This window comes from Streptomyces sp. NPDC051561, from assembly GCF_044454195.1.
Lineage (GTDB): Bacteria > Actinomycetota > Actinomycetes > Streptomycetales > Streptomycetaceae > Streptomyces.
Genome location: NZ_JBITDM010000004.1, coordinates 268,734 through 380,782 on the forward strand (window position 1 = coordinate 268,734; position 112,049 = coordinate 380,782).

The following is a 112,049-nucleotide window of genomic DNA, read 5'->3' on the forward strand; positions in this document are numbered from 1 at the left end:
GTTCGGCGGAGATCTTGCGGCGGTCCTGTATTTCCCGCTCGATGGGGTGGATCCGCTGCGACAGTGCGGCGTGCGGGGGAACCGGACGCAGCCAGTTGGCGTCGTCCGGATCGGGATGCAGAAGCGCGAACTCCAGCAGGCAGGGGGCAGGCTCGATCTCCGCACGAGGTAGCCGTCCCGTGCGCAGTGCGCTGGCGTAGAGTCGCTTGCCCTCTTCACACAGCTCGGTCACGCCATGATTATGTGACGTTTTCGCACCACTAGTGGCCATTCGTCCACCCCCCAAGGTCCTGTGCGTGCAGGAACATGATGCATCGTCCCGGTGGTGCTGACGTGCCTGAATAAGACATCGTCTGGAACACGGGGTCGACGAAAACCATCAGGTAAGGACGAAGCCGACTATGCGTAAGAGAATGCTTCGCGCAGTGCTTGCAGCCGCCTTCACCGCGGCGCTCGCCGTGGGCGCCAGTGCCGGTCTGGGCGGCACGCTGGACGGTCAGGGAGACGTTGCCTGGGGCTCTGCCGCGCTGAACAGTGGTCCGAACGACGTTGCCTGGGGCATCCACCATGGCAAGGCCGCCTGACATGCCGTCGGACGACCCCTCCTTCAGACGCGAGATGGCACGGGTCATTCGCGGCGGCTGGCACCTCGTCGATCTTGTCTCGGCAGTGCCCGAGCCCGGTGACTCGCTGCTGGTGACGCTGTTCGGAGACCCGATCCTGATCGTGCGTGAACAGGACGAGGACGTCCGGGCCTACCGGTGCCTTCGCAGGCCCCGGGGGGCGCCCCAGCCGATCCGGTGCGAGATCCGGTACGGCAACATTTTCGTCAATCTGGACCAGAGCGACCACCAGCTGGTCGAGGCGGAGAGCGCCCGCAGGGTCAGTCCCCGGGCCACCCCCCACTCCGCCTCGCCCCTCTCCACCCCTCGCTCCACCCCCAGGTCCGCCCCACGGACCGTTGCAGCCACCCCCCGCAGTGCCTGACGCGATTCCCCCGTCGTAACCAGATCGCCTCAGGCGCTTCCCCCACACAGCGGCGTCCTCGTGAACCTGAACACGAGGGCGCCGCTGTGCTGTGCCCGGCCAGCCGGGCGGCGCGAGCGGTGAACCGGGGCCGCCCGCCCGGATCAGTGGTGCCACGCGTCACCCTTCACGTTGTGGATCATGCGCTGAAGGACCTTGAGGGCGCGGGCGTATTCTTCGTCCGGAATGCCCTCGTGTACCTGGCGGCGCAGCTCCAATTGCCGCGCCGCCGCACGGGAGTACAGCTCCGCGCCCGACTCGGTCCGCAGCAGGTGCCCGTCCTCGTTCTGAAGGACCAGGCCCCGTGCGACGAGGCTGTCGATGTCGCCGGGCAGGTCATCGGCGGGGCTCGGGTAGTAGCTGAGGAATTCGGTCAGTTCCGCTCGGCCCCAGCCCTTCGGGCGCTCGCTGAGGTGGTGCAGGACCCACCAGGCGGGCTGGGTCAGGCCGAGGGCGCCGAGCGCGGTCCGGATGTTCTGGACGACGGCCTGGCCGGCCGCGTTGGCCCAGTATCCGATGGGCTGGGCGATGAGGCCGGCGTCGTCGTGGGAGGGGGCGAAGGGGGCTGAGGTGCTGCTCGAAGTGGTCATGGGAAGAACGTAGAAGCTCAACTTGACTTGAGGTCAAGCGCCTTGGGGGAACGAGTCGGCCCGGACGGCCGGGTGCAGCCCTAGCCGGCGTTGCCCATTGCACGGGCCAGGGTGATCTCGATCAGCACCCGGTTCGGGTTGATCCGGGCGGGCTTGTAGCGGGCGCTGTAGCGGCGTACCGCTTCCTCGATGATCTCCGGCTCGGTGCGCACCCGGGCCCGGCCCTCCAGCGTGGCCCACTTCGCGCCGATCACCTGGCACACCGCCGCGAGCACTCCCTCCTCGCCGCCCGCGCGTACGTTGCGGACCTTGCGGCTGCCGCCGTCCGCCGTGACCCAGGCCGTGCCCGCCTCGGGATCGAAGGTCACTCCCACCGGCACCACGTGCGGGGTGCCGTTCGGGCGGAGGGTAGTCAGAGTGGAGAAGTGGTACCCGGTCCAGAAGGCGCGGTACTCCGGGGACGGGTCGCGTACGTCGATGGCCATGTCCGGCAGATTAGCCCTGTCGCGCCCCGGCAAAGCTGAGTGGAATAGACTCAACTTTGTGCACGTTGGAAGAGTCATAGGAAGTGGCAGAGTCATAGGAGTGGGAAGCGCCGTCGCCGTGGACGCGTGAGCCCCGTGCGCATGAGGAGGAGAGAGCAGACGTGGAAGCCGAGCTGACCAACAGGAGCCGGGACGCGATCAACGCGGCCACGAATCGGGCCGTCTCCGACGGCCACCCCGATCTGACCCCCGCGCACCTGCTCCTCGCCCTTCTGGAGGGCGAGGACAACGCGAACATCACCGATCTGCTGGCCGCTGTCGACGCGGATCAGGTAGCGGTACGTTCAGGGGCCGAGCGCCTGCTGGGAGCGCTGCCCAGCGTGACCGGCTCCACGGTCTCGCCGCCCCAGCCCAACCGTGATCTGCTGGCCGTCGTCAATGACGCCGGGCAGCGGGCGAAGGAGCTGGGTGACGAGTTCCTGTCCACCGAGCATCTGCTGATCGGTCTCGCCGCCAAGGGCGGTCAGGCCGCCGACGTACTGAAGAACCAGGGCGCGAGCGCGCAGAAGCTGCTCGACGCATTCGAGAAGAGCAGGGGAGGGCGCCGGGTGACGACTCCGGACCCGGAGGGTCAGTACAAGGCGCTGGAGAAGTTCGGCACCGACTTCACGGCCGCCGCGCGCGAGGGCAAGCTGGATCCGGTCATCGGCCGTGACCAGGAGATCCGGCGCGTGGTGCAGGTGCTGTCGCGCAGGACCAAGAACAACCCGGTGCTGATCGGCGAGCCCGGTGTGGGCAAGACCGCCGTGGTCGAGGGACTGGCCCAGCGGATCGTGAAGGGGGACGTGCCGGAGTCCCTGAAGAACAAGAAGCTGGTGTCGCTGGACCTCGGGGCGATGGTCGCCGGTGCGAAGTACCGGGGTGAGTTCGAGGAGCGGCTGAAGACCGTGCTCTCCGAGATCAAGGAGAGCGACGGCCAGATCATCACCTTCATCGACGAGCTGCACACCGTGGTGGGTGCGGGCGCCGGCGGGGACTCGGCCATGGACGCGGGCAACATGCTCAAGCCCATGCTGGCCCGTGGCGAGCTGCGGATGGTCGGTGCGACCACGCTCGACGAATACCGCGAGCGGATCGAGAAGGACCCGGCGCTGGAGCGGCGCTTCCAGCAGGTGCTGGTGGCCGAGCCGACCGTCGAGGACACCATCGCGATCCTGCGTGGGCTCAAGGGGCGGTACGAGGCGCACCACAAGGTGCAGATCGCGGACTCCTCGCTGGTGGCGGCGGCGACGCTGTCGGACAGGTACATCACGTCGCGCTTCCTCCCCGACAAGGCGATCGACCTGGTCGACGAGGCCGCGTCCCGGCTGCGCATGGAGATCGACTCCTCGCCCGTCGAGATCGACGAGCTCCAGCGGTCGGTGGACCGGCTGAAGATGGAGGAGCTGGCGCTGAAGAACGAGACCGACGCCGGTTCCGTGCAGCGCCTGGAGAAGCTGCGCCGCGACCTCGCCGACAAGGAGGAGGAGCTGCGCGGCCTCAACGCCCGCTGGGAGAAGGAGAAGCAGGGCCTCAACCGGGTCGGTGAGCTGAAGGAGAAGCTCGACGAGCTGCGGGGTACCGCCGAGCGCGCCCAGCGCGACGGTGACTTCGACACGGCTTCCAAGCTGCTGTACGGGGAGATCCCGGGCCTGGAGCGGGAGCTGGAGGAGGCCGCCGAGGCCGAGGCCGAGGTGCGCGAGGTCGACACCATGGTCAAGGAGGAGGTCGGCCCGGACGACATCGCGGATGTGGTCGGCTCCTGGACCGGCATTCCGGCCGGGCGGCTGCTGGAGGGTGAGACGCAGAAGCTGCTGCGGATGGAGCAGGAGCTCGGCAGGCGGCTGATCGGCCAGGGCGAGGCCGTGCAGGCGGTTTCGGATGCGGTACGCCGCACCCGTGCCGGCATTGCCGACCCCGACCGTCCGACCGGGTCCTTCCTCTTCCTCGGTCCCACCGGTGTCGGCAAGACCGAGCTGGCGAAGGCCCTCGCGGACTTCCTCTTCGACGACGAGCGGGCCATGGTCCGGATCGACATGTCGGAGTACGGCGAGAAGCACAGCGTCTCGCGGCTGGTCGGCGCCCCGCCCGGCTACGTCGGGTACGAGGAGGGCGGCCAGCTCACCGAGGCGGTGCGGCGGCGTCCGTACAGCGTGGTGCTGCTCGACGAGGTGGAGAAGGCGCACCCGGAGGTCTTCGACGTACTGCTCCAGGTCCTGGACGACGGGCGGCTCACCGACGGCCAGGGGCGGACGGTGGACTTCCGTAACACCATCCTGATCCTGACCTCCAACCTCGGCAGCCAGCATCTGATGGACCCGACGACCTCCGTGGACGTCAAGAAGCAGCAGGTCCTGGACGTGGTCCGGGCCTCCTTCAAGCCGGAGTTCCTGAACCGGCTGGACGATCTGGTGGTCTTCTCGGCGCTCAACCAGGACGAACTGGCGCACATCGCCGAGCTTCAGATCGGGCGGCTGGCGAAGCGGCTCGCGGACCGGCAGCTCACCCTGGACGTCACGCCCGAGGCGCTGGCGTGGCTGGCCGAGGAGGGCAACGACCCGGCGTACGGCGCCCGGCCGCTGCGCCGCCTCATCCAGACCGCGATCGGTGACCGGCTCGCCAAGGAGATCCTGGCGGGCGAGGTCAAGGACGGGGACACGGTGCGGGTGGAGCGGTTCGAGGACGGGCTGATCGTGGGTCCGGTCACGGACGACGGCACGGCTCCCGAGGAGACGGAGGTCTCCGTGGAGAAGAAGCTGTAACGGGTACGAGTGGTCGGTAAGGGGTGCGATCTGGGCGGATGTGTCAGCTCGCAGCGGATCGCACCCTGCGGGGGTTGCCATCCCCCTCCCGGGATGGGAGAGGATGACCGGAACCGTACGAAGGGAAATACACGGTGAGCATCGACCCGTCCTCGATTCCGAATTTCGGGGGACAGCCCGAACCGCAGCCCGAGGGACCGGCGGGCCCCGTCGTCCCCGACCAGGACCTGGTCAAGCAGCTTCTCGATCAGATGGAGCTGAAGTACGTCGTCGACGACGAGGGTGACCTCGCGGCGCCGTGGGAGGAATTCCGCACGTACTTCATGTTCCGCGGCGAGGACGACCAGGAGGTCTTCTCGGTACGGACGTTCTACGACCGGCCGCACAGCATCGAAGACAAGCTCCAGCTCCTGGAACTTCTCGACGACTGGAACCGCCGCACCCTGTGGCCGAAGGTCTACAGCCACACCCACGACGACGGCTCCGTCCGTCTGATCGGTGAGGCGCAGATGCTGATCGGCACCGGCGTCGCCCTGGAGCACTTCGTGTCCTCCACGGTGAGCTGGGTCCGCGCCTCCATCGAGTTCGACAAGTGGGTCATCGAGCAGCTCGGCCTGGAGAAGGACGTCGACTCCGCGGAGCCGAACATCGAGGACAAGGGCGACGGCGAGGCCTGAGCCTCGGCGGCACGCAGCGCGCTGACTGACGCACGCAGCGCGCCGCGCTGACTGACGGAAGCCCGGCCGATTCGGCCGGGCTTCCGGCGTGTCTGAGGTTCTGGCGTGTCCGGTTTGTGTGGGATGGCGCACGTTGGGGGTGGGTGGGCGAACCAAGTGGGCGAAAGTCGCCTCTCTCTGTGCGCCCACCCCGGGCGCATCCGAACGGAGTTCACATGAGTCACCCTGGCGGCCCGGCCCCGCGGCGGAGGTCCCGAATATGGCTGGTGCTGCTGGTCGTGGTCAGCATGCTGCTCGGCGTCGGGATCGGGGTGGCGGGCTCCTGGGCGTACCGCACCGGGTGGTTCGAGCGGGGTGAGCCGGTCTCCTTCGACGCGGCGGGCGGGCAGATGAACCCGACGGGGGAGGGCGCGGGCCCGAAGAACCCCGAGCCGGGCCGGACCCCCTCCGAGGCGGTCGCCAAGACGCTGCTGCCGACCGGACCCAAGGCCGAGTTCACCACCCAGAACTCGATAGGCGACGGCACCAAGATCGCGGTGACCACCCTGGCGGGGAAGAAGTCCGGGTTCACCGGCAAGGTCTGGGTGTGGGCGCCCAAGGAGTACTTCGACCCCAAGTACGCGCAGAGCGGTTTCCCGGTGCTGATCGCGCTGCCCGGCGGCAACGGCTACCCCAACAACTACTGGATGGGCACCGACCTCAAGCTCCAGAGCAGCATCGCCGCGTGGTCCAAGGAGAAGAAGAGCCTCCCCTTCATCGTGGTGATGCCGGTGCTGAACCCGGACGCCACGCACTACTACGACGGCAGCGACATCCCGGGGCAGCCGAAGATGGGCACCTGGATGACCCAGGACGTCCCCGATTTCGTACGGGCCAACTTCCGCACCTTCAAGTCCCGTGACGGCTGGGCGTTCATGGGCTCCTCGTCCGGCGCCTTCGTCGGCCTGAAGTCGGTGCTGAAGCACCCGGACAAGTTCAAGGCGGTCATCGCGTCCGGCCCCGACACCGTCCCGGACTCCCCGCTCTGGCAGGGCCACGAGGCCCAGCGCGCGGCCAACGACCCCGGGAAGCTGGCCGGCGTACTGGCCGAGGAGCCCGCGGAGCCGGGCAAGGACGTCTACCTGGCCTTCCAGGTCGGGAGCAGGGAGTCGGGCGTCACGAACGTCCGGCGGTTCATCGAGAAGTACGGAAAGGGCCAGGTCAAAACCCGGTTGAACGTGATCCAGAACGGCAGCCACAACGCCAGGACCTATGTGGGCGGCATGGCGGAGGGCTCGATCCAGTGGATCAGCGAGCACATGCAGGGACCGATCGCGGGGCCGTGAGCGGGGCTGTGAGCGGGGCTGTGAGCGGGGTCGCGTGTGCGGTCGTGAGCGGGGCTGTGAGCCGGGTCGCGTGTGCGGTCGTGAGCGGGGCTGTGAGCGGGGTCGCGTGTGCGGTCGTGAGCGGGGAGAGGATCCTGGAGGAGTGGCTGACGCCGGGGCGACACAGCGGTGGCCCGCCACCTCCAAGGGCCGATGTCCGACCCCCGCTCCTCACAACGAGAGGAACCCGTGCCATGAACCACTACGATCCCGCACAGCACACCGTCCTGGCCTTCGACGGCGACTGCGGCTTCTGCCAGAGCGCGGTCCGGCAGATCCGCGATCGCGCCAGGCCCCGGATCACGGCAGTGACCTGGCAGACCCTCCCCGAAGACCTGACCCGGCCGCATCTCCAGCGTCTGGACCGTGAAGTCATCCTGTTCCGGGGCGGGTTGGCATGCCACGGCGGGGTGGACGCACTCAGCCGATTCCTCGGGTCGTCCCCGGCCCGTCGCTATCGTGTGATGGCGTTCGTGCTGCGACTGCCGCCGGTCAACTGGACCGCACACCGGGTCTACCGGTGGGTGGCGGCCAACCGGCACCGGATGCCCGGCTCCACCGCGGCCTGCGCGATCCCCCGTCGGCCCCGCTGAGAGTTCCGAGAGAACCATGACCGGCGCCGTCCAGGACGGGTGGGGCCGTTCTGCGACGCGGGTACCGCTCACATCGGCATCGGGGCCACCGTCACCAGGTACGTCCCGTAGCCCATGGACAGTCCGGCCAGGGCGATGGTCACTACGACGGCGGCCCTCGGCCGGGCCTTCGCCAGGGCGCAGGCCAGCGGCAGCAGCAGGGGGAACGCGGGCAGCAGGAAGCGTGGCTTGGACTCGAAGTAGCCGGCGCCGCCGACCGTGATCAGCACCAGGACCCCCGCATAGACCAGCAGGGGCAGCGGTGGGCGGGACTCGGCATCGCAGAGGAGCAGGGCGAGCAGCAGCAGGGAAACGAAGAGGATGACCATTGCGATGGGGGAGCCGAACTCTTCCGGCCTGCTGACCAGCCGCCGCAGGACGCCCAGGGTGCCGCTGCCGAAGTCGAACTTGGAAGACCACCCGGCCTGCACCGTGAAGTACCCGCCCAGTGGATCTCCCTTGCGCACGCCGACGTACAGGACGTACGCCGCCCAGCCCACCGGTGCCAGCGCCGCCCCGGCCCACACCTGCCATCCCGGCCACTCCGGCTGCTTCCGTCTCCGCCCCCGTACGATCTCCCAGCCCGCCGCGGCCACCACCGCCGCGACCAGCGCGACCGCATTGGGCCGGGAGAGTCCGGCCAGGGCGGCCAGCGCGCCCGCCCACAGCCAGCGCCGGGTCAGTACCGCGTACAGGGACCAGGCCGCGAGGGCGACGAGCAGCGGTTCTGTGTACGCCATCGACAGCACCACGGAGTGCGGCAGCAGGCCCCACAGGAGCACCGCGAGTATGGCGATGCGGCGGCCGTGCAACCGGTCGACGACCGCGAAGATGCCCCAGGCGGCGGCGAGCGCGGCGGTCCAGGAAATCAGCAGTCCCGCGCCGCCGGGGGAGAGGGGCAGGACGGCGGAGACGGCCCGTATCAGCGCCGGGTAGAGCGGGAAGAAGGCCAGGTCGCTCTGGATGACCTTGCCGCCTTCGAGGACGGCGGTGTGGCCGTACCCGTCGGTGGCGATGCGGGTGTACCAGATCGAGTCCCAGGACTGGCCGAGCAGATGGAGCGGCGACTTGCCCAGGTGCCAGGCCCAGAGCGCCATCAGCGCCATGCCGGTCAGGCGGGCCGCCGTGAAGAGTGCGAGGGCGGGAGCCGCGCGCCGGAGCGCCGACGGAGGGGGAGCGGCCCGGGTGGCGGGTATGACCGGGGTGTCGACTGCGGCGGCGTCGACGGACACGGGCTACCTCCGGGCGCGGGGTCAGGGACAGGGCCAAGACCAGGGTCGAGGTCGAGGCCGGGCGATGTTTCACGTGAAACGCGATGTTTCACGTGAAACGGCCGCTGGTGTACCGGGAAGCGTACGGGGTCCAATTGCCCGACCCCGTAGGCCCCTTGTGTCCGCCCGGACACCTTTTGCGCCACGGGACATACCTCTTGGCGATGCATAGGATGCAGCCGACTGCACCACCAAAGCCGCAGGTCACGCCGCTGGCGAGGCCGCGGCGGAACATCAGGGGAGAGCACCACCATGTCCAGCACCGGAAGCACCGGCCAGGAAATCAGCAAGCCCGTCCTGGCGATGGCCCTGCTCGTCATCGCCCTCGCCGTCGGCATGACCGTCTTCGACGGCACGGTCCGTACCGTCGTGATGGCCGTCGCGGGCCTCGGGATAGTGGTGAGCGCCGGGTTCGCCGGTGCGGCCCTCAAGCGGGCCAAGCAGTAGGTACCGCAAGGCACTTGCAGGGAGGGGCCGCGCCCGGGATTACCCCTGCGCGAGCCCCTTCAGCCGGGACGCCGCCTCCTCCAGTACCTCACGCTTCTTGCAGAAGGCGAACCGGACGAAGGGCGCCCCCTCCTCCCGGTGGTCGTAGAAGACCGCGTTCGGGATCGCGACGACTCCCACCTTCTCCGGCAGCTCCCGGCAGAAGGCGAAACCGTCCGAAGTGCCGCCCAGTGGACGGATGTCGGTGGTGATGAAGTAGGTGCCGGACGGCCGGTAGACCTCGAACCCCGCCTGAGTGAGCCCATCCGCCAACAGGTCGCGCCGGAACCGCAGTTCGGTGCGCAGGCCCTCGAAGTACGTGTCGGGGAGCGCGAGCGCCTCGGCGACGGCGTACTGGAAGGGCCCCGCCGAGACGTACGTCAGGAACTGCTTCGCGGAGCGCACCGCGCCGACCATCTCCCGGCTGCCGGTCACCCAGCCGACCTTCCAGCCGGTGAACGAGAACGTCTTCCCGCTCGACGAGATCGTCGCCGTGCGCGCGCGCATCCCGGGGAAGGACGCGAGCGGGACGTGCTCCCCGTCGTACACCAGGTGCTCGTACACCTCGTCCGTGATCACCAGAAGGTCGCGCTCCACCGCGATTTCGGCGATGGCCGCCAGCTCGGCGCGGGTGAGGACGGTGCCGGTGGGGTTGTGCGGGGTGTTGAGGAGCAGGAGCCGGGTGCGCGGGGTGATCGCGTCGCGCAGCTCGTCGAGATCGAGGTGGTACGCCCCGTCGCGCGGGCGCAGCGTGACCGGGACGCGCCGCCCGCCGGCCATCGCGATGCACGCCGCGTAGCTGTCGTAGTACGGCTCCAGGGCGATCACCTCGTCGCCCGGCTCGACCAGCGCGAGGAGGGCGGCGGCGATGGCCTCGGTGGCGCCGGCCGTGACCAGGACCTCGGTGTCCGGGTCGTACGCCAGGCCGTAATTGCGCTGCTGGTGTGCGCTGATGGCCCCGCGGAGTTCGGGGACGCCGGGGCCCGGCGGGTACTGGTTGCCGCGTCCGTCGCGCAGCGCCCGTACCGCCGCCTCCCTGATTTCTTCCGGGCCGTCCTCGTCGGGGAAGCCCTGACCGAGGTTGATGGCACCGGTACGGGTGGCCAGCGCGGACATCTCCGCGAAGATCGTCGTCCCGAACTCGGCGAGCCGCCGGTTGAGGAGCGGACGGGCCGGGTGCGGTACGGGGTCTGGCGTGTGCGGTGTGCGCGGGTGTGTCATGGCGCCATCCTGCGCAGGACCGCGCGGCAAGCGAAACCCTGCGCTTCGGGGAACGGACGGAAGGCCGGTGAGGGCATGAGCTTCCTCGGGGTTGTGATGACGGTGATAGCCGTGATCGTGGTGGGTGCGATGGTGCGGGCGGTGTTCAAACGGCCGTCCCGGAAAGCGGTGCCCAGCAGTTCCAGCAGCTCGGACAGCTGGTGGGTCGGCGGCGCGGCCGGTGGGGCGGGTGTGATCGGCGGGGTCGGTGCGGCCGGCAGCGGAAGCGACGACAGCGGCGGCAACGACAGTTGCGGCGGGTGCGGCGGCTGTGGAGGGTGCGGCGGCTGAGCGGTCCGGGGCACTTGACCCGGCGTAACCTCTGGACTTGCTCAAGTGTGCTTTGGGCGTACGAGGGTCCGGGAATCCCCGTTCCACGCGAGAAGCGAATCTCCTCGCTTCGGGGGAACGGAAGGACGGTGAGGGCGATGGGCCCCATCGGGATCGGCATTCTGGCCGTAGTCATGATCGCGCTGCTCGTGGCCGGGGCGAACGCGTCGTCGAAGAAGGCGGCGCGCAGGACCTCACTCAGCAAGAGCGCCCCGCGCCGCAGGACCGCCGCCCGCAGCCGCAGGCGGAGCAGCTGGTGGGCGGGTGGCGGCGGAGGCGGCGGTTGCGGGGGAGGTTCGTCGTGCGGGGGCGGTTCCTCCTGCGGGGGAGGTTCGTCGTGCGGGGGCGGCGGCGGTGGTGGTGGCGGCGGTTGTGGCGGAGGCAGCTGACACGGGGCAGCTGGTCCACCCGACCGGTACCGCACGCCCGGCGGGAGTCGAGGGCGAACCTCCTCGACTCCCGCCGGGCGTCCTTTTGTTGAACAGATGAACCGTGTGGCCCCCGGGGGGATGGAAACCCCGCCAAGTTGGGTAAAAACGCTAGGAGCCTCGCGCACTTCGTGATTCCCTCGCTGTTGAAAATTCTTCAGCAACTCCCATGAAAGTTCGTCAGCAGCAAAGTTCGTCAGCAGCAAAGTTCGTCAGCAACTCCCAGGGACCCCCAGCGATCCCTCGACCACGGAAGACCTCGCAAGACCACCAGAAGCACCGGAAGTACCGGAAGACCTCGCAGGACCCCCGCAAGACCTCGTCAGACCGAAGACTCCGAAGACCACGCCGAGCCGAAGACCTCGGAAGACCTCGGAAGACCTCGATGCCCCTCGGAAATCCCGGCCCCCTGACTCCCCGGCCCCCGGAGTCAGCCGGTCCCGCCGGCCCCCGAGCGGGCGGTCCCCCAGCTCCACCCGTAAGCCTCCGGCGTGCCCCTGGTCCACCCCCCACTGCGTGTTTGCGGAGCCCCCACATGCTCACGACCCTCAAGACCGACTACACCGATACGTGTGCCGCCGATCTGGCCTGGGCACTCGGCAGGGAGCCGTTGCCGGCCCTCGCCGTACTCGATCTCGAACTGGCCGGTGCGAAGCTCCAGTTGCGGCTCCTCGGCGCCTCCCACCAGGTGTTGCTCGACGAGGACGGCGGCTGCTGCTCGGAGACCGTCGCCTGCATCCCCGGCAGCAGGACACCCCTTCCGCTCGGCGTCGCCAAGCAGGTGGGCGACTGGGACTACGAGTTCGCCGCCCGCGTCGAGACCCTCGGCGAGGCCGCCTTCGCGGGCCGGGCGCAGGAGTTGCTCGCCCTGGTCGCCGACCACCCCAACGGCCTTGCCGGAACGTTCCCGGGCAGCCCGCACGCCTTCACCGCGCTGCTCGCCCAGTACGAGGGCGGTGGCCGGTTCAGCTGGCGGACCTGGCACGCGTACCCGCAGGAGGGTCAACTGGTGGTGACCAGGACCCGGGTGCTGACCAGGGGCCGGGCGGGCGGATTGTCGGCCGCGGACGCCCTCGCCGTGCCGGGTTCGCGGCCGGGGCCGGTTTCCGGAGCTGCCTCGGGGGTGCGGGTGCCTGCCGTGCTGTGAGGGATCGGGCGGATGCCTGCCGTGCTGTGAGGGATCTCGCCGGGGTGCCTGCCCGTGCCCCGGCGGGTGCCCGCCCGCACCCGGTGGGGACCCGGCAGGTGCCCGTGCGCCGGATCGCGGCAACGGGTTGTATGCCGAGCGCACCCCAGTTGCACCCTTGTGGGTGACAGATTGCAAGCATGTCGTGACGTAGCGTTCCCAGCATGATCCAACCGGCCTCCGCCTCAGCCGGGCCCAACTCCGCCGATTCCGCCGCTTCCACGGGTGCCCCGGGCACCTCCCGCGGCGGGTCGGTGCCGCCCGCGCGCGGTGGCAGCGGGCCGCGAAGCCGCAAGGCGGCCCGGCTGCCGGTGAGTCCGCGGGCGGCCCGGTTCCTGGTGCTCGGCGTGGTGTTCATCTGCGCCGCCTGCGGGCTGGTCTACGAACTGGAGCTGGTCGCCCTTGCCTCGTACCTGATCGGCGACTCGGTCACCCAGGCGTCCGTGGTGCTGTCCACGATGGTCTTCGCGATGGGCGTCGGCTCGCTGCTCGCGAAGCGGCTGCGATGCCGGGCGGCGGTCGGATTCGGGCTGCTCGAAGCGGGGCTGGCGGCGGTCGGTGGGAGTTCGGCGCTGGTGCTGTACGCGTCGTTCGCCTGGTTCGGCGGCGCGCGGTACGTACTGGTGGCGTTCTCGCTGGCCATCGGCCTTCTGATCGGCGCGGAGATCCCGCTGCTGATGACGCTGATCCAGTGGATCGGGCGGCAGGAGCGGAGGAACTCGGCGGCGGCGGGCGGCATTTCCGGTGCTGCCAGGACTTCGGGCGCCGCGGGCGCCGCGGGCGGCCCGGGTGTCCCGGCCGACTCCGACGAGGGTGAGGGCGAGGACGACACCAGTGGGGACGTCGCCGATCTGTTCGCCGCGGATTACGTGGGGGCGCTGGTCGGCGGTCTCGCCTTCCCGTTCTTCCTGCTGCCGATGCTGGGGCAGTTGACCGGTGCGCTGGTCACCGGTGCGATCAACACGGCGGCCGGCGGATCGCTGGTGCTGTGGCTGTTCCGGCGCGATCTCACCCGGCGGGCGCGCTGGCTGCTGATCGTGGTGAATGTGGCCGTGCTGGCCTCGCTGGCGACCGCGACCGTCCTGGTCGACGACTTCGAACGGGCCGCCAGGCGTGCGGTGTACGGGGACCGGGTGCGGGTCGCGGTGCAGACCGACGTACAGGAAGTGGTGATCACCGGGGGTCCGCAGGGGCCGCTGGACCTGTTCCTGGACGGGCGGCTGCGGGTCTCGGGGCGGGACGAGTACCGGTACCACGAGGCGCTGGTGCATCCGGCGATGCGCGGGCGGCATGCGCGGGTGCTGATTCTGGGCGGGGGCGACGGGCTGGCCGCGCGGGAGGTGCTGAGCTATCAGGACGTGCGGTCGGTGACGTTGGTGGACCTGGATCCGGAGGTGGTGCGACTGGCGCGGACGGACCCGGCGCTGGTGGCGCTCAACGGGGGAGTGCACCAGGACCCCCGGCTGCGCTTCGTGCAGGCGGACGCCTTTCAGTGGCTGCGTGCCGCGCCGCTCGGTGACCTGCCGTACGACGTGGTGATCTCCGACCTCCCCGATCCCGGAATCACCGCCTCGACCAAGCTCTACTCCCAGGAGTTCTACGGCCTCGCGGCGGGTGTGCTGGCACCGGGCGGGCGGATCGTGGTGCACGCCGGGCCGCTCGGCGTCAGGCCGCAGGTGTACTGGACCGTGGATGCCACCCTCCGCTCGGCGGGCCTGGCCACCCGCCCGTACCGCGCCACCGGCAGGCTCTCCGACTTCAGCGCGGGCCCCGACCGCTCGTCGGGCAACGCCAGGGCGCCCCGCGACTGGGGCCTCATCCTGGCCGCCCGCAGCCGCCCCGGTCTGGGCCTGGCACCGGACGCCCCCAGCCTGCGCTCGCTCACCACCCCGCTGCTGCTGGAGGGAGCCCGCTCGGCGGAGGCTTCCCGGGTACGGGGGCTGGCGGCGTCGACACTGGTGCACCCGCGGTACGGGCAGTGATCGGGCGGCGCCCTGAGGCCGGGCCCGTGCCGTCATGGATTCGCCCGGGCCCGTGCCGTCATGGATTCGCCCGTGCCCGTGCCCGTGCCCGTGCCCGTGCCCGTGCGAGGTTGTGACCCGCGCCAGATATCTCGCGGAGTCCAGGTGTGAATCCGGCCCGCGTGAGTAGGCTCGGGAACCATGGAGCATGAGGTGTTCGTTCCGGTTCTGCCCGCGGCCGTACGGCAGACGCTCGCCGACCCCGCCCGGGTCGCGCGCTGCGTGCCCGGCCTGCAGCAGGACGCCGACAAGACGTCCCCGCCGCTGGCCGGCCGGATGAAGGTCCGGGTCGGCGGCCACACCATCACCTACCGGGGAGCGCTGAGCCTCACCCAGGCCGAGGGCGGTGACTCCACCGCCGCCACCTTCAGCATCGAGGGCGAGGGTGCCGAGGCCCGTGGCAACGGCTCGGTCAAGCTCGCGCTGACCGTACGGGTCGAAGAGGCCGACGGCGGAGCGTCGCTGCACTTCACCGGCACCGGCCACGGTGAGGGCCGGATCACCGAACTCGACGCCCCCGCCGTCGAGTCGGCGGTGCACCGCCTCCTCGACAGGTTCGCGGAACGGCTGGGAGCGGCCGCCGAACAGGACGCCGGTGAGACCTCCACCGCCGTCACCGAAGGCCCCACCGAGACCCCCGCCGACGCTCCCGTCGAGCCGCGCGCCTCCCTCCTGGAAACCGAGGTGCCGCCGCCCTCGCTCGACCGGCTCAGCGACGAGGAGCTCACCTTCGAAGACCCCATCCCGGGCCCGGGGCCCACTCAGGAGGACGAGAACGAGGCCCTGCGCGAGGCCCTCGAAGGGCTGCCGGGAGAGATTCCCGACGCGTTCCCCGACGAGCCGGCGGCCGAGGCCGCGCACGCCCGCCGCACCATGATCGGACGCAGCGCCGAGGAGGTCGACCACGCCCCGCCGCGCGGCAGGTACGCCCCGGTGATGGCGCCCATGCCGTCCTCCGGCACCTTCACCCTGCGGCGTCTCGCCCCGGCGGCGGCACTCGCGGTGGCGTCCGCGGTGGTCGTCGGCAGGGTGCTGCGGCGTCGTAAGTAGGAAGGCTCACCGACGCCAGTAGTGTCACGGTGTGAGTAGCGATGAGAAGAAGGAAACCGGCGTCCTGCTGAGCGCGGGCGACGTCGAGATGACCGTGGACCCGGCCGACGGCTGCCGGGTGGAGAGCCTGCGCATCGGCGGCACCGAAGTGCTCCGACAGCCCGAGAACGGCAAGCACTTCGGCAGCTTCCCGATGGTGCCCTGGTGCGGGCGGACCGAGAACGGCCGGTTCCGCGACGGCGAGAAGGTCCACCAACTGCCCGTGAACGCGGCCCCGCACGCCATCCACGGCACCGGCCGCGACGTCCGCTGGCGCACCGTGCAGCGCGACACCGCGTCGGCCTCGTTCACGTACGACCTCACCAGCCCCTGGCCGTACGCCGGCCGCGTCACCCAGACCTTCGCGCTCACCGCGGACTCGGTGACGCTGACGATGGGCGTCGAGACGTACGACAACTCCTTCCCGGCACAGGTCGGTTGGCACCCGTGGTTCCGCCGAGGCCTGGGCGGTCCGGACGGCGGCGGCGCGGACGTCGAGATCGCCTTCGACGCGGCCTGGCAGGAGGAGCGCGGCGACAACCACCTCCCCACCGGCCGCCGCATCGACCCGCTCCCCAGCCCCTGGGACGACTGCTTCGGGATGCCGGACGGCGTGGACGTCACGCTGACCTGGCCGGGGCAGCTGGAGCTCAGGGTGACCAGCCGGGAGGAGTGGGTGGTCGTCTACGACGAGCAGGCCGCCGCCGTCTGCGTGGAGCCGCAGACCGGGCCGCCGAACGGGCTGAACACCCTGCCGCGCCTGGTCACGCCGGTGGATCCGCTGGAAGCGTCGATGACGTGGTCGTGGCGGCGGCTCTCCTGACGGCCACTTAAGCTCGTGGCCATGACTGACGTCTACGAAGTAATGCCGCAAGGCACACGTGCTGAGCTGCTCCAGCAGATCAAGGACAAGGCCGTGGTGCACGGCAAGGTGACCCTCTCCTCGGGTCTGGAGGCCGACTACTACATCGACCTGCGCCGGATCACCCTGGACGGCGAGGCCGCCCCGCTGGTCGGTCAGGTCATGCTCGACCTGACCGCCGACCTCGACTTCGACTGCGTCGGCGGTCTCACCCTGGGCGCCGACCCGGTCGCCACCTCGATGCTGCACGCTTCCGCCGCGCGCGGTCAGCGGCTGGACGCCTTCGTGGTCCGCAAGGCCCAGAAGGCGCACGGCATGCAGCGCCGTATCGAAGGCGCCGAGGTCAAGGGCCGCCGCTGCCTGGTCGTCGAGGACACCTCGACCACCGGCGGCTCCCCGCTGACCGCCGTCGAGGCGGTCCGCGAGGCGGGCGGCGAGGTCGTCGCGGTCGCCACCATCGTGGACCGGGGAGCGGCCAAGGCCATCGCGGACGCGGGCCTGCCGTACCTGACCGGATACCAGCTGGCGGACCTTGATCTCGCCTGAGGCGAACGCGCGCAAGTGGTGACCTAGGTCCCGCCGTGACGGGCTGAACCGCTGTGACCTGCGGTTTCCTCAAAGGCCGGAGTGTTTCACGTGAAACACTCCGGCCTTTGCGCAGTGCGGGGCGCACGAGGTCGGGGTCCGCCGGGGTGGAGTCCCGTGAAGAGTCTGGAAAGATGGGCGACGACGATGACGTCGCCCCCAGGTCAGGGACCAGCACGCACACCCGCATATCCCAAGGAGCGGACAGATGCCCATCGCAACCCCCGAGGTCTACGCCCAGATGCTCGACCGGGCGAAGGCAGGCAAGTTTGCCTACCCGGCGATCAATGTGACCTCGACCCAGACCCTGCACGCTGCGCTGCGCGGCTTCGCGGAGGCCGAGAGCGACGGCATCATCCAGATCTCCACGGGTGGTGCGGAGTTCCTGGGTGGCCAGCACAACAAGGACATGGTGACCGGCGCGGTCGCCCTGGCCGAGTTCGCGCACATCGTCGCCAAGAAGTACGACGTCACCGTCGCGCTGCACACGGACCACTGCCCCAAGGACAAGCTGGACACGTACGTCCGTCCGCTGCTGGAGATCTCCGCCGAGCGCGTCGCGCGCGGTGAGAACCCGCTGTTCCAGTCCCACATGTGGGACGGCTCCGCCGAGACCCTCGCCGACAACCTGGCCATCGGCCAGGAGCTGCTCGCGAAGGCCGCCGCCGCCAAGATCATCCTTGAGGTCGAGATCACCCCGACCGGCGGCGAGGAGGACGGCGTCAGCCACGAGATCAACGACGAGCTGTACACCACCGTCGACGACGCGCTGCGCACCGCCGAGGCGCTGGGTCTGGGCGAGAAGGGCCGCTACCTGCTGGCCGCCTCGTTCGGCAACGTCCACGGCGTCTACAAGCCGGGCAACGTCGTGCTGCGTCCGGAGCTCCTCAAGGACCTCCAGGAGGGCGTCGGCTCCAAGTACGGCAAGACCTCCCCGTTCGACTTCGTCTTCCACGGCGGCTCGGGCTCCACGGCCGAGGAGATCGCCACCGCGCTGGAGAACGGCGTCGTGAAGATGAACCTCGACACCGACACCCAGTACGCCTTCACGCGTCCGGTCGTGGACCACATGTTCCGCAACTACGACGCGGTGCTGAAGGTCGACGGCGAGGTCGGCACCAAGTCGAAGTACGACCCCCGCACCTGGGGCAAGGCCGCCGAGGCGGGCATGGCGGCGCGCGTGGTCGAGGCGTGTGCGGCGCTGCGTTCCACCGGCACCAAGATGAAGTAACCCTCCGGGGCCGCCTGTGCGGGCCCGGTCCGGCCTCCTTCCGAGGGGGCGGGGCCGGGCCCGTTCGCGTGCTGCCTTCCCCTCGCTTCCGACCCGTCTGTCATCCGTCCTGCCGCCGACTGGCCGCCGGGTGCGGAACCGGGGAGCATCCAGTTATGGCCGATACCGCGGGCGGGCTCAGGACCGGGACGGCGAGCGGGCGCTGGGTGCTGCTGACGACCGTTCTCGGATCCAGCATGGCGATGCTGGACTCGACGATCGTCAATGTCGCGCTGCCGCGCATCGGGCAGGACCTGGACGCGGATCTCGCCGGGCTGCAGTGGACGGTCAACGCGTACATGCTCACCCTGGCGGGGCTGATCCTGCTGGGCGGCGCTCTCGGCGACCGCTACGGCCGGCGGAAGGTGTTCGTCATCGGGGTGGTGTGGTTCGCCGCCGCCTCGCTGCTGTGCGGGCTGGCGCCGAACGCGGGGGTGCTGGTGGCCGCCCGCGCCCTGCAAGGTGTCGGCGGGGCGCTGCTCACGCCCGGTTCGCTCGCCCTCATCCAGGCGTCCTTCCACCCGGACGACCGGGCGAAGGCGGTCGGTCTGTGGTCCGGTCTCGGCGGGATCGGGGCGGCGATCGGTCCTTTCCTGGGCGGCTGGCTGGTGGACGGGCCCGGCTGGCGGTGGGCGTTCCTGCTCAATGTGCCGCTGGCGGCCGTCTGTGTGCCGGTCGCGCTGCGGCACGTACCGGAGTCGAGGGATCCGCAGGCGCACGGCCGGTTCGATGTGCTGGGGGCGGTGCTGGCGGCCCTCGCGCTGGGCCTGGTGACGTACGCGCTGATCGAGGCGCCCGCGCTCGGGATGTCGTCGCCGCTGGTCATCGGGTGTGCGGTGCTGGGGGTGCTGGTGGCGGGGGCGTTCCTGTACGTGGAGCGGACCCGGGCCGATCCGATGATGCCGCTCACCCTCTTCGCGTCCCGGCAGTTCACCGCCATCAATGTCGTGACGCTGTGCGTGTACGCGGCGTTCAGCGGCTTCTTCTTCCTGACCGCGCTGCAATTGCAGGTGGTGGTCGGCTACTCGGCCCTCCAAGCGGGCACCGCACTCCTGCCGACGACCGTACTGATGCTGTTCCTGTCCGCCCGTTCCGGCCAACTGGCCCAGCGGATCGGGCCGCGCCTGCCACTCACGGTGGGTCCACTGCTGTGCGCGGCGGGAATGCTGCTGATGCTCCGGGTGGGGGAGGGGGCGTCGTACGTCGGTGAGGTGCTGCCCGCGGTGGTGGTGATGGGCATGGGGATGGTCACCCTGGTCGCGCCGCTCACCGCCACCGTGCTGGCCTCGGTCGACAACGGGCGGGCCGGGCTGGCCTCCGGCATCAATAACGCGGCGGCCCGTGCCGCCGGACTTGTCGCGGTCGCGGCGCTGCCGCTGCTGGCGGGGATGGGGCCGGAGGCGTACAGGTCGGCGGCGGAGTTCGGGGCGACGTTCCGGCGGGCGATGCCGATGTGCGCGGGGGTGCTGGTGCTGGGGGCGCTGATCGCGGTGACGACGGTACGGAATCCGAGGGCGGGGGCCGATACGCCGGAGTGCCGCACGCACTGCGGGGTGGCGGCGCCACCACTGGAACCGGAGCGGGCGCCGGGGCAACGGGGACAGTCGGGCCGGGAGTCGCGGTAGCGGCGTCGGCCGGTCCGCCGGGCAGGCAGACTTAGGGCATGGCTATTCACCAGGACCTGCTCGGGGGACCGCCCCCGACCCATCTGCCCGACGACCCGGAGCCGCGCGAGCTGCTCGCTTCCGGCACCGCGCCGACCGATGTCGCCGCGAAGTACCCGGCGTCCTCGCTCGTGTGGGCGCAGCTCGCCGACGACGCCTTCGACAAGGGCAACGTCGTCGAGTCGTACGCGTACGCGCGGACCGGCTACCACCGGGGTCTCGACTCGCTGCGCCGTGCGGGCTGGAAGGGCTTCGGCCCGGTGCCGTGGGAGCACGAGCCGAACCGTGGGTTCCTGCGCGCGCTGCACGCGCTGGCGCGCGCCTCGCAGTCGATCGGCGACCAGGAGGAGTACGAGCGCTGCTCGACGTTCCTGCGGGACTCGTCGGCGGCGGCGGCGGACACGCTGGGCTGAGACGAGTACAGGGCGCGGCCCCGGGCCTCTTGGGCGTCGGGGCTGCCCCCCTCGTCGGGGCCGCCCCCCCGTGGGGGCCCGGCCGACACGCGGGCCCGGGTCGCGGGCCCCGGCCCCAGCCCCGTACGCCTGTACGATCTCTCGCGACCGCAGCAATGATCGTGACCGGCGCCGAGGCACCCCGCCCCGCTCCCCCCACCCGCCGGAGACACCGAACCGGGGGAGAGCTCTGCAGTGGGCCAGCGTGATGGACGCCGAACGAGAGCCCCGTACGACACCGGGCACGGGACCAGGCTCACCCGCCGCGGCCGCGCCCTGGTGGCCGTGCTGTGCCTGGCCGTCCTGCTCGGCGGCGGCAGCCTCGCCTGGGCCGCCTGGCAGAACGGCGGCGACCCCGTCCGGCTCCCCTGGACCGACGGGGGCAAACCCAAGGTGCCCGTCGCCGAAAGCCCCGGCGATGCCTCCGAAAGTCCGGGCGAGGTCTCCGAGAGCCCGCCCAGCCGCAAGCGCGACGAGTCCTCCGTTCCGCGCGCCGGCACCGGCACCTTCGCCACCGCCCGCCTCACCGGCACCCCCGTGGGCACCGGCACCCTCCGCCGCTACCAGGTACAGGTCGAGAACGGCAGCGGCATCGCCCCCGACCAGGCCGCCACCGAGATCCAGGCCATCGTCGCCCACCCCGAGGGCTGGGCCAGGAACGGTCGCGGGCGTTTCCAACTCGTCGCCGAAGCACCCGACTTCGTGATCCGGATCGCCTCCCCCGACACCGCCGACAAGCTCTGTGGCGAGGCAGGACTGGACACCGAGGGCGAGCTCAACTGCGAGACGGGCAAGGGCGTGGTGGTCAATCTGCGCCGCTGGGTGCTGGGCTCACCACAGTTCGCGGGGACCCCGGCGACGTACCGCCACCTGATCATCAACCACGAGCTGGGTCATGCCCTCGGCCTCGGCCACCTCGGCTGCCCGGGGCCCGGCCGCCCCGCGCCGGTCATGATGCAGCAGATCAAGGGCCTGGAAGGCTGCCGCTCCAACGCCTGGCCATTCGACGCGAACCGGACGTATCTCTCGGGCCCCGCCCTCTGAGAGGCCTCCCGGCGGGCCCCGGACTATGCTGCGCAGCAGGGGACCGGGGCTCCGTATTCCTAGCAGGAAGGGGCGGACCGCTACCTGGAAGTTCGTTTCGAGGAGCATGCGATGACGCACACCCCCGAGGCCCCCGGAAGCGAAGGTTCGGAGACGCCGAACCTCGATTTCGCGGGCACCACACCGTACGAGGACTATGTCCAGGCGGACGTCCTCACGCACCTCCAGCACCCTCTCTCCGACGACCCCGGCGAGATGGTCTTCCTGGTCACCACCCAGGTCATGGAGCTGTGGTTCACGGTCATAGTCCACGAGTGGGAGACCGCCGCGGCCGCGCTGCGCGAGGAGCGGATCCCCGTCGCACTGGACGCCCTGAAGCGCTCCACCCGTGAGCTGGAGGCACTGAACGCCTCCTGGAAGCCGCTCGCCAACCTGACCCCCGCGCAGTTCAACTCCTACCGCAGCGCGCTCGGCGAGGGCTCCGGATTCCAGTCCGCGATGTACCGGCGGCTGGAGTTCCTGCTCGGCGACAAGGCCGCGTCCATGCTGGTCCCGCACCGGGGCGCCCCGCGCGTCCACGACGAGCTGGAGAAGGCGCTGCACCAGCCCAGCCTGTACGACGAGGTGCTCAGGCTCCTCGCCCGGCGCGGTCTGCCCGTGCCCGAGGCGGTCCTGGAGCGCGATCTCTCGCAGAAGTACGAGCCCTCGGCCGAGGTCGAAGCGGTCTGGGCGCAGGTGTACGGCACCGAGGAGATCGGGGTGGGGCGGGAGGAACTCGTCGTACTCGGCGAGGCGTTGACCGAGGTCGGCGAACTCGTCTGGCGATGGCGCAACGACCACCTGGTGGCCACCCGCCGCGCGATGGGCTCCAAGGTCGGCACCGGCGGCTCGGCCGGCGTGGCCTGGCTGGAGAAGCGGGCACGGAAGAACGTGTTCCCCGAACTGTGGACGGCGCGCAGCTATGTCTGAGACGGCAGCTATGTCCGAGACGGCAGACAGGTCCGGGACGGCAGACAGGTCCGAGTCCTGTGAGAACAGGGCCAGGACCCTGGACGCGGCCGATGAACTGGCCGAGTTCCGCGAGCTGTTCGCCCTTCCCGAGGGCATCACCTACCTTGACGGGAACTCGCTGGGCGCCCTCCCGCGCTCCGTCCCCGGACGGCTCCAGGAGGTGGCCGCCCACGAGTGGGGCGAGCTGCTGATCCGGTCCTGGGACGAGAGCGGCTGGTGGACGGCACCGGAACGGATCGGCGATCTGATCGCTCCCGTCGTCGGTGCGGCGCCGGGCCAGATCGTGGTCGGCGACTCCACCAGCGTCAATGTCTTCAAGGCGCTGGTGGGCGCGGTACGGCTGGTCTCCCAGGACGATGACCTCAGCCGCGACGAGATCCTGGTCGACGCGACGACCTTCCCCACCGACGGCTATATCGCCGAGTCCGCCGCCAGGATGACCGGCCGCACCCTGCGCCCGGTCCGCCCGGAGGAGGTGCGCGACGCCCTCGGCCCGCGTACCGCCTGCGTACTCCTCAACCACGTCGACTACCGGTCGGGCCGCCTGCACGACCTGCCCGGACTGACCGCCGCCATCCATGACGCGGGCGCCCTCGCCGTCTGGGACCTGTGCCACAGCGCGGGCGCACTCCCCGTCGGGCTGGACGAACACGGCGTGGACCTGGCCGTCGGCTGTACCTACAAGTACCTGAACGGCGGCCCCGGTTCGCCCGCGTACCTGTACGTCGCGGCCCGCCACCAGGACCGTTTCGACTCACCGCTCCCCGGCTGGACCGGGCACGCCAACCCCTTCGGGATGACACCGGACTTCACTCCGGCCGACGGGGCGACGCGCGGCCGGGTCGGCACCCCCGACATCCTCTCCATGCTGGCGCTCGAAGCGTCCCTGGAGGTCTGGGGCGGGGTCGCCATCGACTCCGTACGAGCGAAGTCCCTGGCGCTGACGGACTTCTTCGTGGAGTGCGTGGAGCGGTACGTCCCCGAGGGGCGCGTCGAGCTGGTCACCCCGCGTGCGCACGGCGAACGGGGCAGCCAGATCGCGTTGCGCTGCCCGGACGCCGGGGACGTGATGCGGGAACTCATCAAGCGGGGCGTGATCGGGGACTTCCGTCACCCGGATGTGCTGCGCTTCGGGTTCACGCCGCTGTACGTCGGGTTCGGTGACGTGGAGCGGGCGGCCAGGGTGCTCGCTGAAGTGCTGTAGCGCGTGCACGGAGCGTGGCCACGTCGGAGGGAACGGTTCCCGGCGTGGCCACGCGTGCGCAAAGTGGCTGGTAGCGTCCCCGCTGAATGATCCACATCAAGTGATCCGCTGGGATGTTTCACGTGAAACATCGGCCCGGCGCGGTGTTTCACGTGAAACATCGGTCCGTGTGAACACCCCAGCAGTGCCCGGAGGTTGAAGCCGTATGCCGAGCTTGCCGAGCAGTGCGCCGTCGCCCGACGAGCCGCCCGAGCACCCGCCCGTCGCGCCGGACAGCAGTGCCGCATACGGCGAACACCCCGATCAGGTCATTGACTTCTACGCCCCGAAGGGCGAACGCGGCGGCGCCGCACCGCTGGTGGTGGTCCTGCACGGGGGCGCCTGGCGGGCCCCCTACGACCGGCAGCACATCACCCCGTTCGCCGATCTCCTCGCCCGGCGCGGCTTCGCGGTCGCCAATGTGGAGTACCGGCGCGGGAGTTCGCTGCCGCACCAGGGGGCCGACGGTCCGGTCGCGGGCCGCTGGCCGGAGACCTTCGACGACATCGCCACCGCCCTGGACGCCCTCCCGCAACTGGTCAAGGAGGCGCTGCCCGAGGCGGACGTCCGGCGCACCGTGCTGACCGGACACTCGGCGGGCGGCCAGCTCGCCCTGTGGGCCGCCGCCCGGCACGTACTCCCGGAGGGCTCCCCCTGGCGGCTGCCGTCCCCGCCGCCGCTGCGGGGCGTGGTCGCCCTCGCCCCGATCGCGGACTTCGCGACGGCGGTCGAGAGGGGGGTGTGCGGGGGAGCGGTGACCGAACTCCTCGGCGGCGACGGCTCGTACGAGGAACGCCTCGCGTACGCCGACCCGTCCGCCCTCCTCCCCACCGGTATCGCCACCACCGTCGTGCAGGGCCGCACCGACACCACCGTTCCGCACGAGGTGTCGGAGGCGTACGCGGACGCGGCGGCCAAGGCGGGCGAGGTGGTCGGCCTGACCCTGCTCGAAGACGTCGGCCACTTCCCGCTGATCGACCCGGCGGCGGACGCGTGCGCGGTGGTGGCGGAGGAGATCGCGCAGCTCGCGTACTGAGCGGGGGTGGAGTGCGGGTAGTACTTGGGACGGACACCGAAGGTCGGTGACACGGGGGACGACCCGGGGCCCGTGCGTCCTTACCGTGGGGGTATGACCAAGACCCAGTCCCGGATGAGTGGCAGTCCGGAAGCCGAGCTGTTGAAGCGCATGGTGGCGAACCTGCGCGAGGACCTGCTGCGGGACCCGCTCGCCTACCGGCCGCTGGCACCGCTGTCGACGGACCGTCCCGTGGCGCGCGCGCTGCCCGGCCCGCTGCGCACGTTCGTCTCGCGGCTGCCGCACGGTCTTGTGCTGCTGACGGCGGTGATCACGTTCATCGTCGCCTTCACCTACGCGGGCACCGACGCGGCCGATCTCCAGTTCCTCTTCATCGGGCTGGTCTGCGCGGGCGCGGTGGCGCTCACCCTGGTGCGGCCGATGGCGGCATGGTGGCTGTCGGTGCTGGCGGTGCCCTTCGCGCGGGTGGTGGACCCGGGGGCGGGCGGGGGCCCATGGGTGCCCGCCACCGCCGTGATGCAGTTGGCGGTGATCGCCGTGGTCACGGCGCGGACCCGGGCCCGTACGGCGGCCCAGATGTGGGTGTGCCTGCTGCTGCTCGCAGTGGTACTCAACCCCACCTCGCAGCATCCGAACTCAGCCCCGATGCTGGTCGGCTCCGGCGTCCTGCTGCTCCTCGTGAGCGTGGTCCGCATCCGCCTGGACGCCACCCGTGAGGTCGTCGCCCAGAAGTCCGTGACCGCCGTGGAGCGTGAGCGTCGCACCCTGCTCGAAGAGCGCACCACCATCGCCCGTGAGCTGCACGACGTGGTCGCACACCACATGTCGGTGGTGGCGATCCAGGCGGAGGCCGCGCAGTACCGGGTGGAGAACCCGCCGCCGGAACTCCAGGCCGCGTTCGTCACCATCCGGGAGAACGCGGTGGCCGCGCTCACCGAGCTGCGCCGGGTGCTGGGCGTCGTACGGGCCGCCGACTACGAGGCCCCGGACGCCCCGCAGCCCACCCTGGACGACCTGCCCAAGCTGGTCGCCAATGTGCGTGACGCGGGCCTGGAGGTCGAGCACGTCACCACGGGTGCGGTCCGGGCGCTGCCGCAGGGCGTGGAGCTGTCGGCGTACCGGATCGTCCAGGAGGCGCTGAGCAATGTGCTGCGGCACGCGCCGGGTGCGCGGGCGCGGGTGGAGGTGAGCCATGTGCTCGGCGGGCTCGGGCTGCGGGTGATCAACGGCCCCGCGACCGGTGAGGCGCGGCCGTCGGCGGGGTCGGGGCACGGGCTGACCGGGATGCGTGAGCGGATCGGGATGCTGAACGGGGAGATGACGGCGGAGGCGACTGCGGACGGGGGCTTCGAGGTGACGGTGTTCGTACCTGTGCAGGGGGGCGGGGCGGCGGCGCATGGCTCCGATCCGGTGCAGGGCTCCGCTCCGGCAACGGGCTCCGCTCCGGCGAAGGTCTCCGTTCCGGTGCAGGGCTCCGTTCCCGCGCAGGCGCGGGGGGCGGAAAGCCCGGTGCCGGCCGCCCCCGCTACCCTCGGCGGCCCCGCCCCGATCGACCTCACCAAGGACAGCGCCTCATGACGACGACCGCCCCGCCCATCCGTGTCCTGATCGTCGACGACCAGATGATGGTGCGCGAGGGCTTCTCCGTCCTGCTGAACGCGATGCCCGGCATCGAGGTCGTCGGCGAGGCGGTCGACGGGCGGCAGGCGATCGCGCAGGTGGCCGCCCTCGGGCCGGACGTCGTTCTGATGGACATCCGGATGCCCGAGCTGAACGGCATCGAGGCGACCCGGGAGATCGTCGCCGCCGACGCGGACGCGAAGGTGCTTGTGCTGACCACCTTCGACCTGGACGAGTACGTGTACCAGGCGCTGCGCGCGGGCGCGTCCGGCTTTCTGCTGAAGGACGCCTCGGCGCTCCAACTCGCGGAAGGGGTACGCGTGGTGGCCTCCGGGGAGGCACTTCTCGCGCCGACCGTCACCAAGCGGCTGATCACCGAGTTCGCCAAGCAGGCGGACATGCCCAGGCCACGAGGGCTCGACCAGTTCGGCGAGCTGACCGAGCGCGAGACGGAGGTGCTGGTTCTCATCGCCCAGGGGCTGTCCAACGGGGAGATCGCCTCGAACCTGTTCGTCGCAGAGTCGACCATCAAGACCCATGTCAGCCGGATCCTGGTGAAGCTGGGACTGCGGGACCGGACCCAGGCGGCGGTCTTCGCGTACGAGGCGAGGCTGGTGACACCGGGGTAGGGCCGCCCGGGGTGCCCCTGCGAGCATGGCTCTCATGACCACCCACGATGACCGCGACTCCCTCCTCGCCGAAGCCGTCGCCCTGCGCACGGCGGACCGCACTGAGGAGGCACGTGAACGCCTGCTCGTGCTGTCCGCACGCTTTCCGGCGGACGCGGAGATCGCCTATCAGACGGCCTGGGCGCACGACCGGCTCGGTCTGGAGGCGGAGGCCGCACCCTTCTACGAGGTGTGTCTCAAGGGCGATTTGGGCCGGGAGGACCGCCTCGGCGCGTTCATCGGCCTCGGTAGTACCTACCGGATTCTTGGCCGGTACGAGGAAGCCGTCGCCACTCTGCGCTCGGGCCTTGCCGAATTCCCTGCGGACGGTGCACTTCGCACCTTTCTTGCGATGGCGCTGTACAACGTGGCTGAGTCGCACGAGGCCATGCAGCTTCTTCTCGGCCTCCTGGCGGAGAGCAGCGAGGACCCGGGGGTGCGGCGGTACCGCCCGGCCATCGAGTACTACGCACGCGACCTGACGGAAACGGTCTGAGGCGGGCGCCTGGGGGTGAACCGGTGGCGTGGGTGGGCCGGGGTGGGTGGGGTGCGACTCCGTCGGGGGCCGCCCCCTTGCCCGCCCGTTCCGCCCCCGGGGGGCGGCCCCGCCGCCCAAGGCGACGGCGGCACAGCAGGAGGGTGGCCCCGCCGCCCAAGGCGACGGCGGCACAGCAGGGGGGGCGGCCCCGCCGCCCAAGTGGGTGGCGGTATGGCGGGGAGGGGACGCGGCCCCGCCGTCCGAGCGGGCTACCGGGGGAGGGGCTTACCCCACGTCCCGCCTTCGCAGCCCCGTCAGGCCACCGCCCACCAGCACCGCCGCCAGCCCGGCAAGGATCCCTACGGCTCCCCACTCCATGTCCGCGCCCGGCAGCTTCGGGAGGTGGCCGAAGGGGGAGAGGTTCATTGCTGTCTGGGGGAGGTTCAGGGCTGGGCCGATCCAGCCCAGGGCCAGGCAGACGCCCACCACGCCCCAACTTGCCGCCGCCGCGCGGGGAAACGCCCCGTAGAGCAGCACCGTCACCCCGCCCAGCACCCAGATCGCCGGCAGCTGCACCAGCGCCGCGCCGAGCACCGGACCGAAGTCCTGGCCGTACCCGAGCGCCAGCCCGAGGCCGCCGGCCAGCATCAGCAGCACCGCGCCGCCGAAGGCGATCACCAGATGTCCGGCCGCCCACCGGAGCCGTCCGACGGCGCCCGCCAGGACCGGTTCGGCCCGCTGTGAGGTCTCCTCGCCGTGCAACCGCAGGACGGAGGCGACGACGTACAGTGCCGCGACCATCCCGAGCATGCCGACCATCGCGGCCAGGAAGGCCTCGCTGAGGCCCTGTTGGCCGCCCATCCGCTGGAAGATCTCCTTGGTCTGCTCATTGCCCGCGACCAGGTCACCGACCCCACCGGTCATTCCGCCGAACAGCACTCCGGCCGCCAGGAATCCCAGCGTCCAGCCCAGCACGCTGCCGCGCTGCAACCGCCAGGCCAGCCCGTACGCCGTCGAAATGCGCCCCGCAGCGGGTCCCGGCCGGGTCGCCAGGAAGCTCATCCCGACATCCCGCCGCCCCGAAAGCACCCGGGCCCCCGCCATCAGCGCGAGCGACGCGACCAGCAGCAACCCCACCAGCCACCACCGCTCCCCGGCGTACGGCCTGACGTTCTCCGCCCACCCCAGCGGCGAGACCCAGTTCAGCACCGAGGAAGCGTCCTGGGTCCCCGCATCCCCGGCCGCCCGCAGCGCGAAGGCCGCCCCGAGCACCGCCGCCGTCAGCCCCTTCGCCAGCCGTGCGCTCTCGGTGAGCTGCGCCATCACGGCCGCCACCCCCGCGAAGAACGCCCCGCTCGACGCGATCGCCAGCCCCAGCGCCAGCGAGCCCGCCGTGTCCCCGGTGGCGGAGGCGAGCCCACCGGTCACGAGCAGCGCGACCACCGCGTTCGCGAGCAGCGCGGCGATCAGCGCCGCCGCCAACGGTGCGTGCCGCCCGATCCGGGCCGCCGACAGCATCTCCTGCCGCCCGGTCTCCTCTTCCTCCCTGGTGTGCCGTACGACGATGATCAGGCTCATCGCCCCGGCCAGCGCCGCCGCGAACACCCCGAACCGCCAGGCCACCAGCCCGCCCACCGACGGGTCGAAGACCGGACCGTACAGCGCGCGCAGCGAGCCGTTGGACGCCATCGAGGCGGCGGCACTCGCCCGCTCCTGCGCAGTGTCGTACAGCGACTTGATCGTCCCCGCCCCACTGCTGACCATCACCCCCAGCACCAGCACCCACACCGGCATCATCACCCGGTCCCGGCGCAGCGCCAGCCGCAACAGGGTCGCGGTTCCGGTGAGTTGAGAGGACTCCGTACGCACGCGGGGACCCGCCGCGACGGCGGTCATCGCGCCGCCACCTCCTGCCGCTGCTGGGCGCCCTCCTCGCCGTAATGCCGCATGAACAGCTCCTCCAGGGTCGGCGGGGAACTGGTCAGGGACCGCACACCGGACGCGGTGAGGGCTCCGAGCACGGCGTCCAGCTTGTCGGTGTCGACCTGGAGGCGGACCCGCGTGCCCTGTACGTCGACGTCGTGGACCCCGGGCAGGGAGGCGATCCCGTTCGGCGCGGAGGCCAGTTCGGCCGTGATCGAGGTGCGGGTGAGATGCCGCAGTTCGGAGAGGGATCCGGTCTCCACCGTCCGCCCTTGCCGGATGATGCTCACCCGGTCGCAGAGCGTCTCCACCTCGCTGAGGATGTGCGAGGACAGCAGCACGGTCCGCCCGGCGTCCCGCGCCTCCTCCACGCACCGCTGGAACACCGACTCCATCAGCGGGTCCAGCCCGCTCGTCGGCTCGTCCAGGATCAGCAGATCGACGTCCCGCGCCGCGAAGGCGGCCACCAGCGCCACCTTCTGCCGGTTCCCCTTCGAGTACGTCCGTCCCTTCTTCGTCGGGTCCAGCTCGAACCGCTCGACGAGGTCCGCCCGGCGCGCCGGATCGAGGCCGCCCCTCAACCGCCCGTACAGGTCGATGACTTCACCCCCCGACAGGTTCCGCCACAGGGTCACATCGCCCGGCACGTACGCGATCCGCCGGTGCAGTTCGACCGAGTCCTGCCAGGGGTCCTGGTCCAGCAGCCGTACGTCGCCCGAGTCGGCGCGCAACAGCCCGAGCAGGACCCGGATGGTGGTGGACTTGCCCGAACCGTTGGGTCCGAGGAAGCCGTGGACCTCGCCCGCCCGTACGTCGAGGTCGAGGCCGTCCAGTGCATGCGTGCGGCCGAAGGACTTGTGCAGCCCGGCCACGCTGATTGCCTTGGTCATGGTTCTGAAAGTACGCTCACTTCACAAATTTGTGAAGTTAAGAAAGCGTATAAACTCCGGTGCAAGGCCGAGCACGGGGAGACGATGAGCCAGTGACCAGCGAGAACACCACCACCAACAGCAGCCCGCACAGTGAGCCGGTGCGCGATGAGGACGTGGTCTCCCGTTTCGTCGAGCGCTTCGCCTCGGAGATGACCGAGGCCGGCATGCAGCGGATGGCGTCCCGGGTCTTCGCCGCCCTGCTGGCCTCCGACAAGGGCGCCCTCAGCTCTCCCGAGCTGGCCGAACAGCTCCGGATCAGCCCCGCCGCCATCTCCGGCGCCGTCCGCTACCTGACCCACGTCAGCATGATCCGCCGCGAACGTGAGCCCGGCACCCGCCGTGACCTCTACCGCCTGCACGACGAACTCTGGTACGAGGCCTTCGGCCGCCGCGACCAGATCATGGTCCGCTGGGAAGCCGTCCTCCTGGAGGGCGCCGAACTCCTCGGCACCGACACCCCGGCCGGCCGCCGCATCGCCGAATCGGCCGAGTTCTTCGCCTTCGTCCAGAAGGAGATCCCCCTGATGATGGACCGCTGGCGCGCCCAGCGGTACGGAAACCCGTCGCCGCCAGCCCCCTAGCGCGCTCATCTGCTGGAGCACCTCGGTGCCCAGTTCAACGCCGAGCGGGTCCCCGCCGCAGACGCGTGACGGTGCCGCCGATGACCGCGCCCGCGCCGAGCAGCAGCGCGAGGTAGCCGACGAACACCGCTGCCTCGGGTTCGGGCGAGTAATCGATGCCGCGGCCGTCCTCGCGCACCGGGTAGAGCTCACCCCTGGCCGTGCCGGACGCCCTCACGATCCCGGTCTCCCACTTGTCGGCAATGAGTAAGTGGTCCCGTGTCGGGTCGCACCAGTGGTCCGCGGTGCGTCGACCGCCGCCCCAAGGGTCGGTCCAGGCGACCCGGCAACCGCCGTCGGCTTCCTCGCTCAGCACGGTCAGATCGACCTGAGGGTCGTCGGGGCCGTTCCGAGGACCGGCCCCCCACACCACTGACGCGGCTCCGAGGGTGGTGGCGGCCACCATCAGCAGCCACCGGAACCGCGGCAGCCGCCACTCGCCGCCCCTCCGGCGCTTGCGGACCCACGCGATCGGCCCTTAGGTTGCGGGTCACCCAACCAGGACGAACGGTCTGCGAGCAGGGTGCGCACCGGCAGCGCGCGCGTACCGCCCCTGCCGGGGACCGGCAGTCGCGGGCCCGCTCCCGCAGGCTCCTATCCCCGCGGTACCACCAGCCCCCAAGCCCCCTCCCGCACCGCCCATGTCCGTGTCCGTACCGGTCCGCTCACCACTCCGTCGGAGCGGTATCTGAAGTCCGGGCCGGACACCGTCACCGTCAGTGCCCGTGCGGAAAGTGGGCCGCCGTCCTCCGTGCCCCGGGCGATCACCACCTCCGCGCGCCCGTCGGCCCCGGTACGCACCGAAACGCCCTGCACCGGGAGGTCCAGGTCGCTCAGCAGGGCCCCGTCCGCCTCCACCCGCAGCCGGTACGTGCGGAGTGCGGGTGAGGGGGCCGGGCGCACCAGGGTCCGTACCAGTGAGCGGCACGCGGTCCACATCGAGGCCGCGCCCGCGGGGACACCGGGGCCGGGGCCCAGGGCCGGCACCCGGACGTCGCCCAGCACCACTCCGTCCCGGTCGTCGACCAGCAGGTCCATCCGGCGCACGGCCCCCTCCAGGACCGCGCGGGCTGCCGCGACCGCGCCCTCCGGCACGCCGAGGGAACACGCCAGTGCCACTTCCACGCCGACCGGAACCACCGCCACCGGACAGCCGTCGGACAGCTCCCGTTCCCGGTGGAGGACCCCCACCGCACGGACCAGTGCGAGGTCGTCGCCGATCACCACCGGCCTGCGTCGGCCGCGGCGGGCAAGGGCCCGCGCAAACTCCTCCGCACTGTCGGGAAGACAAATTTTGGCGCGCGCCCCGGCGCACAGAACATCCTTCGCGATACGCACGGACTCGCCGTCCGTCCGCCGGGCGACCGGGTCGATGACCACCATCAGCTGGTCGGGAGCCGACACCTCGGTCCTTCCTCGGGTAGCATCTTTGTGCAAGAGCCCCTTGCGCTATTGCGCCAGGGGCTTGGTCTATTCCGGGGCAGATTTCAACGGTCAAGGCACGCGACACCCGCCGACACAGTCGTCGGCGTACGTCCTCGCGCACGCCCCTGACCTTGGACATGCCCCGCCCGGAAGGGGTGTACGCCTGTGCCCGCACTTGTGCTGCTCGGTGCTCAGTGGGGTGACGAAGGCAAGGGAAAGGCCACCGACCTGCTCGGTGGATCCGTTGATTATGTAGTGCGCTACCAGGGCGGCAACAACGCCGGCCACACGGTTGTCGTAGGCGACCAGAAGTACGCGCTGCATCTTCTCCCTTCCGGGATCCTCTCTCCTGAGTGCACGCCCGTCATCGGAAACGGTGTCGTCGTCGATCCCGCCGTCCTGCTCTCCGAGCTGAGCGGTCTCAACGACCGCGGCGTCGACACGTCCAAGCTTCTGATCAGCGGTAACGCGCACCTGATCACGCCGTACAACGTCACCGTCGACAAGGTGACGGAACGGTTCCTCGGGAAGCGGAAGATCGGAACGACCGGCCGTGGCATCGGCCCGACGTACGCCGACAAGATCAACCGCACCGGCATCCGTGTCCAGGACCTCTACGACGAGTCGATCCTGATCCAGAAGGTCGAAGCGGCGCTGGAGACCAAGAACCAGCTCCTGACGAAGCTGTACAACCGCCGTGCCATCGAGGCCGGCAAGATCGTCGAGGAGATGCTCCAGTACGCGGAGCAGATCAAGCCCTTCGTCACGGACACCACGCTGGTCCTGAACAAGGCGCTGGACGACAACAAGGTGGTCCTCTTCGAGGGCGGCCAGGGCACCCTGCTCGACGTCGACCACGGGACGTACCCCTTCGTCACCTCCTCGAACCCGACCGCGGGCGGCGCCTGCACGGGTGCGGGCGTGGGACCGACGAAGATCAGCCGCGTGATCGGCATCCTGAAGGCGTACACCACGCGTGTCGGCGCCGGTCCGTTCCCGACCGAGCTGTTCGACGAGGACGGCGAGGCGCTGCGCCGCATCGGTGGCGAGCGTGGTGTGACCACCGGCCGTGACCGTCGCTGCGGCTGGTTCGACGCACCGATCGCGCGGTACGCGACGCGCGTCAACGGCCTCACGGACTTCTTCCTCACCAAGCTGGACGTGCTGACCGGCTGGGAGGAGATCCCGGTCTGCGTCGCGTACGAGATCGACGGCAAGCGCGTCGAGGAACTCCCGTACTCCCAGACCGACTTCCACCACGCGAAGCCGATCTACGAAAAGCTTCCCGGCTGGTCCGAGGACATCACCAAGGCCAAGACCTTCGCCGACCTGCCGAAGAACGCGCAGGCGTACGTGAAGGCTCTGGAGGAGATGTCCGGCGCTCCGATCTCCGCGATCGGCGTGGGACCGGGCCGTACCGAGACGATCGAGATCAACTCGTTCATCTAGGGCTTCAGCAGAAGCCGTCACACAAAGGGACCATCCGGCCGAACGTGCCGGGTGGTCCCTTTGTGTTTGCCCGGGGTCTTGTGAGAAGTCTGGTCAACAGGCAGTACCTATTGGTAACTTGCGGCGCTGTTACCGCTAGGTAACACCCCCCCCATCATCCCCGTGATGCACGAGACGAATCCGAGGGAACCATGCACCGCACCGCAAAGGGCAAGCTGGCAACCGCAGTCGTCACCGTTCTGGCCGTCACCGCCATTCCCCTGGCGTCGGCGTCGGCCGCCCCTTCAGCCCCGTCCGCCCAGTCGGCTGCCGCCGCCGCGAAGGACTCCTTCTACACCTATGACGGCAGCAAGCCGCTGGCCTCGTACGCCCCCGGCGCCGTACTGAAGACCCGGACGCTCTCGTACCACGTGCTCGGCATCGCGACCCCGGTCAAGGCGATCCAGCTGCTGTTCCGCACGGTGGACGCGCAGGGCCGCCCGTCCGCCGGGGTGACCTCGATCGTGCGCAGTCCCGGCAGCGACGGCAGCAAGGCGGTGTCGTACCAGTCGTTCTACGACTCCCTCGACCCGGAGCACGCCCCGTCCAGAGCGATCGCGGGTGACGTCTCGCTCGGCGGGGTGATCGCGAACGGCGAGTCGCTGCTGATGGCGCCGCTGCTGCTGGCGGGCTACAACGTCGTCATCCCGGACACCGAGGGGCAGACCGCCAACTTCGCGGCCGGACCCGAGTACGGGACGACCACCCTGGACTCGATCCGGGCCGCCGGCCAGGCGCCGGAGACCGGGTTGAACGCCAGCACCCGCTTCGGGATGGCCGGTTACTCCGGCGGCGCGATCGCCACTCACTGGGCGGCGGTGCTCGCGCCGAGCTACGCGCCGGACGTCAACAGGCGGCTGGTCGGTTACGCCGAGGGCGGGCTGCTGGTGAATCCGGCGCACAACCTCAAGTACATCAGCGGCAGTTCGATCTGGGCCGGTGTCGCGCCGATGGCCATCATCGGGGCGGCCCGCGCCTACGACATCGACTTCACCCCCTATCTGAACAGCTACGGCCTCGACGTCTTCAAGAAGCTGCAGAAGGGGTCGATCGTCAACGCGCTCGGCCAGTACCCCGGGCTGACCTGGAAGAAGATGGTCAAGCCGCAGTACGCCAACCCGAACTCGGTGCGGCCCTTCATCGAGGCGGTCAACAAGCTCAACCTCGGCTCGGCCGCCGCCCCGCAGATCCCCGGCTACATCGCGCAGGGCAACGGGGGCGTCTTCGAGGGAACCCTCAGCAACCTTCCGGGCATCGGAACGGGCGACGGCGTCATGGTCGCAGGAGACGTACGGGCGCTGGCGCGCCAGTACTGCGACAAGGGCGACACGGCCATCAAGTACCAGCAGTTCGAGCTGCTGAGCCACGTCGGGGCCGCCGTGCCGTGGGCGCCGACCGCCCTGGGCTGGCTGAACGACAGGTTCGCGGGCAAGAAGGCCCCGTCGGACTGCGGCCGCATCCCGGCGGGCAACTCGCTCGCCCCGGAGGTACCGACTTCGGGGTCCTGAGGGTCCTGAGGGTCCTGAGAGCCCTGAGGTTCCTGGCCCCACAGCGTGGGCGGTGTCGGGTGGAATGTGGTGGTACGAGCCACAGTGTTGCCCACTCGGCGCCGCACGTCCGTTGGTGACCGGTCATCCCCTGCGCCCCGCCGCCTTCGCCTTGCTGTGGGCCCAGCCCGCGGCCGCCAGGCCGCCCATCGCCGCGAGCACGTAGACCGCGAGGGCGGGGCCGAGGCCGCCCGGCATCCAGCTGAGCAGTCCGCCGTACTCATGGTCGATGATCTTGCGGATCGCACCCTGCGCCCCGAGGGCGAGCAGGATCATCCCGAGTACCTGCATGGCGTCGTACTTCATGAGCTGTGCCCTCCGGGGACGTCGCGTCCAGCGATTACAATGCACTTGCACTGTAATAGCGGGGTGAGTGCTTATGCAATGCGATCGCATGGCAAAAGTGCGGGAGGAACGCGGAGAGGGACGGCATGCCGAAGATCGTGGATCACGAGGAGCGCAGGGGACGCCTGGTCGAGGCCGTCTGGGCGCTGGCCGTACGCGGTGGCACCGAGCAGGTCACGCTACGGAAGGTCGCCGAGGAGGCGGGCGTGTCCATGGGGCAGGTGCAGCACTACTACTCCTCGATGCACACACTGATCAAGGACGCCATGGAGCGGGCCGTTCTCGCCGTCAACTCCCGTATCGAGCAAGCGGTCGCCGCCGCCGGGGACACCACTCCCGAAGCCCTGCTCCGCACCTGTCTGCTCGCTCTGGTCACCCCGGACGAGGAGAGCACGCGCCTGATGCGGTTCTCCCTGGCGGTGGCCGGACGCGCCGTCTCCGACCCCACGATGGCCCGTGTGCTGGCCCCCACCGACGACGAACTCCTCACCTTCACCGCCACCCTCATCACCGGCGCCCGCGAGGCCCGGGGTCTGGCCGCGCGCGCCGCGGTGATGACCGACGCCGACATCTGCTGGTCCCTCGCCACCAGCCTCGGCATGGACGTCGCCCTCGGCTACCGCGAACCCGAGGTCGCCAGGAAGGTCCTCGGCCATCACGTCGATCAGCTGCTGGCGCCGTCCTGAGGGCGCGCGGGGCGCAGGGCAGGGGGGTGCGGTTACGGCTGCGGGGCTACGACCGCGTGGCCTTGCCGCATCCCTCGCCGGTGCCCTCCCGCATCCGTTCGTCCATCGGCTTGTTCCGGTCGTAGGGGTCGACCTCGGTGCCGTTCTGCTCCGAGGAGCGGCTCTCCGTGCCGAACGGTGGGGAGAAGTAGCCGTCGTGGTTGTCGCAGCCCGCGTTCGTGGTGTCGACTTGGTAGGACACGAGGGAGAACGTCCCTGCCCGGGTCTTCACCTTCGCCGGATCGTCCCAGCTCATCACGGTCTCGCGGCGCACGATCGTCCGCACGACCTCATCGCTGCCCGCAGCCGTGCGCACCATCGGATAGACGTAGCTGACATCGGCGGTCACCTCGACCGCGCCCAGCTTGCCCTCCTTGAGCGACAGCCGGCCCCGTGTCTTGACGACGTCGCCCACCAGCCGCACCTTCGTTCCGTCGAACCGGCTGAACATCAGCAGCGGATCGTCCCGCTCCGCGGGGGAGGGGCGGAACGCGGACTTCAAGTACCGCTGCATGTCGGGCTGGTCGGGGCTGATCATGGCGATCGCCCTGCCCGGCCGCTCCCCGCGAAGCACTCCCGCCTCCAGGTTCGACGCGACGAGGAAGTCGCGCGAGCGAGCGAGTGCGTCGGCCACCTGTGCCTGGCTCATCCACCCGGTCGCTTTCGCCTCGGGTACGTAGATCCCGGCCACCCCATCACTCCACCGCGCGGCCGGAGAACCCCTGAACGGCGCGTCCAGCGTGCCACGTTGGCCCGAAGCCGGATCCGCCGCCGCCCCGGGCTGCCAGGTCTCCGCCGCCAGCGGCGTACCGGAATTCCCCGTACCGACCCCGAACCACCCACCGACCCGCCCCGGCCCCACCAGCGCCACCACCAGCACCGCGACAGCGGCCACCAGCCCCACCGCGTACCACCCGGTGAGCCGCCTCCGCCGCTTGGGACGGTGCACCCGCCACCCCTCCGGCTCCGCCGGTTCCTCCCGCAAGCGACGCGTCACCATCCGGGCCCGCGCGGACGGCTCCTTGGGTGCGTCCCCGCTCCCCGTGCCCGCCTCCCGCAGAAACCGGTCCCACTCCTCGTCCGATATGGATCCGTTCTCGCCCATGTGGCACCCCCACCCTCACCGCCGTGCAGCGGACCCTCCCCAGGCCCGCCCCGTCTGTCGCAGCATGATCACACAACCCGTCCGCACGTATTTTCGGCACAGCGGGATCAGGGGGTGTCCAGCGCAACCCCCGCGAGTGCGCGCATCGCGAGAAGGAATTCGGGGACGGTGACGAGTTTGTCGACGGCCTGGTCGTATGCCTGGATGCGGTGCGCGCAGGCGGTGGTCAAGGCGGTGAGCCGGGGGCGCAGGTCGGTGCGGGACGCGGCGATGAGCGAGTCGTCACAGCCCAGGTCGGAGCCGAGCGTCAGGTCGACGCATACGCCTTCGTCGCCGAGGACGTCGGACAGTTCCGGGCGGTCCGGGCCGCGCAGTGCCGCAGCCAGGCGGGCGAGGCGTTCGGACCCCGGGGCGACCGCGAACACCGTGATCTCCGACGAGGCGTCGAAGATCACGGCGTGCAGCAGTGACACCAGGTCCCTCGGTGTGCTGAGCGGAAACAGGCCCGCCCGGCCGGAGTTGGCACGCTGCCATGCGGTGCCGCGCGGCGAGGACGGTACCGCCGCGCGCCCGGGGACGAAGCCCCTGGCCCGGAGTGCGGGGGTCGGTTGCTCGGCGTCGACCTCGTACTGCCAGTCGATGAGTGTGGGCGTGCGGCCCACAGTGCGCTGGGCTTCATCGCGGTAGTACGCGGGGATCGCGTACCGGGCCAGCCCTGCCGTCAGGTGCCAGACCAGGCCGATGTAGAGGGCGACTTCCTCGGAGTTGTTGTTGTTCACCGCCCACTCGGTGAAGGGGGTCTCGTCCTCGGGCCAGTCCTGGTAGAGCCCCGGCCAGTGCCGGAGCACGGGCGATTCGTCCCCGGGGAGGTAGTGGAAGACCTGCACGCCAGCGGCCCCGGCGGCGTGGGTGCCGTCGACGGCCGGGGTGACCTGGGCGGGCTCGAAGTGAAGGGGATGCACGGCGACAACGTAGTCCGTACGGCGGTGTGCCGATCCGTGAAGCCGCGGGACCGGACCTACTGCTTCGCGGACGCTCCGGTGCCGGACAGCCAGTCCGTGGCGAGGTCGGTGAGCAGGGCGCCGCCCCGGTCGCTCAGGTGGATGTGGTCGACGAGCAGTTCCAGGCCGTTGTTCCGGGCGATGTCGTCCCAGTCGCGGCCGAGCAGATAGTGCTCGGCGGCCGCCAGGTAGGACGTGGTGAAGCTGAAGTCGTAGGCGGGCCGGTCGCCGAGGTCGGCGAGGTGAGCGGTGAAGCGCTCGTTGACGGGCACGTAGTCGATTTCGGCGCGGGTGGCGGTCTCCCTGATCGCCGCGTTGTAGGCGCGGAGTTGGCGGTTGATGCCGGTGTCGGGGTTCTCGCCGAGGGGAGGCAGGGACATCAGGGCGATACGGGCGGAGGTTCTGCTTCTGATGCGGTCGACGATCGCGCGGAGGTTGTCGCGGTAGTCCTTCACCGGCACTGCGCCGCGGACGTCGTTGGCGCCGACGAGAATGGCGACCCGGTCGGGGTCGCACGCCACGATGTCGCTGTCGACGCGCTCCAGCAGGTCGGCGCTGGTGTTGCCGTTGTCGCCGGCGTTGATGAACGCGTGGTCCCGGAAGACGGGCTTCTCGCGCAGAGCGCCGACCCAGTCGTGGCCGAGGGTGCCCTGAACCATGCTGGCGCCGGCCGCGACGACGACCTGGCCGGAGGTCTGTGGGCGCCCATCGGCGCAGGCGTCGGCCGCCGCGTTGGCGGGCGAGCGTACGAAGGTGAGGTAGCTGACGGTGCCGGCCGCGCCCAGTAAGGCGAGGAGCAGGGCGGTCAGGGCGATGACGACGCGCTTCTTCGTGAACATGTTGGACGAGTTGGCTGTTTCGGGCATGCCGAACCTCCGGACAGGAGTGGGTTAGTGAACACTAACCGCAGCATGCGTTAGTGTTCACTAACCTGTCAACGGGGTGGGCGAACCGAGGAGGACGGAAGGTCATGAGCACCCGGGAGAAGATCCTCGACGCGGCTGCCGGGATTCTGCGCAGCCGTGGCGTGGTGCACGCGACGACGAAGGAGATCGCGCAGGCGTCCGGCGTGTCGGAGCCCACGCTGTACAAGTACTTCGGGGACAAGGAGCGGCTGCTGCTCGCTGTTCTCGACGAGCGGCTGCCGGGCATGTCCCGCGTCACCGTCCGTCCGGGCGAGGGCGACGTCGAGGACAATCTTGCGGCGCTCGCCCACGCCGCCCTGGACTTCTACCAACGGGCGATCCCCATGCTGGGAGCTCTCTTCGCCGATCCCCGGCGGATGGCCGCCCACCGGGAGGCGATGGGCCGCCACGGCGCCGGACCGGAACAGGCGCTCGTCGGCTTCACCGCCTACCTGCGGGCGGAGCAGGACCTCGGCCGCATCGCCCCGGACGCCGATCCCGGTGCATCGGCGGGCCTGTTGGTGGGTGCGTGCTTCCAGGAGGCGTTCCTGCGCTACTACGCCCAGGGGGTCGACGCACCCGCTGCCCCCCGCGACTTCGCCGAGGGCCTGGCCAGGGCGGTGGTACGACCGTTGCTGTGACACCGGCGCCTCGGTGTTACCCGTGCTTGCAGCCAAGGGCGATCGGAGGAAGGGGCGAGGGCAGGTGGGGGAGCAGGGCAGCCACCGCCGCCTCGGGGGTGCTGGTCTCGACGAGGGCGGGGGTGCCCGTGAAGGCGGCGCTGACCGTGTAGTGGTCGTCGAAGGCGAGCAGAGCCGGGCCGGTGAGGGTCATGAACGGCCGGGTGGTGGTGGAGAATCGCAGCGCCCAGTGGCTGGTGAAGGGGAAGAGGTTACGGAGGCGGGGCTCGGCGTACGCCGCTTTGACCAGGGCGCGGTGGCGGCGGCCCGCCTCGGCCGGTTTGCGCGACTCCGCGAGGAGGGCCCGCCACTCCGACTCGACCAGGTGGAGCGGGTCGTGGTCGGGGACCTCGTACCGTCCGGTGGGGCGGAGGAAGGGGGCGGCCCGGTGGAGTTCGGGGAGGTCGGCGCCGGTGTGCCAGGCGTGGGCGGCGCGGGCCACCTGGGTCAGATCGTCGGTGTCGCCGCTGCTGAGGGTGAGGTCTTCGCATACGTCCTCGGCCACGACGGACCAACGGGCCCCGTCCGGCCATGCGTTGATGCGCAGGGGGCGACGGTGCGGGACCAGGCTTGCGATCGTGGCGTGGGTCGGCGAGTCGGAGTCGTGGGCCGTGGAGGCGAGCCCGATACCGCTCTCCGCCGCCACGGCGCGGAGTGCGGCGCCGAGGGTGCGGTGGGCGGCCGGGTCGGGCGTCAGCCTTCCTGCCAGGCGAGGAAGGCGGCCCAGCTGGGGGCGGGAACGGCGACGATGGGGCCGGTTCCGCTGAGTTTGGTGTCGCGGATGTGGACGGTGTGGGGGCAGGTGGCTACTTCTACGCATTCGCCGCCGTCGCCGCCGCTGTAGGAGGACTTGTGCCAGTTGTAGGCGACCTCGATGCACTGGCCGCCGCCACTGTCGCTGTAGCTGGACTTGAACCAGTGGAGGGACTTGCTCATCTCAGCTCTCCTGCCAACCGCTCGATGAGACCCAGCGATTCACGAGGACCCAGGGCCTGTTCCCGGATCTTCGCATACCTCTGGGAGTAGATACTGACTGCTGCGGGATCGTCGATCAGTGTGCTGATGTCTTGGATCTCCTCGGGGCGTGATCCTGCACGGAGTTGCTGCCGGATGCGGAACGGGGGCGAGTCCCATGCGCGCTGAGGGGGCCTTCCCCCTGTGAGGTCCGGGGGGTCGTCCCATGTCCCGGCGGGGCGGCCGATGGGCATGATCCACCCATGAACATACAGCGAACGAAAACGCGAATTCTGGTTGGTGCGGCGGCACTTGGAGGAGTCTCCGCGCTGCTCGCTCCGGCCTCGGCGTCGGCGTCGGCCTCGGTGTCGGTAGCGTCTCCGGCCTCGGTAGCGGCTCCGGCTCAGGCCTCGGCCTCGGCCGATTCCCGCGTCGGGCAGCCGCAAGGCGGAACCCTCGTCTCCGTCAAGCAGGTGGCCGACTTCACGGCCGAGCAAGTGGCCGCTGAACTCAGCGGCGAGATCGACGTGTCCCGGGTCCGCTACGGCGTGACCGCCTACCAGGTCCTCTACCGCACCACCAACAGCGCGGGCGCCCCCACCACCGCGAGCCAGCTCCTCGTCCTGCCCAAGAACCGGGCGCGCCACCTGTCCACCGTCTCCTGGCTGCACGGCACCACCGTCTACCGCAAGGACGTCGCCTCGGAGAACCCGAAGTCCACCGACCGCCTCGTCGCCCTCCTCTTCGCCTCGACCGGCCGGGCCGTGTCGGCACCCGACTACGTGGGCCTCGGTGCGGGCGAGGGCTTCCACCCGTACGGCGACCCCCTGGCCACGGTCTCGGCCTCGGTGGACGGCCTGCGTGCGGCCAGGACCGTCGCGCACCGCAGCGGCCGGGAGCTGAAGCGGAAGGTGCAGGTCAGCGGCTTCTCGCAGGGCGGCCCCGCGACGATGATGGTGGGCCGGGCCCTCCAACAGGAGTCCGCCGACCGCTACTTCCGCCTCGGCGCACTCGCCCCGGTCGGCGGCCCCTTCAACCTCTCCGCCTTCGAGGCCGCCGCCGCCAACGACGAGATCGAGGACAAGTCCGCCCTCTACCTCGTCTACTTCGCGACCGCGTGGAACAAGACGTACGGCCTGTACAAGTCCCCCAGCGAGGCCTTCACGCATGACTACGCCGGTATCGTGGAGGGCCTCCTCAACGGCAACACCACCACCGACGACATCGCGAAGGCGCTCCCGGGGCGGTCCGCGCTCCTGTTCCAGGAGGACTTCCTGAACAAGATCCGCAAGCCCGAGGGCATCCTGAAGGAGAAGCTGCGCGCGCTGGACACCACGTGCGACTGGCGTCCGAACGTACCGGTGGAGATCTTCCACGCCATGGGCGACAAGGACGTCAACTCCAGCCATGCGGCGTACTGCGCCGACCAGTTGACGAGCAACGGCGCCGCGAGCCGGGTCACCGACGTGGGCGACTACGACCACAACGGCTCGGTGCGACAGGCCGTGCCCCGGATCGTCGACTTCTTCGACGCGTCGGCGAAGACCGGCGAGGCAGCCGTCGATCGGTTCCGACCGGTAAAGGAACGTCAGTAACCCATCCCTGCGAGTTCGACCTCAGGAACACCTGGCCGCCGGCGTGGTGGTGTCCGCCGGTGGAGGCAGGCAGATTCGTGCATGTGAGGCTCTTGGCGGGGGTCGCCGATGCGCTGCTGTCGCCCAGAAAGGGGCAGTCACTCAAATGAGTGGAGATCGGCAACACGGCTTGCATCGCGCCGAGTTGATGGTCGCGTAATGGTCCACGACAACAACTTAATGAAACCAGCGACCCCCGCGGTGCTAGAACACCCGGGGGTCTGACACCAGGAGACATCACCTCCCGATGCGCATTTACCGTACCGTGCCCACGCGCTCGTTCACCATCTTCCAGAACGCCCTTCTTCAGGACCACACCATCTCCTGGTGTGCGTCAGGCGTACTCCAGTACCTCGTCAGCCTCCCCGAAGCCGCCAGCGCATCCGTGCGTTCGCTGGCGGGGAAGCGGAAGGAGGGGCGGGCCCGGATCGCTTCCGCACTGCGTGAGCTGGAGGAAGCCCGGTATCTCAAGCGGGTCACCTCCAACGACGCGGCGACGGGCCAGATCCGTACCGTCTACGAGGTGTTCGATCACCGGTACGACGAAGTGGTCGGGACGGGTGAGCCGGAGGGTGGCCGGAAACCGGCCCCCGGTGATCCGGCGTCCGGCGCGCCGGGCCGGAAACCTTCGGTTTCAAGCACCCCTGTAAAAGAACCACCTACGGCGCGCGTGGAGTGCAAGGTTCCGCCGCCCCGCAAGGCGCCCCCGGCCACGGCGGTCAAAGCCGACGCCGAACTTCCCGAAGAGCGCGCCGACGAACGCCACGGCCGGGCCGCCCGCTTCCTCCACACGCTGGGGAAGGACGCGCCCGCCCTCTCCCTCGGCATCTCGGAGTCGCTGAAGCTCGCGCCGCTGGTGGTGGCCTGCTGGGACAAGGGCGTGGGTGAGGCCGCGCTGCGCAAGTCGCTGACGGCCGCGCTGCCGGACGAGGTGCTGTCGGCGCCGAAACTGCTGGCCAACCGGCTGACCCGTAAAGCCGCAGGGAAGGACGCGGCGGTGCCGGTGCGGAGGTCGGAGCCCCGGCTGCCCGCCGCGTGCGAGGTCTGCGGAGCCAAGCTGCCCCGCCCCGGCCGCTGCAAGGGCTGCGCGGGCGAGGCGATGCGCTGGGGCGACGTACTCCAGCTGGGGACGCTGGGCGGGCTGCCCGCGTAGGCCACGTCACCTCTGAGGCTTCCGTCCCTATGCGGAGGCTGTCCCGTTGAGGGGATCAGCGTGCCGCTGGCCCCGACCCCGACCCCGGTCCCGTACCGGTATCCGCCCCAGTCCCCGGTCCGCTGTGCAGGATTTCGCGGGCCTGGTTGGCCGCGCGGGTGATGGCCTCGGAGACGAAGTCGACGAAGCGGGCCAGGTTTTCGAGGCGGGCACCGGCGGGGGTGTCGGGGCCGAGGACGGCGACGCCCTGGCGGGCGGTGTCGCGGAGGTGGGCGGTGGCGCGGGCGCTGGCCAGCGTCGACTCGTACATGATGTCGTCGTCGACGGTGTAGCGCTCCCGGCGGCCCTCGTCGCGCCTGCGCTGTATAAGGCCCTGGGCCTCCAGGAAGGCGACGGCCTTGGAGACGGACGCCGGGCTGACGTCGAGGCGCTGGGCGAGTTCGGCGGCGGTGAGGCTGCCCGAGTCGGTGGCGTAGAGGCAGGCGAGGATCCTGGCGGTCATCTTGGGCAGGCCCGAGGCCATGAAGACGGTGGTGAAGACCTCCTCGAAGCCGCGTACGGACTCCGGGTCGCGGCCGTCGGAGGGGTCGGGGGCATGAGGGGCCCGGGGGGCGGCCGGCTTGCGGCGGGTGGCGCGGTGCTCGGTGGCGCGGTGGGCGAGGTCGGAGCGGTAGCCGTGCGGTCCGCCGTTGCGCATCACCTCGCGGGTGATGGTCGAGGTGGGACGGTCCAGGCGGCGGGCGATCTCCGCATAGGCGAGGTTGTCGGCCAGGCCCAGGGCGATCTGCTGGCGTTCCTGCTGGGTGAGTCGGCCTCCGGGCACGGCGGGTCTCCTAGTGGGCGGTGCGTGTTTTGGGCGGTGCGTGTTTCGGGTGGTTCGGGTGAGTACGTGAGTGCGTGAGGCCCCGAGCATAGCTTTCACTTTCAAATCATTGCAACGTAGCGCAGGCGTGTGTTGCGTTGACTTTAGAACCATTGCAACTCTTTGTGGGCTCTGAGCTGCTGCTATAGAGATTGGGTGCAACGAAGTAGTTGCCGAGGGTGGCAATGCAACGTAGCTTTTCGTCCATCGGAAACGACGGGCCGCACACGCGGACCGCGATCCGGATGACGAAGGAGCACACCATGCAGTTCAACACCACCACCCCGATCGCCGTCGTCCTCGACATCCCCGCCGCCCGCATCAACCTGATCGCCGCCGACCGCGCCGACACCACCGTCGAGGTCCTTCCCGCGAACGCCTCGCAGAGCAAGGACGTGAAGGCGGCCGAGCAGATCTCGGTCGACTACGCGGACGGTGTCCTGCGGATCGTGGCCGCCACGGCGAAGAACCGGATCCTCGGCCAGGGCTCGGGTTCGGTCGAGGTGACCGTCCAGCTTCCGGCGGGCTCCAGCTTCGAGGGCAAGGCCGCTGCCGGAGAGATCCGGGGCGTCGGCCGCCTCGGGGACGTCGTCCTTGAGGTCGCACAGGGTCCGGTAAAGCTGGACGAGGCCGCGAGCGCCCGCCTCACCGTCCTCTCCGGTGATGTCACGGTCGGCCGTCTCGGCGGCTCGGCCGAGGTCAAGATCCAGAAGGGCGACATCCGCATCACCGAGGCGATCGCCGGCTCGGTCGAGTTGCGCACCGAGTCCGGCCTGATCGAGGTCGGCGCGGGCCGGGGCGTCTCCGCCACGCTGGACGCGGGCACCTCGTACGGACGCGTCAGCAACTCGCTCAACAACACCGAGGGTGCGGGCGCCGCGCTGAACATCCGCGCCACCACCTCCTACGGCGACATCACCGCCCGCAGCCTCTGATCCTCCCGGCCGGCGCTCGGCCGTCCCCCACTCCACCCCCACCCTTGAACACCTCTGAAGGAGCACCCTCATGACCACGAACGTGATGCACAGGACCGAACTTCAGGAAGCCATCCAGGCAGCCGTCGACGGCGGGTTCGCCGGAGTGCAGCTGCGGGTGCACGACGCCCAGCGGGGCGAATGGGTCGGCAGCGCCGGCGTGCACAAGCTGGGGGAGAGTGAGCCACCCAACGTCAACGGGCACTTCTGGGTGGGGAGTTCGACGAAGACCTTCGTCGCCACCCTGGTGCTGAAGATGGTGGACGACGGGGCGCTGGACCTCGACTCGCCGGTGGGTGAGCTGTTGCCCGAGTACGGGATCGACGAGCGGATCACCGTACGGATGCTGCTCCAGCACACCAGCGGACTGTTCAACTACACCGGTGAGCCGCGCCCCGACGGGACCTTCGAGATGCGGATCGCCTCGAACGGCAAGGACTGGGTGGAGAACCGCCTGCACAGCTACCGGGTCGAGGAGCTGGTACGGATCTCGCTGGCCGAGCCGCTGAAGTTCGAGCCGGGCACCGAGTTCAGCTACTCCAACTCCAACTACGCGCTTGCCGTGCTGCTGATCGAGAAGCTGACGGGGAGCACCTACGCCGAGGTCATGGAGCAGCGGATCCTGGGGCCGCTGGGGCTCAAGAACACCCTGGTGCCGGGGAACGACAGTGAACTGCCCGCGCCGTACGCCCACGGGTACTGCCGCTACCAGGACGGCGAGGAGTGGAAGACCGACGACGTCAGCCGGCAGAACTCCACCATCCTGATCGGCGCCGGGGACATGATCTCGACCACCCGGGACCTTCAGGTGTTCATCTCCGCGCTGATGGGCGGGAAGCTGCTGTCCGCCGAGCTGATGGAGGAGATGCGCAAGCCGTACGGACCGCTCGGATACGGGCTGGGACTGTTCGTGCAGGAGGTGGGCGAGGGCCCGGACGGCACGATCTACCACCACAACGGCGGTGCGCCGGGCGGATACGGGGCACTGATGTACAGCTCTGCGGACGGCAGCAGGGCGCTGTCGGCGGGACTGACCATGGGCGACGCGGACATCAATCCGGCTCTGGAGTTCCCGAAGCTGGTGGCACGGCTGATCGAGTTGGTGTTCGCGGACGACTCGGCAGCGTGACGGATGTGGCAACAGTCGCTGGTTGGGCCGGAGTTGATGACTCCGGCCCTTCGGGCTGTCCGGGGGCTACCTGGTGTACGTCACCGACTTGCCGTCCGTGGTGGTGCGGCGCAGGGAACCGTCAGGGAGGAGTTCGACGGTCGACGCGTTGCCGGGCTTGCAGGAGGCCGCAGGGCCGGTGACGACGCGGGAGGGGGAGATGTCGAGGGGGCCCGAGGCGTCGGGCCGCGCGTCGAGTCGGGCCTCGAACAGGCAGTGGTAGCCGGCGCCGTCGGCGGTCAGGGAGAGGACGAGGTCACCGACTTCGCCCTGCTTGAGGGTGAGGACGCGGGGGTCGCCGTTGACGTAGCCGTTCCAGGTGCCGAGGAAGCCGGAGGGGACGGATTCCCCCGGGGGCTGTTCGGCCGAGGGGGGCGGCGTGTCGGCGGGGGTGCCCGAAGTGCCCTGTCCGGTGGGGGATTTGCCGTCGGTGGTGGCCCGGGGGGAGGGGGTGCTGGTGGCGGCGGTGTCCTTCTTCGAGTCGTCGCCGCTGTTCATGAACGCGTAGACGGCACCGCCGGAGGCCAGGGCCACCACCAGGGCCACGGCGACGAGGGCGAGGGTGGAGCGGTTGCGGCGGGGGTTGGCGCCGGGGGTGCTGCCCGGACCGCCCGGACCGCCCGGACCGCCCGGACCGCCCGGACCGCCCGGACCGCCCGGGCCCATGGGGGGCGGGTAGCTGTAGCTGCCGGGCGGGGTGGGGTAGGCGTAGGGGTCCGGGGCCGGGCGGGGGTTGTTCGGGTAGCCGTAACCGGCATGTGGTGCGGGGGAGTTGGGGTAGCCGAGGCTGCCCTGCGGTGCCGGGTTGTCGGGGTAGCCGTAGCTGCCCTGTGGGGCAGGGGTGTTGGGGTAGCCGTAGGTGGTGGGGGCGTGAGGGGTCCCAGGGGCGGGCGGGGTGGGAGGGGTGTGCGGGGGTGTCGCGCCCTGGGGGACCACGTAGGTGGGCAGGGAGTGCATGCCGTCGCCGGGGGCGTTGGGGGGCGGCGGCGTCGGCGCGCCGGAGGCGGGGTGGGGGGTCGCCGGGTGGGGTGACGGCGGTGCGGCGGCAGCGGGTGCGTCCGCGTTCGGGTCGGCGGAGGGCGGCGGCGTGGTGCCCGCGACCACGGGTGGCAGCGGGGTGGTGTCCGAGGCGTCGGAGGAGGGTCCCTCGGTGGTCGGCGCGAGCGCCGCGGCCGGGGCCTGGAAGGACGTCGTGGGGTTTTCCAGGTCGAGCAACTGAACGGCGTGGATGCCCAGTTGAGCGACCAGCGCGGCCGGCAGCCAGGGATCGCCGGGGACGGGCCCCGGCCCGGTGCGGGGGAGGAGCTGGGCGAGGGTGGGGCGGGACGCCGGGGTCTTGTGGAGGCAGTCGCGGATGAGGTCGTGCAGGCTTTCGGGTACGTCGGTGAGGTCCGGGGGCTCCTGCGCGATACGGAACATCAACGCGTGGACACCACTGTGCGTCGTACCGAAAGGAAGCCTGCCGGTGGCGGCGTACGACAGGACCGACCCCAGACAGAACACGTCGCAGGCCGGGGTGACCCGGTCGCCGCGGATCTGCTCCGGGGCCATGAACCCCGGGGAGCCGACCAGTGCGCCGGTGCGGGTGAGGCCGCTGTCCGTGACGGTTTCCAGTGCGCGGGCGATGCCGAAGTCGATGACGCGCGGTCCGTCGATGGTGATCAGGACGTTGGAGGGCTTCAGGTCGCGGTGGATCAGGCCCGCGGCGTGGATGTCCTTCAGGGCGTGGGTGAGGCCGGCCGCCAGGACCAGTACCGAGCGCTCGGGGAGCGGTCCGTGACCGCCGGAGACGACCTGCTGGAGGGTCGGCCCGGCGACGTAACCCGTCGCCACCCAGGGGACCTCGGCCTCGGTGTCCGCGTCCAGGACAGGGGCCGTCCATCTGCCGCCGACCCGGCGCGCCGCCTGCACCTCCTGCCGGAAGCGGGAGCGGAACTCCTCCTGCTCGGCCAGTTCACGGCGTACGAGCTTGACCGCGACGGTACGTCCGCGATCGGACCTGGCCAGGAAGACCTGACCCATTCCGCCCGCGCCCAGACGTGCCAACAGGCGGTACGCGCCGATGCGTTGGGGATCCGTGGAACCCAGTTTCTCCATGGCCATGACTGCTGCGCCACCCTCCCCCGATGTGACCGCGATGGATCGAGGATAGGGCCGGCGTACGACAAAAGGGTGCGGGGACGGCTACGGATCCGTCACTGGATTTGGCGCTTTGTCCATCACCTCGGAGAGACGTTCGAGTACGCGGACGGTTTCGGCGAAGGCGTCGTCGCCCAGCTCGGCACGGAGGTGTGCTGCCAACTGGGCGTGTGCCGGATCGAGTTGGCGGATGGCGGACTGGCCGGTGGACGTGGCGCGCAGCAGTTTGGCGCGGCGGTGCGCGGGGTTGTCGGTGTACTCGGCGAGAGCGCGTTCGACCAGGAGATCGGCGGTGCGCTGGACGCTCTGGCGGGTGATGCCCATGGTGCGGGCGATGGCGGCGACGGGGGCGGGGATGCGGTTGACGGCCCCCAGCACCTGCCACCCGGCGGCGGTGAGGCCCACCCCCCGGGCCATCGCGTCCGAGACGGAGATGAACTGCCCGTTGAGGTGGAAGACGCCGAGGGCGGTACGGGTGAGGAGCTGCTGCACGGGGGGTTCGGGTGTGGCGGGCGTCGGTTCGGTCATGCGGTGAGCACCTCGTAGGCGGTCGGGTCGGAGTCGTGGAACAGGCGGTACCAGGCGTCCAGCTTCTCCGGCGGGAACACGTCCAGCCGCCGCAGGATCTCGCGGGCGAAGGCCTCGGGCTGGGTGGAGTTGGCGGTGATGAGGTCCCCGTCGGTGACGGCGTCCGCGTCGGCGTAGTGGGCGGAGCCGCGGTAGCCGGTGGCAGCCAGGTAGAACGACACATTGCTGGTGTGCCGGCGCTCGTCGAGCAGCCCTTCGCGGGCCAGCCCCGCGGTCGCCCCGCAGATGGCGGCCACCGGGACCCCGGCTTCGAGGAAGGTGCGGGCGGTGGCGGCGAAGGGGGCCAACTTCTCGCCGCTGTCCCAGAGTTCACCGCCGGTGAGGATGAGGAGTGCGCTGTCCTCGGCGCGGAGGCCGTCGAGCGTCATGTCGGGGAGGACGCGCAGGCCGCCCTTGGTGACGACGGACCGGTCGGTGAGGGCCACGGTGCGGATGGTGTAGCCGTGATCGGTGAGCTCGGCGGTGATGTGGCCGGACTCCCAGTCGGCGTAGGCGTCGTATACGGCGAGGTGCACGGTCTTGGGGGACATGAGGGTCTCCTGGGGATCGTGGGGTCTCGGACCATCCCGGTCGCGACCCGATGACAGCATTCTGTCGAAATGACAGGGGGCTGTCAATGGAGTGGGCGGGGGCTGCCGAGGGAACGGGAGGGGCGGGAACCCTGATCCCCCACGGCTCGGCACCCTGTCGATCCGCTGCCCCGTCAAGAGTTCCGCACGCCGCCGATCCGCCTTCCCCGTCGAGGGCTCGACACCCTGCCGATCCGCCGACCCCATCCCGTACAAGATGGCCATCGCGCCCCCCACCTGCGGTGATCTAGCCTGCCCGCATGACCCCTCACTTCACCCCCGACCCGGCCAAGGGCGCAGCCGTCAAGGCCGCCGACCGGGCGCACGTGTTCCACTCCTGGTCCGCCCAGGGCCTGATCGACCCCCTGGCCGTGGCCGGCGCGGAGGGTTCGTACTTCTGGGACTACGAGGGCAACCGCTACCTGGACTTCACCAGCGGTCTCGTCTTCACCAACATCGGCTACCAGCACCCCAAGGTCGTCGCGGCGATCCAGGAGCAGGCCGCCACCATGACCACCTTCGCCCCGGCCTTCGCGGTCGAGGCGCGGTCCGAGGCCGCACGGCTGATCGCCTCCCACACGCCGGGCGACCTCGACAAGATCTTCTTCACCAACGGCGGCGCCGAGGCCATCGAGAACGCGGTGCGGATGGCGCGGCTGCACACCGGCCGTCACAAGGTGCTGGCCGCCTACCGCTCGTACCACGGAGCCACCAACACCGCGATCAACCTGACCGGTGACCCGCGCCGCTGGGCCTCCGACAACGGGTCCTCGGGCACGGTCCACTTCTGGGCCCCCTTCCTCTACCGGTCCGCGTTCTACGCGTCGACCGAGGCGGAGGAGTGCGCGCGTGCGCTCCAGCACCTTGAGGACACCCTCGCCTTCGAGGGGCCGAGCGCGATCGCCGCGATCGTGCTGGAGACGGTGCCGGGCACGGCCGGGATCATGACGCCGCCGGAGGGCTACCTCCAGGGCGTGCGGGAGATCTGCGACCGGTACGGGATCGTCTTCATCCTGGACGAGGTGATGGCGGGCTTCGGGCGGACCGGCAAGTGGTTCGCCGCCGACCACTACGACGTCGTACCGGACCTGATGACCTTCGCGAAGGGCGTCAACAGCGGTTACGTCCCGCTGGGCGGCGTCGCCCTCTCCGGCGCGATCGCCGAGACCTTCGAGAAGCGCGCCTTCCCGGGCGGACTCACCTACTCCGGTCACCCGCTCGCGTGTGCCGCCGCCGTCGCCACGATCCAGGTGATGGAGGAGGAAAAGGTCGTCGAGAACGCCGCCACCCTCGGCGCGACGGTCATCGGGCCCGGCCTGCGCGACCTGGCCGAGCGCCATCCGAGCATCGGCGAGGTGCGCGGCACCGGCATGTTCTGGGCGCTGGAGCTGGTGAAGGACAGGGAGACCCGCGAGCCGCTGGTTCCGTACAACGCCACCGGCGCGGCCGCCGCCCCGATGGCCGCCTTCGGTGCCGCCTGCAAGAAGAACGGCCTCTGGCCCTTCATCAACATGAACCGCACCCATGTGGTTCCCGCCTGCAACGTCTCCGAGGCCGAGGCCAAGGAGGGCCTGGCGGCGCTGGACGTGGCGCTGTCGGTGGCGGACGAGTACACCGTGTAACCGGGCTGTCGCTGGGAGGTGTTCCGGGTGCGTGTACGCCGCGTCACCATTCCGGCCACGTAACGGAATGTGATCTTCCCCCTTGTCCTGCTCCGGATGCCCCATAAGGTGTCCGGAGCGGACGAAGGGGGAACCACCATGCCCGCGAGCGGCGCCGACACCCGCGGGACCGTCAACCGCAGCACGCTGCGTCAGCAACTCACCGACGCACTCCGTGACGAAGTACTGGCCGGACGGCTGCAACCGGGCCGCGAGTTCACCGTCAAGCAGATAGCCGAGAGTTACGAGGTGTCCGCGACGCCCGTGCGCGAGGCGCTCGTCGAGCTCGCCGCGCAGGGGCTCCTCGATTCGGCTCAGCACCGGGGATTTCGGGTACGGGCGTACACCGCGGCCGAGTTCAAGGGGATGGTCGAGGCGCGTCGGCTGATCGTCGAAGGCGTCCACCACCGTCTCGCCCTCGCCGCGAGCGACCTTCCGCCGGACGGCTTCGTGGTACTGCGACGCCGCGCCGAGGAGGCCGGACGGGCAGCCAGGGCGGGGGAGTTGGACGTCCTCATCGGCTACGACCTGCGCTTCTGGAACTCGCTCGCCTCGATCATCGGCAACCCGCACATAGCCGAATTCCTGCATCAACTGCGGGTCAGGTGCTGGGTGTTCTCGGTCCCGCACCTGCGCGAGTCGCCCGATCTGCGGGGCTCGGGCCTGCTGTGGAGCGGGTACGAGGAGGTCGTGGCGGCGCTGGTGCGGTGCGACGTGGAAGCGGTGTACGAGGTGCTGGCGGCGCACGACGAGGCGGCGCTGAGGTGGGCGGAAGGGCTGTCCGGGCCTGCCGGGCAGGGGGCCTGGCGAGAGGCGGGCGACGGGTGCGTCGGCACAACCTTGGGGCATAGCTGACCGGCACTCTTCGCCCTGCGTGCGCAGGGCATTACGCTGCCTGAACCGGCGTCGGCCATGGGGTCGCAACGCCTTGGACCGTGGAGGAGCCCCCTTGGCCTGTGACCTGTGGCTGGTACCCCTGGTCGACGTGCTGTGCCAGAGCCCCGACAACCCCTTCGCCGAGGAGATCGCGTCGTACGACAAGGCGCTCACCGAGGCGGGGCTGCCGACCGTGCCGATCTTCCCGTACATGCCGGGGCTGTCCGGAGACGTCGCCCCGGTCGCGGGCTTCGACTACGACGCGCTGCACTTGCTGCGGCGGGCGTATCTGCTCGCGGTGCGCGGGCTGGAGGTCACTCCGGTCGGTGAACTGGGCGGGGATTACGAGCAGTTGCTGGAGGTGTTCGAGGAGACGGCGCTGGGGTCGCACCTGGTGTGGCACTTCGACCACGCGGGCGCCTATGTCCCGGTGGACTTCGCGGCGCCGCTCTCCAACGAGGAGCTCCTCGCGGGGGGCGGGCCTCTCGGCTCCGCCCAGGGGCTGCTGCGCGAGCTGGAGTACGTCGCCCCCGCCCTCGGCATCGACCCGGCCAACCCTCCGGCACCACCGGCCCCTCCGGCCGGACCCACCACTCTGGAGGAGCCGGCTCCGGCTCCGGCAGACCCGTCCCCCTTCGCCCGGGAACGCCACGTCTGGCTGGGCCTGCACGCCGCAGCCACCCGAAGCCTGGGCCAAGGCTCCATGATCATCTTCAGCTGATCGGTCGCCACCTCGCCACGTCGCCGCCGTGCGGCTGAGGGGCTGAGGGGCACCCTCCGGGCCGACCCCGCCGCCTGAGCACGCCGGGGCGGCGGGACCCGCCGTCCCGTGGGCTACCTCGGGGACTCCGGTGGGCGCTGTCTGGGCATGTTGGGGCGGGTTCCCGGGGGGAGGGGGAGCCTGCTGGGGTGACCCGTGGGGGGATCGGGGCGGTGGGAGGAGGCGCCCAGGGTCTGCATGACCAGGGGGGCGGGCCCGGAGCGGAATTCCACCATCCAGTCCGCTGTTTCGACGCGGACCAGTTCGGTGACGTCCTCGGTGAAGCGGCGGAGGACCCCCAGGCACCGTTCCGCCGCCTCGCTCGCCGTGCCGTCCGTCGGGCCCAGGATCTCGCGCACGCTCTCGGACGCCCAGTCGAACTGCAACGCCGTCAGCCGCCGCTGCACCGCCTGGGCCGTGGCCATGTCCCGCATCCACCCGGACGTGAGGCCGAAGTAGCGGTCGCAGGCCACGCACGCCGCGGCCAGCAGCAGCCCCAGATAGCCCCAGCCCGCGCCGCCGGGAACCGCCCCGGTCAGGTCCAGGAGGGGCAGCGCCGCGCCGGCCACCACCGTCACCGCCGTACCCAGGCGCAAGGCCCTCGCGGTGCGGCGCTTCCAGCCGCGGTCGGCCAGGTACCAGCGGGCCGTGCGCAGCGCGCCCTCCTCGACCCAGCGGTACAGCTCGTCCAGGCGCTCGGCGGGCTCGCCCCAGTCGCCGAGCGGGAACGGCCGCCCGGTGAGGTCCTCCGCGTCCCAGCCCCAGTCGTCACCGCCACCGGCATCGCCATCGGCACCGGAATGTGGACCGGAACCGGCGTCGTGCCGGGCCGGCGGCCTCTCGGGCTGCATCTCCGGCTGACTCACCGGGCACTCCTTAGCATCTGGCCTTAGCGGCTGGGACTCGTACGGGCGGCGCGCACCGCCCCGCGAGTGGTCGATGTCCGCGGGTGGTCCGCCCACGCGGGTGGCCCGCAAAACTGCTCCGTACGGGTGCGCTTGCCCTTCCTACCGCCGAATGGTGGGCCATGTGGGCCGTTGTCCCGGTATTTCCCCCTGTAGGGGTGTCGTGATCAGGAGAGGAGTGGGCAGGCCTTCACTCGAAAGAGTCACTTGTGACGGCATGGGGCACGCCCCTGGACGACCACGTAGGCTCAGAAAAGGACTCTGATCGACGACTAGGAGACATGCCGTGATCCCCGGTGGTGGCCAGCCCAACATGCAGCAGCTGCTTCAGCAGGCCCAGAAGATGCAGCAGGACCTCGCCAACGCGCAGGAGGAGCTCGCCAGGACCGAGGTCGACGGAACCGCCGGCGGCGGCCTGGTGAAGGCCACCGTCAACGGCTCCGGCGAGCTGCGCGCCCTGGTGATCGACCCCAAGGCCGTTGACCCCGAGGACACCGAGACCCTGGCGGACCTCGTCGTCGCCGCCGTACAGGCCGCGAACGAGAACGCGCAGACCCTCCAGCAGCAGAAGCTCGGCCCGCTCACCCAGGGCCTGGGCGGCATGCCCGGCCTGCCCTTCTGAGCAGCGCCGCAAGCGAGAAGGGCTCCGGCTCTTCTGCGTAACCCCTCGCACCAACTACCGTACGTATCAAGCAGAACCGGGAAGGCAATCCGTTGTACGAAGGCGTGGTTCAGGACCTCATCGACGAGTTGGGCAGGCTGCCCGGCGTCGGTCCCAAGAGCGCGCAGCGGATCGCCTTCCACATCCTCCAGGCCGAGCCCACCGACGTACGACGGCTGGCGCACGCACTCCTTGAGGTCAAGGACAAGGTCCGCTTCTGCGCGGTGTGCGGGAACGTCGCGCAGGAGGAGCGGTGCAACATCTGCCGCGACCCGCGCCGCGACCTGACCGTCATCTGCGTGGTGGAGGAGTCCAAGGATGTGGTCGCGATCGAGCGGACCCGGGAGTTCCGGGGCCGTTACCACGTACTGGGCGGCGCCATCAGCCCCATCGAGGGCGTCGGACCGGACGATCTGCGGATCCGCGAGCTGCTCGCCCGTCTCGCGGACGGTGCCGTCACCGAGCTGATTCTGGCGACGGACCCCAACCTGGAGGGCGAGGCCACCGCCACGTACCTGGCCCGGATGATCAAACCCATGGGTTTGAAGGTCACCCGGCTGGCCAGTGGTCTTCCTGTAGGGGGAGACCTGGAGTACGCAGACGAGGTCACGCTCGGGCGTGCCTTCGAGGGGAGACGATTGCTGGATGTCTGACATGCCCGACGCCACCGTGCACACGCCAGGGGACGAACCGGACACCTTCGCGGTCCAGATCGCCGACCAGGTCGAAAGCTTCATCCTCGCCGTCACGGAAGTCGCCAAGGGCGACGAGCCGGACAGCGCGGTGCCGTTCCTGCTCCTCGAAGTCTCCCAACTCCTGCTCGCGGGCGGGCGGCTGGGCGCGCACGAGGACATCATTCCGGACGAGCGGTACGAGCCTGACCTCGGCCCGGAGCCGGATGTCGACGATCTGCGCGCCCGGTTCGCCCGGATGCTCGACCCGATCGACGTGTACAACGAGGTCTTCGACCCGTACGAACCGCGCAAGGCACCCGTCGCCTGCCGCATCTCCGACGACCTCGCGGACGTGGTGACGGACCTGCGCCACGGCCTGGCCCACTACCGGGCCGGCCGCACCACCGAGGCCCTGTGGTGGTGGCAGTTCTCCTACTTCTCCAACTGGGGCTCCACCGCCTCCGCCACCCTGCGCGCCCTCCAGTCCCTGGTCGCCCACGTCCGCCTCGACCAGCCTCTCCAGGAGCTGGACGGCCTGGACACGGACGAGGACCTGGCGGAGAGCGACCTGGAGGAGGAGGCGGGACGCGTGATGCTGGAGGAGATCGCGGGACCGCTGGGGATCCGTACGGCGGGCTGAATCGCTGAGCCGCTGGGGATCCGTACGGCGGGCTGAATCGCTGAGCCGCTGGGGATCCGTACGGCGGGCTGAATCGCTGAGCCGCTGAGCCGACCGGTGGGAGTGTTCACCTCCACCCCATGAGCCCCGGCCGGGGCGTTGTTACGGACTGGCCGGGGCTTTCGGCTGTCCGGTGCCGAGCCGCAGGGCGATGCTCCGGTCGGTCAGCCGGGCCACCCGGTCCGGGGCGTGGGTGGACATCAGGACGGTGCGTCCGCCCGCGCGCCAGGCGGCCAGCTCGGCGGTGAGCAGGTCGGCGGCGGTGTGGTCGAGCCCGTTGTACGGCTCGTCGAGCAGGATCAGGCCCGGCTCGTGCGCGGTGGCGATCAGCAGCCCCAGCTTCTTGCGCGAGCCGAGCGAGAGGGCGTGGGCCGGCCGGTCGAGGTGCTGGGTGAGGCCGTAGCGGTCCAGGCGGGCGGTGGGGACCGGGACCTGCCAGAGCCGCGCCGCGAGGAGCAGGTGTTCTCGCACGGTCAGGTGGTCGTAGAGCGGTGGTTCGTCCTGGAGGAAGCCCCGGCGGCGGCGTACCCCGGGATGGTCCGGCGGCAGACCGGCGACGGTCACGGTGCCGGCGGAGGGGCCGATCAGGCCGGCCAGCACCCGGAGCAGGGTGCTCTTGCCCGCGCCGTTGGGGCCGGTCAGCAGGGCCAGTTCACCGGCGGGCAGGACGAAGGAGACCGGGTACAGCGCGCCGCCCGCGTCCGGTGTGACGCTCAGGGCGACGGCTTCGACCGTGGGGGCTTCGTGCGCGACGGCTTCGAACGCGGGGGCTTCGTCCGTGTTCACGTGTACCTCATTCCGGGCAGCCGGTCGCTCCGGCCGACCCCCCACAGGAGAGCGGCGAGCACCGCTGTGGTCAGCAGCAGGCCGGAACCCATCAGGGCGTCATCGGTGGGAAAGTGCCAGGCCAGCAGGGCGGCCGGGGCCAGCAGGAGGCAGGCGGTCAGGGCCTCCACCACCCCGGCGGACACGGGACGGGTGGTGCCGCCGCCCCGGAACACCTCGGTCCGGGGCACCGCCGCGTAACCCGTGACCATGCCCACGGCCACGCTCAGCAGCACGGCGGGGAACGCGAGCAGCACCGTCAGCGGGGCCGCCCCCGCAGAACCGGTGAGGGCGGCGGTTCCGGCGTACAGCGGGCCGGTCAGCAGGGCGAGCTGGAGGGCGGCGGAAAGCACCTTGCCCGTGACCAGGGAGCCGAGCGGCCGGGGCGACAGGCGCAGCAGCTCCCAGCTCCCGGCCTCCGCCTCGATGCCGCAGATCCGTACGACCGGATCGGCCGCGAGGAGCGCGGCCGACACCAGCGTGGTCAGGGCGGCGAAACCGGAGAGGTGCCACAGTGGCCCCGAGACCGCCGTGACCGCCAGCCCCGCGCAGCCCAGGAACAGCGACATCCGGAGGTGGCGCAGGGCCGGATCGGTGCGGCGGGTACCGCCCCTGCTCAGCAGGGCGAGGTCCTTGCGCGCCATGATGCCCGCCATCCCGGTACCGAAGCGGACCAGGGCGAGCGGGCGGTCGGCGCGTGGTCGTTTCGCGCGTGGGCGTTCCGAGTGCGGGCGGCCGTTCCGGCGTACCCCCTGCGGGAGACGCGCGAGGGACCAGCGGCAGGCGCAGACCAGGGCGGCCACCACGACGCCCTGCACGGCCACGGTGACCGGCAGACCGGCGGGCACGAAGAGCGTGCTGAACCGGTCCGGCTGGGCGGCGACGACCGCCCGGCGCGCCAGAGACTGCCAGGCCTGGTCCGGCGAGTCGCCGAGCGACGAGCGGGCCGCGACCAGCGGTGCGGCGGCGATCCCGGTGACCACCCCGGCCAGGCAGTACGCCGCCCCGTCGAACAGGCCGCGCAGCCGGGCCCCGGTGCCGGGCAGCCGCAGGAAGGTGGTGACCAGCAGGATCTTCAGGAGTACGGCCTGCGCCAGGAAGGCGGTCAGGTGCAGGAGGACGGCTGCCACCTGCGGCCCGGTCGCCCCGGTGGCCAGCAGCGCGGGCGCGGCGAGTGCCGCGAGGCCGCCGCTCAGGGCAACGGCCGAGGCCGCCGACGGCAGCACGAGACGGGCGAGCACCGTCTGCGGGCGGGTCAGCTGGAAGCTCTCCAGCACCTCGGCGTCCTTGGGATGCGCGAGGGCCACGGCGATGGCGGGACGCGCCCCGTGCAACTGCGTCAGCACCACCAGTGCCAGCGGGAACCAGCAGAGTGCGGCCAGGTCCGGTGCCGAGTAGCCGTCCGCCCGGCCGGTCAGGGACGTGGCGGCCTGCCGGCTCAGCAGGACCAGGAAGACGAGTGCGGCGAGCGTGCCGAACAGCAGCAACCAGGCGGTGTGCCGCCCGGCGCGTGGCCCTGCGGCGCCCCGCGACACGAAGTTCAACCGCCGCCGCGAGTCGGCCCGTACGAGCGCGAGGGCTCCGCGCAGGGGGGACGGGGGAGGAGCGGATACGGAGGCGGGCGAGGCAGGTAGGGCGGGTGAGACAGCAGGTAGGGCGGGTGAGACAGGAGGTACGGGTGGAGTACGGCTCGGGGGGCGGGCCGGGGCCGGTGGCGCACCGCTGCGGCCGGGGCGCGTGCCGAGCCGGGCCACGGGCACCAGTGCCGCCGCCGTACCCACCACGTACAGGAAGGCGGTGTCCGTACGGTGCAGGAACGGCGTGGTCGGCAGCTCGGAGGTGGTCAGGGCCAGCGGCCCGAACCAGGCCAGCGTCCCGCCGACGAGGAAGCCGCCGCCCGCCCCGGACAGGATCATGACCCCGGCGAGGACGAGCAGCGCGATCCCGCTGCCCAGCCAGAGCACGTTGACCAGGTGGGACACGGTGAGAGCCCCGGTGCGCTCCCCGGGCGTGATCCGCCCCGAACCGGCGAGCGCCCGGGCCACCCCGGCGCCGGACGCCAGATGGGCCGCGAAGCGAACCAGCGCCAGCACCCCCGCGATCACGACGAGCAGCCGGGAGGCGGGGAGTGCGAGGCGGGCGAGGCGAGCGGGGCGGCCGGGGCCTTCGGTCCGGGTGGGGCGCGTGGGCCTGGCGGGGCTTTCGGGGCTCACTGGAATGCGCGCACCAGCAGACAGATCACCAGCAGCAGGCAGACCGGCAGGAACGCCTTGAGCAGCCACCGGGGCGCCTGACCCTCCCGCCGCACATGGGAGAACCCCAGCACCCCGAGGGCGATCAGCAGGAGCGCGAGGAGGCTGGTGCAGACGGCGAGAAAATCCATGGAACCTCTAGCAATCGTGACGGTGGTGCTCGGCAGGGTTCCGCCGGTTCAGCGGTGCCGAGGCTTCAGCAGACGTACTGGGACACCAGGGCCGAGACTCCCGAGCCGACGGCCAGTGCCGTGGACAGCGCACCGGCCGCCTGGGCGGAGATCGCGATGCCGACGATCGTGATGCCGCCCGCCAGGGCAGCGGCGGCCAGCGCGGCCGAGCCGATCGCGTACACGGCGGCCATCGCGGCGGCGTGGCAGAAGGCCATGCCCCGCTTGTCCTGGTGGGTACGGACGACGAGCTGACCCTGCCCCTGTCCCCGGGCGGGCTTCGTGTAGACCAGGTCCGCGCCGTGGCTGCGGTAGACGACCGCCTCGCCGCCCGGCCGGACGGTCTGCCGGGCGCGGTTGATTCCGTCGAGGATCCGGGCGGTCAACTCGGGGTCGTTGTCGGCGGGTTGGGCGGCCGGGCGCGAGAGCGCGGCACCGGCGGCGGGGGCGGAGAGGGGCGGGGCGGAGGCCGGCCGGGCGGAGGCCGACGGCGCCACCGTGGCCAGTACGGCGGTGGCGGTGAGCGCCGCGAGCGAGACAAGGACGGAACGGCGGAGACCGCGCCCGGAGCCCGAGGTGAGCGTGGTGCGTGCGGTGTGCGCGGCGGGAGCGGGGCAGGCGGTGTGCGAGGGGCGCGAGGTGGCGGATTCCACGTGGTCCACAGGGGAGTCCTCTGCTTTCGTTACGGGCGGTGGAAGGCCCCCGCTGCCGTCGATCACGACACCGTTCCATGACCCAACCAAAGGTTTACGCCCGACCGGCGGACCGCCACCCGGAGTCCCCCGAACGAGGGAGGACAACCGTCGCGGGCCGGGCGCGGGGGCTCGTGGCGCCGATGTGACCCGTCCCACCTTTCGCGTACCCCCGGCCGGTCGGGGCAGCATCCGTTCGAGCAGCACGGACGCCGGATCACGTCCGCGTCGTGAGCGGATCGTCTCGCGATGCGATACTCGTCCGGCGTAAACGTACTGCTCGTTAGACTGAGCCGACCGCAGTAATGACCTAACGAGGAGCGCACGTGGGCCTTGTCGTGCAGAAGTACGGAGGCTCCTCCGTCGCCGATGCCGAAGGCATCAAGCGTGTCGCCAAGCGAGTCGTGGATGCCAAGAAGAACGGCCATCAGGTCGTTGTCGTGGTGTCGGCGATGGGTGACACGACGGATGAGCTGATCGACCTCGCCGGGCAGGTATCTCCGATCCCTGCCGGGCGCGAATTCGACATGCTGCTGACCGCAGGAGAGCGGATCTCCATGGCGCTGCTGGCCATGGCGATCAAAAACCTGGGCCACGAGGCCCAGTCCTTCACGGGCAGCCAGGCCGGTGTCATCACCGACTCGGTCCACAACAAGGCGCGGATCATCGACGTCACCCCGGGCCGCATCCGGACCTCGATCGACGAGGGCAACATCGCCATCGTCGCCGGGTTCCAGGGCGTCAGCCAGGAGGGGAAGAACATCACGACGCTCGGTCGTGGTGGTTCGGACACGACGGCCGTCGCGCTCGCCGCCGCCCTCGACGCGGAGGTCTGCGAGATCTACACGGACGTGGACGGCGTGTTCACCGCCGACCCCCGTGTGGTGAAGAAGGCGAAGAAGATCGAGTGGATCTCCTTCGAGGACATGCTGGAGCTGGCCGCGTCCGGCTCCAAGGTGCTGCTGCACCGCTGCGTGGAGTACGCACGCCGCTACAACATTCCGATCCATGTGCGTTCGTCCTTCTCCGGACTGCGCGGAACCTGGGTCAGCAACGAGCCGCTGGGAGACACCAAGGTGGAGCAGGCCATCATCTCGGGCGTCGCGCACGACGTCTCCGAGGCCAAGGTCACGGTCGTCGGCGTACCGGACAAGCCGGGCGAGGCCGCGGCGATCTTCCGCGCCATCGCGGACGCCGAGATCAACATCGACATGGTGGTGCAGAACGTCTCCGCCGCGTCGACCGGTCTGACCGACATCTCCTTCACGCTGCCCAAGACCGAGGGCCGCAAGGCCACCGACGCGCTGGAGAAGGCGCGCGCGGTCATCGGTTACGAGTCGCTGCGCTACGACGACCAGATCGGCAAGATCTCCCTGGTCGGCGCCGGCATGAAGACCAACCCGGGCGTCACCGCGGGCTTCTTCGAGGCGCTGTCCGACGCGGGCGTGAACATCGAGCTGATCTCGACCTCCGAGATCCGCATCTCGGTGGTCACCCGCGCCGACGACGTCAACGAGGCCGTGCGCGCCGTGCACACCGCCTTCGGACTCGACACGGACTCCGACGAGGCCGTGGTCTACGGGGGCACCGGAAGGTGACCCACAAGCCGACGCTCGCGGTCGTCGGGGCGACCGGAGCGGTCGGCCGGGTCATGCTCCAGATCCTGTCGCAGCACGCCGACATCTGGGGCGAGATCAGACTGCTCGCCTCTCCGCGCGCGGCCGGCACCACGCTGTCCGTGCGCGGCGAGGACGTGCCCGTGGTGGCGCTCTCCGAGGAAGCCCTGGAGGGCGTCGACGTCGCGCTCTTCGACGTGCCGGACGAGGTGGCCGCGCAGTGGGCGCCGGTCGCCGTCGCCAAGGGCGCGGTCGTGGTGGACAACTCGGCGGCCTTCCGGATGGATCCGGAGGTTCCGCTGGTGGTCCCCGAGGTCAATCCGCATTGCGTACGGGTACGGGCGCGCGGCATCGTCTCCTCTCCCAACTGCACCACCCTCTCGATGATCGTCGCGCTGGGCGCCCTGCATGCCGAGTTCGGGCTGACCGAGCTGGTGGTGTCCTCGTACCAGGCGGCGAGCGGGGCGGGGCAGGCCGGAATCGACACCCTGCGGGCCCAGCTCTCGCTGCTCGCGGGGGAGCCGGACGCGGGGACCGCACCCGGCGGCGTACGGCGGGCCGTCGGTGACGACCTCGGGCCCTTCCCGGCGCCGCTCGCGCTGAACGTGGTGCCGTGGGTCGGCTCCGTGCGGGACGGCGGCTGGTCGTCCGAGGAGCTCAAGGTCCGTGAAGAGTCCCGGAAGATTCTGGGGCTGCCGGAGCTGCGGGTGACCGCGACTTGTGTGCGGGTGCCCGTCATCTCCACCCACTCCGCCTCCGTGCACGCCCGCTTCGAGTCCGAGGTGACTGTCGAGCGGGCCAACGAGATCCTCGCCACCGCCCCCGGCGTGGTTCTCTTCGACAATCCGGCGGCCGGGGACTTCCCCACCCCCGCTGACGTGGTCGGCACCGATCCGACCTGGGTGGGACGGGTCCGGCGGTCGATGGATGATCCACAGGCGCTGGAATTGTTCGTGTGCGGAGACAATCTTCGTAAGGGGTCTGCCCTGAATGCGGTGCAGATAGGCGAATTGATTGCTTCTGAACTCGCCACGGGCTGAGCGGAATTGTTTGTAGAATCTGTGAACGCCCTGTGAGCGGATAACAGGTCTGGACCGCACTGGATTGCTTGTGGCGGGGCGTGATCGTGTTTGATTGATGAGCCACCGACCTTACGGGAACCGGGAGTTGGGTCCGTGGCGTCTCTGTGGTCGCCCTCGGATGAGGCCACGGCGAAATCGGGGCAATGGGGAGGGGCGGTTACGCATGGGGCGAATCGGTGCACCGAGTACACCGTCAAAAGCGGCGTCCTGCGCGTACAACCCTGACGGGGAGAAGCGTGTCCAACAGGCGTGGCAGCAGAGGTTCTCGACATCACGGCGCTCTCGCTGCGCGGCGCCTCGGTGCGCCCGCGGCGTACGTCCCGCGCGCCCGGCGGCATGCCGGTGATCGCGCCCATGCCGGCGGCGCGGCCGGCGCGCATAGTGGCGCAGGCGTCAGCGGCGTCCGTGGCACCAGCGGCGTCCGTGGCACCAGTGGCACCTGTGGTGCCGGTGGCGTCCGTGGCATCGATACCGCCGGTGGTGACGCCGCCGGTCCTGCCGCCGGTGATGCCGGTGCAGGTGCATACGGTGCCGCTTCAGGTGGCACCGGCTCAGGCTGCGGCACAGGACTCCGCGACGTACGGTCCCGCGCTCGTGGCCGCTGAGGAGCAGACCCTCGCGGAGGGCACGACGGTCGACCATCTCACCGAGACCTACCGGGCGCACTACCGCTCGCTGCTCGGCCTCGCGGCACTGCTGCTCGACGACATCGCCTCCTGCGAGGACGTCGTGCAGGAGGCCTTCATCCGGGTGCACAGTGCGCGGGGCAGGGTCCGCGAGCCCGAGAAGACCCTGGCGTATCTGCGCCAGACGGTGGTGAACCTGTCCCGTTCGGCGCTGCGCCGCCGGATCCTCGGGCTCAAGCTGCTGTCCAAGCCGATGCCGGACATGGCGAGTGCCGAGGAGGGCGCGTACGTCAGCCTGGAGCGGGACGCGCTGATCAAGGCGATGCGCGGGCTGCAACGGCGGCAGCGCGAGGTGCTGAGTCTGCGGTACTTCGCGGACATGACTGAGGCGCAGGTCGCCGAGACGCTCGGAATATCCCTGGGCTCGGTGAAGGCGTACGGTTCACGCGGGATCGCCGCACTGCGGGTCGCGATGGAGGCGGCCTCATGAGCGGCACGAGCGGCGGCGGGCACGGAAGTGACCGCGACGGGCGGGACGAGCAGGGCGGACGCGGCGAGCGCGACGGGCTCAGCGAGCGTGACGGGTGTGACGGGCGTGGCGAAGGCTTCGAGCGTCAGAGGCGGTACGGGCCGGACGGCCCGCGAAACGACCGGACTGGAAACGGCATTGTGAACGACGGGTGCAACGGGCGCGAGGAGCGCCACGGGCGCGGGAACCCGCCGAACGGAAGCGGCTTCGGGCACGGATCGGGGGGCTCGGCGCTCAGGTCGGGATCCGGTTCGGGGCCGGGATCCGGCTCCGCGTTCGGCTCGGGACCCGCGTTCGGCCCCGGGTCCGGCAGCCGGGGCAACTCCACCCCCGGCAGCCCCTTCGGCACCGACACGCCCGCCCTCAGCCCCGACGAACTCGTCATCCGCCGCCTGATGCACGGCGCGGTCGAGGACCTCATCCCCTCCGACCACGCCCTCGACCACCTGCGCAGGGCCGTTCCGGCTCGCCGGGCGAGGCGCCGGCAGGCGGTGGTCGGCGTGGCCGCCGCCGTACTGCTGATAGGCACCGCGGTCCCCGCCTTCCTGCACGTCTCGCAGACCCGCGACACCGCCGCCGCCCACCCCGCCAACGCGGGCCACGCGGAGGACCCGCAGGGCACCGACGGGGACCCGGCGGGCACCGGTACCGGCACCGACGGCGGGGGCACCGACGGCAGCCCCGACGGTAAGACCCCCGACAGGACGACCCCCGGCAAGGACCCCGAGGACAAGCAGGAGGAGTCCGAGGCGGGCAGCCCCGACGCGGGCCGGACCGGCGCCGGCGACCAGGAGATCCCGGGCGAGGGCGCCTATGAGCAGGACGCGTCCGAACCGGACAGGCCCGCCTGCGACGGCTCCCAGCTGAAGGTCGTCCAGGCGACCACCGGCAACCCGGACGGCAAGGGCCGCGTCTACGGCACCTTCCGGATCGCCAACAAGTCGGGCTCCGAGTGCGCCGTACCGGGCGAGGGCCAGATGAACTTCGAGGCGCTGGGCGCCGCCCAGCCGGGCCGCATCAAGGTCGTCGACCACAAGTCCGGCGACCCCGCGGAAGGCCTGCTGCCCGACCCGTCGAAGGAGGCGCGCAGCCTGGTGCTTCCGCCGTCGGCGGCGTACGAGGTCAAGTTCGCCTGGGTCCCCGAGGCGAACTGCCCCACCACTGGCCCGTCCCCGGACCCCACGTCGACCACCGGCGCGGGTGACACCTCGGGTCAGGTCACCGGCGGCACCCCGGGTGGCGAAGGCGCCGGCAAGGTTCCCGAGCCGCCGGGCGAAGACTCCGACACCACCAAGATGGCTCCGCAGCTCGGCACCGCCGAGGGTGACCCCGCGGACGGCAAGGTCGCGGTGACCCACACCGCGGAACCGGGCGCCCCGGAAGCGGCGGCCACCATTCCCAACGCCTGCGCGGGCACCATCTACCGGACGGGCGTGCTGGACGCACCGTGATCTCGGCCGGCCGGCCGGGCGGGGAGGTCTGTCGGGGCGGTCAGGCGGGGAGGTCGGTCGGGGCGGTCGGTCGGCCGGTTGATGGCCGCCTCGTCCTGTACGTCGGCTACTTCGCGGCCGGTACGTCGCTTCCCTCGGCCGGTACGTCACCGGAGGCCGGCGCCTCACCGGAGGCCGGCACGGCGCCCGAGGCCGGCCCCGGAACCGCGACCGCCTCCGTCACCGGAATCCCCAACTCCAGGTCCCGCGCGGCCTCCACCTCACGCCGCATCAACCGGAACCACATGAACAGCACGAACCCGGCGAAGACGAACCACTCACCGGTGTAACCCAGATTCTGGAACGCCTTCAGGTCCAGCCCACTACCCTGCGGCGCCACCGCCGGTACCGGCTTCAGACCGCTCTCAGCCGCACTCTGGGTGATCCACGCGTCCTGCACCGGATACGGAACCAGATTGACCAGCGTCGCGGAACTGATCATCCCGACCTGGCCCTCGGGCAGCCCGCCCGAGGCGTTCACCCCGTCCGTCTGGGAGTTCTCGGACGCCTGGAGCGCCCCGGTCACGGTCACCTCACCGGCCGGCGCGGGCGGCACGGTCGCCTTCCGCGCGTCCCCGGCGGCCCAACCCCGTACCACCGGCAGCGCCTTGCCGCCCCCGGCCGACGTCCTCAGCATCGCCAGGACGTAGTAGCCCTGCTTCTCGTCCAGCGTCCGCCCCGGCACCAGGAACTGCTCCCCGTACCGCCCGGAGACCTTCGCGGGCTTGCCCGACGTCTCGGTCGACACCGGCAGCAGCTCGTCCAGCGCCACCGCACTCTGCTTCGCCGGATCGGGTGCCGCCTCCGCGCTGCGGTGCGAGTCGACCCGGTCCTCGAAACGGCCGAGCTGCCAGGACCCCATGAAAATACAGAAGGGAATGGCCAGCACGACGAACACGTTGATCCCCCACCACCGCGGGGTCAGCAGAAACCGGTACACACCCCCAAGGTACGTTCCCCGGCCGCCCCGCCCGTGGGCGGGGCGAACCTCTCCCCGCTCCCGCCCCGCCGCACCGCACCCCCCACGTCCGCTTTGATGGAGGAATGAGCAATCCAGAGCGCACGACCGACACCCCGGCAACCGACACCCCGGCATCCGCCACCCCCGCCTGGGAGCAGCGCTTCCGCGCCCCCCGCGTCTCCCTCCCCGACTGGGCCGAGGAAGCCCCGCAGCGCGCCCTCTTCGTGTCCAACGCGACCGGCACGTACGAGCTGTACGCCTGGGACCGCGAGACCGGCGAGCAGCGCCAGGTGACCGACCGGGCCAACGGCACCACCGACGGCGTGCTGACCCCGGACGGCGAGAGCATCTGGTGGTTCAGCGACTCCGACGGCGACGAGTTCGGCGTCTGGATGCGCCAGCCCTTCGCCGGGGGCGAGGACGTGCCCGCCGTACCGGCGCTGGAAGCCTCCTACCCGGCCGGTCTCGCACTCGGCCTCGACGGCACCCTGGTGATCGGCCGGTCCACCGACGACGACGGCTCGACGATCCACCTGCTGCGGGCCGGCGCCGCCGACCCCGTGGAGATCTACCGGCACCGCGAGTCCGCCGGCGTCGGCGACCTCTCCCACGACTCCTCCCTCATCGCCGTCGAGCACACCGAGCACGGCGACGCCATGCACTCCTCGCTGCGGGTGCTGCGGACCTCCGACACGGGCGTGGTCGCCGAACTCGACGACACCCGGGGCGGCACGGCGGAACTGGGCCTCGCGGTGCTCGGCTTCGCACCCGTCGACGGCGACACGCGGCTGCTGGTCGGGCACCAGCGGCGGGGCCGCTGGGAGCCGATGATCTGGGACCCGGTCGCCGGCACCGAGACCGAACTCGCCATCGACCTGCCCGGCGACGTGAGCGCCGACTGGTACCCGGACGGCTCCGCCCTCCTGATCGGCCACAGCTTCGAAGCCCGCGACGAGCTCTGGCGCTACGAGATCACCACCTCCCTGCTGACCAGGGTCGACACCCCTCCCGGCTCGGTCTCCGGCGCCACTGCCCGGCCCGACGGCTCGGTGGAGTACCTGTGGTCGTCCGCCGCGAAGCCCCCCGTCGTACGGTCGACGGCCGGCGGCGTCGTCCTCGACCCGCCCGGTGCCAAGGCCCCCGACTCCGTACCGGTCGAAACGGTGTGGGTGGACGGTCCGGCGGGCCGTATCCACGCCCTCGTACAGCGCCCGGAGAACACTCGGGGCCCGCTGCCGACGGTCTTCGAGATCCACGGCGGACCGACCCACCACGACAGCGACGTCTTCACCTCGGGCACGGCCGCCTGGGTCGACCACGGCTTTGCGGTGGTACGGGTCAACTACCGGGGCTCCACCGGTTACGGCCGCGAATGGACCGACGCACTCAAGCACCGGGTCGGCCTGATCGAACTCGAAGACATCGCCGCCGTCCGCGAATGGGCCGTGACCTCCGGTCTCGCCGACCCCGCCCGCATCGTCCTGTCCGGCGGCTCCTGGGGCGGCTACCTCACCCTCCTCGGCCTCGGTACGCAGCCCGACGCCTGGGCGCTGGGCCTGGCCGCCGTACCGGTCGCGGACTACGTCACCGCGTACCACGACGAAATGGAGGCCCTCAAGGCGCTGGACCGCACCCTCTTCGGCGGCACCCCCGAAGAGGTCCCGGACCGTTTCCGGGACTCCTCCCCGCTCACCTACGTCGACGACGTCCGCGTCCCCGTCTACATCTCCGCCGGAGTCAACGACCCCCGCTGCCCCCTCCAGCAGATCGACAACTACGTCGACCGCCTGGCCGCCCGCGACGCCGTCCACGAGGTCTACCGCTACGACGCCGGCCACGGCTCCCTCGTGGTGGAGGAACGCATCAAGCAGGTCCGCCTCGAAATCGACTTCGCGCAGCGGCACTTGGGGTGACGGGGGCGGCAGGCCGGTATCCGTGAACGCGGTCCGGCAACTGCGAGCGCGGTCCGCGGCTACAGGTTCAACGGAAACGGAACGTGCTCGACGGCGCGGCCGTGGCGGTCCAGCAGCCACCCCATGCGTTTGGGGGAGTGGAGCGCCACGGTCCGGTCCCTTACTTCGAGTCGGGGAAAGCGCTCGGTGAGGAGGCTCTCGAACGGGCCGATGCCGTTCAGGTCGTGCAGCCAGGCCATGACGATCAGGTTGTGCGGTCCGCTGACGGAGACGGCGAGGCGGACCTGTTCCATCTGGGCCAGGGCGATGCCGGTCTGTTCGAGGTGGCTGTGCGGTACGCAGGCGCGATAGATGACCATGGCGCGGTAACCGGCCAACGGCTGGGCGATGTCGCAGCGCAGGGTGAGGTCGCGGGCGCGGAGCATCCGCAGCAGGCGCCTGCGGGCGGTGTGCTCGCTCAGTCCGGCTGCCTCGCCGAGCGCCTTGTAGCTGAGCCGGCCGTCGACGCCCAGTGCGCCGCGCAGGGCGTGATCCTGCGCGGTGAGCCGGGTGTCCATGTGGGAGGTGTAGGTGTCACGCACCGTGCTGCGGGATTCCGGCAGCCGGGCGCGTGCCGCCGCGTCGATGGCCCGGGTCCGCCAGTCGCTGCCCTCGCCGAAGACGGTGATGCCGAGGCGGGTCTTGGTGGAGTGAACGCCGGGCAGCGCCCCGATGGTGCCGTGCACGGCGCTGCCCAGGGCGTGGAGGTCGGGGGCCGCGACGGAGAGGAAGAGGTCGAAGTCACCGGCGGTCTCATCGACGCTGAAGATCCAGGGCGTCCGGGCCAGGGCACGGCTGACCTGGTCGAAGGAGCGTGGCCGGCAGCGTACTTCGACATAGGCGACGGTGGCCGCGTGCGGTGCTTCGTAGGCGGTGATCCAGGCCAGGCCGAGGCTCCGCAGGCGTTCCCAGCGGCGCGCGACGGTGGTCGCGTCGACCCCCAGAACGCGGGCCAGCTGGGCCCAGGTCGCACGGGGTGAGGACTGCAGGGCATCGACGAGTTCCAGGTCGCCCTCGGAGAACGACAGGTCGGCCCCCGAGAACGACGGGCCGCCCTTCGAGAACGAGGGGGATTCGTATTCCGGCTCCGCAGGCTGGTTGGTGAGGCTTTCCTGCATTTCTTCGGCTGCTTCCTTCCGGAACCGGACCATGGAGGCGTCACCGCCACGGTCGAGTATCGGCCACTGCTGGAAGGAACGGCGATGCCTGCTTCCCGCCCTCGCGCCGGTTCGCGCCCTCGGCTGAGCGGCCCGGTGCGTCTCACCGTGGTCCTGCTGTTCGCGGCCTGGTTCATCGACTACGCGGACCGGCTGATCATCAACCTGGTGCTGCCGTCGATCGGTGCGGAGTTCGATCTCAGCCGCAGCGAGCAGGGCCTGGTGATCTCGGTCTTCTTCCTCGCCTATGCGCTGTGCCAGATTCCCGGCGGCATGCTGGCCGACCGGTTCGGCGGGCGAAGGATGGTCCTGTGGGCGCTGGCTGCCTGGACCGTGTTCACCGTACTGACGGGCTTTGCCTGGTCGTTCGCCGTACTGCTGGTGATGCGCGTGCTGTTCGGTCTGGCGCAGGGGGTCTTCCCGCCGGCGGCAGCCAAGGTGCTGGTGGAGCGCACGGGCAAGGAGGAGCGGATGCGGGCCAACGGGCTCGTGCTCAGCTCGAATTCGCTGGCCGCCGTGTTCACCCCGCTGGCCGTGGCGCCCCTGGTCGCGGCCTTCGGCTGGCGCTCGGCCTACATCTCCGTCGCGGCGCTCGGCGTCTTCGTCCACACCGCGATCCGGCTGCGGCTGCCTCCGCCGTCGGGCGGCAGGGCGCCGATGGGCGTTCCGGCCGCGAAGGCGGATGTGAAGACGGCCGCGAAGGCGGATGTGAAGGCCCTGCTCAAGTGGAAGGCGCTGTGGGGGTTCGCCGGGATGATGTTCGGCTACAGCATCATCATCTGGGGCCTCAACAGCTGGGTGCCGACCTACCTCAACGACGAGCGCGGGGTGCCGATCGAGTCGGCCGGGGCGCTGCTGGCCATTCCGGCGCTGGCCGCCACCGTGGGCACCGTCATCGGCGGCCAGCTCTCCGACCGCCTGGCCGGCCGGCACTGGAAGGTGATCGTCCCCGGTATGGCGGTGGCCGCCGCGTCCCTGCTCCTCATGGCCTACGCCTCCGGACTCGCGGCGTTCGTCGTCTTCGGTACGGTCGCGATCTTCGCGACCTCCCTGAGCTACATGCCGATCTTCGCGGTGCCCATGCGGAGCCTTCCCGCCGAGCAGATGGGGGTGGCCACCGGGATCATCATCTTCGGCGGCCAGCTCGCCGGTGTGGTGGCACCCACGGTGATGGGCGTGCTGGCCGACGCCTTCTCCTTCCAGGCCGCGTTCGCCTTCCTCGTCCTGGGCGCGGTCGTCGCCGCCGTACTGGCCTGCCTGACTCCCCAGAGCACCCCCGCACTGCTGGCCGGCGCTCCAGGGCACCTGTCCGAAGCAAGCCGGGAGCCCTCTTCCCCGATCGAGAAGGAACTGTCGTGACCGACACCTCGCACCTGCTGGATGCCCGTTCGCTGACCGGCGGACTGTCCGCACTCCTGCCGGAACTGCGGAACCTGTACGAGGACCTCCACGCCCACCCCGAACTCTCCTTCCAGGAGAAGCGCACCGCCGGGGTCGTCGCCGCCAAGCTGCGCGACCAGGGCTGGGACGTCACCGAGGGCGTCGGTGGGACCGGCGTGGTCGGTGTGCTGCGTTCCGGTGAGGGGCCCACGGTGCTGCTGCGCGCGGACATGGACGGGCTGCCGGTCAAGGAGCAGACCGGCCTGCCCTACGCCTCCACCGCCACCGCGCTCAACGACGAGGGCGAGACGGTACCGGTCATGCACGCGTGCGGGCACGACGTCCATGTGGCGTGCCTGCTGGGGGCCACCGCGCTGCTGGCCGCCAACCGGGAGTCCTGGCGCGGCACGGTCGTGGCGGTCTTCCAGCCGGCGGAGGAGGTCGGCGGTGCACCGGCGATGATCGAGGACGGTTTCCTGGAGCGCTTCCCGCGGGCCGATGTCTGCCTGGGCCAGCATGTGGCGCCCGTTCCGGTCGGATTCGCGGGCACCCGGCACGGCACGGTCATGGTGGCCTCCGACAGCCTGCACGTACGGCTGTTCGGCATCGGTGGCCACGGCTCGGCGCCGGAGACCACCGTGGACCCGATCGTGATGGCCGCGGCGATCGTCATGCGCCTTCAGACGGTGGTCTCCCGCGAGGTCGGGGCCACCCAGATGGGGGTGGTGACCGTCGGCGCGCTCCAGGCGGGCACCAAGGAGAACATCATCCCCGACACCGCCGACCTGAAGATCAACATCCGCAGTGCCTCGCCCGCCGTCCGCGAGAAGATCCTCACGGCCGTCAAGCGGATCATTCACGCCGAATCGGCTGCCTCCGCCGCGCCCAGGGAACCCGAGATCACCGCACTCCACAGCTTCCCCGTCACCGCCAACGACCCCGGCGCGACCGACAAGGTGCTGACCGCGCTGACCCAGGTGCTCGGACCGGAGCGGGCCTTCACCCTGCCCCAGCCGCTGACCGGCAGCGAGGACTTCGGCACGTTCGGCACGGCCCTCGGCGTCCCTTCGGTGTTCTGGCACTTCGGCGGCCTGGACCCCGCGCTCTTCGAAGGGTTCAGCCTGGAGGACCTCATCGACTCGGGGATGCCCGCCGGCATCCCCGGCAACCACTCACCCCGCTTCGCCCCGGTGGCCGGACCCACTCTCGACACCGGCGTGCGCCTGCTGCTCGGTGCGGCCGCGGAGTGGCTCGAAGCCCCTGACGCGAGGTCCTGACCCTGCGCGAGGTCCTGGCCCTCCGCGAGGTCCTGGCCCTCCGCGAGGCGGAAAGGCCGTGGGGCCGGCCCCAGTTCCGGGACCGGCCCCACTGGTGTCTCCCGATACAGATCTGCCGGTCGCCTGGGCTTACCGGGCGTCGGCGGTGCGGCCCCGGGTGCCTGGACCCGTCCTCCCGGACAAGGGATCAGTAATTCCTCAGTAACGGCGGCTTTCTAGCGTGCGAACTCCCCCGTACCCCCTTCGGAGGAGTGCCCCCGATGCCCCTGCCCCGACCGCCCCGGCGGAGATCCGCCACGTGGGTGGCGGCCGCTTTCACCGCGACCGCACTGGTGACCGGCGCGATACCGGCCGTCGCCGCCGGCACCCCGGTCGTCTCCGTCACCTCCGGCTCCGACGGCTCGTTCACGCTGCCGAAGGTCGCCGAGGGTACGTACACGCTCTCCGTGACGCCCACCGCGCCCCTCCTGTGCAACGGCGCGTACACGGGCGAGCTGAAGATCGACGGCAACGAGACCCGCACCGTCCAGCTCCCGAACCGCGCCGACAGTTCGGGCAACTCCTGCGCCCCGGCCTCCTACTCCTGGATCTCCGGCTCCAGCAAGGTCGCCCTGTCCGGTGACGAGGACGCCAAGACGGTCGCGCTGCCCTTCCCGGTCACCTTCTACGGCGTGAAGTACTCCAGCGCCGCGGTCACCACCAACGGCCTGATCAACTTCCTCTCGCCGCGCATCGGTGACTACACCAACGAGGAACTGCCGACGGAGACCCAGCCGAACGGCATCGTCGCCCCGCTCTGGGACGACCTCACGCTCGACAAGAAGTCCAGCGTGCAGACGGCCACCACCGGCAGGGCCGGCAGCCGTAAGTTCGCGGTCGTCTGGAACAACGTCCTGTTCGCGGACGGCAGCGGCGACCGCGCCACCTTCGAGGCCGTCTTCGACGAGGCCAACGGAGCGATCACCTTCCCGTACAAGTCCGTAGCGGGCACGGGTTCCTCGGCCACCGTCGGCATCGAGAACCAGGCCGGCACCGACGCCCTCCCGTACTCGTACGACCAGGCCGTCCTCAAGGCCGGTTCGGCGATCCGCATCGCGCAGGGAGCCACCTCATGAGAACCACCACTTCCCGGCGGGCCCTGACGCTCGCCTCCGCCATGGCCGCGGCGGGCCTGACACTGACCGCCGCCCCGCACGCGCTCGCCGCCGACACCCCGACCGGGGCGACGACGCTGAGCACCACCGAGGCCAAGACCCTCGCCGACCACGTCAACGTCAACGTGTACGGGGACGACAACGCGTACGCGGCGAAGGACGACACCGCCGCGGACCCCTCGGCGGAGCCCTCCGCGGACGGGGCCGCGGACCCCGCCACCGACCCCAGGACCCCGCCACCGACCCCAGGACCCCGGTCACCTTCACCAAGAAGTCCTCGATGGAAAGCGTCCGAGGGCTCGCCGCGACCGTCCCGGCCGGTTCCGACGGCAGCTACTTCACCGTGCACAGCCTGGGCAACGTCCAGCTGCACAAGGCCGACGGCTCCACCGCCTGGGCGCGCACCAACACCTCGTACTACACGGACTGGCAGGTCAAGCCGCTCCAGCCGTGGCGGACCGAGCCGTACCCGGCGCGCATCGTGATGGGCTACGACGCCGTCGCCCCGTACGCGCCCTATTCGGACCAGGGGTTCGACACCGCCGACCTGACCGGTGACGGCACCAAGGACATCGTCTTCTCGGCGAACGTCGGCGCCCCGCCCACACCCCGGCCGTTCACCTCGCCCGGCTCCTCGCTGTCCACCGGCACCTTCGTGACGGTCCTCGACGGCAAGACCGGCAAGACCTTCTGGTCAAAGCTGTACGCGTTCGCCTCCAACATCAAGGTGGCCGACGGCACGCTCCTCATCGCCAACGCGCCGCGCCTGAACTCGAACGCGCCCGCCACGGACACGGCCACCCTCACCGGCATTCGCTTCTCGTACGCCGACGGAGCGCTGACCCCGGCCAAGACCTGGACGTACGACACCGGCTCGGCCGGCGGCGTCAGCTGGGGCGCCCTGGAGACAATCGGCAAGGGCAGGGTCGCCGCTGTCTGGGACCTGCGCAAGACCGCCACGAACGCCTCGCGCGGCCGCACCCTCGTCCTCGACACCGCCGACGGATCGGTCAAGTCGCAGACGGACCGCGCCCTTTACGGCCGCCAGCTGCGCCTCGACGCCTCCCGCGGGCGGGTCGTCGCCCTGGAGCAGGCGGACGCCACCGACGGTGTGATGTACGAACTCGCCGAGTACGACCTGGCCGACGGCAGGCGCACCACGCTCGACAGCCGCGTCAACGTGCTGCCCACCGCCCTGACGGTCGGTGACGCGGCGAAGGGCGGCGGCAACGAGATCGCCGTCAGCGAGTCGACGTACACCTCGTCCTTCTCCATCAACTCCAGCACGATCCGCGTCCTCAACGGGGCGGACGGCTCGACCGTCAAGTGGACGTACACGACCAAGCGTTTCGCCGAGAACTCCGGTGACGGCGCCAGCAGTTGGAACCTCACCGCCAGGAACGGCTCGCTCTACGCCTCCGCGCAGGACGACCAGGACTCGGAGGGCGCGCTCAACCCCGGCAGCCTGCGCTACGGCTCACTCACCGCGTTCACCGGCGGCGGCACGGTCAAGTGGCGCCGACACGGCCTGAACGCGTCGCAGATGTACCAGCAGGTGTACTCCGCCTCCGGCGGCGACTACATCCGCACCGTCGACCAGCAGCAGAACATCCGCGAGTACAAGCTGGGCAGCGGCAGCCAGAAGCGTCTGACCCCGCTCCAGGGCGAGCTGAACCACGGCAAGGCCGCGGACTTCGACGGCGACGGCAAGAAGGACGTCGTCGTCGGCGGTTCCTCGCACGGTGTATGGGCGTACTCCGGTACGTCGCTGGTCGACGGCACCCCGAAGAAGCTGTGGCAGGCGACCGTTCCCGGCGAGGTGCACAACATCGCGACCGCTGACGTGAACGGCGACGGCAAGGACGAGATCCTCGTCCCGACCGATGCCCTGCGCGTGTACGACGCGCGCGGCTCGAAGCTGTGGACCTACTCCGCCCCGGCGAGCGCGGGCGACGTGGTCTTCTCCGACACGGTCGTCTCCGGCGGGCAGGTCTTCACCCAGTACAGCAGCCTCGGCGCGCTCAACGCCGCCGACCCGGTCGTCGGCGGAGCCGCCCTCAACGGCAACGGCACCGTCCGGTGGACCGCCGACCCCAAGGCCCCCGACCGCGCCGCCGACGGCAAGCTGCGCGGCGCGGTCCTGGTCAACGGCATCGTCGCCTCGCCGAAGATCCCGTACGCCGACGGCCACGCGGTCGTCTACACCTGGATCGTCAAGGCCGACCCGACGGTGGCCGGCGACCTCGCGACCGCCTCGCCGCGCGTCGTGACCGAGATCCGGGACGGGCGCACCGGTGAGGTGATCCGCCAGATCCTCGGCGGCAGCCCGTGGTCGCACGGCAACTACTTCGTCGACGAGCAGAACAGCGTCCTCTACCAGATGAGCTTCGGTGTGATGAAGGGCTACCCGGGCGAAGGCAAGGAAGACACCTACGCCTCGGTCATCGCGCCGCTGCGCACCGCCGGCTTCATCAACGGCCCCGCCGGACGACGCCTGTTCGCCGGAGGAACCGAGGCAGGCCTCGCCGCCCACGACCCGTCACAGCTCACCAACGGTGATGCCTTCCAGTCCAGCATCGGCGGCGCCACCCTCATGAGCGGCCGCAGCTACGTCGCCGCCGACCTCGACGCCGACGGCACCGACGAGATGATCTCCCTCGGCTACGACCACTTCGGCATCAACCGCATGGCCCACCAACTGGGCGGCGGCGTCCTCCCCCTCAACGACGGAATCCACCAAATGGCCACCCTCACACTCTCCTGACCCCACCCCTGTCTCAGCTCCCCCGAACCCCCCTGGGCACAGCCCAGGGGGGTTCGACGGGATTGATTGATATTCCAATTACGGCCTGTGGTGTGACGTAGATCTACTGCGCGGCTGGATGTGGATCTGTCAGTTATGGTGCACGTGCATCATCAGCAGAGAACCTATGGGGGGGCGGACTCGGCCATGACTGCCGTGACCGTAATGATTATCGATGACGACAAGCTTCTCCGGTACGGACTGCAACAGATCCTCGAATCTGCGGCAGACATTCAGGTATCTGCCGTATGTGACGGTCGAGACGCTGTCGAAATGGCAACCAGGCATTCCCCTGATATCGCGCTGGTCGATATTCGGATGCCGGATGTCAACGGCTTCGATGTTCTGACCGAATTGGGAAAGCTGGACAAGCCGCCGACGGTAGCCATGCTCACGGGATTTGGCAGCGACGAGGATGTTGCGCGGGCACTTTCTGCCGGTGCCGCCGGGTTCTTCCTCAAGGATGCTTCTCCGCATGAACTCATTCCCGGCGTCCGGCTGCTCGCAGCAGGGGGAAGCGCACTGTCAGCCGTGGTCGCGCGCTCGCTCGCGAACAACCACGCGCAGGCAGCCGCAGGACGCCATCGCTCTTCGGTGTCGGCGCCGGAGGAGGCAGCGAGTGGGACTCTCACTCCCAAGGAGCGGAATGTTCTTGGGCTGTTGCCCACAGGGATGTCGAACTCCGAAATCGCCCAGCAGCTTTCCATGAGCCGGTCCACCGTCAAGGACCACGTCAGCTCGATTCTCGCCAAGCTCGGCGTGTCCAATCGCGTTCAGGCCGCGATGGCCGCACACCGCGGCGCACCCCCCGCTGATGTGGCGACCCGGCACGCCGCGAGCGCCGTTCAGACCTCCCGTACATGAGAACCCGCCCTGCACCGTGGGTAATCGACGCCGCACTGGTAATGCTGTGCGCTGCTGAACTCTTCACGGTTCAGTCCCACGTGGGGCCGGTGGCCAATGCCACCTATCTGCTGGCCGTCGTCGCGCTGGCGTTCCGCAGGAAATGGCCCGTGCCAGTCGCCCTCGCCACAGTGCCCGCCGCCGCGAGCGGCTACCTCTGGCTGGCTCCGCTGTCCGCCCTCGGTACCGCTGCCGCGTTGGCACCGGCCCGGTTGGCTGTGTACAGCTGCGCCGCTTTGGTGTTCCTCGTCGGAGCCGCGCCCAAGTCCCTGATGGAGGCGCGCGACCGGACCGTAGATCAGTGGGCTGCGGCGTTGATCGGTCCGGCACTCTTCAGTATCGGGCCGACGGCTTTGGGTCAATCGGCACGTACGCGCCGTGAACTGGCGGTCAAGCTAAGGGAGCTCAGGCAGAGCGAGGAGCGGGAGCGGCGTCTCCACGTGGAAATGGCCGTGGTTGAGGAGCGTGCTCGGCTCGCTCGTGAAATGCACGACGGTGTCTCGCACCATGTGAGCTTGATCAATATTGAAGCTGCCCTGCTCGCATTGAAGTCGGTGGACGACGAAGCGAGGCTCCGAGCCCAGCGTATTGGAGAGCTCGGCGGTAAAGCGGTGGACGAACTCAGGGGAGTTCTGGGGGTGTTGCGGGGGACAGGCGCACATGGGCGGCTGCCGGGCCTCTCGGAGCTGCCCGAACTCATCAGCGCGAGCCGGCTGCCGGTACGGGCCGAGATCACCGTCTCGCCCGGTCTTCCAGGACTGACTCCTGAGGTCGAACTGGCCGCGTACCGGACGGTCCAGGAGTCCTTGACCAACGCCGCGAAGCACGCACCGAGCAGCGAAATCCGCGTGGAGGTGTCCACTCGGGCCCCGTACTCGTCCCTGCGAGTCGAAGTGGCCAACTCGCCCCGCACTGCCGCCCGCACCCCGAAGGACCAGCTGGAGAAAGAGTCGGGAAGGTCGTCCCACCTCGGTCTCATCGGCCTGCGTGAGCGAGCGGTCCGTCTGGGAGGAAGTATGCGGGCGCAGCCGCTTCCGGATGGAGGATTCTCCGTCCAGGTGTTGCTGCCGCTTCAGACGGCATCCGACAACTGACCGTTCTGGAGCGCCAGTCGGCCCCCGCCGCCTGGCGGGGTACGGCGCTCGCCGATCATCCTCCGGAATGACGAGGAGCTCTCTTCACGGCTGAAAGGATTCACCGAGAAGAGGGTCATCCATTGACGACGCCAGGCCTTATGGACCCGCCTTGTAGACCTGCCTCATAGACCTGCCTTACAGGCCTGCTTCAAGGCCTTACCTCAGACCTGATGAGCGTCGCGGAAGAACTCTTCTTTCATTCCTCGGGGGACGAGGACACACGGAGAACGACCAAGTTTTCGACGCCTCGTCGCGCTCCCGTGTGTCCTGCCCGCATGATGCACAACGGAGTTTACGTGAACCGTCAGAAGATTCGCATTGCCGCAGCCTCTGCTCTGGCTGCCGTCGCCTTCGGCGTCGCTGCCCCCGCGGCCCAGGCCGCGGAGTCCGGCCGTATCACTGCCTCTGCGGCAAGCGTGCAGTACGCCGACGCGGCTCGGCTCGCGACCTTGATCACCGCCAATCCGGCAGCCGCCACCAACGGCGAGGCCGGCCTGAACGCCGCTGCTGTCGCAGAGTTGCAGGACCAGCAGCAGGTTCTGCGGGCAAGCGCCAAGGTCGAGGCCGCCAAGGCGCTGCTCAAGAAGTCCGGTTCGCTGCTCAAGGGCGCCGTGAAGGCGGCGAAGAAGGGCGCTGACTCCTACCGCAAGTGGGTCGACAGCCTCTCGAACTTCAACCCGGTGAAGTGGACGCTGAAGGCGCTGCCGGGGGCCGTCCAGTACGAGCTCATCGACTGGCTCGCCAAGCAGGTCGGCTAACCAGACCTCCGCACGAAAACCTGGCCCGGCCGTCGCCGAGGCAGCCGGGCCGGACGCGGACCGACAGGAAACAAGAGGTTGATCATGGAAAAGACCACCGAGCGGAAGCGGACCGACAGCATTTGGGGTGCTGTCACAGTGCCTCTCCTGGCTGGATGGATCACCTTCCACATGCTGCCCAAGAACGCGACACCGGGATGGATCCTGTACTTCAGCGGTGTCGCCGCATTGCTCCTGGCCCACGGGTGGTTCGCCGCGCGCAGGACGTCGCCTGGAGTCGGCGGTGCAGTCGTCCCCCTCCTCTATGTCCTGCTCGGTGCCGTGTTCTGGCTCACCCGAACATGAGGACTCGCCACATGAACATCTCCCATCTCCGCGCCGCCGCCGCGACCGCGACCATCGCCGTCGCGCTCGGTGTGGCAGCTCCGGCCGCCTCGGCGGCAGAGACGCGTCACACCCGCGCGCCGGCTGCGTCCCTCACCGCGAACCAGGCACAGTCCGTCCTTGCCTCACCCGAACTGCGCCCGCACCTGACCGCTCCCGCACAGGCGAATCTTCAAGCCGTCGCGCAGGGTGCCACGACCCCGCAGATCCAGAAGAGCGCCGCCTCGGCCGCCGCGAAGGCAGCCCTGGCGGTCCTGAAAAAGGCGGGCGGCAAGGTCTGGGCCGGCGCCAAGTCGGCCGCGGCCAAGGGCTTCACTTCCTTCAAGAAGTGGATGGACGGTCTGCCGTGGTACCACCCTGCGCGGCTTGCCCTCGCGGCCCTGGGCACCGAAGGCATCAAGCAACTGATCAACCTGATCAACAACAGCTGATCACCTGACCTCTGGCGACGCTCATCGTCTTCAGGGGTCCAGGACTTCAGGACGACGTCCCCCTCCGGCTGGAGCAACACATCGGGCTCGAATGTTGCTCCGGCCGGTCCTGACCTGCCTGACCTGACCGACACTGAGAGCCCATGATCTTCTCCCAGGTATCTTCCAAGAGCGCCCCACACAACAGGTCAGGCCCGGTACTGATTTCTCAGTACCGGGCCTGACCTGTTGTTTTGGCTGTCGGGGTGGCGGGATTTGAACCCACGACCTCTTCGTCCCGAACGAAGCGCGCTGCCAAGCTGCGCTACACCCCGATGTCCACCGCGTTGCCGTGGCGACATCGATTACTTTAGCCCACCGGCGCGCGTAGGCGAAATCCGGTTTTCGGGGCCTCGCAGGTGGGGGCGTACGCGGTCCAGGGCGACCAGGGCCAGGGCCAGGGCGTAGAAGGCCAGGCCCAGGAGCAGGCAGTTCGTGGCGACAGAGGCGTAGCCGTGCTGGGCGACGTCCAGGAAGGGGTACGGGTAGCGGGCGGGGGTGCCGGGGGACAGGGCGGCGCCTCTGACCAGGGCGAAGACCAGGTATGCGGCGGGGTAGGCGAGCCACTGGGCGGCGTAGCGGAAGAGCAGGGCGCCGGGGGTGGTGAGGAGGAGCCAGTCCAGTACCGCGCCGAGGGGGGTGACGGTGTGGAGGAGCTGGTTGGAGAGCTGGCGCCAGCCGGTGAGGGCGTGGTCGGGGTCGTCGGTCATGGAGAAGCCGCTGGAGGCGTTGGCCAGGATCAGGTGGTAGACGAGGCCGGTGATCGCGATGAAGAGGAGTGCGCCGCCGGTCAGGCGGGGGGAGAGCGGTGGGCGTCCCTGCCAGGCGCGGGCGGCGGACCAGCCGGTGACCACGGCGAGGATCGCGTTCGACTGGATCGTGAAGTAGACCGGGACGCGCAGTGGGTCGCCGAGGGTCAGGTCGATGAGGATGCCGGTGACGGCGGCCAGGCACAGCAGCGCGCGGAAGGCGGCGGCGTAGCGGCGGCGGCGGGGCGGCACGACCGCTGAGGCGGGCACGCCCGTGGGGATCGGGGCGGTCATGATCCCCACGGTAGGGGAGTGGGGGTGGAGGGGCGCGGTGGGGATCACACCGCCGGGGTGGGGCCAGTACGCCGAGGGTGGGTTCACCCCGCCGAAGTGGCCCCCCTACGCCGCGTCGCCCCGCCCCCGTACCCCTTACCCCTTCTTCTCCACCAAGGTCAGGAGCGTCGCCTCCGGGGGGCAGGCGAAGCGGACGGGGGTGTAGCGGTTGGTGCCGCAGCCGGCGGAGACGTGGAGGTAGGAGCGGTGGCCGCCGGCGGTGTGGGTGGAGAGGCCCTTGACGCGGTCGGTGTCGAGGTCGCAGTTGGTGACCAGGGCGCCGTAGAAGGGGATGCAGAGCTGGCCGCCGTGGGTGTGGCCGGCCAGGATCAGCGGGTAGTTGTCGGCGGTGAAGGCGTCCAGGCTGCGGAGGTAGGGGGCGTGCACGACGGCGATGGAGAAGTCGGCGTTGGCGTCCGGGCCGCCCTCGACGGCGGAGTAGCGGTCGCGCTTGATGTGGGGGTCGTCCAGGCCGGTGAAGGCGAGGTCGAAGCCGTCGGCGGTGGGGAGCTTGAGGCTGCCGCGGGTGTTGGTGAGGTTGACCCAGCCGGCGGAGTCGAAGCCGTCGCGGAGGTCTTCCCACGGGTTGTGGACGGCGCCGACGACGGGCGGGTTGCCGTTCAGGCCGTGCTTGCCGTGGACCTTTTCGAGCAGGTAGCGGGCGGGGTTCTTCGGCTTCGGCCCGTAGTAGTCGTTGGAGCCGAAGACGTAGACGCCGGGGAACTCCATGAGCGGACCGAGTGCGTCCAGTACTTCCGGGACGCCCTCGGGGTCGGAGAGGTTGTCGCCGGTGTTGACCACGAAGTCGGGGCGCAGACCGGCCAGCGACTGGAGCCAGCGCTGCTTCTTGCGCTGGCCGCTGACCATGTGGATGTCGGAGACCTGGAGTACGCGCAGGGGGCGGGCGCCCGGTGGAAGTACGGGGATCGTCACCCGTCGGAGCCGGAAGGAGCGGGCCTCGAACCCTGCTGAGTAGGCGAGGCCGGCCGCGCCAACAGCCGTGATTGCCAGGGGTACTCCGTAACGTGCGCGCATGCGCCCCATCGTCGCAGACTGCCGCGGGGGCAGAGGCCGCGGTGGAAATGGGCGGGCGCGACGCCGCCGCGACCTGCCACACTTGCGTCATGACCACGCTCAAGTCCCAGCTGAAGGACGAACTCACCGCCGCCATCCGCGCGCGTGACGAACTCCGCTCCTCCACGCTCCGGCTCACCCTCGCCGCGATCCAGGTCGAGGAGGTCTCCGGCAAGGAGGCCCGCGAACTGACCGACGCCGAGGTCGAGAAGGTGATCGCCAAGGAGGCCAAGAAGCGCCGCGAGGCGGCCGACGCCTTCGCCAAGGGTGACCGTCCCGAGCAGGCCGCGCGGGAGAAGGCGGAGGGCGAGATCCTCGCCACGTATCTGCCGCAGCAGCTGAGTGACGACGAGCTGGACGGAATCGTCGCCGCCGCCGTCGCCGAGGCGAAGGCCGCGGGTGCCGAGGGTCCGCGTGCGATGGGCGCCGTCATGAAGATCGTCAACCCGAAGGTCGCGGGTCGCGCCGAGGGCGGCCGGGTGGCCGCGTCGGTGAAGCAGCTGCTTGCCGGCTGAGGTGGCCCGGGTACAGGGGCCTCAGAGGCAGCCGAGGTACACGTACAGGGACCGTAGAGGTAGCTGAGGTACACGCAGAAGGGGGCTCCACCCGATCCGGGTGGAGCCCCCTTCTGCTGTGCGTGCGGTTGCCCCGGCCCCCTCTGGGGCCGACTGCCGTCGCCTACGGCCAGGGGCCGACCGCCGTCGCCTACGGCCAGTTGCCGCCGAGAATGTCCGGCCAGCCGCCGTCGCCGCCACCGTTGTCCTGACCGCGGTCGCCGCCGTTGCCGCCGCCGTTGTCCTGGCCGCGGTTGTCGCCCGGGGGCTTGTTGTCGCCGCCCGGACGGTTCTTGTCCTTGTCCTTCCCCTTGTCCTTCTGGGGGTCGGGGATGTCGATGGTGTTGAACCGGGGCGCTTCCTTGCCGTCCAGCGCGCCGGTCATCGCGTCCTTCCAGATCGGACCCGGCACCTGACCGCCGTACACCTTCTCCTGGTACTCGCCGCCGATGGTGATGTTCTCCATCTTGACCTGCTGCGACGCACTGCCGACCCAGACGGCGCCGGACAGGTTCGGGGTGTAGCCGACGAACCAGGCGTTGCGGCGGGCGTCGGTGGTACCGGTCTTGCCCGCGTTGTCCCGGCCGTTCTCCAGGCCGGCCTGCTTACCCGTACCGGAGTCGACCACTCCGCGCAGCAGCGAGTTGATCGTGTCCGCGGTCTGCTCGGCCATCGCCAGCGAGCAGGAGGTCTTGGGGACCGGGAGCGTCTTACCGCCCGGGGCGGTGATCGCCTCGATGGCGATCGGCGTGCAGTACGTGCCCCGGTTGGCGAAGGCCGCGTACGCGCTGGACATGGTCAGCGGCGAGATACCGGTGGAACCCAGCGTCAGCGAGGACGGCACCTCGGGGATCTTCGAGCCGTCGCCCTGCACCAGACCGATCTTGTCGCTCAGCTGGGAGACCGGGCACATCCCGATGTCCTCCAGCATCTGGACGAAGTAGGTGTTGACCGACAGGTTCATCGCTTCCTTGAGCTCGTACGGTCCCACCTCCTTCTCGTCCTCGTTCTCCAGCTTGTACCCGCCGTTGTTGACCCACGGCTTTCCGCTGCAGGTGGAGACCTTCGCCGGGTAGGGCATCTGGTACGGCGCCGGGTAGCCCTGCGTCGGCGGCTTGCCCTGCTCCAGGGCGGCCGCGGCCAGGAACGGCTTGAAGGTCGAACCGGTCGGGAAGCCGAAGTTCGAGCCGCCCATCTGCTTGTTGACCGAGTAGTTGATCTGGGTCTCGTTGGTGTTGAAGCCGTACGGCTTCGACTGGCCCATCGCGAGGATCTTGCCGGTGCCGGGCTCGACCAGGGTGACCGCGGTGGCGACCTTGTCGCTCTTGTAGACGTGCTCCTTGATGGAGGCCTGCGTCGACTTCTGCGCCTTGGGGTCCAGGGTCGTGCGGATCGTCAGACCGCCCTGGTTCCAGACCTTGGCGCGGTCCTCCTTGGTCTTCCCGAAGACCGGGTCGTTGAGGAAGACCTCGCGCACGTAGTCGCAGTAGAAGCCGGCGCCGTTCACCGCGGTGATGCAGCCGTTCTTCGCCTTGCTGACCTTCAGCTTCAGCGGGGCGGCCTTCGCCCGGGCTGCCTCGTCGGGCGAGATCGCGCGGATGTCGGCCATCCGCTGGAGCACGATGTTGCGGCGCTTGGTGGCCTCGGCGGAGTCGTTGACCGGGTCGTACCGGGTCGGCGACTGGACGAGACCGGCCAGCATCGCGGCCTCCTCCAGCTTCAGGTCCTTGGCGTGCTTGCTGAAGTAACGCTGGGAAGCGGCCTCGACGCCGTACGACTGCTGACCGAAGAAGGTGATGTTGAGGTAGTTCTCCAGGATCTTCTTCTTGCCCAGTTCCTTCTCGACCTGGATCGCGAACTTCAGCTCGCGGATCTTGCGGCCGAGGGTCTGCTGGGTGGCCTGGGCGACCTTGTCGGGGTCGTCACCGGCCTCCTCGACGAAGACGTTCTTCACGTACTGCTGGGTCAGGGTGGAGGCACCCTGGGCGGTGCCGCCCTGCTGCACGTTGCGGTTGAGCGCGCGCAGCACGCCCTTGAGGTCGACCGCTCCGTGCTGGAAGAAGCGGTTGTCCTCGATCGCGACGATCGCCTTCTGCATGTACGGCGAGATGTCGGTGAGCGGGACCACCGTGCGGTCCCGGGAGTACACCGTGGCGATCTTGCCGCCCTTGCTGTCCAGGATCGTGGTGCGCTGGCTCAGCGGCGGACGCTTGAGGTTCGCGGGGATGGTGTCGAATTCCTCGACCGTGCCCTTGGCCGCCAGACCGAGCGCGCCGGCGGCGGGCAGGGCGATACCTGCCAGCACGGCTCCGGAGAGCACGCTGACACCGAGGAATTTGGCGGCCTGCTGGGTCCCCGTGAGACCCCCGCCCGAGCGCTTCTTTGCCATGGGGGCAGCCTACGTGTCCATTCGCCGGACACATGTAAAGGCTCTGGCCTAAGCTGCTCTCAACTGTCACGGCAGTGCCGTCCCGCATCAGTGCCGCGGGCGCCCCGAGTGACCCCGCGGTCGGTCCCGAGTCCACCGCGACAAAGCTGAACTGTCCTGATTCGTCGGGTAGATGACGCATGTCCCCAGGTCACTCCCCTGGGTGATCTGCCGCATACGCATAGTCCGTTCGGGCCATTCAAGATTGGGCCCGAAGGGGGTGTTGCGCTGTGCCCACCTTCCGTAACGTCCTCAACTGGCAGCGGTGAATATGCCGCTACCGCCGTGGGGGAGCCTCAATTCGGGAGAGGACGGCGCCGGGATGGGCTGGGTAACCGACTGGAGTGCGCAGGCAGCCTGCCGCACTACCGATCCGGATGAACTGTTCGTACAAGGAGCAGCGCAGAACCGGGCCAAGGCGGTGTGCACCGGATGTCCGGTGCGGACCGAGTGCCTGGCCGATGCGCTGGACAACCGCGTCGAATTCGGCGTGTGGGGTGGCATGACGGAGCGGGAACGCCGCGCGCTGCTGCGCAGGCGTCCGACGGTCACCTCGTGGCGCAGGCTCCTGGAGACCGCGCGCACGGAATACGAGCGCAGTGCGGGAATCCTGCCCGCGGTCCTTGAGGACGCCGAAGTCTTCGAGGAGGCGTACGCCGCGGTGGGCTAGCCCAATCGTGTCGGCTGGGCCAATCGTGTCGGCTGGGCCAAGCAGGTCGGCTGGGCCAATCGTGTCGGCCGGGCCAAGCAGGTCGGCTGGGCCAATCGTGTCGGCTGGGCCAAGCGGGTTGGCCGGGCCGATTGTGGTGGCCGGGTCACATCGTGGCGGCCGGCCCCGCGAGTGCGGAGCCGGACGAGAAGTGCACGAACTGCCTTCTGTGGAACCGAAGGTGACGGTGCGACAGGCGATCGCCGCAGCGTGCTGAGCGATGGCCCGTGGCAAACGACTACGGCGCGGGCGGGGATGCCTGGCCGGTCGCCAGCCGCTCACCGATGGCCCGCAGACCGACCAGATCGTGTACGTCTCCGGGCAGGGCGGCGACCTCGGTCACCGCCACCTCGGGGTGGAGCGCGGTAAAGCGGTCGCGCGTTCGCTGTTCGCGCGCGAGCACCTGCATGCGTTCGGCATGCAGCCGCAGCAGTCCCGCGGTCAGCTGCGCGACTTCGTCCTCGGTGCTGCCGTCGGCGGTGTTCTCGGCCTCTTCGGCATCCTTGATGTCGGCTTCTTCGGCACCGTCGGCGGGATCGATGGTGCCGTGGGCCACGGTCGGAGTCGTGCCCGCGGGGGAGACCGCGGAGTGCTCGGGAGGAGTGGCCGTGGAGCCACGAGGACCAGCATTCCCGTCCGGCTGATCCACAATGCCGGTCTCTTCAAGATTTTCCGCGGCGGTGAGCGCCCGCTGTGCCGACAGCTGAGGGGCGCCGCTGCCGTGCACCCGGTTGAGCACCAGACCGGCCAGTGGCATCTCCTCCGCCGCGAGCCGTTCCACGAAGTACGCAGCCTCGCGCAGCGCGTCCCGTTCCGGGGCGGCGACCACCAGGAACGACGTGCCGGGCGCCTGAAGCAGCCGGTACGTCGCGTCCGCGCGGGTCCGGAACCCGCCGAACATCGTGTCCATCGCCGCCACGAACGTCTGTACGTCACGCAGCAGTTGGCCGCCCATCAGCTTGCTGAGCGTCCCCGTCATCATCGACATGCCGACGTTGAGGAACTTCATCCCGGCCCGGCCGCCCACCTTCGCCGGAGCCATCAGTACCCGGATGAACTTCCCGTCCAGGAAGGAACCGAGCCGCTTGGGGGCGTCCAGGAAGTCGAGTGCGGACCTGCTCGGCGGGGTGTCCACGATGATCAGGTCCCACTGGTCGCCGGCCCGTAGCTGCCCCAGCTTCTCCATCGCCATGTACTCCTGCGTACCGGCGAACCCGGCCGACAGGGACTGGTAGAAGGGATTCTCCAGGATGGCGCGGGCCCGGTCCCCGTCCGCGTGCGCCTCGACGATCTCGTCGAAGGTGCGCTTCATGTCGAGCATCATGGCGTGCAGCTCGCCGCCCGCCGCGTCGTCGATGCCCTTGACCCGCCGGGGCACGTTGTCGAGCGAGTCGATTCCCATCGACTGGGCGAGCCTGCGCGCCGGGTCGATGGTCAGCACCACCGCGCGCCGCCCGCGCTCCGCCGCCCGCACGCCCAGCGCCGCCGCCGTGGTGGTCTTGCCGACGCCGCCGGAGCCGCAGCACACGATGATGCGGGTCGTGGGGTCGTCGAGCAGCGGGTCGACGTCCAGCGCCGGGGACACATTCATCCCGGCGGGGGCATCTGCCGTCGCCCTCGTCCCCGTCGCTGCTGCTGCCGTCGCTGCCGGTGCCGCTGACGCGTCCTTGCTCATGCCGCTCCCTGCGCCCGGTCCGTGCCCAGATGGGTACGGAGTGCCGCCGCCAGCCGGTAGAGCCCGGCCAGGTCCAACCCCTCGCCCAGCAACGGGAGTTCGTACGTCCGCAGCCCGATCCCGGCCAGTGCGGCCCGCTGCTCCCGCTCCAGCTCTACCCGCTGCGCGTGCTCCGCCGCCTGCTCCAGGAGCGGGTCCACCAACCGCTCCGCGAGCCCGCCGCGCCGCGCACCGCCCAGGCCGGCCCGGGACAGCGCCCGCGCCACGTCTGCCCGTCGCTCGCCCGCCGCCGTCCGCAGGGCGTCCCCGTCCACCAGGTGCGGGCGGACCATGTTCACGATGACGTTGCCGACCGGCAGTTCGGCGGCCCGAAGTTCGGCGATGCCGTCGGCGGTCTCCTGGACCGGCATCTCCTCCAGCAGCGTCACGAAGTGCACCGCCGTCTCCGGCGACTTGAGTACCCGCATCACGGCCTGCGCCTGGTTGTGTATCGGCCCGAACTTGGCCAGCCCCGCGACCTCGTCGTTCACATTCAGGAACTTGGTGATCCGGCCGGTGGGCGGGGCGTCCATCACCACGTAGTCGTAGACGTACGCGTTCTTCTTGTCCCGGCGGCGGACCGCCTCGCAGGCCTTGCCGGTCAGCAGGACGTCCCGCAGCCCCGGCGCGATGGTGGTCGCGAAGTCGATCGCGCCGAGCTTCTTCAGCGCCCGTCCGGCGCCCCCCAGCTTGTAGAACATCTGGAGGTAGTCGAGCAGTGCGCGTTCGGCGTCGATCGCGAGGGCGTACACCTCCCCGCCGCCCGACGCGACAGCGATCTTGCGCTCCTCGTACGGAAGGGCTTCCGTCTCGAAGAGCTGCGCGATGCCCTGTCTGCCCTCGACCTCCACCAGGAGGGTGCGTTTGCCCTCGGTGGCGAGGGCGAGCGCGAGTGCGGCGGCGACCGTGGTCTTGCCGGTACCGCCCTTGCCACTGACGACCTGGAGCCTGCTCACGTCTCCGAGCCTAACCAGTCACCCCGCGGTCCAATCAGGAGGCCGTCCTTCATCGCGTACGCAATGAAATACAGTCGGCCGCATGACCAAGTGGGAATACGCCACTGTGCCGCTTCTGGTACACGCGACGAAGCAGATTCTGGACACCTGGGGCGAGGACGGCTGGGAGCTCGTCCAGGTCGTGCCCGGACCGAACAACCCCGAGCAGCTGGTGGCCTACCTCAAGCGGGAGCGCGCCGCATGAGTGCCGTCGAGGAGAAGCTCGCCTCGCTCGGCTTGACCCTTCCGGAAGTGGTCCCGCCGCTCGCCGCGTACCAGCCGGCGGTGCAGTCCGGTGTGTACATCTACACCGCGGGCCAACTCCCGATGGTGGACGGCTCCCTGCCGGTCACCGGGAAGGTCGGTGCCGAGGTCACCCCCGAGGAGGCCAAGGACCTGGCGCGGATCTGCGCGCTGAACGCCCTGGCGGCCGTGAAGTCCGTCGCCGGTGACCTGGACCGCATCGCGCGCGTCGTGAAGGTCGTCGGCTTCGTGGCCTCGGCCCCCGACTTCACCGGCCAGCCCGCCGTGATCAATGGTACGAGCGAGCTGCTCGGCGAGGTCCTCGGCGACAAGGGCGTGCACGCCCGCAGCGCCGTCGGTGTCGCCGTGCTGCCGCTGGACGCCCCGGTCGAGGTCGAGATCCAGGTGGAACTCGTCTCCGAGTGACCGGACGGGGCCGGATGGATGCGGGATACAACTGCCTCTCGAACATCGAGGCGGTTGCCCGTAGCATCCGGCCATGTCCAATGGTCAGTGGTACCCGCCCGAATGGCCCGACCGCATCCGCGCGCTGGCAAGCGGCGAGCTCACCGCCGCGACCCCGAAGCGGGCCGCGACCGTGCTGCTGCTGAGTGACGGCGGCCACAGCGGAGGCGGCGGTGACAGCGGTACCAGCGATGACGCCGGCAACGTCGGTGCCGGCGGCAACGTCAGTGACGGCGGCATCCACCGCACCACCGGACTCTCCGTCCACATGCTGCGCAGACGCGCCTCCATGGCATTCGCCGGAGGCGCGTACGCGTATCCGGGCGGCGGCGTCGACCCCAGGGACGACGACTCGCTGGTCCGCTGGGCCGGACCCTCGCTTACCGAGTGGGCCGCACTGCTCGGCCTCGGCGACGACCTGGGCGGCGCGCAGGCGGTGGTCTGCGCGGCGGTGCGCGAGACCTTCGAGGAGGCGGGTGTACTGCTCGCCGGACCGACCCCGGACACCGTGGTCGACGACACCACCGGCGACGACTGGGAGGCGGACCGGCAGGCCCTGGTGGCCCGGGAGTTCGGCTTCGCGGAGTTCCTCGACCGCCGCAAGCTGGTGCTCAGGTCCGATCTGCTCGGCCCGTGGGCGCGCTGGATCACCCCGGAGTTCGAACCCAAGCGGTACGACACCTGGTTCTTCGTCGCCGCCCTGCCTGCCGGACAGCGCACCCGCAACGCCTCCACCGAGGCGGACCGGACCGTCTGGATCGCCCCCGAGCAGGCCGCCGCCGGCTACGACCGCGGCGAGCTCCTGATGATGCCGCCCACCATTTCCACCCTGCGCCAGCTCCAGCCGTACGGCACGGTGCCAGAGGTCCTGGCGGGCGCGGCCGGCCGGGACATGACGCCCGTGCTCGCACAGGCGCGGCTGGAGGGCGGCGAACTGGTGCTCAGCTGGCCGGGCCACGACGAGTTCACCAAGCACATCCCCGCCGGAGGCCCCCAGTGACGGACGCGGCCGCCCTGCCGGGCCAGCCCCGGGGCGGGGTGCTCTCCGGCCCCGCCTCCGCACGCGCGGTGAACGTCCTCGCCCCCAACGCGTCCGCGATGACGCTCGACGGCACCAACACCTGGATCGTGTCCGAGCCGGACTCGGACCTGGCCGTCGTCGTGGACCCGGGCCCCCTGGACGACGTACACCTGCGAGCCGTACTCGCGACGGCCGAGAAGGGGGGCAAGCGGGTTGCCCTGACCCTGCTGACGCACGGCCACCCGGATCACGCGGAGGGCGCCGCACGGTTCGCGGAGCTGACCCGGTCCCCGGTGCGGGCGCTGGACCCCGCACTGCGGCTCGGCGACGAGGGGCTCGGGGCCGGGGACGTGATCACCACGGGCGGGCTGGAGATGCGGGTGGTGCCCGCACCGGGGCACACCGCGGACTCGCTGTGCTTCCATCTTCCCGCCGACCAGGCGGTGTTGACGGGTGACACCATCCTCGGCCGCGGCACGACGGTGGTGGCGCACCCGGACGGGCGGCTGGGGGACTACCTCGACTCGTTGCGGCGGCTGCGGTCGCTGACGGTGGACGACGGGGTGCGGCTAGTCCTGCCGGGGCACGGACCCGTGCTCGAAGACGCCCAGGGCGCGGTCGAGTTCTACCTGGCACACCGGGCGAACCGGCTGGCGCAGGTGGAGACGGCGGTGGAGAACGGGCACGTGAGTGCGTCCGAGGTGGTGGCGCATGTGTACCGGGACGTGGACCGTTCGCTGTGGCCGGCCGCCGAACTCTCCGTACGGGCGCAGCTGGAGTATCTGCGCGAGCACGGCCTGATCTGACGCCGTACCACTGAATCTTCCCTGTGCAGTTCACAAGCTGCGGGGGCTCGAAGACCCTTCGACCTGCTGAACTTCATTACGCCCGCGGGGCCTTGGTGCCGTGCAGCGCGAGGTATTCACCTGCCATCCACGGACCGAGATCCTCGGTGTACATCTGGAGAACGGACGGATCACCCACAGGGTTCCCGGCGTTCTCCGCGACTTTCCTCATCCGCCCGCCGCGCTCCGGGCAGTAGCGCCCGAACACCTCGGCGCAAGGGAACCTTCCCGCTCGATGAACGGATGCCTCATCGTTCCCACCACTCCATCGCCGCTCATGGCTTACGCTCCGCCTACATTGGCGTCGCGTTTCCTCGGGGGGAACCATCGTGTTCGTACTGTCCGTCCTGCTGGTCATAGCTGCGGTGGTGCTCTTCTTCGTGGGGCGGTCGCAGGACTCCCGCGGGCTGAAGCTCGGGGCCGTCGGGGCGTTGCTTGCCGGGCTGATCGCGGGGATATCGAGTTCGCTGTACGTGATGAGCGCGTACGAGGTCGGAGTGCCGGTCACCTTCGGGAAGGTCGGTGGGCCGATGGTGTCGGGGATGCACATCCGCTCGCCCTTCACCACGGTCACCTCCTTCTCCACCCGCCCCGTGGACCTCAATCTGTCCGACAAGGACGTGGTGGAGGTGCGGTCCTCGCAGGGCGGTGTGATGGAGGTCGAGGTGACCGTGAAGTGGGCGGTGACCCCGGAGAAGGTGGTGGAGCTGTACCGCCTGGCGGGCAGCGAGGAGTCCGTGCAGCAGCGTCTGGTGCAGCCGGACAGCCGCGAGATCATCCGCAATGTGTTCGCCCGGCACACGAGCGAGCAGGGCTACTCCTCGGCCCGCGAGAAGATCAACGCCGAGATCGGGGAACTGATCAAGGAGCGGCTGGCCCCGCGCGGAATCGCCGTCACCGCGGTCAACCTGCGCAATGTGAAGCCCTCCGCCCAGCTTCAGAGCCAGATCGACCGCAAGATCCAGCAGCAGCAGGCCACCGAGCGGGCCGACGAGGCCACCAAGACGGCCACCGCCGAAGCCAGGACCAGGAAGATCGAGGCCGAGGGCATCGCCCAGGCCAACCGCATCCTGAACAACTCCCTCTCCGACAAGGTCCTCGCCAACCAGTGCATCGAGGCCTACAAGGAGGCCGCGAAGACCCACCCGGTGTACGCGGTGCCGTGCGGGACCGGGAGCAGGACTCCGGTGATCGTGGGCAAGGACTGAGAGCTTCCACGGGTACGACGACGGGGATCTTCCACGGGTACGACGACGGGCGGGCCACCTCCGGCAAAGGAGGTGGCCCGCCCGTCGTCGTACGAGAAGCCCCGTGCGTGTGCGTAAAGCCGTCAGCGCGAGCGCTTCGCGAGGCGCTCCACGTCCAGCAGGATCACGGCACGGGCCTCCAGGCGGAGCCAGCCGCGGCCCGCGAAGTCGGCGAGGGCCTTGTTGACCGTCTCGCGGGAGGCGCCGACCAGCTGGGCCAGCTCTTCCTGCGTGAGGTCGTGCACGACGTGGATGCCCTCCTCGGACTGCACGCCGAAGCGGCGCGACAGGTCCAGGAGTGCGCGGGCGACTCGGCCCGGCACGTCGGAGAAGACCAGGTCGGACATCTGGTCGTTGGTCTTGCGCAGCCTGCGGGCCACGGCGCGCAGCAGCGCGGTGGCGACCTCGGGCCGTACGTTCAGCCAGGGCTGGAGGTCGCCGTGGCCGAGGCCCAGCAGCTTGACCTCGGTCAGGGCCGTCGAGGTGGCGGTGCGCGGGCCCGGGTCGAACAGCGAGAGCTCGCCGATCAGCTCGCCGGGGCCGAGCACGGCCAGCATGTTCTCGCGGCCGTCGGGGGAGGTGCGGTGGAGCTTCACCTTGCCGTCGGTCACTACATAGAGGCGGTCGCCGGGGTCGCCCTCGTGGAACAGGGCGTCCCCGCGTGCGAGGGTCACCTCACTCATCGAGGCGCGCAGCTCCGCGGCCTGCTCGTCATCGAGCGCCGCGAAGAGCGGGGCGCGCCGCAGAACGTCGTCCACGTGTTCTCTCCTTGTCGACCTGCTCAGGGGACCTGGGTCCCCATGATGCCGGACGGTAAAACAGTGCGATCAATCACTAAGGATGACTTACCGGCGGGGCTGGTTGTGCTTCAGGGGGCCGATTGGGTGGGCATTCGGCTGTGACCAAGGCGGATGTCAGTGCCTGCCCCTAGGCTGGTCGAGTGTCCAACAAGCCGGTGAGAGCGCAGGTCAAGGGGGCCGGACAGGTGACAGCGAGCCGTAATTCCGCCGTGGGCGAACAGGCTGTGGCGAAGCCGAAGAAAGTTGCGAAAAAGGCGGCGGGGAAGCCGGAGACGCATCTCGGCATGGTGCGGCGCGCCCGCAGGATCAACCGTGAGCTGGCCGAGGTCTATCCATATGCCCATCCGGAACTGGACTTCGAGAACCCGTTCCAGCTCCTCGTGGCGACGGTGCTGTCCGCGCAGACCACCGACTTGCGGGTGAACCAGACCACCCCGGCGCTCTTCGCCAAGTACCCGACCCCCGAGGACCTGGCCGCGGCCGTGCCCGAGGAGGTCGAGGAGATCCTGCGGCCGACCGGGTTCTTCCGGGCCAAGACGCGGTCCGCGATGGGGCTGGCGCAGGCGATCAGGGACGACTTCGGCGGGGAGGTGCCGGGGCGTCTTGAGGACCTGGTGAAGCTTCCCGGCGTGGGGCGCAAGACCGCCAATGTGGTCCTCGGGAACTACTTCGGGGTCCCCGGGATCACCGTCGACACCCACTTCGGCCGTCTGGTGCGGCGTTGGAAGTGGACCGACGAGGAGGACCCGGTGAAGGTCGAGGCGGTGGTCGCGGAGATCTTCCCGAAGAGCGAGTGGACGATGCTCTCGCACCGCGTCGTCTTCCACGGCCGCCGGATCTGCCACGCCCGCAAGCCCGCCTGCGGGGCCTGCCCGATCGCCGCGCTCTGCCCGTCGTACGGCGAGGGCGAGACCGACCCGGAGAAGGCCGAGAAGCTGCTCAAGTACGAGAAGGGCGGCTACCCGGGGCAGCGGCTGAATCCCCCGCAGTCGTACCTGGACGCGGGCGGGAAGCCCGCGCTGCCCTTGGGAGCGGTGGGAGCGGTGGGAGCGGGGAAGGCTGGGGACGCGGTGCAGGCGGCGCCGGTCGGCGAGGCGGCGAAGACGGCTCGGACGGGGAAGGCGGGGAAGGCGGGGAAGGCGAGTAAGTGACGGATTCGGACGGCGGAATCCGGAACGATCGTGACGGGGGCGGACGTTGGGAGATTACGGGGGTGCCCATGAGACGTACAGGAGCGGCAAGCGCCGCAGGTGAGGCGTACGGAAGCGCGGCCGGTTCTGTCGGTACCGCGGGTCCGGCGGCCGGGATTTCGTCGGTCGACGTCACCGACCGCGGCCTGCCTGCCTGGCTGGACCCCGTGGCCACGGTGGCGCGTGGGATCCGCCCGGAGCAGCTCAGCGCGTTCCTGCCGCCCGAGGGCGGCGGAGGGCGGCAGTCCGCCGTTCTGGTGCTCTTCGGCGAGGGGGCCCGGGGTCCTGAGCTGTTGCTGATGGAGCGGGCGAGCAGCCTCCGCTCGCACGCGGGGCAGATTTCCTTTCCCGGTGGTGCGCTGGACCCCGAGGACGGCGACCCGGAGGCCGAGGGGCCGCTCAGGGCGGCGCTGCGGGAGGCCGAGGAGGAGACCGGACTCGACCCGTCCGGTGTCCAGGTCTTCGGCGTGCTGCCGCGGCTCTACATCCCGGTCAGCGGCTTTGTGGTGACGCCCGTGCTGGGCTGGTGGCGCGCTCCGAGCCCGATCGGCGCCGTCGACCAGGCCGAGACGGCCCGGGTCTTCACGACGCCTGTGGAATACCTCACCGACCCGGTGAACCGGGCGACCAGCGTGCATCCGCGCGGGCACCGGGGCCCGGCCTTCCTCCTGGACGACGCGCTGCTCTGGGGTTTCACCGCCGGGGTGGTCGACAAGGTGCTGCACTTCGCGGGCTGGGAGCGGCCCTGGGACCGCTCTCGGGAGGTCCCGCTCGACTGGCACGCATGACGGACATGACAGGGTGGCGGGCGTGAACGTCCTGGACATTGTGTTGCTGGTCGCGGCCGTGTGGTTCGCGGTGATCGGGTACCGCCAGGGATTCGTCGTCGGCATTCTGTCGGTGATCGGATTCCTCGGGGGCGGACTTGTCGCGGTCTATCTGCTCCCGCCGATCTGGGGGTGGTTCTCCGACGACGGGTCCTCCCTCGGCGACTCCACCACCGGAATCCTGGTGGCGGTCGTCCTGGTGATCATCTGTGCCTCCGTCGGCCAGGCCCTCACCACTCACCTCGGTAACAAGCTCCGCAGACACATCACCTGGTCACCCGCCCGCGCGCTGGACGCGACGGGCGGTGCACTGGTCAATGTGTGCGCGATGCTGCTGGTGGCCTGGCTGATCGGCTCGCTCGTCGCGGGCACCTCGCTGCCCACGGTGGGCAAGGAGGTGCGGGGCTCCAAGGTGCTGCTCGGAGTGGACCGGGTGGTGCCCGGCGACGCCGCCACCTGGTTCGCCGACTTCAGTTCCGTCCTCGCGCAGAACGGCTTCCCGCAGGTCTTCAGCCCGTTCGCCAACGAGCCGATCACCGCGGTCAGGCCGCCGGACCCGAAGCTTGCCGGCAGCCCGGTCGCGGCCCGCGCCAAGAAGTCCATCGTCAAGGTCGTCGGTACGGCGCCCGGTTGCGGCAAGGTCCTGGAGGGCACCGGATTCGTCTTCTCCGAGCGCCGTGTGATGACCAACGCTCACGTGGTCGGCGGGGTCAGCGAGCCCACCGTGCAGATCGGCGGCGAGGGCAAGCTGTACGACGCCAAGGTCGTGCTCTACGACTGGAAGCGCGACATCGCCGTACTGGACGTACCCGACCTGAAGGCGCGGCCGCTCCAGTTCACCGAGACCGACGCCCGCAGCAGCGACGACGCGATCGTCGCGGGCTTCCCCGAGAACGGCGCCTACGACGTCCGCTCCGCCCGCGTCCGCGGCCGGATCAACGCCAACGGCCCCGACATCTACAAGCGCGACACCGTCCGCCGCGATGTCTACTCCCTGTACGCGACGGTCCGCCAGGGCAACTCCGGCGGCCCGCTGCTGACCCCCGAAGGACAGGTCTACGGCGTCGTCTTCGCCAAGTCCCTCGACGACCCGGACACCGGATACGCGCTGACGGTGGACGAGATCCGCGACGACATCAAGATCGGCCGCACCGCCAACCAGCAGGTCGACAGTCAGGGCTGCGCGCTCTAGCCGGGGGAACCGTACCGCCGGTCTCCGTACCGTGTGATCAACCCGTGGGTGGGCTTTCGAGGTCCACCCACGGGTTGATCACACAGGTGGCCGCGACCTGAGAGGCTGAAGCATGCGACTGACGATTCTGGGCGGCGGGGGATTCCGCGTCCCTCTGGTGTACGGAGCGCTGCTGCGCGATCGTGCCGAGGGCCGCGTCACCCACGTCACCCTTCACGACCTCGACCCGGCCCGGCTGTCCGCCATCGCCCGGGTCCTCTCCGACCAGGCGGCCAGGTCCAGGGCCCAGGCCGTGCCCGGCACGCCCCCGGCCCCCGAGGTCACGGTCACCACCGACCTGGACGAGGCGCTGCGCGGCGCCGACTTCGTCTTCTCCGCGATCCGGGTCGGCGGGCTGGCCGGCAGGGCCGCCGACGAGCGGGTGGCCCTGGACGAGGGAGTGCTGGGCCAGGAGACCGTCGGCGCCGGCGGCATCGCGTACGGACTGCGCACGGTCCCGGTGGCCGTGGACATCGCGCGCAGGGTGGCCCGGCTGGCGCCCGACGCCTGGGTCATCAACTTCACCAATCCGGCGGGCCTGGTCACCGAGGCCATGTCCCGCCACCTCGGCGACCGGGTCATCGGAATCTGCGACTCCCCGGTGGGGCTGGCCCGCAGGGTGGCCCGCACCCTGAACGTCGGGGTCCCCGCGTCCACCCGCATCGACACCACCCGCGTCGACACCGTGCGTATTGACTACGCCGGTCTCAACCACCTCGGCTGGCTGCGCGGCCTCTACGTCGGCGACCGCGACGTGCTCCCCGAGCTGTTCGCCGACGAGGACCGGCTGACCTCCTTCGAGGAGGGCAAACTCTTCGGCGCCGACTGGCTGCGCTCGCTGGGCTCCGTACCCAACGAGTATCTGCACTACTACTACTTCAACCGTGAGGCCGTCACCGCCTACCGGCAGGCCGAGCAGACCCGTGGAGCGTTCCTGCGCGACCAACAGGCGCGTTTCTACGACGAGTTGGCGTCATCAGGATCCCGGGAAGCAGGAAGCGCCGGGGGCTCCGGGCAGGGCGCCGCATGGGACGCCTGGGACCGCACGAGGGCCGAGCGCGAGGCCACGTACATGGCGGAGAACCGGGAGGCGGCCGGCGCGGGTGAGCGCGCGGCCGACGACCTGGAGTCCGGTGGGTACGAGGACGTGGCGTTGGCCCTGATGCGGGCCATCGCCCGCGACGAGGCAGCCACCCTGATCCTGAACGTGCCCAACCGCCGCAAGCGCACCGACCTGGACGGCCGGGACCCTGTCGGCAGCCGGATCTCCGGCAGCCAGGATTCCGGCAGCAACGTCCTCGACAGCCCGATCCCCGACAGCCCGGTCCCCGGCAGCCGGGTGCTCGGCATCCTCGACGAGGCAGCCGTCATCGAGGTCCCGTGCCTGGTCGACGCGACCGGTGCCCACCCCCTGGCCGTCTCGCAGCTCACCGGACATGAGGCGGGCCTGGTGGCCGCCGTGAAGGCCGTGGAGCGCTGCGTGCTGGCAGCGGGGGAGAGCGGATCGGCGCGGGAGGCGGTTAAGGCGTTCGCCCTGCACCCGCTCGTCGACTCGGTCCAGGTGGCGCGCAGGCTGCTGGAGGGCTACCGGGGCGCACACCCGGGACTCGACTACCTGAGGAAGGAGTGACGGGCAGCCGTCAGGTCCGCTGATGCCTCAGTCGCGCCGACATCCACCGGGCGCGGCGCCGGAGGATGCGCGGGATGCCAATCGCCTGACCGGGGTGTTCATGACCCTCATCGTGCGGGCGTCCCCTCTCATAGGTGATCGGCGCTGCGGCCGAGCGGCGGTTGCGTGCTGCGTCACCGTAGTCGTGCGTCCAGCCCATACCCCGACGTGTGCCCGGGCCTCAAGGTCGGTAATCGCCTGACAGCCCGCCAATTGGCCTATGCGGGAGGCATTTGGCTGTTCGTCGCACAAGTGTTCCGCCAAAAGGGAGGGGCGGGAGGGGAAGGAGCGGCCGGGCTACCGGTCCGGTTCCGGGTCCTTCAGCCAGTTCACCAGCTCCGTGGAGAAGGCCTCCGGGTCCTCCTCGTGCGGGAAGTGCCCGAGCCCGTCGAACAGCCGCCAGCGGTAGGGCGCTTCGACGTACTCGCCGGAGCCCGCCGCGCTGCGGGTGCGCATCACCTGGTCCAGCGAACCGTGCAGATGGAGCGTCGGCACCCGCACCGGGGTCTTCATCCGGCGGTTGAACTGGAGCCCGTCGGGACGGGCCATCGAGCGGACCATCCACCGGTACGGCTCGATCGAACAGTGCGCCGTGGAGGGGATCGTCATCGCACGCCGATAGGCGTCGATCGCTTCGTCGTCGGGCTGGCGCGGCCCCGACCACTCCCGGATCAGCCGCCCCGTCAGCGCCGCGTCGTCCGCGACCAGCTGCCGCTCCGGCACCCACGGCCGCTGGAAGCCCCAGATGTACGACCCGGCCCGCGACTGGGAGAAGTCCGCGAGCATCGCGGAGCGCCACCGTCTGGGGTGCGGCATCGAGGAGACGACCAGCCGGCGCACCAGCTTGGGCCGCATCGCCGCCGCCGTCCACGCCAGATACCCGCCCAGGTCGTGCCCGACCAGCGCCGCGTCCGGCTCGCCCAGCGACCGTACGACGCCCGTGATGTCCAGCGCGAGGTTCGCCGGGTCGTAGCCCCGGGGCGTACGGTCGCTGCCGCCCACCCCGCGCAGATCCATCGCCACCGCCCGGTACCCGGCGTCCGCGAGCGCGGTCAGCTGGTGCCGCCACGTCCACCAGAACTGCGGGAACCCGTGCAGCAGCAGCACCAGCGGCCCGTCCCCGAGCTCCGCGATGTGGAAGCGGGCACCGTTGGCGGCCACGTCCCGGTGCGTCCACGGTCCGTCGAGCCGTACGACGGAAGCAGCGGAGGCACCCGAGGAGATCGAGGACCCCGCAGCGGGGGTGGCGGACGCGGAACTACCGGAGCCGTTGGTATCGAGGGCGGTCATACGGATGAGCGTGCCACAACAACCGTGCTGTCCTGGCGCGGGTGAGGCTTCGCGTTGCCGAGTACGGCTGCCGTCTCCTTGGCGGACGCGGCGACCTTCTGCGGGCCCTTGCCGTTCTTGGCCTTCTTCGCGAAGACCCAGCCGACCAGGCCGATCAGCCCCGCCACCACCACGTTCACCGCGAAGGAGAGCAGGAAGCACCAGGCGAGGTTCCAGTGGGTCCAGGCGTAGAAGCCGTACGCCAGCGCGAAGCTCAGCATCGGCAGCGAGAACACCAGCACGCCGCCGGCCAGCCCGAACAGCCCGCCGCTGGTTGCCCCCCGCTTCACGTCGTGCCGCAGCTGCGTCTTCGCCAGTGCGATCTCGTCATGCACCAGCGCGGACATCTCGGTGGTCGCCGTGGCGACCAACTGGCCGAGACTGCGGTCGGCGCTCTCGACGCCGTGGACGCGCTGCGCGTCGGAGGCGTTGCGGGCGGGGTCGCTCATCGCTCTCTCCCTTTTCTGGTCAAGTTTCTGGTCGAGCCGTGCATGTGGTCGAGCTTCTCGGGCCGTCAGGCGGATCCGATGTCAGGCGGATCCGATGTCAGGCAGATCTGATGTCAGATCATGCCGGACCGCCGTGGCCATCGCTCGACGCCCCCGGCACTTCGCCACTTTTCCCGGTACCCGTGGACACCGCAGCCAGCCGCCGGTGTTCGGCCGCCTTCGCGTCGTAGATCGCTGCCATCCGCAGGTGGTAGTCCGGCTTCCCGACCTCGTAGATGTCGGGGATGCCATCCATGTCCTCGTCGCGCTCCTCCTCCTCGTAGAGCGCACGGTACTTGCGGACCCGCAGCTTCAGCAGCACGGCGGACAGTACGGCGGCGATCAGCGACCCGATCAGTACGGCCGCCTTGATCTCGTCGGCGAGCTCCAGGTCGTCCGTGAAGGCCAGTTCGCCGATCAGCAGCGACACCGTGAAGCCGATACCGGCCAGGGTGGCGACCGCGAAGACGTCCGGCCAGACCAGGTCCTCGTTCAGCTCGGCCTTGGTGAACCGGGCCGCCAGCCACGTACCGCCGAAGATGCCGACAGCCTTGCCGACCACCAGACCCAGCACCACACCGAGCGTCTCCGGCTTGGTGAACACATCGGCGATCGCACCGCCCGTCACCGAGACACCGGCGGAGAACAGGGCGAACATCGGCACCGCGAGCCCCGCGGACAACGGCCGCACCACATGCTCGATGTGCTCGCCCGGCGAGTGCTCCTCGCCCTCCCGGCGCGAGCAGCGCAGCATCAGACCCATCGCCACACCGGCGATCGTGGCGTGCACACCGCTGTTGTACATCAGCCCCCAGATCACCAGGGCCAGCGGGACGTAGAGGTACCAGCCGCGCACATTGGCCCGCAGCAGCAGCCAGAAGACCGCCAGGCCGACGACGGCGCCGCCGAGCGCCAGGAAGTTGATCTCACTGGTGAAGAAGACCGCGATGATCAGGATCGCGAAGAGGTCGTCGACGACGGCCAGGGTGAGCAGGAACGCGCGCAGCGCGGACGGCAGCGAGGTGCCGATCACCGCGAGGACGGCCAGCGCGAAGGCGATGTCGGTGGCGGTCGGGACGGCCCAGCCGCCGGTGTCTCCGTTACCGAGGAGATTGACCACGACGTACACGAGAGCCGGAACGGCCATGCCGCAGAGCGCGGCGATCACCGGCAGTGCCGCGGCCTTGGGGTCGCGCAGCTCGCCCGCGACCAGTTCGCGCTTGAGTTCGATGCCCGCGACGAAGAAGAAGACGGCCAGCAGACCGTCGGCGGCCCAGTGCTGTATGGAGAGGTTGAGGCCGAGGAACCCGGGCCCGAAGTGCAGCGCGCGGAACGACTCGTAGCTCGCGCCGGCGGTGTTCGCCCAGATCAGTGCGGCCACGGCAGCGATCAGCAGAAGCACACCGCCGACCGTCTCGGTGCGGAGCGCGTCAGCGACGTACTTCCGCTCGGGAAGCGGCAGACGCCCCAGTACCTTGCGGTTGCTGGGGGGCGTGGGGGTCTCGGTGGGCGCGGCCACGGGGGAATACCTCCGGTCGGTGGGCAGCATGGAGCACATTGCCGACCAGACTTCCCGGCGCACCTGTTGAGTTTTTTTACGTGTTCCTGACGCGTAAACAACTCAACACTGTACCGGGGGCGCGCAAGGACGTATCCGGCGATCTTCACTTTACGAGCGAGAAGGGCACCCGGCGCGGCGGAGCCGCCCGAATGCCCTTCTCACACATCAACAGCTGGGAGCCGGTTCACAGCTCGCACTCATCAACAGCTGGGAGCCGGTCCCCGGCTCAGTCCTCGCCGCCCGCCGAGCTCGGCAGCTTCGCCTGGATCAGGCCCATCACCGAGGCGTCGGTGAGCGTCGAGACATCGCCCAGCTCGCGGTCCTCGGCGATGTCGCGCAGCAGCCGCCGCATGATCTTGCCGGAGCGGGTCTTGGGCAGCTCCGCCACCGGCATGATCCGCTTCGGCTTGGCGATCGGGCCGAGCGTGGTGCCGACGTGGTTGCGCAGTTCGGTGACGAGGGTCTCCGTCTCCGATGCCGTACCGCGCAGGATCACGAAGGCCACGATCGACTGGCCGGTGGTCTCGTCGGCCGCGCCCACGACCGCCGCCTCGGCGACAGACGGGTGCGAGACCAGGGCGGACTCGACCTCCGTGGTCGAGATGTTGTGGCCGGAGACCAGCATGACGTCGTCGACCCGGCCGAGCAGCCAGATGTCGCCGTCCTCGTCCTTCTTGGCGCCGTCCCCGGCGAAGTACTTGCCCTCGAAGCGGGACCAGTAGGTGTCGATGAACCGCTGGTCGTCGCCCCAGATCGTACGGAGCATGGACGGCCACGGCTCCGTCAGTACGAGGTAGCCGCCGCCCCCGTTCGCGACCTCGCGCGCCTCGTCGTCGACGACCGTCGCGGAGATGCCCGGGAGCGCGCGCTGGGCGGAGCCCGGCTTGGTCTCGGTGACGCCCGGCAGCGGGGAGATCATCATCGCGCCGGTCTCGGTCTGCCACCAGGTGTCCACGATCGGGCACTTGTCGCCGCCGATGTGCTTGCGGTACCAGATCCACGCCTCGGGGTTGATCGGCTCGCCTACCGACCCGAGGATGCGCAGCGAGGACAGGTCGAACTTCGCGGGGATGTCGTCGCCCCACTTCATGAAGGTGCGGATCGCGGTCGGCGCGGTGTAGAGGATGCTGACGCCGTACTTCTGCACGATCTCCCAGAAACGGCCCTGATGGGGGCTGTCGGGGGTGCCTTCGTACATGACCTGGGTGGCGCCGTTCGCGAGCGGCCCGTAGACGATGTACGAGTGCCCGGTCACCCAGCCGATGTCGGCCGTGCACCAGTAGACGTCCGTCTCCGGCTTGAGGTCGAAGACCGCGTGGTGGGTGTACGCCGCCTGGGTGAGGTAGCCGCCCGAGGTGTGCAGGATGCCCTTCGGCTTACCGGTGGTGCCCGAGGTGTAGAGGATGAAGAGCGGGTGCTCGGCGTCGAACGCCTCGGGGGTGTGCTCGGCGGACTGCCGGGCGACGATGTCGTGCCACCAGACGTCGGTGCGCTCGTTCCACGCGGTGTCCTGGCCCGTGCGGCGTACGACCAGTACGTGCTCCACCTGCGGACACTTGCCCACGGCCTCGTCGATCGCGGGCTTCAGCGCGGACGGCTTGCCGCGTCGGTAGCCGCCGTCGGAGGTGATGACGATCTTGGCATCGGCGTCCTGGATGCGGGAGGCGACGGCGTCGGCGGAGAAGCCGCCGAAGACGACCGAGTGCGCGGCGCCGATGCGGGCGCAGGCCAGCATCGAAACGGCGGCCTCGGGAATCATCGGGAGGTAGATCGCGACCCGGTCGCCCTTGCGGACACCCAGCTCGGTCAGGGCGTTCGCGGCCCGCGACACCTCGTCCTTGAGCTCGGCGTAGGTGATCGCGCGGCTGTCGCCGGGCTCGCCCTCGAAGTGGATGGCGACGCGGTCGCCGTTGCCCGCCTCGACATGGCGGTCGACGCAGTTGTACGCCACATTGAGCTCGCCGTCCGCGAACCACTTGGCGAAGGGCGGGTTGGACCAGTCCAGCGTCTCGGTGGGCTCGGTGGCCCAGGTGAGCCGGCGTGCCTGCTCGGCCCAGAAGCCGAGACGGTCGGCCTTGGCCTGCTCGTACGCCTCCGCGGTCACGTTGGCGTTCGCGGCCAGTTCGGCCGGAGGAGCGAATCGACGCTCTTCCTTAAGAAGGTTGGCCAGGCTCTGGCTCTCGTTGCTCACGACATCTCCCAATCCCAGGGCGCGTCCGATGTGTCCCGGGGCCTAGCTCATCAGTCCAAGAGCCGGGTGACAAGAGCCATCCGGAAATTGGTTTAGACCTATGAGCTGGTACGACGCCGATGGCGACACCCCGATGGCCCCCGCCGCGCGTTCACGCGTAAAGGGGCCATCAGTACTCACGGACGTACCGGTGCTGCGGTTCGCGCGCCCGCCCGGCGTGTCACTGCCCTGTCAGGACCGCGGCAGCACCCCGGACAGGACCGCTTCACCGCACCGGGCTCAGGCGCTGAGGCCCTCCAACTCCGGGTCCGACGAAGGCGTCACCCGGTCGAAGACCTCAATGGTCTCCCCGACCCGTGCCCCGTCGACCAGCAGATATGCCTGTGCCTCGGCCACATGGAAGTACATCCCGTGCAGCTCCAGCGTGCCCTCGGCGAGTCTGCGCTTCACCGATTCGTGCTGCCGCAGATGCTCCAGTTGCTGCACCACATTGGTCAGACAGAGCTGCTCGACCACATCGGTGGGCAGCCGCCCGGAGATCCGCGCCCAGGAGTGGTGACGGCTCTTCATGCGCTTGAGACTGGGCGCTCCGTGCCGCAGCCAGCGCCGCAGCGGGGTGCTCTCGCCGCCCTCGACGGGCCCGTTGAGCAGCGCCTGCATGGCACCGCAGCCGGAGTGCCCGCAGATCGTGATCGACTCGACCTCCAGCACGTCCACCGCGTACTCGATCGCGGCCGCGACCGAATCGTCCCCGGCCTCCGCACCGGCCGGCGGCACCAGATTTCCCACATTTCGTACGGTGAACAGGTCGCCGGGCCCACTCGACGTGATCATGCTGGTGACCAGCCGTGAGTCCGCACAGGTCAGAAAGAGCTGCGAGGGCTGCTGCCCCTCGCGGGCGAGCCGGGCCAGCTCGTCGCGCACCAGCGGTGCGGTGTTGCGCTGGAAGGCGCTGAGTCCGCTGGCCAGTTGACGTGTACCGGCAGGCTTTCGCGTGGCCACCGGGGGCTGTGTTCCGTCCGGGTGGGAGGCCGGTTCGGCGGCGGGGGCGGCGTTGTGCTCGTCGCAGTGGTGGTTGCGCCAGGGCGTCCAGGGGCGGCAGCAGGTGTGCGCCACCGTCGACGCGGGCCCGGCGACCCGGATCCCGGACCTGCCGGTGACCTCGACCTTTCCGCCCTGTGCGACATGGGCGTCCTGCCAGCACTGCAGGGCCTCGTACGCCGCGTGATCCATGAAGGAACCGTCCAGCTCCACGACCGTGTGCGTCCCTTGGGGGATCTGGGCGAGCGCCCGGGTGAGCCGGGGCACCGCGAGGAAGGTCAACTGACCGCGGGCCCGGACATGGTGGACGCCGTCGGCCGTCGTCTCATTGACGATCCGGGTCCTGGCAAGCCGGTGCATCGCGACGGCGACGGCCACCGCGATCCCCAGTGCCACACCCTCCAGCACGCCGAGCACCACGACCCCGCCGACCGTGGTGGCGTACACCAGGAACTCCCGGTGCCGGTGGACATTGCGAATGTGCGCGAAGCTCACCATCTGGATGCCGACCATCATCACCAGGGCTGCCAGCGCTGCCAGCGGGATCCATTCCAGTACGCCCACCAGCAGCCCGGCGGCGAGCAGTACCCATACGCCGTGCAGCACGGTGGCGGCCCGACTGACTGCTCCGGTACGCACATTGGCGCTGGAACGCACCGCGCCACCGGAGATCGGCAGCCCGCCGACCAGCCCGGACAGCATGTTGGCGAAGCCCTGTCCGCGCAGCTCGCGGTCCAGGTCCGAGCGCGGTACGGGCGAGCCACCGGGCCGGTCCGCGGCGAGCCGGTCCACGGCGACCGCCGACAGCAGCGACTCCAGGCTCGCCACCAGCGTGACGGTCACCACGGCGGCGGCCAGCGCGAACACCGGGCCCTGTGGCATCTCGGGCAGTGCGTGACTGCGCCAGGACGGCAGATCGACCCGGGCGATTCCGGGGGCAGCGACGGCGGCGACCGTGGTGGCGAGGGCCACCGAGGCGAGCGCGGCCGGTGTCTTGCGAAGAATTCTTCCGGTACGTCCTGGAATCCGCGGCCAGAGCAGCAGGATCGCGAGGGTGAGCCCGCCGATCAGAGGTGCGGCGGGGCCTACGTGCGTCAACTGCTCGGGAAGTGCGAGGGCGTTGGCGGTGGCCGAGCTCTGCGGGGAGCCACCCAGCACGATGTGCAGCTGGGCGAGCGCGATGGCGACACCGATACCGGCGAGGGTGCCGTGCACGATCGCGGGGCTGACGGCCAGCGCGTGACGGGCCACCTTGAGGGAGCCGAGGAGAACCTGCACCACCCCGGCGCAGATCACGATGCCGCAGGTGGTGCGCCAGCCGTACCGCTGGATCAACTCGGCGGTCACGACGGTCAGTCCGGCCGAAGGGCCGCTGACCAGGAGGGGGGAGCCGCCGAGCAGTCCGGCGACGATACCCCCGATGGCGGCGCCGATCAGGCCTGCGGCCAGGGGGGCGTCGATGGCGACGGCCAGGCCGAGGGACATGGGTACAGCGATCAGGAAGACGGTGACCGAGGCGGACAGGTCACCGCCGGCGATGCGGAAGCGGCGACGGCCGGAGGGCTTGTCGCCACCGGGCCCGTTGTCGCCGTGCCCGCTGTCCTCACCGGACGGCGGGCTGTGCGGTCGCTGGAACCTTGAGGCTCTGTTGGTGCGAGAGGTGTGGTCGGGGCGGGTGGGTACGCAAGCAGTCATTGCTCTTGTCTCCTCCGGGGCAGCGCGGGTCGCGGAACTGGGGATCGCGGCCGTGGGTCACGGCGTGCAGCGGGGGAATCAAAACTCTCGGTAAATGAATCGTAATTCAGAGTAAAGAACAGGAAGTGATTTTAGGGGCATTTGGGTTAAGCCTTCACCCGAATAAGTGAATAAGCGTTTCGGGCGGCTTGTCGCATCAATGGGTGTGTGGGTGCATGCGAGGTTTGCCGCGCCTTGACCTGAATCCCCAATACCGTTCGAGAAAGAGGGTGGGCGGATGATGGCCGCCACGAAGAGAGCCACCTTCGGCGTCACCGCCGCCGCACTGTCCCTGGCCCTCGCCGGCTGTGCCGGCTCCGCGGACCCGTTGAAGGACGGCCGCGAAGGCGCCCCCGGTGCGAAGAAGAACCCGCCGGTGGCCGCCCCGCAGAGCCCGGCCCGGCTGATCGGCGACGGCTCCACCGCGTACACCGGCCGCCAGCCGCTGCAGCCCGTACCGCACAAGCTCAAGGCCGGTGAGAAGCCGCCGCAGTTCGTGGTCTTCTCCTGGGACGGAGCCGGCGAGGACAGCCAGCGGCTCTTCTCGCACTTCCGCAAGGTCGGCCAGCAGTATGGCGCGAAGATGACGTACTTCCTGAGCGGTGTCTATCTCCTGCCCGAGGAGAAGAAGCACCTCTACGACCCGCCGCAGCATTCGGCCGGCCGCTCGGACATCGGGTTCAACGACGCCAAGGGAATCAAGGACACCGTGGAGCAGATCCGCGGCGCCTGGTTCGAGGGCAATGAGATCGGCACCCACTTCAACGGCCACTTCTGCGGCGCGGACGGCGGCGTCGGCACCTGGTCCAAGGACGAGTGGAAGAGCGAGATCGCCCAGGCCAAGTCCTTCGTCAAGAACTGGAAGTCCAACACCGCCCTCAAGTCCCTCAAGCCGCTGCCCTTCGACTACGAGAAGGAACTGGTCGGCGCCCGCACCCCGTGTCTGGAGGGCCGCAAGAACTTCATGCGAGCGGCCTCCGAAATGGGCTTCCGCTACGACACCAGCGGCGTCAACGACCAGATCTGGCCCGAGAAGCAGGGCAAGCTCTGGGACCTGTCGATGCAGCTGGTGCCGGTCCCCGGGCGGGCCTTCCAGACCCTGTCCATGGACTACAACTTCTACATGAACCAGTCCGGTGCGACGCGGGGTGACGAGGACAAGCACGCGTACTGGGGCGACCAGATGCGCGACGGCCTGGTGCAGGCCTTCGGCCGCTCGTACCAGGGCAATCGCGCCCCGCTGATCATCGGCAACCACTTCGAGTCCTGGAACGGCGGCACCTACATGCGCGCCATCGAGGACACCATCAAGACCGTCTGCACCCAGCGGGACGTGCGGTGTGTGTCGTTCCGTCAGCTCGCGGACTGGCTGGACGCACAGGACCCCAAGGTCCTCGCCAAGCTCCGCACCCTGAAGGTCGGCGAGGCACCGAAGACGGACTGGGCGACCTTCCTGAACCCGGCCGCCCACCCCGCCGCGCACGCTCCCGCCGCACACGCTCCGGGAGCCCCTGGAGCCAAGTCGGCTGAGCGGCACTGACCGCCAGGACTAAGCCGGCTGAGCGGCACTGACCGCCAGTCGCTCATCGAGTACGAAGGCCGGGTCGACCTGGGCAGTCAGGTCGGCGCCGGTCTTCGCGTTTCCCCAGCTCTCCGCGTTCTTCAGGTGGAAGTGCACCATCTGACGGGTGTAGCGCTCCCAGTCGCGGTGCGCGTAGCTGTCCTCCGCGGCGTCCTGGAGCGCCTGGAGGGCCAGGCGGTTGTCCGCCTCCAGGAGTTCGAAGCGGGACGGGCGACCCTTCTCCATGGCGCGCACCCAGTCCGAGTGGCCCACGGTGACCAGCAGATCGTCGCCGACCTCCGCCCGCAGGAAGTCCAGGTCGTCCTGGCCCTGCACCTTGTTGCCGACGACCTTGAGCGCGATGCCGTAGTCCCTGGCGTACTCCTTGTACTGCCGATAGACCGAGACCCCCTTGCGGGTCGGCTCGGCCACCAGGAAGGTCATGTCGAACCGGGTGAACATGCCCGACGCGAAGGAGTCCGAGCCCGCCGTCATGTCGACGACGACGAACTCGTCGGGGCCGTCGACCAGGTGGTTCAGGCACATCTCGACCGCGCCGACCTTGGAGTGGTAACAGGCCACGCCCAGGTCGGACTCGGTGAACGGGCCCGTCGCCATCAGCCGGATCTCACCGTCGTCGAGGGTGACGGGGCGGGCGCAGGCCTCGTACACCGGGTTGTCCTCGTCGACCCGCAGCAGCCGGGAGCCCTCGCCGGGCGGGGTCGTCTTGATCATCGTCTCGGCGGAGGCGATGCGCGGGTTGGTGCCGCGGAGGTAGTCCTTGATGAGGGGCAGGTGCGCGCCCATCGCGGGCAGCGCGGCCGACTCCTCCTCGCTGAGACCCAGCGCGGCGCCCAGATGCTGGTTGATGTCGGCGTCTACGGCGACGACCGGGGCCTCGTTGGCCGTGAGGTGGCGGATGAACAGCGAGGACAGCGTGGTCTTGCCACTGCCGCCCTTCCCGACGAAAGCGATCTTCATGTTCACCAAGGGTAATCGCATGAATGCTTTAAGTGTGCGCGCTGAGTGAAGAAGACCACTCCAAGGAGGGGCGAGGGGGAGGGGGGACGATCGGTGCGTACGCTCCTTACTTATGAGTACGAACGCTGATCCGCTCGCGGCGCTGGGTGCGCTGACCGGCGTGCCCGAGGCCGTGGATTCCGTGCGCAAGGCGGTGGACCGGGTCTACGGCCACCGTGTGATGCGGCGCCGCAGCAACGAGATCACCGCGGAGGCCGCACTGCGCGGCGCACGGGGTTCGGCGGCGCTGTCCGGCGCGGACTGGGCGCTGGAGGAGGTGCGGCGGCGTACCGACTTCAGTGTGGACGACGAGTCGCGGGTGGTCGGCGGGGCGCTGCGGTTGACGGCCGAGGCCGGTCAACTCCTCTCCATCTGGCGGCAGTCGCCGTTGCGGGTGCTGGCGCGACTGCATCTGGTGGCGGCAGGCGGTGCGGGCATCGCCGATGAGCTGGTGGGCCGGCCCAGGCTGGCGGGCGAGACGGTGGACGAGCCGCTGATCGAGCTGCCGCTGCCGGGTGCCGATGAGGTGGCGGGGCGTCTCGAAGGACTGTCCCAGCTGATCATCGCGGGTGGTGCGGCGGCTCCGGCGCTGGTCACGGCGGCAGTGGTGCATGGTGAGCTGCTGGCACTGCGGCCGTTCGGTTCGCACAACGGGCTGGTGGCGCGGACCGCCGAGCGCATCGTGCTGATCAACAGCGGTCTGGACCCGAAGTCGGTCTGTCCGCCGGAGGTCGGCCACGCGGAGCTGGGGCGGGCTGCCTACGCCGGAGCCCTGGAGGGATATGTGTCCGGTACGCCGGAGGGCGTGGCGGCGTGGATCGCGCACTGTGGGCGTGCGGCGGAGCTGGGTGCCCGGGAGTCGACCGCAGTGTGCGAGGCGCTTCAGCGCGGTGCGGCCTGAGGGCCTGTTCCCGGCCTTGAGGTAACGGTTCCGAGGGGCTTGAAACACCCCGGGTGGCCTGGAAAAGAAAGATGCGGCGGTACCGAATTCGGTACCGCCGCTGGCATGTCCGTCGAGTTACCAAGCGTCCTCGGATGTTGCCCATCAGGTCGGGAACTTGGCCCGTGGCCTGGTGCGGCTGGCCCGTAATCGACGGGTCGACGTCGCGTGGGTGCTCGACTTTCATGCTTCGGTCCGTGGGGCCGTGCTGCGTAGAAGGTGATCCTCTCGGATGTCCCTGGTCTCGCGGGCCGTGAATCCTTTCTACTCCCGTTGCCGGAGAAGCGGAACCCCTGGCGGCACTTCTTTACTTTTACTCTCAAACAAGGACAAAGAGGTCGGGGGTTCTGGACCAAAGAGGTCGGGGGTTCTAGACGGTGACGGCCTTGGGGAGTGTGGCGCGACGGCGGCTGGCGTACCAGACCAGACCGGCCGTCGCCGCAGCCGCACCCACGGCTGCCGCGGCCATCAGCGCGGGGCGGGGCGGCATGGACAGTGACGGCAGTCGCTGCTTGAGCCGCACCGGGCGGTTGAAGACCAGAATCGGCCACTCCCGCGCGGTGGCCTCGCGGCGCAGCGCGCGGTCCGGGTTGACCGCGTAGGGGTGCCCGACCGACGCCAGCATGGGGACGTCGGTGGCCGAGTCGCTGTAGGCGAAGCAGCGCGTCAGGTCGTACCCCTCGGAGGCGGCGAGCTCCTTGACGGCCTCGGCCTTGGTGGGGCCGTACGCGTAGTACTCCACCTCGCCGGTGAAGCAGCCGTCGTCCCCGACGACCATCCGGGTCGCCACCACCCGGTCCGCACCGAGCAGCTCGCCGATCGGCTCGACCACCTCGGCGCCGGAGGTCGAGACGATCACCACGTCCCGGCCGGCCGCGTGGTGCTCCTCGATGAGGGAGGCGGCCTCGTCGTAGATGATCGGGTCGATCAGGTCGTGCAGGGTCTCGGCGACGATCTCCCGCACCTGCTGGACGTTCCACCCCTTGCAGAGTGCGGAGAGGTATTTACGCATCCCCTCCATCTGATCGTGGTCCGCGCCGCCCGCCAGGAAGACGAACTGTGCGTAGGCGGTTCGGAGAACGGCGCGGCGGTTGATCAGTCCGCCTTGGTAGAAGGACTTGCTGAAGGTCAGCGTGCTCGACTTCGCAATGACGGTCTTGTCCAGGTCGAAGAAGGCAGCGGTGCGAGGCAACGAGTGGTTTTCCACGAGGCGAGCATAGGCGCCCCTCATTCGGCGTAGGCTGGGGCGCGTGGGTTTGCCTGAGAAGGCTCTCGGGTACACCATGGAAGTCACGGATCGTTCGCGACCGTGCTACCTCGGTTCGGCTCCTCCCCCCCCCGAGTCGAACCGTGGCAGACGACCCCCGCTCTCCCCCCCGGCGGGGGTCGTCGCATGTCCGGATGCTTTTTCGGGCGTTGCCCCGGCCTCTTGGTACGTGCTCATTGCAGCCTCCCCCGTGGATGTCCGTCTTCCGGTGACGGCTTCTTACGATCTGAACTCGTCACTCTCCGTAGTTGTTCCGTTCCCCTTGGAAGTCACTGGTAAGGGTGAGCGGAATATTCACAACCGATGAGTTGTCCACGGTTTTCGAGCAAGATCCACATGCTTTTCCAGATCACTGCACGGTGATTCCAGCCGCGAACTCCGCGGTTGTCCAAATCACTTGGGATCGCAGTGAGAGGGGGCGGGGATCATGGCTGGAGCGATGACACCCGACCGGTTGTCGGCCGTCGAGGGGCGACGGGGCACACCGCTGATCGTCACCGAAGACGTGGAACTGCTCGACGATCTGCTGAGGCTTTGTGCCGCGGCAGGGGTGGAGCCGGAAGTTCACCACGGACTGCCGGAGCGGGGCGGGGGCTGGGAGTCGGCGCCGCTGGTGCTCGTCGGGGACGACGCGGCGGTCCGGGTGCGCGGGGCCGTGCGCAGACGCGGCGTGA

The 112,049-nt window shown here is 70.1% G+C and carries 107 protein-coding genes, 1 tRNA gene and 1 pseudogene (2 of these 109 cut by a window edge); 67 read left to right on the forward strand and 42 right to left on the reverse strand.

Features of this window, described 5'->3' with window-relative positions; genetic code table 11:
* Positions 1–271, reverse strand: partial view of a helix-turn-helix transcriptional regulator gene (locus ACIA73_RS12200; protein WP_399438339.1) — the start only. It extends 707 nt beyond the left edge of the window; the window shows 271 of its 978 coding nt (coding positions 1–271); it begins with the start codon at positions 269–271; its stop codon lies beyond the left edge, outside the window.
* A 154-nt stretch (positions 272–425) separates the two neighbouring features.
* Here ACIA73_RS12200 and ACIA73_RS12205 point away from each other — a divergent pair, with 154 nt between their 5' ends.
* Together ACIA73_RS12205 and ACIA73_RS12210 are read left to right on the forward strand one after the other, a co-directional pair.
* Positions 426–584, forward strand: a complete 159-nt coding sequence (locus ACIA73_RS12205; RefSeq protein ID WP_399438340.1) for a hypothetical protein — start codon at positions 426–428, stop codon at positions 582–584.
* Position 585: 1 nt separating this feature from the next.
* Complete coding sequence (locus ACIA73_RS12210; RefSeq protein ID WP_399438583.1) at positions 586–987, forward strand: hypothetical protein; 402 nt, start codon at positions 586–588, stop codon at positions 985–987.
* Between the two features lie 143 nt (positions 988–1,130).
* Here ACIA73_RS12210 and ACIA73_RS12215 read toward each other — a convergent pair whose 3' ends face one another.
* Both ACIA73_RS12215 and ACIA73_RS12220 read right to left on the reverse strand, forming a co-directional pair.
* Positions 1,131–1,616, reverse strand: coding sequence for a MarR family winged helix-turn-helix transcriptional regulator (locus ACIA73_RS12215; RefSeq protein ID WP_399438341.1), 486 nt, complete (start codon positions 1,614–1,616; stop codon positions 1,131–1,133).
* Between the two features lie 80 nt (positions 1,617–1,696).
* Complete coding sequence (locus tag ACIA73_RS12220) at positions 1,697–2,101, reverse strand: pyridoxamine 5'-phosphate oxidase family protein (protein ID WP_399438343.1); 405 nt, start codon at positions 2,099–2,101, stop codon at positions 1,697–1,699.
* A gap of 161 nt (positions 2,102–2,262) precedes the next feature.
* Here ACIA73_RS12220 and clpB point away from each other — a divergent pair, with 161 nt between their 5' ends.
* From clpB to ACIA73_RS12240, 4 genes are all read left to right on the forward strand, one after another.
* Positions 2,263–4,902 carry an ATP-dependent chaperone ClpB gene (clpB, locus tag ACIA73_RS12225; RefSeq protein ID WP_399438344.1) on the forward strand — a complete coding sequence of 880 codons (2,640 nt, stop codon included), beginning with the start codon at positions 2,263–2,265 and terminating at the stop codon, positions 4,900–4,902.
* Positions 4,903–5,036: 134 nt separating this feature from the next.
* Entirely contained in the window at positions 5,037–5,579 is a 543-nt protein-coding gene (locus ACIA73_RS12230; RefSeq protein ID WP_399438345.1) for a YbjN domain-containing protein, read from the forward strand.
* A gap of 215 nt (positions 5,580–5,794) precedes the next feature.
* Complete coding sequence (locus tag ACIA73_RS12235) at positions 5,795–6,904, forward strand: alpha/beta hydrolase (protein ID WP_399438346.1); 1,110 nt, start codon at positions 5,795–5,797, stop codon at positions 6,902–6,904.
* Positions 6,905–7,137: 233 nt separating this feature from the next.
* Positions 7,138–7,536, forward strand: a complete 399-nt coding sequence (locus ACIA73_RS12240; RefSeq protein ID WP_399438347.1) for a thiol-disulfide oxidoreductase DCC family protein — start codon at positions 7,138–7,140, stop codon at positions 7,534–7,536.
* A gap of 68 nt (positions 7,537–7,604) precedes the next feature.
* On the opposite strand, the gene ACIA73_RS12245 is transcribed toward ACIA73_RS12240, so the two are convergent.
* On the reverse strand, positions 7,605–8,807 hold the full coding sequence (locus tag ACIA73_RS12245; protein ID WP_399438348.1) for a glycosyltransferase family 39 protein: 1,203 nt from the start codon (positions 8,805–8,807) through the stop codon (positions 7,605–7,607).
* A gap of 291 nt (positions 8,808–9,098) precedes the next feature.
* Here ACIA73_RS12245 and ACIA73_RS12250 point away from each other — a divergent pair, with 291 nt between their 5' ends.
* Positions 9,099–9,293 (forward strand): hypothetical protein, encoded by a 195-nt coding sequence (locus ACIA73_RS12250; protein WP_399438349.1) that lies wholly within the window; start codon positions 9,099–9,101, stop codon positions 9,291–9,293.
* A gap of 39 nt (positions 9,294–9,332) precedes the next feature.
* On the opposite strand, the gene ACIA73_RS12255 is transcribed toward ACIA73_RS12250, so the two are convergent.
* Positions 9,333–10,553, reverse strand: coding sequence for a pyridoxal phosphate-dependent aminotransferase (locus tag ACIA73_RS12255; protein ID WP_399438350.1), 1,221 nt, complete (start codon positions 10,551–10,553; stop codon positions 9,333–9,335).
* A gap of 75 nt (positions 10,554–10,628) precedes the next feature.
* On the opposite strand from ACIA73_RS12255, the gene ACIA73_RS12260 reads away from it, so the two are divergent.
* The 17 genes from ACIA73_RS12260 (at position 10,629) to ACIA73_RS12340 (ending at position 27,597) form a co-directional block, all read left to right on the forward strand.
* A complete protein-coding gene (locus ACIA73_RS12260; RefSeq protein ID WP_399438351.1) occupies positions 10,629–10,883 on the forward strand; it encodes a hypothetical protein in 255 nt (84 codons plus the stop codon).
* 137 nt (positions 10,884–11,020) lie between these two features.
* Positions 11,021–11,311, forward strand: coding sequence for a hypothetical protein (locus ACIA73_RS12265; RefSeq protein WP_399438352.1), 291 nt, complete (start codon positions 11,021–11,023; stop codon positions 11,309–11,311).
* 574 nt (positions 11,312–11,885) lie between these two features.
* Positions 11,886–12,497 (forward strand): DUF2617 family protein, encoded by a 612-nt coding sequence (locus tag ACIA73_RS12270; RefSeq protein ID WP_399438353.1) that lies wholly within the window; start codon positions 11,886–11,888, stop codon positions 12,495–12,497.
* Between the two features lie 203 nt (positions 12,498–12,700).
* Entirely contained in the window at positions 12,701–14,518 is a 1,818-nt protein-coding gene (locus tag ACIA73_RS12275) for a spermidine synthase (protein WP_399438354.1), read from the forward strand.
* Positions 14,519–14,698: 180 nt separating this feature from the next.
* Positions 14,699–15,607 (forward strand): SRPBCC domain-containing protein, encoded by a 909-nt coding sequence (locus ACIA73_RS12280; protein WP_399438355.1) that lies wholly within the window; start codon positions 14,699–14,701, stop codon positions 15,605–15,607.
* Between the two features lie 88 nt (positions 15,608–15,695).
* Positions 15,696–16,469, forward strand: a complete 774-nt coding sequence (locus tag ACIA73_RS12285; RefSeq protein ID WP_399438584.1) for an aldose 1-epimerase — start codon at positions 15,696–15,698, stop codon at positions 16,467–16,469.
* 21 nt (positions 16,470–16,490) lie between these two features.
* Complete coding sequence (gene pyrE / locus ACIA73_RS12290; protein WP_399438356.1) at positions 16,491–17,054, forward strand: orotate phosphoribosyltransferase; 564 nt, start codon at positions 16,491–16,493, stop codon at positions 17,052–17,054.
* Positions 17,055–17,301: 247 nt separating this feature from the next.
* Positions 17,302–18,324: a class II fructose-bisphosphate aldolase gene (fbaA, locus tag ACIA73_RS12295; protein ID WP_399438357.1), complete on the forward strand. Its 1,023-nt coding sequence runs from the start codon at positions 17,302–17,304 to the stop codon at positions 18,322–18,324.
* 155 nt (positions 18,325–18,479) lie between these two features.
* A complete protein-coding gene (locus ACIA73_RS12300; protein WP_399438358.1) occupies positions 18,480–19,988 on the forward strand; it encodes an MFS transporter in 1,509 nt (502 codons plus the stop codon).
* A gap of 38 nt (positions 19,989–20,026) precedes the next feature.
* Entirely contained in the window at positions 20,027–20,440 is a 414-nt protein-coding gene (locus ACIA73_RS12305) for a DUF3151 domain-containing protein (protein ID WP_399438359.1), read from the forward strand.
* Between the two features lie 234 nt (positions 20,441–20,674).
* Entirely contained in the window at positions 20,675–21,523 is an 849-nt protein-coding gene (locus ACIA73_RS12310; RefSeq protein WP_399438360.1) for a DUF3152 domain-containing protein, read from the forward strand.
* Positions 21,524–21,634: 111 nt separating this feature from the next.
* Complete coding sequence (locus ACIA73_RS12315; RefSeq protein ID WP_399438361.1) at positions 21,635–22,492, forward strand: tryptophan 2,3-dioxygenase family protein; 858 nt, start codon at positions 21,635–21,637, stop codon at positions 22,490–22,492.
* A 10-nt stretch (positions 22,493–22,502) separates the two neighbouring features.
* The gene (kynU, locus tag ACIA73_RS12320) at positions 22,503–23,738 is read left to right on the forward strand and encodes a kynureninase (RefSeq protein WP_399438362.1); all 1,236 of its coding nucleotides are present in this window, start codon (positions 22,503–22,505) and stop codon (positions 23,736–23,738) included.
* 205 nt (positions 23,739–23,943) lie between these two features.
* The gene (locus ACIA73_RS12325) at positions 23,944–24,813 is read left to right on the forward strand and encodes an alpha/beta hydrolase family protein (RefSeq protein WP_399438363.1); all 870 of its coding nucleotides are present in this window, start codon (positions 23,944–23,946) and stop codon (positions 24,811–24,813) included.
* A 93-nt stretch (positions 24,814–24,906) separates the two neighbouring features.
* On the forward strand, positions 24,907–26,391 hold the full coding sequence (locus ACIA73_RS12330) for a histidine kinase (RefSeq protein ID WP_399438364.1): 1,485 nt from the start codon (positions 24,907–24,909) through the stop codon (positions 26,389–26,391).
* Entirely contained in the window at positions 26,388–27,062 is a 675-nt protein-coding gene (locus ACIA73_RS12335) for a response regulator (protein WP_399438365.1), read from the forward strand. The genes ACIA73_RS12330 and ACIA73_RS12335 overlap by 4 nt, the downstream gene beginning before the upstream one ends.
* 34 nt (positions 27,063–27,096) lie before the next feature.
* Positions 27,097–27,597, forward strand: coding sequence for a tetratricopeptide repeat protein (locus ACIA73_RS12340; RefSeq protein ID WP_399438366.1), 501 nt, complete (start codon positions 27,097–27,099; stop codon positions 27,595–27,597).
* A gap of 267 nt (positions 27,598–27,864) precedes the next feature.
* Here the strand turns inward: ACIA73_RS12340 and ACIA73_RS12345 are convergent, their stop codons facing one another.
* Positions 27,865–29,475, reverse strand: a complete 1,611-nt coding sequence (locus ACIA73_RS12345) for an ABC transporter permease (RefSeq protein WP_399438367.1) — start codon at positions 29,473–29,475, stop codon at positions 27,865–27,867.
* Entirely contained in the window at positions 29,472–30,392 is a 921-nt protein-coding gene (locus ACIA73_RS12350; protein WP_399438368.1) for an ATP-binding cassette domain-containing protein, read from the reverse strand. Before ACIA73_RS12350 ends, ACIA73_RS12345 begins: the two co-directional genes overlap by 4 nt.
* 191 nt (positions 30,393–30,583) lie before the next feature.
* Between ACIA73_RS12350 and ACIA73_RS12355 the strand changes: the two genes are divergently transcribed.
* Positions 30,584–31,015 (forward strand): GbsR/MarR family transcriptional regulator, encoded by a 432-nt coding sequence (locus tag ACIA73_RS12355; RefSeq protein ID WP_399438585.1) that lies wholly within the window; start codon positions 30,584–30,586, stop codon positions 31,013–31,015.
* A gap of 34 nt (positions 31,016–31,049) precedes the next feature.
* Here ACIA73_RS12355 and ACIA73_RS12360 read toward each other — a convergent pair whose 3' ends face one another.
* Together ACIA73_RS12360 and ACIA73_RS12365 are read right to left on the reverse strand one after the other, a co-directional pair.
* Positions 31,050–31,460, reverse strand: a complete 411-nt coding sequence (locus ACIA73_RS12360) for a hypothetical protein (RefSeq protein WP_399438369.1) — start codon at positions 31,458–31,460, stop codon at positions 31,050–31,052.
* 188 nt (positions 31,461–31,648) lie between these two features.
* Positions 31,649–32,437 (reverse strand): diacylglycerol kinase family protein, encoded by a 789-nt coding sequence (locus ACIA73_RS12365; RefSeq protein WP_399438586.1) that lies wholly within the window; start codon positions 32,435–32,437, stop codon positions 31,649–31,651.
* A 207-nt stretch (positions 32,438–32,644) separates the two neighbouring features.
* Here ACIA73_RS12365 and ACIA73_RS12370 point away from each other — a divergent pair, with 207 nt between their 5' ends.
* Both ACIA73_RS12370 and ACIA73_RS12375 read left to right on the forward strand, forming a co-directional pair.
* Positions 32,645–33,928 carry an adenylosuccinate synthase gene (locus ACIA73_RS12370; RefSeq protein ID WP_362412318.1) on the forward strand — a complete coding sequence of 428 codons (1,284 nt, stop codon included), beginning with the start codon at positions 32,645–32,647 and terminating at the stop codon, positions 33,926–33,928.
* 191 nt (positions 33,929–34,119) lie between these two features.
* Complete coding sequence (locus ACIA73_RS12375; RefSeq protein ID WP_399438370.1) at positions 34,120–35,475, forward strand: lipase family protein; 1,356 nt, start codon at positions 34,120–34,122, stop codon at positions 35,473–35,475.
* Between the two features lie 123 nt (positions 35,476–35,598).
* Here ACIA73_RS12375 and ACIA73_RS12380 read toward each other — a convergent pair whose 3' ends face one another.
* Positions 35,599–35,820, reverse strand: coding sequence for a hypothetical protein (locus ACIA73_RS12380; protein ID WP_399438371.1), 222 nt, complete (start codon positions 35,818–35,820; stop codon positions 35,599–35,601).
* Between the two features lie 125 nt (positions 35,821–35,945).
* Between ACIA73_RS12380 and ACIA73_RS12385 the strand changes: the two genes are divergently transcribed.
* Positions 35,946–36,545 carry a TetR/AcrR family transcriptional regulator gene (locus ACIA73_RS12385; RefSeq protein ID WP_399438372.1) on the forward strand — a complete coding sequence of 200 codons (600 nt, stop codon included), beginning with the start codon at positions 35,946–35,948 and terminating at the stop codon, positions 36,543–36,545.
* A gap of 46 nt (positions 36,546–36,591) precedes the next feature.
* On the opposite strand, the gene ACIA73_RS12390 is transcribed toward ACIA73_RS12385, so the two are convergent.
* The 3 genes from ACIA73_RS12390 to ACIA73_RS12400 all read right to left on the reverse strand — a co-directional run bounded on the left by ACIA73_RS12390 (position 36,592) and on the right by ACIA73_RS12400 (position 39,556).
* The gene (locus tag ACIA73_RS12390) at positions 36,592–37,689 is read right to left on the reverse strand and encodes a hypothetical protein (RefSeq protein WP_399438373.1); all 1,098 of its coding nucleotides are present in this window, start codon (positions 37,687–37,689) and stop codon (positions 36,592–36,594) included.
* Positions 37,690–37,796: 107 nt separating this feature from the next.
* Positions 37,797–38,651 carry a hypothetical protein gene (locus ACIA73_RS12395; RefSeq protein ID WP_399438374.1) on the reverse strand — a complete coding sequence of 285 codons (855 nt, stop codon included), beginning with the start codon at positions 38,649–38,651 and terminating at the stop codon, positions 37,797–37,799.
* A gap of 56 nt (positions 38,652–38,707) precedes the next feature.
* On the reverse strand, positions 38,708–39,556 hold the full coding sequence (locus ACIA73_RS12400) for an SGNH/GDSL hydrolase family protein (protein WP_399438375.1): 849 nt from the start codon (positions 39,554–39,556) through the stop codon (positions 38,708–38,710).
* Positions 39,557–39,660: 104 nt separating this feature from the next.
* Between ACIA73_RS12400 and ACIA73_RS12405 the strand changes: the two genes are divergently transcribed.
* A complete protein-coding gene (locus ACIA73_RS12405) occupies positions 39,661–40,236 on the forward strand; it encodes a TetR/AcrR family transcriptional regulator (RefSeq protein WP_399438376.1) in 576 nt (191 codons plus the stop codon).
* Positions 40,237–40,252: 16 nt separating this feature from the next.
* Here the strand turns inward: ACIA73_RS12405 and ACIA73_RS12410 are convergent, their stop codons facing one another.
* The 3 genes and pseudogenes from ACIA73_RS12410 to ACIA73_RS12420 all read right to left on the reverse strand — a co-directional run.
* Positions 40,253–40,921, reverse strand: a complete 669-nt coding sequence (locus tag ACIA73_RS12410; RefSeq protein WP_399438377.1) for a DUF6193 family natural product biosynthesis protein — start codon at positions 40,919–40,921, stop codon at positions 40,253–40,255.
* Positions 40,922–40,968: 47 nt separating this feature from the next.
* The gene (locus ACIA73_RS12415; RefSeq protein ID WP_399438378.1) at positions 40,969–41,211 is read right to left on the reverse strand and encodes a DUF397 domain-containing protein; all 243 of its coding nucleotides are present in this window, start codon (positions 41,209–41,211) and stop codon (positions 40,969–40,971) included.
* Positions 41,208–41,351, reverse strand: a pseudogene (locus tag ACIA73_RS12420) (transcriptional regulator); the annotation flags it as partial. The gene ACIA73_RS12415 and the pseudogene ACIA73_RS12420, both read right to left, overlap by 4 nt.
* 141 nt (positions 41,352–41,492) lie before the next feature.
* Here ACIA73_RS12420 and ACIA73_RS12425 point away from each other — a divergent pair.
* Complete coding sequence (locus ACIA73_RS12425) at positions 41,493–42,824, forward strand: lipase family protein (RefSeq protein ID WP_399438379.1); 1,332 nt, start codon at positions 41,493–41,495, stop codon at positions 42,822–42,824.
* A gap of 286 nt (positions 42,825–43,110) precedes the next feature.
* Entirely contained in the window at positions 43,111–44,016 is a 906-nt protein-coding gene (locus ACIA73_RS12430; protein WP_399438380.1) for a hypothetical protein, read from the forward strand.
* Between the two features lie 55 nt (positions 44,017–44,071).
* Here ACIA73_RS12430 and ACIA73_RS12435 read toward each other — a convergent pair whose 3' ends face one another.
* Complete coding sequence (locus tag ACIA73_RS12435) at positions 44,072–44,839, reverse strand: helix-turn-helix domain-containing protein (protein WP_399438381.1); 768 nt, start codon at positions 44,837–44,839, stop codon at positions 44,072–44,074.
* Positions 44,840–45,141: 302 nt separating this feature from the next.
* Here ACIA73_RS12435 and ACIA73_RS12440 point away from each other — a divergent pair, with 302 nt between their 5' ends.
* Positions 45,142–45,813 carry a DUF4097 family beta strand repeat-containing protein gene (locus ACIA73_RS12440; RefSeq protein WP_399438382.1) on the forward strand — a complete coding sequence of 224 codons (672 nt, stop codon included), beginning with the start codon at positions 45,142–45,144 and terminating at the stop codon, positions 45,811–45,813.
* 70 nt (positions 45,814–45,883) lie between these two features.
* Complete coding sequence (locus ACIA73_RS12445) at positions 45,884–46,981, forward strand: serine hydrolase domain-containing protein (protein WP_399438383.1); 1,098 nt, start codon at positions 45,884–45,886, stop codon at positions 46,979–46,981.
* Between the two features lie 66 nt (positions 46,982–47,047).
* Here ACIA73_RS12445 and ACIA73_RS12450 read toward each other — a convergent pair whose 3' ends face one another.
* From ACIA73_RS12450 to ACIA73_RS12460, 3 genes are all read right to left on the reverse strand, one after another.
* Positions 47,048–49,117 carry a serine/threonine-protein kinase gene (locus tag ACIA73_RS12450; protein ID WP_399438587.1) on the reverse strand — a complete coding sequence of 690 codons (2,070 nt, stop codon included), beginning with the start codon at positions 49,115–49,117 and terminating at the stop codon, positions 47,048–47,050.
* 87 nt (positions 49,118–49,204) lie between these two features.
* A complete protein-coding gene (locus ACIA73_RS12455; protein WP_399438385.1) occupies positions 49,205–49,687 on the reverse strand; it encodes a MarR family winged helix-turn-helix transcriptional regulator in 483 nt (160 codons plus the stop codon).
* Positions 49,684–50,277 (reverse strand): DJ-1/PfpI family protein, encoded by a 594-nt coding sequence (locus ACIA73_RS12460; protein WP_399438386.1) that lies wholly within the window; start codon positions 50,275–50,277, stop codon positions 49,684–49,686. The genes ACIA73_RS12455 and ACIA73_RS12460 overlap by 4 nt, the downstream gene beginning before the upstream one ends.
* Positions 50,278–50,576: 299 nt before the next feature.
* Between ACIA73_RS12460 and ACIA73_RS12465 the strand changes: the two genes are divergently transcribed.
* The 3 genes from ACIA73_RS12465 (at position 50,577) to ACIA73_RS12475 (ending at position 53,574) form a co-directional block, all read left to right on the forward strand.
* Positions 50,577–51,938: an aspartate aminotransferase family protein gene (locus tag ACIA73_RS12465; RefSeq protein ID WP_399438387.1), complete on the forward strand. Its 1,362-nt coding sequence runs from the start codon at positions 50,577–50,579 to the stop codon at positions 51,936–51,938.
* Between the two features lie 138 nt (positions 51,939–52,076).
* Positions 52,077–52,832, forward strand: a complete 756-nt coding sequence (locus ACIA73_RS12470) for a GntR family transcriptional regulator (RefSeq protein WP_399438388.1) — start codon at positions 52,077–52,079, stop codon at positions 52,830–52,832.
* 94 nt (positions 52,833–52,926) lie between these two features.
* The gene (locus ACIA73_RS12475) at positions 52,927–53,574 is read left to right on the forward strand and encodes a hypothetical protein (RefSeq protein ID WP_399438389.1); all 648 of its coding nucleotides are present in this window, start codon (positions 52,927–52,929) and stop codon (positions 53,572–53,574) included.
* 113 nt (positions 53,575–53,687) lie between these two features.
* Here ACIA73_RS12475 and ACIA73_RS12480 read toward each other — a convergent pair whose 3' ends face one another.
* Positions 53,688–54,479 carry an SLATT domain-containing protein gene (locus ACIA73_RS12480; RefSeq protein WP_399438390.1) on the reverse strand — a complete coding sequence of 264 codons (792 nt, stop codon included), beginning with the start codon at positions 54,477–54,479 and terminating at the stop codon, positions 53,688–53,690.
* Between the two features lie 325 nt (positions 54,480–54,804).
* Between ACIA73_RS12480 and ACIA73_RS12485 the strand changes: the two genes are divergently transcribed.
* The 3 genes from ACIA73_RS12485 to ACIA73_RS12495 all read left to right on the forward strand — a co-directional run bounded on the left by ACIA73_RS12485 (position 54,805) and on the right by ACIA73_RS12495 (position 56,493).
* A complete protein-coding gene (locus tag ACIA73_RS12485) occupies positions 54,805–55,140 on the forward strand; it encodes a YbaB/EbfC family nucleoid-associated protein (RefSeq protein WP_389249682.1) in 336 nt (111 codons plus the stop codon).
* 92 nt (positions 55,141–55,232) lie between these two features.
* Complete coding sequence (gene recR / locus ACIA73_RS12490) at positions 55,233–55,832, forward strand: recombination mediator RecR (RefSeq protein ID WP_399438391.1); 600 nt, start codon at positions 55,233–55,235, stop codon at positions 55,830–55,832.
* Position 55,833: 1 nt separating this feature from the next.
* Positions 55,834–56,493: a DUF5063 domain-containing protein gene (locus ACIA73_RS12495; protein WP_399438588.1), complete on the forward strand. Its 660-nt coding sequence runs from the start codon at positions 55,834–55,836 to the stop codon at positions 56,491–56,493.
* 141 nt (positions 56,494–56,634) lie between these two features.
* On the opposite strand, the gene ACIA73_RS12500 is transcribed toward ACIA73_RS12495, so the two are convergent.
* From ACIA73_RS12500 to ACIA73_RS12515, 4 genes are all read right to left on the reverse strand, one after another.
* The gene (locus ACIA73_RS12500; RefSeq protein WP_399438392.1) at positions 56,635–57,318 is read right to left on the reverse strand and encodes an ATP-binding cassette domain-containing protein; all 684 of its coding nucleotides are present in this window, start codon (positions 57,316–57,318) and stop codon (positions 56,635–56,637) included.
* The gene (locus tag ACIA73_RS12505; protein WP_399438393.1) at positions 57,315–59,570 is read right to left on the reverse strand and encodes a hypothetical protein; all 2,256 of its coding nucleotides are present in this window, start codon (positions 59,568–59,570) and stop codon (positions 57,315–57,317) included. The genes ACIA73_RS12500 and ACIA73_RS12505 overlap by 4 nt, the downstream gene beginning before the upstream one ends.
* A complete protein-coding gene (locus ACIA73_RS12510) occupies positions 59,567–59,740 on the reverse strand; it encodes a hypothetical protein (RefSeq protein WP_399438395.1) in 174 nt (57 codons plus the stop codon). Before ACIA73_RS12510 ends, ACIA73_RS12505 begins: the two co-directional genes overlap by 4 nt.
* A 65-nt stretch (positions 59,741–59,805) precedes the next feature.
* On the reverse strand, positions 59,806–60,441 hold the full coding sequence (locus ACIA73_RS12515; protein WP_399438396.1) for a hypothetical protein: 636 nt from the start codon (positions 60,439–60,441) through the stop codon (positions 59,806–59,808).
* Positions 60,442–60,797: 356 nt separating this feature from the next.
* On the opposite strand from ACIA73_RS12515, the gene ACIA73_RS12520 reads away from it, so the two are divergent.
* From ACIA73_RS12520 to ACIA73_RS12535, 4 genes are all read left to right on the forward strand, one after another.
* Positions 60,798–62,069: an aspartate kinase gene (locus ACIA73_RS12520; RefSeq protein ID WP_399438397.1), complete on the forward strand. Its 1,272-nt coding sequence runs from the start codon at positions 60,798–60,800 to the stop codon at positions 62,067–62,069.
* Positions 62,066–63,127, forward strand: a complete 1,062-nt coding sequence (locus ACIA73_RS12525) for an aspartate-semialdehyde dehydrogenase (RefSeq protein WP_399438398.1) — start codon at positions 62,066–62,068, stop codon at positions 63,125–63,127. Before ACIA73_RS12520 ends, ACIA73_RS12525 begins: the two co-directional genes overlap by 4 nt.
* A gap of 549 nt (positions 63,128–63,676) precedes the next feature.
* Positions 63,677–64,285, forward strand: a complete 609-nt coding sequence (locus ACIA73_RS12530; RefSeq protein WP_399438589.1) for a SigE family RNA polymerase sigma factor — start codon at positions 63,677–63,679, stop codon at positions 64,283–64,285.
* The gene (locus ACIA73_RS12535; RefSeq protein WP_399438399.1) at positions 64,282–65,775 is read left to right on the forward strand and encodes a hypothetical protein; all 1,494 of its coding nucleotides are present in this window, start codon (positions 64,282–64,284) and stop codon (positions 65,773–65,775) included. Before ACIA73_RS12530 ends, ACIA73_RS12535 begins: the two co-directional genes overlap by 4 nt.
* A gap of 106 nt (positions 65,776–65,881) precedes the next feature.
* Here ACIA73_RS12535 and ACIA73_RS12540 read toward each other — a convergent pair whose 3' ends face one another.
* Positions 65,882–66,754 carry an SURF1 family protein gene (locus ACIA73_RS12540; protein ID WP_399438400.1) on the reverse strand — a complete coding sequence of 291 codons (873 nt, stop codon included), beginning with the start codon at positions 66,752–66,754 and terminating at the stop codon, positions 65,882–65,884.
* A gap of 104 nt (positions 66,755–66,858) precedes the next feature.
* Between ACIA73_RS12540 and ACIA73_RS12545 the strand changes: the two genes are divergently transcribed.
* Positions 66,859–68,688 carry a prolyl oligopeptidase family serine peptidase gene (locus ACIA73_RS12545; protein ID WP_399438401.1) on the forward strand — a complete coding sequence of 610 codons (1,830 nt, stop codon included), beginning with the start codon at positions 66,859–66,861 and terminating at the stop codon, positions 68,686–68,688.
* Positions 68,689–68,747: 59 nt separating this feature from the next.
* On the opposite strand, the gene ACIA73_RS12550 is transcribed toward ACIA73_RS12545, so the two are convergent.
* The gene (locus ACIA73_RS12550; RefSeq protein WP_399438402.1) at positions 68,748–69,845 is read right to left on the reverse strand and encodes an Lrp/AsnC family transcriptional regulator; all 1,098 of its coding nucleotides are present in this window, start codon (positions 69,843–69,845) and stop codon (positions 68,748–68,750) included.
* Positions 69,846–69,929: 84 nt separating this feature from the next.
* Between ACIA73_RS12550 and ACIA73_RS12555 the strand changes: the two genes are divergently transcribed.
* From ACIA73_RS12555 to ACIA73_RS12595, 9 genes are all read left to right on the forward strand, one after another.
* On the forward strand, positions 69,930–71,243 hold the full coding sequence (locus ACIA73_RS12555) for an MFS transporter (protein WP_399438403.1): 1,314 nt from the start codon (positions 69,930–69,932) through the stop codon (positions 71,241–71,243).
* Positions 71,240–72,541: an amidohydrolase gene (locus ACIA73_RS12560; protein WP_399438404.1), complete on the forward strand. Its 1,302-nt coding sequence runs from the start codon at positions 71,240–71,242 to the stop codon at positions 72,539–72,541. Before ACIA73_RS12555 ends, ACIA73_RS12560 begins: the two co-directional genes overlap by 4 nt.
* A 260-nt stretch (positions 72,542–72,801) precedes the next feature.
* Positions 72,802–73,656: a hypothetical protein gene (locus ACIA73_RS12565; RefSeq protein WP_399438405.1), complete on the forward strand. Its 855-nt coding sequence runs from the start codon at positions 72,802–72,804 to the stop codon at positions 73,654–73,656.
* A gap of 319 nt (positions 73,657–73,975) precedes the next feature.
* Complete coding sequence (locus tag ACIA73_RS12570) at positions 73,976–76,459, forward strand: FG-GAP repeat domain-containing protein (protein WP_399438406.1); 2,484 nt, start codon at positions 73,976–73,978, stop codon at positions 76,457–76,459.
* Between the two features lie 186 nt (positions 76,460–76,645).
* Positions 76,646–77,362: a response regulator gene (locus ACIA73_RS12575; RefSeq protein WP_399438407.1), complete on the forward strand. Its 717-nt coding sequence runs from the start codon at positions 76,646–76,648 to the stop codon at positions 77,360–77,362.
* Positions 77,359–78,495: a sensor histidine kinase gene (locus tag ACIA73_RS12580; protein ID WP_399438408.1), complete on the forward strand. Its 1,137-nt coding sequence runs from the start codon at positions 77,359–77,361 to the stop codon at positions 78,493–78,495. The genes ACIA73_RS12575 and ACIA73_RS12580 overlap by 4 nt, the downstream gene beginning before the upstream one ends.
* A 338-nt stretch (positions 78,496–78,833) precedes the next feature.
* The gene (locus tag ACIA73_RS12585) at positions 78,834–79,295 is read left to right on the forward strand and encodes a hypothetical protein (protein WP_399438409.1); all 462 of its coding nucleotides are present in this window, start codon (positions 78,834–78,836) and stop codon (positions 79,293–79,295) included.
* An 84-nt stretch (positions 79,296–79,379) separates the two neighbouring features.
* Positions 79,380–79,640, forward strand: coding sequence for a hypothetical protein (locus ACIA73_RS12590; protein WP_399438410.1), 261 nt, complete (start codon positions 79,380–79,382; stop codon positions 79,638–79,640).
* A gap of 11 nt (positions 79,641–79,651) precedes the next feature.
* A complete protein-coding gene (locus ACIA73_RS12595) occupies positions 79,652–80,110 on the forward strand; it encodes a hypothetical protein (RefSeq protein ID WP_399438411.1) in 459 nt (152 codons plus the stop codon).
* A 240-nt stretch (positions 80,111–80,350) separates the two neighbouring features.
* Here ACIA73_RS12595 and ACIA73_RS12600 read toward each other — a convergent pair.
* The 3 genes from ACIA73_RS12600 to ACIA73_RS12610 all read right to left on the reverse strand — a co-directional run bounded on the left by ACIA73_RS12600 (position 80,351) and on the right by ACIA73_RS12610 (position 82,266).
* Positions 80,351–80,424, reverse strand: a tRNA-Pro gene (locus ACIA73_RS12600).
* A gap of 30 nt (positions 80,425–80,454) precedes the next feature.
* Positions 80,455–81,192, reverse strand: coding sequence for a Pr6Pr family membrane protein (locus ACIA73_RS12605; RefSeq protein ID WP_399438412.1), 738 nt, complete (start codon positions 81,190–81,192; stop codon positions 80,455–80,457).
* Positions 81,193–81,327: 135 nt separating this feature from the next.
* The gene (locus ACIA73_RS12610; RefSeq protein ID WP_399438413.1) at positions 81,328–82,266 is read right to left on the reverse strand and encodes a metallophosphoesterase; all 939 of its coding nucleotides are present in this window, start codon (positions 82,264–82,266) and stop codon (positions 81,328–81,330) included.
* 89 nt (positions 82,267–82,355) lie between these two features.
* On the opposite strand from ACIA73_RS12610, the gene ACIA73_RS12615 reads away from it, so the two are divergent.
* Positions 82,356–82,820 carry a GatB/YqeY domain-containing protein gene (locus tag ACIA73_RS12615; RefSeq protein ID WP_399438414.1) on the forward strand — a complete coding sequence of 155 codons (465 nt, stop codon included), beginning with the start codon at positions 82,356–82,358 and terminating at the stop codon, positions 82,818–82,820.
* A 190-nt stretch (positions 82,821–83,010) separates the two neighbouring features.
* Here ACIA73_RS12615 and ACIA73_RS12620 read toward each other — a convergent pair whose 3' ends face one another.
* The gene (locus tag ACIA73_RS12620) at positions 83,011–85,248 is read right to left on the reverse strand and encodes a transglycosylase domain-containing protein (protein ID WP_399438415.1); all 2,238 of its coding nucleotides are present in this window, start codon (positions 85,246–85,248) and stop codon (positions 83,011–83,013) included.
* A 361-nt stretch (positions 85,249–85,609) separates the two neighbouring features.
* On the opposite strand from ACIA73_RS12620, the gene ACIA73_RS12625 reads away from it, so the two are divergent.
* The gene (locus ACIA73_RS12625; protein WP_399438416.1) at positions 85,610–85,957 is read left to right on the forward strand and encodes a WhiB family transcriptional regulator; all 348 of its coding nucleotides are present in this window, start codon (positions 85,610–85,612) and stop codon (positions 85,955–85,957) included.
* A gap of 277 nt (positions 85,958–86,234) precedes the next feature.
* Here ACIA73_RS12625 and ACIA73_RS12630 read toward each other — a convergent pair whose 3' ends face one another.
* Both ACIA73_RS12630 and ACIA73_RS12635 read right to left on the reverse strand, forming a co-directional pair.
* A complete protein-coding gene (locus tag ACIA73_RS12630) occupies positions 86,235–87,587 on the reverse strand; it encodes an ArsA family ATPase (RefSeq protein WP_399438590.1) in 1,353 nt (450 codons plus the stop codon).
* A gap of 80 nt (positions 87,588–87,667) precedes the next feature.
* Positions 87,668–88,666: an ArsA family ATPase gene (locus ACIA73_RS12635; protein WP_399438418.1), complete on the reverse strand. Its 999-nt coding sequence runs from the start codon at positions 88,664–88,666 to the stop codon at positions 87,668–87,670.
* A gap of 82 nt (positions 88,667–88,748) precedes the next feature.
* On the opposite strand from ACIA73_RS12635, the gene ACIA73_RS12640 reads away from it, so the two are divergent.
* From ACIA73_RS12640 to ACIA73_RS12660, 5 genes are all read left to right on the forward strand, one after another.
* Positions 88,749–88,910, forward strand: coding sequence for a DUF4177 domain-containing protein (locus ACIA73_RS12640; protein WP_107018142.1), 162 nt, complete (start codon positions 88,749–88,751; stop codon positions 88,908–88,910).
* Positions 88,907–89,374 carry a RidA family protein gene (locus ACIA73_RS12645; protein WP_399438419.1) on the forward strand — a complete coding sequence of 156 codons (468 nt, stop codon included), beginning with the start codon at positions 88,907–88,909 and terminating at the stop codon, positions 89,372–89,374. The genes ACIA73_RS12640 and ACIA73_RS12645 overlap by 4 nt, the downstream gene beginning before the upstream one ends.
* A 73-nt stretch (positions 89,375–89,447) precedes the next feature.
* Positions 89,448–90,413, forward strand: coding sequence for an NUDIX hydrolase (locus ACIA73_RS12650; RefSeq protein WP_399438420.1), 966 nt, complete (start codon positions 89,448–89,450; stop codon positions 90,411–90,413).
* The gene (locus tag ACIA73_RS12655; protein ID WP_399438421.1) at positions 90,410–91,240 is read left to right on the forward strand and encodes an MBL fold metallo-hydrolase; all 831 of its coding nucleotides are present in this window, start codon (positions 90,410–90,412) and stop codon (positions 91,238–91,240) included. The genes ACIA73_RS12650 and ACIA73_RS12655 overlap by 4 nt, the downstream gene beginning before the upstream one ends.
* 368 nt (positions 91,241–91,608) lie before the next feature.
* Entirely contained in the window at positions 91,609–92,487 is an 879-nt protein-coding gene (locus ACIA73_RS12660; protein WP_399438422.1) for a prohibitin family protein, read from the forward strand.
* Positions 92,488–92,609: 122 nt separating this feature from the next.
* Here the strand turns inward: ACIA73_RS12660 and ACIA73_RS12665 are convergent, their stop codons facing one another.
* On the reverse strand, positions 92,610–93,284 hold the full coding sequence (locus ACIA73_RS12665) for a Crp/Fnr family transcriptional regulator (RefSeq protein ID WP_399438423.1): 675 nt from the start codon (positions 93,282–93,284) through the stop codon (positions 92,610–92,612).
* Positions 93,285–93,535: 251 nt separating this feature from the next.
* Between ACIA73_RS12665 and nth the strand changes: the two genes are divergently transcribed.
* The 4 genes from nth (at position 93,536) to ACIA73_RS12685 (ending at position 98,204) form a co-directional block, all read left to right on the forward strand.
* Positions 93,536–94,477: an endonuclease III gene (nth, locus tag ACIA73_RS12670; protein ID WP_399438424.1), complete on the forward strand. Its 942-nt coding sequence runs from the start codon at positions 93,536–93,538 to the stop codon at positions 94,475–94,477.
* Between the two features lie 68 nt (positions 94,478–94,545).
* Entirely contained in the window at positions 94,546–95,304 is a 759-nt protein-coding gene (locus ACIA73_RS12675) for an NUDIX hydrolase (protein WP_399438425.1), read from the forward strand.
* 22 nt (positions 95,305–95,326) lie between these two features.
* Positions 95,327–96,535 (forward strand): MarP family serine protease, encoded by a 1,209-nt coding sequence (locus ACIA73_RS12680; RefSeq protein WP_399438426.1) that lies wholly within the window; start codon positions 95,327–95,329, stop codon positions 96,533–96,535.
* A 112-nt stretch (positions 96,536–96,647) separates the two neighbouring features.
* A complete protein-coding gene (locus ACIA73_RS12685; RefSeq protein WP_399438427.1) occupies positions 96,648–98,204 on the forward strand; it encodes a 6-phospho-beta-glucosidase in 1,557 nt (518 codons plus the stop codon).
* A 10-nt stretch (positions 98,205–98,214) separates the two neighbouring features.
* On the opposite strand, the gene ACIA73_RS12690 is transcribed toward ACIA73_RS12685, so the two are convergent.
* The 6 genes from ACIA73_RS12690 to ACIA73_RS12715 form a co-directional block, all read right to left on the reverse strand.
* Positions 98,215–98,403, reverse strand: a complete 189-nt coding sequence (locus tag ACIA73_RS12690) for a hypothetical protein (RefSeq protein WP_399438428.1) — start codon at positions 98,401–98,403, stop codon at positions 98,215–98,217.
* A gap of 137 nt (positions 98,404–98,540) precedes the next feature.
* Complete coding sequence (locus tag ACIA73_RS12695) at positions 98,541–99,533, reverse strand: alpha/beta fold hydrolase (protein WP_399438429.1); 993 nt, start codon at positions 99,531–99,533, stop codon at positions 98,541–98,543.
* The gene (locus ACIA73_RS12700) at positions 99,530–100,021 is read right to left on the reverse strand and encodes a phage holin family protein (RefSeq protein WP_399438430.1); all 492 of its coding nucleotides are present in this window, start codon (positions 100,019–100,021) and stop codon (positions 99,530–99,532) included. The genes ACIA73_RS12695 and ACIA73_RS12700 overlap by 4 nt, the downstream gene beginning before the upstream one ends.
* Positions 100,022–100,139: 118 nt before the next feature.
* Positions 100,140–101,618, reverse strand: a complete 1,479-nt coding sequence (nhaA, locus tag ACIA73_RS12705) for a Na+/H+ antiporter NhaA (RefSeq protein ID WP_399438591.1) — start codon at positions 101,616–101,618, stop codon at positions 100,140–100,142.
* Positions 101,619–101,847: 229 nt separating this feature from the next.
* On the reverse strand, positions 101,848–103,824 hold the full coding sequence (gene acs / locus ACIA73_RS12710; RefSeq protein WP_399438431.1) for an acetate--CoA ligase: 1,977 nt from the start codon (positions 103,822–103,824) through the stop codon (positions 101,848–101,850).
* Positions 103,825–104,091: 267 nt separating this feature from the next.
* A complete protein-coding gene (locus tag ACIA73_RS12715) occupies positions 104,092–106,548 on the reverse strand; it encodes a bifunctional SulP family inorganic anion transporter/carbonic anhydrase (RefSeq protein ID WP_399438432.1) in 2,457 nt (818 codons plus the stop codon).
* A 277-nt stretch (positions 106,549–106,825) separates the two neighbouring features.
* Here ACIA73_RS12715 and ACIA73_RS12720 point away from each other — a divergent pair, with 277 nt between their 5' ends.
* Positions 106,826–108,127, forward strand: coding sequence for a hypothetical protein (locus tag ACIA73_RS12720; protein ID WP_399438433.1), 1,302 nt, complete (start codon positions 106,826–106,828; stop codon positions 108,125–108,127).
* 9 nt (positions 108,128–108,136) lie between these two features.
* Here ACIA73_RS12720 and ACIA73_RS12725 read toward each other — a convergent pair whose 3' ends face one another.
* Entirely contained in the window at positions 108,137–109,129 is a 993-nt protein-coding gene (locus ACIA73_RS12725; protein WP_399438434.1) for an ATP-binding protein, read from the reverse strand.
* Between the two features lie 112 nt (positions 109,130–109,241).
* On the opposite strand from ACIA73_RS12725, the gene ACIA73_RS12730 reads away from it, so the two are divergent.
* A complete protein-coding gene (locus ACIA73_RS12730; RefSeq protein WP_399438435.1) occupies positions 109,242–110,069 on the forward strand; it encodes an oxidoreductase in 828 nt (275 codons plus the stop codon).
* A gap of 409 nt (positions 110,070–110,478) precedes the next feature.
* On the opposite strand, the gene ACIA73_RS12735 is transcribed toward ACIA73_RS12730, so the two are convergent.
* Positions 110,479–111,339: an HAD family hydrolase gene (locus ACIA73_RS12735; RefSeq protein ID WP_399438436.1), complete on the reverse strand. Its 861-nt coding sequence runs from the start codon at positions 111,337–111,339 to the stop codon at positions 110,479–110,481.
* Between the two features lie 463 nt (positions 111,340–111,802).
* Here ACIA73_RS12735 and ssd point away from each other — a divergent pair, with 463 nt between their 5' ends.
* A protein-coding gene (ssd, locus tag ACIA73_RS12740) for a septum site-determining protein Ssd (protein ID WP_399438437.1) crosses the window boundary here: on the forward strand, positions 111,803–112,049 show its beginning. 857 nt of this gene lie beyond the right edge of the window; only the first 247 of its 1,104 coding nucleotides appear in the window; the start codon lies at positions 111,803–111,805; the stop codon falls past the right edge of the window.

Bases quoted from the DNA above. Each gene is read 5' to 3' on its own strand.
- ACIA73_RS12210 (WP_399438583.1), top strand. From the start codon at position 586: ATGCCGTCGGACGACCCCTCCTTCAGACGCGAGATGGCACGGGTCATT.
- ACIA73_RS12215 (WP_399438341.1), bottom strand. From the start codon at position 1,616: ATGACCACTTCGAGCAGCACCTCAGCCCCCTTCGCCCCCTCCCACGAC.
- ACIA73_RS12220 (WP_399438343.1), bottom strand. From the start codon at position 2,101: ATGGCCATCGACGTACGCGACCCGTCCCCGGAGTACCGCGCCTTCTGG.
- ACIA73_RS12235 (WP_399438346.1), top strand. From the start codon at position 5,795: ATGAGTCACCCTGGCGGCCCGGCCCCGCGGCGGAGGTCCCGAATATGG.
- ACIA73_RS12240 (WP_399438347.1), top strand. From the start codon at position 7,138: ATGAACCACTACGATCCCGCACAGCACACCGTCCTGGCCTTCGACGGC.
- ACIA73_RS12250 (WP_399438349.1), top strand. From the start codon at position 9,099: ATGTCCAGCACCGGAAGCACCGGCCAGGAAATCAGCAAGCCCGTCCTG.
- ACIA73_RS12255 (WP_399438350.1), bottom strand. From the start codon at position 10,553: ATGACACACCCGCGCACACCGCACACGCCAGACCCCGTACCGCACCCG.
- ACIA73_RS12260 (WP_399438351.1), top strand. From the start codon at position 10,629: ATGAGCTTCCTCGGGGTTGTGATGACGGTGATAGCCGTGATCGTGGTG.
- ACIA73_RS12265 (WP_399438352.1), top strand. From the start codon at position 11,021: ATGGGCCCCATCGGGATCGGCATTCTGGCCGTAGTCATGATCGCGCTG.
- ACIA73_RS12270 (WP_399438353.1), top strand. From the start codon at position 11,886: ATGCTCACGACCCTCAAGACCGACTACACCGATACGTGTGCCGCCGAT.
- ACIA73_RS12275 (WP_399438354.1), top strand. From the start codon at position 12,701: ATGATCCAACCGGCCTCCGCCTCAGCCGGGCCCAACTCCGCCGATTCC.
- ACIA73_RS12280 (WP_399438355.1), top strand. From the start codon at position 14,699: ATGGAGCATGAGGTGTTCGTTCCGGTTCTGCCCGCGGCCGTACGGCAG.
- ACIA73_RS12285 (WP_399438584.1), top strand. From the start codon at position 15,696: ATGACCGTGGACCCGGCCGACGGCTGCCGGGTGGAGAGCCTGCGCATC.
- pyrE (WP_399438356.1), top strand. From the start codon at position 16,491: ATGACTGACGTCTACGAAGTAATGCCGCAAGGCACACGTGCTGAGCTG.
- fbaA (WP_399438357.1), top strand. From the start codon at position 17,302: ATGCCCATCGCAACCCCCGAGGTCTACGCCCAGATGCTCGACCGGGCG.
- ACIA73_RS12300 (WP_399438358.1), top strand. From the start codon at position 18,480: ATGGCCGATACCGCGGGCGGGCTCAGGACCGGGACGGCGAGCGGGCGC.
- ACIA73_RS12305 (WP_399438359.1), top strand. From the start codon at position 20,027: ATGGCTATTCACCAGGACCTGCTCGGGGGACCGCCCCCGACCCATCTG.
- ACIA73_RS12315 (WP_399438361.1), top strand. From the start codon at position 21,635: ATGACGCACACCCCCGAGGCCCCCGGAAGCGAAGGTTCGGAGACGCCG.
- kynU (WP_399438362.1), top strand. From the start codon at position 22,503: ATGTCCGAGACGGCAGACAGGTCCGGGACGGCAGACAGGTCCGAGTCC.
- ACIA73_RS12325 (WP_399438363.1), top strand. From the start codon at position 23,944: ATGCCGAGCTTGCCGAGCAGTGCGCCGTCGCCCGACGAGCCGCCCGAG.
- ACIA73_RS12330 (WP_399438364.1), top strand. From the start codon at position 24,907: ATGACCAAGACCCAGTCCCGGATGAGTGGCAGTCCGGAAGCCGAGCTG.
- ACIA73_RS12335 (WP_399438365.1), top strand. From the start codon at position 26,388: ATGACGACGACCGCCCCGCCCATCCGTGTCCTGATCGTCGACGACCAG.
- ACIA73_RS12340 (WP_399438366.1), top strand. From the start codon at position 27,097: ATGACCACCCACGATGACCGCGACTCCCTCCTCGCCGAAGCCGTCGCC.
- ACIA73_RS12345 (WP_399438367.1), bottom strand. From the start codon at position 29,475: ATGACCGCCGTCGCGGCGGGTCCCCGCGTGCGTACGGAGTCCTCTCAA.
- ACIA73_RS12350 (WP_399438368.1), bottom strand. From the start codon at position 30,392: ATGACCAAGGCAATCAGCGTGGCCGGGCTGCACAAGTCCTTCGGCCGC.
- ACIA73_RS12355 (WP_399438585.1), top strand. From the start codon at position 30,584: ATGACCGAGGCCGGCATGCAGCGGATGGCGTCCCGGGTCTTCGCCGCC.
- ACIA73_RS12360 (WP_399438369.1), bottom strand. From the start codon at position 31,460: ATGGTGGCCGCCACCACCCTCGGAGCCGCGTCAGTGGTGTGGGGGGCC.
- ACIA73_RS12365 (WP_399438586.1), bottom strand. From the start codon at position 32,437: ATGGTGGTCATCGACCCGGTCGCCCGGCGGACGGACGGCGAGTCCGTG.
- ACIA73_RS12375 (WP_399438370.1), top strand. From the start codon at position 34,120: ATGCACCGCACCGCAAAGGGCAAGCTGGCAACCGCAGTCGTCACCGTT.
- ACIA73_RS12380 (WP_399438371.1), bottom strand. From the start codon at position 35,820: ATGAAGTACGACGCCATGCAGGTACTCGGGATGATCCTGCTCGCCCTC.
- ACIA73_RS12385 (WP_399438372.1), top strand. From the start codon at position 35,946: ATGCCGAAGATCGTGGATCACGAGGAGCGCAGGGGACGCCTGGTCGAG.
- ACIA73_RS12390 (WP_399438373.1), bottom strand. From the start codon at position 37,689: ATGGGCGAGAACGGATCCATATCGGACGAGGAGTGGGACCGGTTTCTG.
- ACIA73_RS12400 (WP_399438375.1), bottom strand. From the start codon at position 39,556: ATGCCCGAAACAGCCAACTCGTCCAACATGTTCACGAAGAAGCGCGTC.
- ACIA73_RS12405 (WP_399438376.1), top strand. From the start codon at position 39,661: ATGAGCACCCGGGAGAAGATCCTCGACGCGGCTGCCGGGATTCTGCGC.
- ACIA73_RS12415 (WP_399438378.1), bottom strand. From the start codon at position 41,211: ATGAGCAAGTCCCTCCACTGGTTCAAGTCCAGCTACAGCGACAGTGGC.
- ACIA73_RS12425 (WP_399438379.1), top strand. From the start codon at position 41,493: ATGAACATACAGCGAACGAAAACGCGAATTCTGGTTGGTGCGGCGGCA.
- ACIA73_RS12430 (WP_399438380.1), top strand. From the start codon at position 43,111: ATGCGCATTTACCGTACCGTGCCCACGCGCTCGTTCACCATCTTCCAG.
- ACIA73_RS12440 (WP_399438382.1), top strand. From the start codon at position 45,142: ATGCAGTTCAACACCACCACCCCGATCGCCGTCGTCCTCGACATCCCC.
- ACIA73_RS12445 (WP_399438383.1), top strand. From the start codon at position 45,884: ATGACCACGAACGTGATGCACAGGACCGAACTTCAGGAAGCCATCCAG.
- ACIA73_RS12450 (WP_399438587.1), bottom strand. From the start codon at position 49,117: ATGGAGAAACTGGGTTCCACGGATCCCCAACGCATCGGCGCGTACCGC.
- ACIA73_RS12455 (WP_399438385.1), bottom strand. From the start codon at position 49,687: ATGACCGAACCGACGCCCGCCACACCCGAACCCCCCGTGCAGCAGCTC.
- ACIA73_RS12460 (WP_399438386.1), bottom strand. From the start codon at position 50,277: ATGTCCCCCAAGACCGTGCACCTCGCCGTATACGACGCCTACGCCGAC.
- ACIA73_RS12465 (WP_399438387.1), top strand. From the start codon at position 50,577: ATGACCCCTCACTTCACCCCCGACCCGGCCAAGGGCGCAGCCGTCAAG.
- ACIA73_RS12470 (WP_399438388.1), top strand. From the start codon at position 52,077: ATGCCCGCGAGCGGCGCCGACACCCGCGGGACCGTCAACCGCAGCACG.
- ACIA73_RS12495 (WP_399438588.1), top strand. From the start codon at position 55,834: ATGCCCGACGCCACCGTGCACACGCCAGGGGACGAACCGGACACCTTC.
- ACIA73_RS12510 (WP_399438395.1), bottom strand. From the start codon at position 59,740: ATGGATTTTCTCGCCGTCTGCACCAGCCTCCTCGCGCTCCTGCTGATC.
- ACIA73_RS12530 (WP_399438589.1), top strand. From the start codon at position 63,677: ATGCCGGTGCAGGTGCATACGGTGCCGCTTCAGGTGGCACCGGCTCAG.
- ACIA73_RS12535 (WP_399438399.1), top strand. From the start codon at position 64,282: ATGAGCGGCACGAGCGGCGGCGGGCACGGAAGTGACCGCGACGGGCGG.
- ACIA73_RS12545 (WP_399438401.1), top strand. From the start codon at position 66,859: ATGAGCAATCCAGAGCGCACGACCGACACCCCGGCAACCGACACCCCG.
- ACIA73_RS12550 (WP_399438402.1), bottom strand. From the start codon at position 69,845: ATGCAGGAAAGCCTCACCAACCAGCCTGCGGAGCCGGAATACGAATCC.
- ACIA73_RS12555 (WP_399438403.1), top strand. From the start codon at position 69,930: ATGCCTGCTTCCCGCCCTCGCGCCGGTTCGCGCCCTCGGCTGAGCGGC.
- ACIA73_RS12565 (WP_399438405.1), top strand. From the start codon at position 72,802: ATGCCCCTGCCCCGACCGCCCCGGCGGAGATCCGCCACGTGGGTGGCG.
- ACIA73_RS12570 (WP_399438406.1), top strand. From the start codon at position 73,976: ATGGAAAGCGTCCGAGGGCTCGCCGCGACCGTCCCGGCCGGTTCCGAC.
- ACIA73_RS12575 (WP_399438407.1), top strand. From the start codon at position 76,646: ATGACTGCCGTGACCGTAATGATTATCGATGACGACAAGCTTCTCCGG.
- ACIA73_RS12580 (WP_399438408.1), top strand. From the start codon at position 77,359: ATGAGAACCCGCCCTGCACCGTGGGTAATCGACGCCGCACTGGTAATG.
- ACIA73_RS12590 (WP_399438410.1), top strand. From the start codon at position 79,380: ATGGAAAAGACCACCGAGCGGAAGCGGACCGACAGCATTTGGGGTGCT.
- ACIA73_RS12595 (WP_399438411.1), top strand. From the start codon at position 79,652: ATGAACATCTCCCATCTCCGCGCCGCCGCCGCGACCGCGACCATCGCC.
- ACIA73_RS12605 (WP_399438412.1), bottom strand. From the start codon at position 81,192: ATGACCGCCCCGATCCCCACGGGCGTGCCCGCCTCAGCGGTCGTGCCG.
- ACIA73_RS12610 (WP_399438413.1), bottom strand. From the start codon at position 82,266: ATGCGCGCACGTTACGGAGTACCCCTGGCAATCACGGCTGTTGGCGCG.
- ACIA73_RS12615 (WP_399438414.1), top strand. From the start codon at position 82,356: ATGACCACGCTCAAGTCCCAGCTGAAGGACGAACTCACCGCCGCCATC.
- ACIA73_RS12620 (WP_399438415.1), bottom strand. From the start codon at position 85,248: ATGGCAAAGAAGCGCTCGGGCGGGGGTCTCACGGGGACCCAGCAGGCC.
- ACIA73_RS12625 (WP_399438416.1), top strand. From the start codon at position 85,610: ATGGGCTGGGTAACCGACTGGAGTGCGCAGGCAGCCTGCCGCACTACC.
- ACIA73_RS12630 (WP_399438590.1), bottom strand. From the start codon at position 87,587: ATGAATGTGTCCCCGGCGCTGGACGTCGACCCGCTGCTCGACGACCCC.
- ACIA73_RS12640 (WP_107018142.1), top strand. From the start codon at position 88,749: ATGACCAAGTGGGAATACGCCACTGTGCCGCTTCTGGTACACGCGACG.
- ACIA73_RS12645 (WP_399438419.1), top strand. From the start codon at position 88,907: ATGAGTGCCGTCGAGGAGAAGCTCGCCTCGCTCGGCTTGACCCTTCCG.
- ACIA73_RS12650 (WP_399438420.1), top strand. From the start codon at position 89,448: ATGTCCAATGGTCAGTGGTACCCGCCCGAATGGCCCGACCGCATCCGC.
- ACIA73_RS12675 (WP_399438425.1), top strand. From the start codon at position 94,546: ATGAGACGTACAGGAGCGGCAAGCGCCGCAGGTGAGGCGTACGGAAGC.
- ACIA73_RS12685 (WP_399438427.1), top strand. From the start codon at position 96,648: ATGCGACTGACGATTCTGGGCGGCGGGGGATTCCGCGTCCCTCTGGTG.
- ACIA73_RS12690 (WP_399438428.1), bottom strand. From the start codon at position 98,403: ATGGGCTGGACGCACGACTACGGTGACGCAGCACGCAACCGCCGCTCG.
- ACIA73_RS12695 (WP_399438429.1), bottom strand. From the start codon at position 99,533: ATGACCGCCCTCGATACCAACGGCTCCGGTAGTTCCGCGTCCGCCACC.
- ACIA73_RS12700 (WP_399438430.1), bottom strand. From the start codon at position 100,021: ATGAGCGACCCCGCCCGCAACGCCTCCGACGCGCAGCGCGTCCACGGC.
- nhaA (WP_399438591.1), bottom strand. From the start codon at position 101,618: ATGTGCTCCATGCTGCCCACCGACCGGAGGTATTCCCCCGTGGCCGCG.
- ACIA73_RS12715 (WP_399438432.1), bottom strand. From the start codon at position 106,548: ATGACTGCTTGCGTACCCACCCGCCCCGACCACACCTCTCGCACCAAC.
- ACIA73_RS12720 (WP_399438433.1), top strand. From the start codon at position 106,826: ATGATGGCCGCCACGAAGAGAGCCACCTTCGGCGTCACCGCCGCCGCA.
- ACIA73_RS12725 (WP_399438434.1), bottom strand. From the start codon at position 109,129: ATGAAGATCGCTTTCGTCGGGAAGGGCGGCAGTGGCAAGACCACGCTG.
- ACIA73_RS12730 (WP_399438435.1), top strand. From the start codon at position 109,242: ATGAGTACGAACGCTGATCCGCTCGCGGCGCTGGGTGCGCTGACCGGC.
- ACIA73_RS12735 (WP_399438436.1), bottom strand. From the start codon at position 111,339: ATGAGGGGCGCCTATGCTCGCCTCGTGGAAAACCACTCGTTGCCTCGC.